Raw genomic sequence first — 115,343 nt, 5'->3', positions numbered from 1 at the left:
ACGGCTCATAAACGCTGGCGGAGAGCATATCGAGGATTTGTTTTGGATGGCCCAGACCGGTAGGTTCAATCAGCAGCCGATCCGGCTTCGCCTGTTTCAGCAGCATATTCAGCCCGACCTGCATCGGCAGGCCGTTAACGCAGCACATGCAGCCGCCGGGGATCTCCTTCAGCACGGCACCGGTTTCCGCCAGCAGCGCGCCGTCAATGCCGACTTCGCCAAACTCGTTGACCAGCACCGCCCACTTTTCACCTTCAGGCTTGCTGGCCAGTAAATGGCGCAGCGTGGTGGTTTTGCCGCTGCCAAGAAAGCCGGTGATCAGATTTACCCGGGTCATCATTGCTCCAGTTAATGCATTTTCTTTTTGTTATAACATAACAAAAAGGGCGATGTCATCGCACATCGCCCCCGTCCGGCAGAACTAGTCTGCGCGGCTCATGTAACGACGCTCTGGAATATGAATGCGGATTTTGTCGCCGTTGCTCAGGTATTCCGGCACCTGCACGACCAGGCCGGTGCTCATGGTTGCCGGTTTGGTACGGGCGCTGGCGGAGGCCCCTTTAATACCCGGCGTGGTTTCAACGATTTCCATATCCACGGTCTGCGGCAGTTCAAGCGCCAGAATCTGGCCATCCATCGTCAGCACCTGAATGCCGGGAATGCCGCCTTCCGGCAGGAACAGCAGTTCGTCTGTGATCTGATCCTGCTTGAAGTTGTACGGGGTGTAATCTTCGTCATCCATAAACACGTATTCGTCACCGTCTATATAAGAGAAGGTCACCTGGCGACGGCTGAGGGAAATGGTGTCGAGAATGTCATCGCCCTTAAAGCGCTCTTCAACCTTCAGGCCGGTACGCACATCGGTAAAGCGCATTTTATACAGCGTGGACGCACCGCGTGCGCTTGGGCTTTGTACATCAATATCTTTTACCAACAGCAGTTTGCCGTTGTAGCTGATGGCCATACCTTTTTTGATTTCGTTCGCTCTTGGCATAAAACGGATCTCACGTGGAAGAGAGGAAAATTTATCGCGACAAGGTACTCGCGCCCGGGCTTTCAGGCAAGATCTGCCTGCATCGCTAAGCGGAAAAAAATCGGTCGTCGTAACCTTAACGTTATCCCGAACAGATGTGTTTAACCGCGGATAAGGCCACACTTCAGTATGCAATCCATCATTAGCGACATTATATATCGCAATGAGGGGCATTCTGCTAATGTGGCGCCCAGTAACCCCGCGTAGAGAATTTCGATGGAATGCCGTATTGACTGTGGTGCCTGCTGCATTGCGCCGTCTATCTCCAGCCCGATCCCGGGCATGCCCAACGGCAAGCCGGCCAACACCCGCTGCATTCAGCTGAACGACCATAATCTGTGCAATATTTTCGGCTCGCCGCTGCGGCCAAAAGTGTGCGGAGGGCTTCAGCCGTCCCGTGACATGTGCGGCACCAACAGCCTGGATGCCATGACGTATCTGGTGAATCTGGAAGCGGCAACGGCACCCTAACTGATCTTCGTCTCTTCCTTTTACTTAATTGCGTACAGCCATCGCCATGTAACCTGCGTTGCCGGACAGATTTATCTGGTCAACAAGCCTCTTGCTTAACCCCCTTCAGCACTTTTCCTGGTCAATTCTTCTGCTTTCAGCACGCCTTCAGCTAACGCGCTCGCGCCCGGCGTTTGATGAGATAAATCTCAACAAAATGTGCGGGCCGTCAAAAATCTGCTACGTGGTTTACAGTAAAACTTGCCACATGACGTCATTACCGACCACAATCCTTGAAACGTTTCAGCGTTGTCTCCACAGGTTGTTCACTCAGAGATAGCGCTTTTTTTCTCAAATTAGCTGAAACGATTCAAATTCAGCAGCGAGGAGAACCATGTTCCAGTTAGAACTCAACGCCATTAAGCCCGGTGCGCAGGCGTCCGACAAACAAGATGCCATCCGTCAGGTCGCCGCCGCGCTGACCGCCGCCGGTAACGTGGGCGAAGGCTACGTTAACGGTATGCTGGCCCGCGAACAGCAGACCTCGACCTACCTGGGCAACGGTATTGCCATCCCACACGGCACCACCGACACCCGCGATCTGGTGCTGAAAACCGGCGTGCAGGTGTTCCAGTTCCCGCAGGGCATCGCCTGGGGCGACGATCAGACCGCCTACGTGGTGATCGGCATCGCCGCCAAATCGGATGAGCACCTGGCGCTGCTGCGTCAGCTGACTCACGTCCTGAGTGATGACAGCGTGGCCGAACAGCTGAAAACCACTGATTCTGCGGAAACGCTGCGCAGCCTGCTGATGGGTGAAAAGCAGGGTGCAGAATTCAAATTCGATACCTCGCTGATTGCCACCGACGTGGCCGCCAGCGATCTGATGACGCTTCAGGCGCTGAACGCCGGTCGTCTGCAGCAGGCGGGCGTGGTTGATGCCTCCTTCGTCAGCAGCGTCATCGGCGCGAAGCCGCTGAATCTGGGGCAGGGCATCTGGCTCAGCGACAGCACCACCGGTAACCTGGGCAGCGGCGTGGCCGTCAGCCGTGCCGCCGCGCCGATCGACGTTAACGGTGAGAGCGCGTCACTGCTGATCACCGTGGCCGTTGCCGACGACCAGCCGCTGACCGTGCTGAACTACCTGAGCGATCTGCTGATTGCGCAGAAAGCTGACCGTCTGCTGAAGGCCGACGCGGCGGGCATTCTTGCCCTGCTGACCAGCGAAGTTTCCGAGCAGGCCGACGTGCTGACCGAAGAGTTCACCATTCGCAACGAACATGGCCTGCATGCCCGTCCGGGCACCGCGCTGGTCAGCGTGATTAAACAGTTCAACTGCGATGTAACCGTGACTAACCTCGACGGCAGCGGTAAACCGGCTAACGGCCGCAGCCTGATGAAAGTCGTGGCGCTGGGCGTGAAGAAAGGCCATCGCCTGCGCTTTACCGCCAGCGGTGAAGATGCCCGCGCGGCACTGGATGCGATTGGTGAAGCCATCGCCGCCGGTCTGGGCGAGGGGGCAGCATGAGCAGACGCGTCGCCACCATCACCCTGAACCCAGCTTACGATCTGGTCGGCTACACGCCGGAGATCGAACGCGGTGAAGTTAACCTGGTGAAAACCACCGGACTGCACGCGGCCGGTAAAGGCATCAACGTTGCTAAAGTGCTGAAAGACCTGGGCATCGACGTGACCGTCGGTGGCTTCCTGGGGAAAGAAAACCAGGATGGCTTCCAGCACCTGTTCAGCGACTTAGGGATTGCCAACCGCTTCCAGGTGGTTGAAGGCCGTACCCGCATCAACGTCAAGCTGACCGAGAAGGGCGGTGATGTGACCGACCTGAACTTCTCCGGCTTTGAAGTTACCGGGCAGGACTGGGATCGCTTCACCGCTGACTCTCTGACCTGGCTGGGCCAGTTCGATATGGTCTGCGTCAGCGGCAGTCTGCCGGCGGGCGTCGATCCGGATGCGTTCACCGAGTGGATGACCACGCTGCGCACCCACTGCCCGTGCATCATCTTCGACAGCAGCCGCGAAGCGCTGGTCGCCGGTCTGAAAGCTGCGCCATGGCTGGTGAAACCGAACCGCCGCGAGCTGGAAATCTGGGCTGGCCGCAAGTTACCGACATTACAAGATGTGATTGAAGCAGCACATTTGCTGCGTGAGCAGGGCATTGCTCACGTGGTGATCTCACTCGGTGCCGAAGGGGCGCTGTGGGTGAATGCTTCAGGCGAATGGATTGCAAAACCACCTGCCTGTGAAGTTGTCAGCACCGTGGGTGCCGGTGATTCCATGGTTGGCGGGCTGATCTACGGCCTGCTGATGCGTGAATCCAGCGAGCACACCCTGCGTCTTGCAACTGCCGTGGCGGCGATGGCCGTCAGCCAGAGCAATGTGGGCGTTACCGATCGTACCCAGTTGGCCGCAATGATGGCGCGTGTCGACCTACAACCTTTCCATATTTAACAGCAGGAGACGCATAATGAAAACGCTGCTGATCATAGATTCTTCGCTGGGGCTGGCAACGGGCTATCTGGCAAAAAACATCACTACCGCCGCTGCGGCAAGTGCCGGACTGACGCTGACCGATAACCCGGCAGAAGCAGACCCGGTGATTGTTGCCGGTAAAAATATTCCTGCCGACAGCACGCTGAACGGTAAAGCCATTTACCTGGCGGATATCGAACAGCTGCTGCGTCAGCCTGCTGAAGTGCTGGCGAAAGCGCAGACCGATGCCCAGCCATACCAGGCACCGGTTTCCGTGGCGAAAGCCGCAGCCCCGGCCGCGGGCCCGAAACGCATTGTTGCCATTACCGCCTGCCCGACCGGCGTGGCGCACACCTTTATGGCGGCGGAAGCCATCGACACCGAAGCGAAAAAACGCGGCTGGTGGGTGAAGGTGGAAACCCGTGGTTCCGTCGGTGCGGGCAATGCCATCACCCCGGAAGAAGTGGCGGCGGCCGATCTGGTTATCGTTGCGGCGGATATCGAAGTGGACCTGGCGAAGTTTGCCGGTAAGCCGATGTATCGCACCTCTACCGGACTGGCGCTGAAGAAAACCGCGCAGGAGCTGGATAAAGCCGTAGCGGAAGCCAAGCCTTATCAGCCGCAGGGCGGCCAGGCTTCAGCCCAGGGCGAAGACAAGAAAGAGAAAACCGGTGCCTATCGTCACCTGCTGACCGGCGTGTCCTACATGCTGCCGATGGTGGTGGCGGGCGGTCTGAGCATCGCGCTGTCGTTCGCGTTTGGTATCACCGCGTTCAAAGAGCAGGGCACGCTGGCGGCGGCACTGATGCAGATCGGTGGCGGCAGCGCGTTTGCGCTGATGGTGCCGGTGCTGGCGGGCTTTATCGCCTTCTCGATTGCTGACCGTCCGGGTCTGACCCCGGGTCTGATTGGCGGGATGATCGCCACCAGCATTAACGCCGGCTTCCTCGGCGGGATTATTGCTGGTTTCATCGCCGGTTATGCGGCGAAGTTCCTCAGTCAGAAGGTCAAGCTGCCAACCAGTATGGAAGCGCTGAAGCCGATCCTGATTATTCCGCTGGTCGCCAGCCTGATCACCGGTCTGCTGATGATCTACGTAGTGGGCAAACCGGTTGCCGGTATCATGTCCGGCCTGACCACCTGGCTGGCAAACATGGGTACGGCGAACGCGGTACTGCTGGGTGCGGTGCTTGGCGGCATGATGTGTACCGACATGGGCGGCCCGGTGAACAAAGTAGCCTATGCCTTCGGCGTCGGACTGCTCAGCTCCTCAACCTACGCACCGATGGCGGCGATTATGGCTGCCGGTATGGTGCCACCGCTGGCGATGGGCCTGGCGACGATTGTTGCACGTAAAAAGTTCAACAAGGGTCAGCAGGAAGGCGGCAAAGCGGCGCTGGTTCTGGGTCTGTGCTTTATCTCTGAAGGTGCGATTCCGTTTGCGGCTCGTGACCCGATGCGCGTTCTGCCATGCTGTATCGTGGGCGGCGCGGTAACCGGTGCCATCTCGATGGCGATTGGTGCAAAACTGATGGCGCCGCACGGCGGTCTGTTTGTCCTGCTGATCCCAGGAGCAATCACGCCGGTGCTGGGTTACCTGATGGCGATTATCGTCGGTACGCTGGTGGCCGGTCTGACTTACGCGGTGCTGAAGCGCCCGGAAGTGGAAACCGCAAAAGCGTAATCTCCAGTCGGGCCAGGGTGAAACGCCCGGCCCCGATAGCAAAACGGCCTCGCACTGCGGGGCCGTTTTTTTATGTCTGACTTCTACTTCTACTTTTGCTCGGACTTCAGCCAGGCAATTTCATCCTTCCAGATCTCCGGATCGATGGTTTCCAGAATCATCGGGATCCCGTCAAATCGCGCATCTTTCATCAGCCAGCTGAACACCGTTTTACCGATATTGCCTTCGCCGAGGCTGTGATGGCGGTCAACGCGGCTGTTAAATTCGCTTTTCGCATCGTTCAGGTGCATGCCGCGCAGATAGCGGAAGCCGACAATCCGCTCAAACTCCTCGAAGGTTTTCACGCACTCTTCCTCGGTGCGCAGATCGTAGCCGCCCGCAAAAGCGTGGCAGGTATCGATGCAGACGCCGACGCGGGATTTATCCTCTACGCCGTCGATAATCGCCGCCAGGTGCTCAAAGCGGAAACCGAGGTTGCTGCCCTGGCCGGCGGTGTTTTCGATCACCGCAGTGACGCCTTCGGTCTGGTCCAGCACGATGTTGAGCGATTCCGCAATGCGCTTCAGGCACTCGTCTTCGCTAATCTGCTGCAGATGGCTGCCGGGGTGGAAGTTTAGTAGCGTCAGCCCCAGCTGCTGGCAGCGGGTCATCTCATCAAGGAAGGCGTCGCGGGATTTCTCCAGCGCTTCCTCAACCGGATGGCCGAGGTTAATCAGATAGCTGTCGTGGGGCAGGATCTGGCCGGGAGCATAGTTATATTGTTCGCAAGCGCTGCGGAAGGCGGTAATCACCTCGTCCGTCAGCGGGGCCGCGCGCCACTGGCGCTGATTTTTGGTGAACAGCGCAAAGGCGGTTGCTTCCAGTTCAAAGGCGCGTTTAACCGCCTGATCCACGCCGCCCGCTGCGCTGACGTGAGCACCGATAAATTTCATGCCGTTCTCCTGTTAATGGCCTGAGTCATCTCCGGCTATGATAACCGGAAACGCCGCCAGATTATGCCATCAAATGGCCTGCCAGCAGGTTAATCGCACCGCCGCCCACAATCAGCCAGATAAACAGCATTCCGCCCAGCAGTAGCGGACGCAGCCCGGCCCGCTTTAAATGGTCGAAGCGGGTGGTGACGCCCAGCGCGGCCATCGCCATAGCCAGCAGCACGTTATCCAGTTGGTTTATCGCGCTGACGATGTCTTTCGGCAGCAGGTGGAACGAGTTAAACAGTGCCACGACGATAAACAGCAGGGCAAACCAGGGAAAGCTCACCGCCGACTTCTGCGTGCCGCGGGCAGCGGCGGGGCGCAGGCGTTTAATCTGCCAGCTGAGGATCACCAGGAACGGGGCCAGCATCATCACCCGCAACATTTTTGCAATCACCGCGGCGTTTTCGGTTTGCGCGCCAAGGGTATGCCCGGTGGCGACAACCTGCGCCACTTCATGCAGAGTGGAGCCGATATAAATACCGTAGCTTTCCGGCGTGACCGCCGGGAACAGCGCCGCCGTCAGCGGATACAATAAAGGATAAAGAAAGATAGCCAGCGTGCCGAACAGCACCACGGTGGCCACGGCGACGGTCACCTTCGCCGGATCCGCTTTGATCACCGGCTCGGTGGCCAGAATGGCCGCCGCCCCGCAGATGCTGCTGCCCGCGCCGATCAGCCAGACGGTTTCGCGATCGAGCTTAAGCACCCTGCGCCCCAGCCAGCAGGCGAGGCAAAACGTGGAGCCGAGCACCAGCACATCAATCACAATGCCGCTAACGCCGACATAGGCAATCTGCTGGAAGGTCAGGCGAAAGCCGTACAGCACGATCCCGACGCGCAGAAGTTTTTGTTTGGCGAAAGCCACCCCATCGTGGCAGGGACGGGTAATATAGGGATAAACCGTATTACCAATAAGGATACCGAAGACGATAGCCAGCGTCAGCGCGCCCAGCCCAAGGCCAGACAGCTGCGGAAAACTGCCCGCGACGATCGCCACGGCGGCGATCCCTCCGGCCAGCGCCAGCCCGGGTAATAAATGCACGGGCTGCGGCAGGTGTTTGGTGAATGTCATTTCGGTCATATCGATCTCTCCTTAAAAGCCATGAAGATCATGCAGGCATCTTGCTTAAAAGAGAAATTGATTATATTTTTAATATAAACCACTATAAGTGTTAAGCGGAGTTGGCAGGAAGCTGGCGTCGCAGCACGCTTGTGAAGCCGTGTCATGGCTATAAAGGAAGCATTATGCATATTACGTTACGCCAGCTGGAAGTGTTCACCGAGGTACTCAAAAGCGGATCGACGACTCAGGCTTCTCAGGTGCTGGCCCTGTCGCAGTCAGCGGTCAGCGCCGCGTTGGCCGATTTGGAAGGCCAGCTCGACGTTAAGCTATTCGATCGCGTGGGCAAAAGGCTGGTGATTAACGAACACGGACGCCTGCTGTATCCGCGCGCCGTCGGCCTGCTGGAGCAGGCGCAGGAGATCGAGCAGCTGTTCCGCGAGGACAACGGTTCGCTGCGCATTGCCGCCAGCAGCACCATCGGCAACTATCTGCTGCCGGGGATGATCGCCCACTACCGCCGTGATTTCCCCACGCTGCCGCTGGAACTGAGCGTGGGGAACAGCCAGGATGTGATCAATGATGTGGCGGATTTTCGCGTTGATATCGGGCTGATTGAAGGGCCGTGCCACATGCCCGATCTGATTACCGAGCCGTGGATGGAGGATGAGCTGGTGGTGTTTGCCGCGCCGGGCGCGGAGATTCTCACCCAGCCGGTGACGCTGCAAAGCCTGGCGGCCGCGCCGTGGATCCTGCGGGAGCAGGGGTCGGGTACGCGGGAAATCGTTGATTATCTGCTGCTGTCGCATCTGCCGCAGTTTGACCTGGCGCTGGAGTTAGGCAACTCCGAAGCGATCAAAAACGCGGTGCGCCACGGCATGGGCATCAGCTGCCTGTCGCGCCGGACCATCGCCGAGCAGCTGGAACTGGGGACGCTGGTCGAAGTGTCTTTGCCGCTGCCGAAACTGAAACGCACGCTGTACCGTATCTGTCACCGGCAGAAACATGTATCGAAGGCCCTGAGCCGTTTTCTCAGCTACTGCAAAGAGTAAAGGTAAGCCATCGCGGATGCGGCGGGGAAACCGCTGACGCGATCATCACGTCTTATTCTAATGATCGCCGGACGATCATGAAGCTAACTTATAACGTCGCGTTATCGCTATACGCTCCCCGGTAGTTTGTTACAATCGCGCCTCATTTTAGAAAAGCACAGCGATTAAACATGGATCATGACATAAAAACAACACAACAGCCTGGGTTAAGGCGTGAACTCAAAGCTCGTCACTTAACGATGATCGCCATTGGCGGCTCAATTGGTACCGGTCTCTTCGTCGCCTCAGGCGCAACTATTTCTCAGGCAGGACCCGGCGGAGCGCTGCTTTCCTACGCGCTGATTGGCCTGATGGTCTATTTCCTGATGACCAGCCTCGGTGAGCTGGCCGCGTATATGCCGGTATCCGGCTCATTCTCCACCTACGGCGCCAAATACGTCGAAGAAGGTTTCGGCTTCGCGCTGGGCTGGAACTACTGGTACAACTGGGCGGTGACCATCGCCGTTGACCTCGTGGCTTCGCAGCTGGTGATGAGCTGGTGGTTCCCGGACACCCCGGGCTGGATCTGGAGTGCGTTATTCCTCTGCGTGATCTTCCTGCTTAACTATATTTCGGTGAAAGGCTTCGGTGAGGCGGAATACTGGTTCTCGCTGATTAAAGTGGCCACCGTGATTATCTTTATTATCGTCGGCGTGGCGATGATCGTCGGCATTTTCCGTGGCGGCGAAAGCGCCGGCTGGCATAACTGGCAGATTGGCGATGCGCCGTTTGCCGGGGGCTTTGCGGCGATGATCGGCGTGGCGATGATTGTCGGCTTCTCCTTCCAGGGCACCGAACTGATCGGCATTGCCGCGGGTGAATCTGAAGACCCGGCTAAAAATATCCCGCGCGCGGTGCGTCAGGTGTTCTGGCGGATCCTGCTGTTCTACGTCTTTGCGATTCTGGTGATCAGCCTGATTATCCCGTACACGGACCCCAGCCTGCTGCGCAACGATGTGAAAGATATCAGCGTCAGCCCGTTCACCCTGGTCTTCCAGCACGCGGGTCTGCTGTCGGCGGCGGCGGTAATGAATGCGGTGATCCTGACGGCGGTGCTCTCGGCGGGTAACTCCGGCATGTACGCCTCAACGCGTATGCTCTACGCCCTGGCCTGCGATGGCAAAGCGCCGCGCATTTTCAGCAAGCTGTCGAAGGGCGGGGTGCCGCGCAACGCGCTGCTGGCCACCACGGTGATTGCCGGTCTGTGCTTCCTGACCTCGATCTTTGGCAACCAGACCGTCTACCTGTGGCTGCTGAACACCTCAGGCATGACCGGGTTTATCGCCTGGCTGGGTATTGCCATCAGCCATTATCGCTTCCGCAAGGGCTACGTGGCTCAGGGGCGGGATCTGGCAGATCTGCCGTACCGTTCCGGCTTCTTCCCGCTGGGGCCGATTTTCGCCTTTGTGCTGTGCCTGATCATTACTCTGGGCCAGAACTATCAGGCGTTCCTCGCCGACACCATTGACTGGTACGGCGCGGCGGCCACCTATATCGGTATCCCGCTGTTCCTGATTATCTGGTTCGGCTTTAAGCTGACGCGCGGCACGCGCTTTGTGAAATACAGCGAGATGGAATTTCCCAAATTCGATAAGTAATACTGTTGAATAACCTGAAAGGCGCGAATTTCGCGCCTTTTTTAATTCCTCACGCCGCGTTACAAATATTATTGATAAGTATTATCATTTGCTTTCTTTTTTTCTCCATAATTCCTACAATCTTGCCTTTCTCCCGGTCAGGGCACGATCCGGGCTTTCCCGAACAGGTATTGAAGATGAGTGTGACCCACGATCCCATAAAGCTATCCGACGAGACGCCGCCCGACAGTGCAATGGGGCGCTATCACCGGGTACTGAAGCACCGCCTGCTGATGATGGGGGTGCTGTTACTGGCGATCGTTGCCTCACTGATCCTCGACTTCACCCTTGGCCCGTCCGGCCTTACTCTGCACGCGCTGTGGCAAACCCTGCTTTCCCCTGAATCCGTTGATGCCGGGACCCGGGTTATCGTCTGGGATATCCGCCTGCCGTATGCGCTGATGGCGGTGGTGGTCGGCCTGGCGCTGGGGCTGGCCGGTGCCGAGATGCAAACCATCCTCAATAACCCGCTGGCCAGTCCGTTTACGCTCGGTGTTTCTTCCGCCGCCGCCTTCGGTGCCGCGCTGGCGATTGTGCTGGGCATCGGTATTCCCGGCATTCCCGACCAGTGGTTTATCTCCGCCAACGCCTTCGTCTTCGCGCTGTTTGCCGCGCTGATGCTGGATGCGGTCACCCGCTGGACCAAGGTCGCCACCTCCGGCGTGGTGCTGTTCGGCATCGCGCTGGTGTTTACCTTTAACGCGCTGGTGTCGATGATGCAGTTTATCGCCAGCGAAGATACGTTACAGGGCCTGGTGTTCTGGACCATGGGCAGCCTGGCGCGCGCCTCGTGGGACAAGCTGGGCGTGCTGTGCCTGGCGCTGCTGATTCTGGTGCCGCTGTCGCTGCTTAGTTCGTGGAAGCTGACGGCGCTGCGCCTCGGTGAAGATCGCGCGGTCAGCTTCGGCATTGACGTGCGCCGCCTGCGCCTGGCCACCCTGCTGCGCATCAGCATTCTCTCCGCGCTGTCGGTGGCCTTTGTCGGACCTATTGGTTTTATCGGCCTGGTGGCCCCGCACATCGCGCGCATGATTTTCGGTGAAGATCACCGCTTCTATCTGCCCGCCAGTGCGCTGACCGGTGCGCTGGTGCTGTCGATGGCCTCCGTCGTCTCGAAGAACATTATCCCCGGGGTGATCATTCCGGTTGGCATCGTCACCTCGCTGGTCGGCGTGCCGTTCTTCCTGAGTATTATTCTGCGCCATCGGGGGAATATCTGATGCAGGGACTGACAATCAGCGGCTTCAACGCCGGTTATCCAAAGCGCCAGATCATCACTAACCTCAATGTGCCTCTGCTGCCGCGCGGGAAAATCACCGTGCTGCTGGGGCCGAACGGCTGCGGTAAGTCAACGCTGCTGCGTTCGCTGGCGGGCCTGAACCGCGCGAAAGGTGAAATGTGGCTTAACGGTGAAGAGCTGATGACGCTGCCGTTTGCACAGCGCGCCAGCCGCGTGGTGTATCTGCCGCAGTCGCTGCCTGCCGGGGTACACCTGCACGTGCTGGAGTCGATTATCGTCGCCCAGCGGGCCTCCGGCGGGCGCAGCAGCGCGGCCAGCGAAGCCGAAGTGATGGATCTGCTGGAGCAGCTGGGCATCGCGCATCTGGCGATGAGCTATCTCGACCAGCTTTCGGGCGGCCAGAAGCAGCTGGTGGGGTTGGCGCAATCGCTAATCCGCCGCCCGGGCCTGCTGCTGCTTGATGAGCCGCTCAGCGCGCTGGATTTAAATTATCAGTTCCACGTGATGGAGCTGGTGCGCCGTGAAACGGAGAAGCGAAATATCGTCACCGTAGTGGTGGTACACGATATCAATATCGCCCTGCGACACGGCCAGCATGTATTAATGCTGCAAAACGGTGAACTGATTGCCGATGGTTTACCGGAAGACGTGATTACTCCGGAGAGTCTTGCGCGCGTGTACGGCGTTCGTGGTCGAATTGAACGCTGTACGTTGGGAACGCCGCAGGTCTTGATTGATGGATTAGTAGAAGCACCCTCTTTTTAGTTCTGGCAAGCGCGCGCCGCAGCCCGTCCAGCTCCGGCAATTCAAAGCGCAGGATAAGCGTCAATTAACCGGAATATAACCGGAAAACCGAGCGGATAAACTCCGCCGATTAAGACAGTTACGGTATTTGCCGTAGCCATTTCGCTGTTATTGCTTTGCATTCATGGAGAAAGTTATGTTTAGGTTGAACCCTGTAATGCGCGGGGGCCTCTGCGCGTCTGTTATAATGATGTCCTTCCCGCTGCTGGCTGAAGACGTTGAAGCTGAAGAAAAACAACGTGAACAGCAGATGGTGGTTACCGCTTCGGCCACCGAAGTGAATCTGAAAGATGCACCTGCCAGTATCAGCGTGATCACCGCCGAAGATATCCAGCGCCGTCCGGTGCAGAATCTGCGCGATGTGCTGCGCGACGTTCCCGGCGTGCAGCTGACTAACGAGGGCGATAACCGTAAGGGCGTCAGCCTGCGCGGCCTCAACAGCAGCTATACGCTGATTCTGGTCGACGGCAAGCGCGTCAACTCGCGTAACGCCGCCTTCCGCCACAACGATTTCGACCTTAACTGGATCCCGGCCGATGCCATTGAGCGCATCGAAGTGGTTCGCGGGCCGATGTCATCGCTGTACGGTTCAGACGCGCTGGGCGGCGTGGTGAACATTATCACCCGTAAAGTGGGCAAAGCCTGGCATGGTACACTGAGCGCGGACACCACCGTACAGGAACACCGCGATCGCGGCGACAGCTACAACGGCAGCTTCTTTACCAGCGGTCCGCTGATTGACGATCTGCTGGGTGTGAAGGTATACGGCAACCTCGGCAAGCGCGAAAAAGACAAACAGCAGCCGTCCGACACCGGGGCTAACGGCCTGTCGCCGCGCATTGAGGGCTACACCAACCGCAACACTAACGTGGAATTCGCGCTGACCCCGACCAAAGAGCAGGATATCAGCCTGGGTTACGGCTTCGACCGCCAGGACCGTGACTCCGACTCGCTGGATAAAAACCGTATCGAACGCCAGAACTATTCTCTTGGCCATAACGGTCGCTGGGACTGGGGTAACACCGAGCTGCGTTTCTACGGCGATCGCGTGGAAAACTACAACAGCAGCGCCGGTAATGCGGTAGCGAGAAACAACTCGCTGGACGGCAAGCTGGTTCTGCCGCTGGCGGACATCAACCAGATGCTGACCTTCGGCGGCGAAGTGCGCCACGATAAGCTGGAAGACAGCGGCACCCTGAAGGGCAGCGGCAAAACCTCCGCCAGCCAGTACGCGCTGTTTGTGGAAGACGAGTGGCGGATTATTGACTCGCTGGCGCTGACCACCGGCGTGCGTATGGACGATCACCAGACCTTTGGCGATCACTGGAGCCCGCGTGCCTACCTGGTGTACAACGCCACCGATACCATCACCGTGAAGGGCGGCTGGGCTAACGCCTTTAAAGCGCCTTCACTGCTGCAGCTCAGCCCGGACTGGCAGAGCGGTTCCTGCCGCGGCAGCTGTACCATTGTCGGCAGCAAAGAGCTGAAGCCGGAAACCAGCGAAAGCTTCGAACTGGGCCTGTACTACGCCGGGGAAGAAGGGCTGCTGGAGGGCGTGACCGGCAGCGTAACCGCCTTCCAGAACAACGTTGACGATATGATCGATATCGCCCGTACGTCCAACGCCGCGCTGGCACCAACCTACCCGAACTACGTGGGCGTGGATGACAACGGCAATCCGACGTTCCGCTACTACAACGTCAACAAGGCACGTATCACCGGTCTGGAAACCGAAGTCGCGGTGCCGTTCAACGACCAGTGGAAGCTGACGCTGAACTACACCTACACCGACGGGCGTAACCTGAGCGGCGGCGGCAACAAACCGCTGCAGGAACTGCCGCTGCACACCGCCAACAGCACCCTGGACTGGAAGCCGCTGCAGGATTGGTCATTCTTCCTGCAGGCAAACTACTCCGGCCAGCGCCGTTCACTGACCGCAGACGGCCCGACGCCGGGCGGCTACGTGATGTGGAATACCGGAGGAGCCTGGCAGGCGACCAAAGCGGTTAAGCTGCGCGCCGGGGTGATGAACCTGGGTGATAAAGACCTCAACCGCGACGACTACACCTTCAACGAAGACGGCCGTCGTTACTTTGCCGCGGTAGATTACACCTTCTAATCTCCGCCGGGGCCAGCGGCGCAAGCCGCTGGCCCCGCTTCATTTACGACACCAGCAGATATCTGGCGTGGAAGCGCAAATGGTCCTCGACGAAGCTGCTGATAAAGAAGTAGCTGTGATCGTAACCTGGCTGCACGCGCACGGTCAGTGGGAAGTCCACCTCACGGGCAATCTCCTCCAGGCGTTCAGGCCGCAGCTGATCGGCAAGGAACTGGTCGCTGTCACCCTGATCGATCAGCACCGGTAACTGGTTAGCGCTGTTACGCATCAGCCAGCAGCTGTCATATTCCTTCCAGCTTTCAACATCATCGCCCAGATAGGCGCGGAACGCTTTTTGTCCCCACGGCACTTCCAGCGGGTTAACAATAGGCGCAAACGCCGAGGCCGAACTGAAGCGGCCCGGATTGCGCAGCGCGATGGTCAGCGCACCGTGTCCGCCCATCGAGTGACCCATAATGGCCTGACGGTCGCTGACGCTGAAGTTACCGGCAATCAGCGCGGGCAGCTCGCTGTTGATATAGTCGTACATTTTGAAATTCGCCGACCACGGTTCCTGGGTGGCGTTGAGGTAGAACCCTGCGCCCTGGCCGAGATCGTAACCTTCATCGTTGGCCACGCCTTCCCCGCGCGGGCTGGTATCCGGCATTACCAGAACCAGCCCCAGCTCTGCCGCCACGCGCTGTGCGCCGGACTTCACGCTGAAGTTTTCATCGGTGCAGGTTAAACCGGCGAGGCACCAGACCACCGGCGGCGGGGTGCCGTCTTTCGGGCCGGGTAAGAAAATGCTAAAGGTCATGGTGCAGTTGAGGCTGGTGGACTGATGGCGGTAGCGCTGCTGCCAGCCGCCGTACAGCCGGTGTTCTTCAAGTAGCTCCAGAGTGGATGGCATGTATTCTCCTGATGTGTTCTGTCGTCGTTCAGAGTCAGGCCCGTTTGCGCGGGCCTGACTCTGACTATAGCTTACCGGTGCGCGGCTTATTATTTGTTAAAATGCACCACGGTACGGATCGACTTGCCGGAGTGCATCAGCTCGAACGCCTCGTTGATGTCTTCCAGCGGCATGGTGTGGGTAATAAAGTCGTTCAGCTGGAACTCGCCGTTCATGTAGCGATCGACGATGCCCGGCAGCTGCGAACGGCCTTTAACGCCGCCGAACGCGGAGCCGCGCCATACGCGGCCGGTCACCAGCTGGAAAGGACGGGTAGCGATCTCTTCACCTGCACCGGCCACGCCGATAATCACCGATTCGCCCCAGCCCTTGTGGCAGCATTCCAGCGCGGAACGCATCACGTTCACGTTGCCGATGCACTCGAAGGAGAAGTCCACGCCGCCATCGGTCATCTCAACGATCACGTCCTGAATCGGCTTGTCGAAATCTTTCGGGTTGATCAGATCGGTTGCGCCCAGCTTGGTGGCCAGATCGAACTTGCTGGTATTGATATCAATACCGATGATGCGACCGGCTTTCGCCATTTTTGCGCCAATAATCGCCGACAGGCCGATACCGCCCAGGCCGAAGATCGCCACGGTGTCGCCTTCTTTCACTTTCGCGGTGTTCAGTACGGCACCCATGCCGGTGGTTACGCCGCAGCCCAGCAGGCAGACTTCTTCCAGCGGGGCCTCTTTGCTGATTTTCGCCAGCGAGATTTCCGGTACCACGGTGTACTCGGAGAAGGTCGACGTGCCCATGTAGTGGAAGATCGGCTGGCCGTCTTTGAAGAAGCGGGTAGTCCCGTCCGGCATCAGACCTTTACCCTGGGTGGCGCGGATCGCCTGGCAGAGGTTGGTCTTGCCGGACAGACAGAATTTACATTTGCCGCATTCCGGTGTGTACAGCGGGATCACGTGATCGCCCACGGCGACGCTGGTCACGCCTTCGCCCACGGCTTCAACAATGCCGCCGCCTTCGTGACCCAGTACCGCCGGGAACACGCCCTCAGGATCTTTACCCGACAGGGTATAGGCGTCGGTGTGGCACACGCCGGTGGCGGTAATGCGCACCAGCACTTCGCCTTTCTGCGGCGGCATCAGATCCAGTTCTTCAATCTTCAGCGGTTCACCGGCGGCCCAGGCTACGGCGGCACGTGTTTTAATCATTTGCATTTCAGGCTCCTGTCAGTCACTCCGATCCGGTGAATTCCGGTCGTGAGCAGGGTGTTTAAGGTTAAGGGGACGTGATAAGCCCGGTCAGTCGCTGGACTTATTATCAAACTGTTCAATAATCAGGTACTTCAGTGCTTCAACATTCGGCGTGAAGGCATCCCGTCGCCACACCAGCCGGGTGTCGGTATCGCGGAATTTCGCCGGCAGCGGATGCTTGCGCACGCGTTCATGGCCCGGCAACAGCGTCAGCACGCCCTCCGGCAGCAGGGCAATGCCGCCGCCGCTGGCGACGCAGGCCAGCATGGCGTGATAGGACGGAATATCCATCACCGGCCCGTGCTGCACACCGTCGGCAAGAAACCAGTTTTCAAAGCGCTGGCGGTACGAGCAGCTGGGGCGAAAGGTAAACAGCGTGGCTCCGGCCGCGTCCGCCGGGCTGGCGATTGGCGGATGCTCAAGGCTGCTGATCAGCACCAGCCGTTCGGAAAAGGCCACGCAGCTGTTCAGCTCGTCCATATTGATCGGTCCGTCGGACAGCGCGGCGGCCAGCGTGCCTGCGCGCACCTGTTCGAGGATCTCGCCGGAGGTGCCGGTGGTCAGCGACAGCGTGACGTTTCGGTAACGCTGATGGAATTCGGCCAGCAGCGAGGGGAGGCGGCTGGCGGCGGTGCTTTCCATCGATCCCAGCGCAAAGTGCCCGGCAGGTTCGCCGCCGTGGGCCATCGCCATCGCTTCGGCGCTCAGTGCCAGAATGCGCTGCGCGTAGCAGAGAAAGTTATGCCCCATCGGCGATAGCCGCAGGCGCTGCTTCTCGCGGATAAACAGGTCCGTGCCGAGCTCCTCTTCCAGCTGACGCAGGCGAGTGGTGAGATTCGAGGGCACGCGGTTAAGCTGTTCCGCCGCGCGGACAACGGAGCCGCTGTCGGCAACGGCGCAGAACATTTTAAGCTGGGTCAGATCCATATTCTTTTTTCGTAAGCAACTTGGTGTGAATTATTCACTTTTTGAGAGTTTACCGATCGCATAGACTACTGGCAATGAAAATCGGGCACGGGAGAACAAAATGGCCGTTCGTGTGGCATTCAGCGCATTTCTGGCGCTGGTAGTAGCGATGGGGATCGGGCGCTTTGCCTTTACCCCCCAGGTGCCTTTAATGATAGACGATCGCCAGCTGTCGCTGACCAGCGCGGCGGTGGTCGCCGCCCTAAACTATCTTGGCTATCTGTTTGGCTCCTGGGACGCGATGCGCGCCACCCGCCGGGTGGAGTGGCGCCTGCAGGCCGGGATTTGGGGGGCGGTGACGCTGACGCTGCTATCCGCCTGCGTGGCGGGGCCGTGGTGGCACGGCGTGGTGCGTTTTCTGATCGGCTGGGCCAGCGGCTGGGCGATGGTGCTGATCGCCGCGTGGAGTAATGAACAGCTGCACCACTACGGGCGACCTAGCCTGAGTGCGGCGGTGTTTGCCGGGCCGGGCACCGGGATTTTCCTCAGCGGCATGCTGGCGGTGGTGCTGCATCACTGGCAGATCGATGCCGCGATGGCCTGGCTGGCCTACGGCGTGATGGCGCTGCTGCTGGTGCTGTTGATTGCCCGCAACCTGCCGCGCAGCGGCCAGCTGCACCGCCCGGAAACCGCGCCGGAACCGCTGAAGCTGACCGCCGGGCTGAAAAAACTGATGTGGAGCTACAGCCTTGCGGGGTTCGGTTATATCCTGCCGGCGACGTTCCTGTCGCAGATGGCGGCGGCGCGCTTCCCGGGCAGCGCCTTTGCGCAGTTTGCCTGGCCGGTGTTTGGCGGCGCGGCGGTGCTGGGCATTATCGCGGGCATTCTGATCCGCCGCTACGGCCACAGCAATCGGCGCCTGGCGTACGTGCTGGTGCTACAGGCTATCGGCGTCTTCGTCTCCGGCCTGCTGCCGGGGATCGGCGGGCTGGTGCTCGGTGCGGTGCTGGTCGGCGGCGGCTTCCTCTGCGTGGTGCAGCTCTCCCTGCAGTACGGTCGTGAACTGGCACCCCGGCATACCCGCTATCTGGCCGGGCTGCTGACCACCGGCTATGCGCTCGGCCAGCTGGTGGGGCCGTTGCTGTCGGCGATATCCACCGCCTTAACCGGACGGCTGGAACCGGCGCTGTACGTGGCGGGCGTTGCGCTGCTGGTGGCCGCCGCGCTGGTCTGGCGGCGCGATGCGGCGGCTGAATGAAACAGTTTCATCGACAATTAAATTGATTCACTGGATCGCGCGCCGAATGTATTACAAAATACCGCCTCAGAAATTTCGCCGGGCCCGTTGCGCCCGGCTGGTCACCTGCTGGAGAAGAGAATCACATGGCGACGTTGAGTCAGGAAGCCGCACTTGTTCATGAAGCACTGCTTGCTCGTGGGCTGGAAACCCCGTTACGCGCCCCGGTGCGTGAAATGGATGACGACACCCGCAGACAGCTGATTGCCGGCCATATGACCGAAATTATGCAGCTGCTGAACCTCGATCTGGAAGATGACAGCCTGCGTGAAACTCCGCAGCGTATTGCCAAAATGTACGTGAACGAGGTGTTTTCCGGCCTAGATTACGCCAACTTCCCGAAAATCACCGTGATCGAAAATAAGATGAAGGTTGATGAAATGGTGACGGTGCGTGATATCACGCTGACCAGCACCTGTGAGCATCACTTCGTGATTATCGACGGTAAGGCCACCGTAGCCTATATCCCGAAAGATAAGGTGATTGGCCTGTCGAAGATCAACCGCATCGTGCAGTTCTTCTCCTCGCGCCCACAGGTGCAGGAACGCCTGACGCAGCAGATCCTCGTGGCACTGCAAACGCTGCTCGGCACCAACAACGTGGCGGTATCCATCGACGCGGTGCATTACTGCGTGAAGGCGCGCGGTATTCGCGATGCTACCAGCGCCACCACCACCACCTCTCTGGGCGGGCTGTTCAAGTCCAGCCAGAACACCCGGCAGGAGTTCCTGCGTGCGGTGCGTCACAGCTGATTGACAGCCTGAGGCGACATCCTGCACTGTAGGGGCAGGCCGGTTCCGCCGGTCTGCCCGTTGTCGATCCACGCCCGGGCGACCCGAAGAGATGAACCTCCCTGGATGAATGCACCCGTAACCCGTATTGCCACGCTGGATTTTATCCGCGGGGTCGCCATTCTCGGCATCCTGCTACTGAATATCACCTCCTTTGCCTTACCGAAAGCCGCCTACCTGAACCCGGCCTGGCACGGCATGCCCGCGGCCTCCGAGCTATGGGTCTGGTCGGCGATGGATCTGCTGGCGCAGGCGAAATTCCTCACCCTGTTCGCCATTCTGTTCGGTGCCGGATTACAGATGCTGCTGCCGCGCGGCAAGCGCTGGCTACAGTCGCGGCTGTCGTGGCTGGTGATCTTCGGCTTGCTGCACGGCCTGCTGCTGTGGGAAGGGGATATCCTGCTGGCGTACGGCCTGGTGGGGCTGGTGGTATGGCGGATGATCCGCGACGTGCCCGGCACGCGACAGCTGTTTAATACCGGCCTGATGCTGTACGTGGTCGGCAGCGCCATTCTGGTGGTGCTGGGGATGGCCTCGGGGCCGAATCCCAACAGTTCATGGCTGCCCGGCGCCGCCGACGTGCAGTATGAAACTTTCTGGCGCACCCACGGCGGCTGGGAAGCGCTGCGCAACCGACTGGATATGCTGGGATCGGCGCTGATGGCGCTGGCGGCGCAGTACGGCTGGCAGCTGGCGGGCCTGATGATGTGCGGCGCGTCGCTGATGCGCAGCGGCTGGCTGCGGGGCACGTTCAGCGTGCAGCACTATCGCCGCACCGGCTGGCTGCTGGTGCTTGCCGGGATGGCGATTGAAATCCCGTCGATTGCCCTGCAGTGGATGACCGGCTGGAGCTTCCGCTGGTCGGGCTTTTTCCTGCAGGTGCCGCGCGAAGTCAGCGCGCCATTACAGGCGCTGGGCTATGCTGCGCTCTGCTTCGGCTACTGGCCGCAGCTTCAGCGGCGGTTTATCACCAGGGCGGTCAGCGCCGTCGGGCGAATGGCGCTCAGCAACTACCTGCTGCAGACGCTGATCTGCACCACGCTGTTTAACCATTTTGCGCTGTTCAACCACTTCAGCCGCCTGCAGCTGCTGGCGATCGTGCCCGCCGTCTGGGCGGTTAACCTGCTGTTTTCACTCTGCTGGTTGCGTCTGTTCCGCCAGGGGCCGCTGGAGTGGCTGTGGCGCAGGCTGACCTCGCTGGGCCTGACGCCGCTGGCAGAAGATGACAGGCATCACAAAGGTTAAAACTTTGTATGTAACCGTTTTCAGCCGTGTGACGCAATTCACGAAGATGGCGCGGCCTGACTGACAAAATAGACGGCAGAAACGCGTCAAGGTCAGGAAGGGCTATGCAAAATCTAATCTTCTGCGGTAATCGGTCATGATTACCATTCGTGATGTGGCCCGTGAGGCGGGCGTCTCCGTGGCAACCGTCTCCCGCGTGCTGAACAACAGTGCGGCCGTCACCGGTGAAACCCGCGATGTCGTATTAAAAATCGTTGAGCAGCTGGGCTATCGGCCGAACGCCAACGCGCAGGCGCTGGCCAGCCAGGTCAGCGATACCATCGGCGTGGTGGTGATGGACGTATCCGATCCCTTCTTCGGCGCGCTGGTGAAAGCGGTGGATACCGTTGCCCAGCGCCTGCACAAACATGTGCTGATCAACAACTCCTATCATCAGGCGGATAAAGAGCGCCACGCCATTGAAGTGCTGATTCGCCAGCGCTGTAACGCCCTGATTGTTCATGCAAAAGCGATGGGTGATGACGAACTGTCGTCGCTGATGCAGCAGGTGCCGGGCATGGTGTTAATCAACCGCATCATCCCCGGATTTGCCCACCGCTGCGTATGCCTGGACAACGTCAGCGGTGCGCTGATGGCGACACGCATGCTGTTACAGCACGGGCATCAGCGCATCGGCTATCTGGGATCGGCGCACCCGATTGAAGATGACGATCAGCGCCGCCACGGCTGGATGCAGGCGATGAGCGAGCAGGGCATCACCCCCGCCGAAAGCTGGTCCGCCTGCGGCGAGCCGGATTTACAGGGCGGCGAAGCGGCGATGGTGGAGCTGTTGGGGCGTAATCTGCAGCTCAGCGCGGTATTTGCCTACAACGACAGCATGGCCGCCGGTGCGCTGGCGGCGCTGAAAGACAACGGCATTGCCGTGCCGTTACAGCTTTCCGTCGTCGGATTTGATGACATTCCTATCTCACGTTACACCGACCCGCAGCTCAGTACGGTTCGTTATCCTGTTGTTTCTATGGCGAAACTGGCTACCGAACTGGCGCTGAAAGGTGCGGCGGGGCAGCTCGACCACAGCGCTCAGCACTGCTTTATGCCGACGCTGGTGCGCCGTCATTCGGTGGCGCTGCGGCAAAATGTGTCGGCCGTCACTAACTCAGGCGATTTGCTGGTGTAACCGTTTTCAATCTGTGAGTAAATTCACAGTTAATTAACATGGCCTTCTCTATGATGGCAGCGTCTGCAGGGGCTGAAACATGATGTAACGACAGGGCTGGCTTTCTCACTGTCGTTATCAGCCCCGCTCGGTAAGTTTACATACAGCATTCAGGAAGCCTTTCCGCACACGGACGTCGGGTTTGGTGTTAGCCATAGTCGGCCCGCGCAACAACTTCTGTTTCGCCGCCCACGAATCGATCGCCACGCGAGCACGCCGTGCCCGCATTGCGTGAGTACTACCCTACAAAAAAACCGGAGATACCATGAATAAGAAGGTTTTCACTCTTACCGCCCTGGTCGCCAGCATGATGTTTGGCGCCGTTGCTCACGCTGCTGATACCCGTATCGGCGTGACCATTTATAAGTATGACGACAACTTTATGTCGGTGGTGCGCAAGGCCATTGAGAAAGAAGCCAAAAACAGCTCGGACGTGCAGCTGTTGATGAATGACTCCCAGAACAGCCAGTCAACCCAGAACGACCAGGTTGACGTGATGGTGGCGAAAGGTGTGAAGGCGCTGGCCATCAACCTGGTTGACCCGGCGGCGGCTGACGTGATCATCAGCAAAGCCAAATCCAACGATATTCCTGTCGTGTTCTTCAACAAAGAGCCATCGGCGAAAGCGCTGGCCAGCTATGACAAAGCCTACTACGTCGGTACCGACTCGAAAGAGTCCGGCGTTAAGCAGGGCGAGCTGATTGAAAAACACTGGAAGGCGAATCCGGCCTGGGATCTGAACAAAGACGGCCAGATCCAGTTCGTGCTGCTGAAAGGCGAGCCGGGCCACCCGGATGCTGAAGCACGTACCAAATACGTGATCGACACCCTGAACAAAGACGGCCTGAAAACGCAGCAGCTGCATCTGGACACCGCGATGTGGGATACCGCACAGGCGAAAGATAAGATGGATGCGTGGCTCTCCGGCCCGAACGGCAACAAAATCGAAGTGGTGATTGCCAACAACGATGCGATGGCGATGGGTGCCGTTGAAGCGCTGAAGGCCCACAACAAATCTTCCGTACCGGTATTCGGCGTGGATGCACTGCCGGAAGCCCTGGCGCTGGTGAAATCCGGCGCGATGGCCGGTACCGTGCTGAACGATGCGGACAACCAGGCGAAAGCCACATTCGATATGGCGAAAAACCTGGCAGCGGGCAAACCGGCGACCGAAGGCACCAACTACAAACTGGAAGGTAAAGTGGTTCGCGTCGCTTACGTTCCGGTCGATAAAGACAATCTGTCACAGTTCGCGAAATAAGTATCACCTGGTGCGGGGCGTCCTGCCTCGCACCAGGCGTTGAATCAGGTCACCCTTTCAGCCAGGTAGAATTATGGGCAGTGATAACGTGCAAACGCAGCGCGAATTTTTGCTGGAGATGACGGATGTTAATAAGTCATTCCCGGGAGTTAAAGCGCTTGATAATGTGAATCTAAAAGTCCGTCCGCATTCAATTCACGCCTTGATGGGGGAGAATGGTGCCGGTAAGTCGACCTTATTAAAATGCCTGTTTGGCATTTACAGTAAAGACTCGGGGAGCATTATTTTTCAGGGTGAGGAAGTTAATTTCAAAAGCTCTAAAGAGGCGCTGGAAAACGGCGTGTCGATGGTGCACCAGGAATTAAACCTTGTTCTGCAACGTACCGTCATGGATAACATGTGGCTTGGCCGTTATCCAAAAAAAGGCTTCTTCGTCGATCAGGATAAAATGTATCGCGATACCAAAGCGATCTTCGACGAGCTGGATATTGATATCGATCCGCGTGACAAAGTGGTATCACTTTCCGTTTCGCAGATGCAGATGATCGAAATCGCCAAGGCTTTTTCCTATAACGCGAAAATCGTGATTATGGATGAGCCAACGTCGTCGCTGACCGAAAAAGAAGTTAACCACCTGTTTACCATTATTCGTAAACTGAAAGATCGCGGCTGCGGCATTATCTATATCTCACATAAGATGGAAGAGATCTTCCAGCTGTGTGACGAAATCACCATTCTGCGCGACGGTCAGTGGATTGCCACCCAGTCGCTGGAAGGGCTGGATATGGATAAGATTATTTCCATGATGGTCGGTCGTTCGCTTAACCAGCGTTTCCCGGATAAGCATAACGTACCGGGGGAAACCATCCTGGAAGTGCGAAACCTGACCTCGCTGCGCCAGCCGTCGATTCGCGACGTTTCCTTCGACCTGCGCAAAGGGGAAATCCTCGGTATCGCCGGACTGGTGGGGGCCAAACGTACCGATATCGTCGAGACGCTGTTCGGCATCCGCGAGAAATCGGCGGGCACAATCCGCCTGCACGGCAAGCCGATTAAGAATAACAGCGCCAACGAGGCTATTAACCACGGCTTTGCGCTGGTAACCGAAGAGCGCCGTTCAACCGGTATTTACGCCTATCTGGATATCGGCTTTAACTCGCTGATTTCGAATATCCGTAAATATAAAAATAACATCGGCCTGCTGGATAACAGCCGGATGAAAAGCGATACCCAGTGGGTGATTGACTCCATGCGGGTAAAAACCCCGGGGCATAAAACCTCTATTGGTTCGCTTTCCGGCGGTAACCAGCAAAAAGTCATTATCGGCCGCTGGCTGCTGACCCAGCCGGAAATATTAATGCTGGATGAGCCGACGCGCGGTATTGACGTTGGGGCGAAGTTTGAAATTTATCAGCTGATTGCCGAGCTGGCGAAGAAAGATAAGGGAATCATTATTATCTCCTCGGAAATGCCGGAATTATTAGGCATCACCGATCGGATACTGGTAATGAGTAATGGCCTGGTTGCAGGCATTGTCGAAACGAAAAATACCACGCAAAACGAAATATTGCGTTTGGCATCGTTGCACCTTTAATGATGTAAGGGCTGTTACTATGAATGCAGTGAATAAAAAGAATGCGCTCACCTGGTTAAAAGAGGGCGGGATTTACGTGGTGCTGCTGGTCCTGCTGGCGGTGATCATTATCCAGGATCCAACGTTTTTAAGCTTAATGAACCTGAGTAATATTCTGACCCAGTCCTCCGTGCGCGTGATTATCGCGCTGGGCGTGGCGGGGCTGATTGTCACCCAGGGTACCGACCTGTCTGCCGGCCGTCAGGTTGGCCTGGCCGCGGTAGTGGCGGCAACGCTGCTGCAGGCGATGGATAACGCCAATAAGGTGTTCCCGCATCTGGAAACCATGCCGATTGCGCTGGTGATCCTGATTGTCTGTGCGATTGGTGCGCTGATTGGCCTGGTGAACGGCCTGATTATCGCCTACCTGAAAGTGACGCCGTTTATCACCACCCTGGGCACGATGATTATCGTGTACGGCATCAACTCGCTGTACTACGACTATGTCGGCGCTTCGCCGGTGGCCGGTTTTGACGAGAAGTTCTCCACCTTTGCGCAGGGCTTTATCCGCATGGGTGACTTCAAGCTGTCCTACATCACCTTCTACGCGATTATCGCCATCTTCGTGGTGTGGATCCTGTGGAACAAAACCCGCTTCGGTAAAAACATCTTCGCCATCGGCGGCAACCCGGAAGCGGCAAAAGTGTCCGGCGTTAACGTTCCGTTCAACCTGATCCTGGTTTACGCGCTGTCCGGCGTATTCTATGCCTTCGGCGGGATGCTGGAAGCGGGCCGTATCGGCTCTGCCACCAATAACCTCGGCTTTATGTACGAGCTGGATGCGATTGCGGCCTGCGTGGTGGGCGGCGTGTCGTTTGCTGGCGGCGTGGGTACGGTTGCGGGCGTGGTGACCGGGGTGATCATCTTTACGGTCATCAACTACGGCCTGACCTATATCGGCGTGAACCCATACTGGCAGTACATCATCAAGGGCGGCATCATCATATTCGCGGTGGCGCTGGATTCCCTGAAGTACGCGCGTAAGAAGTAATCTGTTTGTGAAAAGGGCTGCGCGATGCAGCCCTTTTCCACCAATCCATTAGTCAATGGCGTCAGCCGCAGGGACCTTTCCCTTACCAAACCGCTGCGCAAGAACAGAAAGCAGCCCCGGCATACACATCCCCGTCAGAATCAGCGCACCGCCCAGCAGAACGTTGACCGACAGGCTCTCGTGCAGCAGCCAGACGGCAAACAGTGCCGAAAATACCGGCTCAAGATTGTAGATCAGCACCGCGCGGGTCGGTGAGGTGTAGCGCTGATAATGGGTCTGCACCCAGAAGGCAATCACCGTAGAAAACAGCGCCGTGACCAGCAGGGCCCACACTAGTGAACCGTCCCACGTTTGCGGGAACCACTCGCCGCCGGTGGCGTGCTGCATCAGCATAATCACCGCCGCCATAGTGGCCACCTGTAAAAACGTCAGGGCGGTATTGTCGTGGCGCACGCTGAGCTTATCCAGCGCCAGAATATGCAGCGCCGTAAACACGGAACCGATAATCACCAGCGAATCGCCCCACTGCAAATGCCAGTCGTGCATATCGGACATCACCAGCAGCCCGGCCACGCCAAACAGCACGGCGATAATCGCCGACGCGGAAGGCAGCTTGCCCGCCAGCGGGCCGGAAAGCAGCAGCACCCAGACCACCGCCAGCCCGGCAAGAAAGCCGGTATTGGATGCCGTGGTGGTTTGCAGCCCGAGGATCAGAAAGACGAAGGCCGCACCGAGCAGCAGACCCAGAGAAATGCCCGCCAGATAAGTCCGGCCGCCTATACCCGCCAGGCTTTTCGCGCTGAAGGGCAGCATCACCAGCGTGGAGAGCAGAAAACGCAGTCCCAGCACCATCAGCACCGGATGTAGGGCAACCGCCTGCTTCATTACCGGGAAGCCAATTCCCCATCCGGCGGCAACGCAAATCAGCAGCAGCTCCGCTATCCAGCGTTTGCGTGCGGTAACTTCATTCATTCGACAACTCCCGGTCCCTGACAGATTAATGCGTGTGGTGGTTACTTCCCTTTCTGCTGGATTTCCAGCAGCTGCTCCGGGGTGACGGCCGGATAGCTTTGCGCGTCTTCAGGCACTTCATGGACTGCCGGGATCGGCACCAGCGGCCCGAGGAATCGCGGTTCGCGCTTCATCAGATACAAATCGGCCAGCGCGCCAAGGCGAGCGCCCACTTCACGCAGCCGCACGCTGAGCATGTTTTTCGGTGAGGGCACCGCGTAGCACTGTGCCTGAATGCCCATATGCAGGGCGATAAACAGCGCGCGCTCGCAGTGGAAGCGCTGGGTAATAATAATAAAGTCGTTGGTGTCGAACACCTTGCGGGTGCGGACAATCGAGTCCAGGGTGCGGAATCCGGCGTAATCCAGCACGATATCGGACGGCTCCACGCCTGCCGCAATCAGGTCACGGCGCATGGTCATCGGTTCGTTATAGCTTTGCTGGGCGTTATCGCCGCTCAGCAGCAGATAGTTGACCTTGCCGCTGTTGTAGGCGTTCATCGCACCCTGAATACGATACAGGTAGTACTGATTGATGACCCCGGTGCGGTAGTACTTGGCGGTGCCCAGTACCACGCCAACCTGACGGTGGGGCAGGGATTTCAGATCGTCGTAAATATAGGGTGCGGTTTTCCAGCTCATCCAGCGATCCAGGCCAAGCGCGGTCAATACCATCAGAGCGATGATGATAATCAGACCATAAGCCAGGCGTTTGAACATACTGAACGGTGCTCGAAATAACGAAGAAAAGGTGGTTCAAGGCTACTGTAGGGAGAGAGGGGAAGCAAGCCACGGCGCTCCGTATGGCGGTTTTTCACACAAATCGCCGGGCGTAGTGTGACGCCCGGCAGATTCTTCTTAGATCGAAGTACGACGATAGTTACGATACTGCGGCAGCCAGAAGTTGGCGGCAATCGCTTTGGACAACACGTCTTCCGAGGTGACCACCGCCACGCCCGCCAGCTGTGCGGCTTTGCCCACGGCCATCGCGATCACTTTCGACACGCCCTGGATATCCTTCACTTCCGGCAGTACCGGGCCTGCGCCGTCGTTCGCCAGCGGTGAGCAGTCGGCCAGCGCGCGGCTGGCGGCCATCAGCATGCTGTCGGTCACGCGGGTAGCGCCGGAGGCAATCACCCCAAGGCCAATGCCCGGGAAGATATAGGAGTTATTGCACTGGGCAATCGGATAGGTTTTATCCTTCCAGATAGCCGGTGAGAACGGGCTGCCGGTGGCGACCAGCGCGTTACCGTCGGTCCAGGCCATAATGTCCTGCGGCGTGGCTTCCACGCGGGAAGTCGGGTTAGACAGCGGCATGATAATCGGGCGCGGGCAGTGCTTATGCATTTCACGCACGATCTCTTCGCTGAACAGGCCCGGCTGGCCGGAAACGCCGATCATAATGCTTGGACGCGCGTTGCGGACCACGTCCAGCAGCGAGAGGGAGTCGCTGCTGCTGTCCCAGCCCGCCAGGCGCTCGCTTTTCTGCACCAGCTTGCTCTGGAAGTTCAGCAGGTTGGGCAGCTTGTCGGTCAGTAGGCCAAAGCGGTCGACCATAAACACGCGGGCGCGCGCTTCGTCTTCGCTCAGTCCTTCGGATTTCATCTGGGCGATGATCTGCTCGGCGATACCGCAGCCCGCCGAACCGGCACCGAGGAACACCACATTCTGCTCGCTCAGCTTGCTGCCCGCGGCGCGGCTGGCTGCCAGCAGTGTACCCAGCGTGACGGCGGCGGTGCCCTGAATGTCGTCGTTAAAGCAGCAGACTTCATTACGATAGCGCTCCAGCAGCGGCATCGCGTTCTTCTGGGCGAAGTCTTCGAACTGCAGCAGCACGTTTGGCCAGCGGCTTTTCACGGCGGTGATGAACTCGTTGACGAAGCTGTCGTACTCTTCGCCGGTAATGCGCGGGTGGCGCCAGCCCATATACAGCGGGTCGTTCAGCAGCTGCTGATTGTTGGTGCCGACATCCAGCACCACCGGCAGGGTGTAGGCCGGGCTGATGCCGCCGCAGGCGGTGTACAGCGACAGCTTGCCGATCGGAATCCCCATGCCGCCGATGCCCTGGTCGCCCAGGCCGAGAATACGTTCACCGTCGGTCACCACGATCACTTTCACATTCTGCTTGGTGGCGTTCTGCAGCATGTCTTCGATGTTGGCGCGGTTCGGGTAGGAGATAAACAGACCGCGTGCGCGGCGGTAGATCTCTGAAAAGTGCTCACAGGCGGCACCCACCGTCGGGGTATAGATGATGGGCATCATCTCTTCCAGATGGTTGTCCAGCAGGCGGTAGAACAGGGTTTCGTTGGTGTCCTGGATATTACGTAGATAGACGTGCTTATCGTTATTGTTTTTAAAATCCTGGAACTGTCGCCAGGCGCGTTCGGCCTGTTCTTCAATCGTTTCAACCGTTTCCGGCAGCAGACCGTTGAGGTTGAAGTCATTACGCTCTTCAATGGAGAAGGCGCTGCCTTTGTTCAGCAGGGGGAATTCCAGCAGGATCGGACCGGCGTAAGGGATGTAAAGCGATCGTTTACTTTCGTATTCGAGTTCCATGCAATTCGTACTCTGGTTGCTATCGTGATGATGTGGGGCCAATCCTAAAATAAATCATCTGAAAAAACAGCTTTTGTTAATAAGTAATAACAAAAGCTGGGATCTTTCTCGAATTGCTGGCGGGTTTTTACGGCTGGATCAGGGGAATGACGCTGAAGCGGGTGCAGCCGAGTGCGGCGAGGGTGGCGCGGGTTGCGGACTGCTGGCTGAGCTTCGCTTCCGGCGATTCGGCCAGCACCGCGCGGGCAATGTTGGCGGTGGCGTAACCGGCCAGGTTCAGCAGGTTCAGCGCCCCCTGCAGCGGCGGCAGCGACGGGTTAAAGGCGGCATTTTCCGCATAGCGCCCGGCAAAGATCGCGCCATCGTTGGTTTCCAGCGCCACGCCGCTCCACGCCTGGCTGTACGGTGCATGGCTGCCGTTGGCCGCGGCCAGCGCTGCCTGCTCCAGCGCATCGCCGGAAATCGCCATGCCGTGATCGACGTCATCCATCAGCAGAGTCGTAATGTTGAGATCGCGCGGGCCAAACGAATCCGGCAGATAGTCGCCGAGCGTGGCCGCCGCACGACCCGGCAGTTCGATGGTCAGGGCGGTGCCGCTGTTCAGCTCGTTCATAAACTGGCGGCAGTGGCCGCAGGGGGTGTAGTTGACGGTGATGGCGGCCAGCGCACGCTCGCCCCGGAGCCATGCGTGCGTCACCGCACTCTGCTCGGCATGCACGGTTTGCTGCATGGTGCTGCCGCTGAACTCCATATTGGCACCGAACCACAGCGTGCCGCTGGTACCGCGAGCGATGGCTCCCACTTTGAAATCGGACAGCGCGGCCAGCGCACAGGCGGCAGCCAGCGGCAGCAGGGCAAAGGCCAGCTCGCTGTCGTCGTAGCCGCACTGCTGTTTCAGCATGGCGGCATCATCGGCGCTGATGCGGCCGGAAAAATCCACAGAGGAAATAAGCGGCCGCAGGGCAATCTGTAACGGCTCGGGAAGCGTGGCGAAGGCCGCCAGGAATCTTGGATGCATTTTAGGCCTCTTTATGCTGGATGCGGGCTCATGTTAACGAGCCGGCAGCCAGTTATATGTGATCTGCATCTCTCTGTCAGTGTAATAAATGAAATTGATATACAAATTGCGAGATCTCTCGCAAGTTTTACCCCAGCCAGTGCAGCAGAACGGGAAAAATAAACGGTGCCAGCAGCGAGGTGATGATCGCGCAAAGCACCAGCGCCAGCGAACTGAACGCCCCTTCCTGCGCATCCATCTCTACCGCGCGGGCGGTGCCGATAGCGTGCGAGGCGTTGCCGATCGCCAGCCCGCGCGCGGAGGCGGCCCGCACCCGCAGCAGATTCAGCAGCATATGACCAAACACCGCGCCCAGCACCCCGGCCATCAGCACGCAGATCGCGCTTATCGCCGGGATGCCGCCCAGCGAGCCGGAAACCGCCATGGCGATCGGCGTAGTGACCGATTTCGGCAGCAGAGTGGCGGCGATCTCGGGGGTAGCACCCAGCCACAGGGCAATTGCAGTACCGGAAATCATCGCGGTCATACTGCCGATAAAGCAGACGCTGATTATCGACTTCCAGCGGGCGCGGATCTGATGCATTTGTTCATAAAGCGGCAGCGCAAGGGCCACCACGGCGGGCTGCAGCAGGCTGTTCAGAATGGCGCTGCCCTGGAAATAGCGGGTATAGGGGATCTGCAACAGCAGCAGCAGCGGAATAATCACCGCCATCGCAATCAGCAGGGGATTCACAATGGAAATCTTCACCCGTGCCGCCAGCTGGCGCGCCGCCAGAAACACCAAGACCGTTAACGGAATGGACCACCACATATCACTCATCGCGTTCCCCCTGTGGGGCCAGCGGCTGGCGGTGCATGCGCTGCGTCAGCACGCCCACAGTGACCAGTACAATCAGCGTGCTCACCAGGCAGGAGACGACAATCGGGCCAAACTGGGCGGTAAGAATATCCATGTCGTTCATTACGCCGACGCTAATCGGCACGAACAGCAGCGCCATATAGCGGATAAACAGGCTACAGCCGGGCCGGACCCACTCAACGGGAAGGATCTGCGTGGCCAGCAGGGCGAACAGCACCAGCATGCCGATAATACTGCCGGGAATGGTCACGGGGAGCAGGCTGGAAATGCCGATACCCACATACAGGCAGAGGTAGATAATGAAAAAAGCGCGGATAAACTGCCACAGAATCAGCGGGGCGCAGCGCATGATAACCTCCTGAATTTCAGAACGTTAATCATACGATTAATTGACTTAATGCGCTACCCGGGCGGGAAGCGGCAGAAATAACAAAGGGGCGAACGGTTGCCCGTTCGCCCCTTTCAGGCCAGCTTATTTAACCTGCTGACCGGGCTGTGCGCCGCTGTCCGGGCTGAGCAGGAAGATATCCTTGCCGCCAGGGCCCGCAGCCATCACCATTCCTTCGGAAACGCCGAAGCGCATTTTACGCGGGGCGAGGTTCGCCACCATCACCGTCAGGCGACCGACCAGCACCGCCGGGTCCGGATAGGCTGAGCGAATGCCGGAGAACACCTGGCGGGTTTCACCGCCGAGGTCCAGCGACAGGCGCAGCAACTTGTCGGAGCCCTCAACGAACTCCGCGTTCTGGATCAGCGCAATGCGCATATCCACCTTGGCGAAGTCGTCGAAGGTAATGGTGTCCTGAATCGGGTCGTCGGCCAGCGGACCGGTTGCAGCCGGTTTCGCCGCCGCGGCTTCCTCTTTCGAGGCTTCGATCAGGCCGTTAACCTTATCCATCTCCACGCGGTTATACAGCGCCTTGAACGCCGCAATATTGTGACTCAGCAGCGGCTGATGAATACCTTCCCAGCTCAGTTCCTGATTAAGGAACGCCTCAACGCGATCGCTCAGCTGCGGCAGCACCGGCTTCAGCCAGGTCATCAGCACGCGGAACAGATTAATGCCCATTGAGCAGATCGCCTGCAGATCGGCATCGCGGCCTTCCTGCTTCGCCACCACCCACGGAGCCTGCTCGTCCACGTAGCGGTTAGCCACGTCGGCCAGCGCCATAATCTCGCGAACCGCACGGCCAAACTCGCGGCTGGCCCAGGCTTCGCCAATGCTTTCTGACGCATCGGTAAAGGTTTTGTACAGCTCAGGATCCGCCAGTTCTGCCGACAGCTGCCCGTCGAAACGCTTATTGATGAAACCGGCGTTACGGGAGGCCAGGTTCACCACCTTATTCACGATATCCGCATTCACGCGCTGCACGTAATCTTCCAGATTCAGGTCGATATCGTCGATGCGTGAAGACAGTTTCGCCGCGTAGTAGTAGCGCAGGCTGTCGGAATCCAGGTGCTGCAGCCAGGTGCTGGCCTTAATAAAGGTACCGCGCGACTTGGACATCTTCGCGCCGTTCACCGTCACGTAGCCGTGAACAAACAGGTTGGTCGGCTTACGGAAGTTGCTGCCTTCCAGCATTGCCGGCCAGAACAGGCTGTGGAAGTAGACGATATCTTTACCGATAAAGTGGTAGAGATCGGCATCGGAGTCGGTCTTCCAGAAGGCATCGAAGTCGATGTCGCCGCGCTTGTCGCACAGGTTCTTAAACGCGCCCATATAGCCGATAGGGGCATCCAGCCAGACGTAGAAATATTTGCCCGGCGCGTTCGGAATTTCAAAGCCGAAGTACGGCGCATCGCGGGAGATATCCCACTGCTGCAGACCGGACTCGAACCATTCCTGCATCTTATTCGCTACCTGCTCCTGCAGCGCGCCGGAACGGGTCCAGGCCTGCAGCATGGCGCTGAACTCCGGCAGATCGAAGAAGAAGTGCTCGGAATCGCGCAGCACCGGCGTGGCGCCGGAAACCACCGACTTCGGATCGATCAGCTCGGTCGGGCTGTAGGTGGCGCTGCACACTTCGCAGTTGTCGCCATACTGATCCGGGGCCTTACATTTCGGGCAGGTGCCTTTCACGAAGCGGTCCGGCAGGAACATGCCTTTTTCCGGATCGTAAAGCTGGGAAATCGTGCGGTTCTTGATGAAACCGTTTTCTTTCAGGCGCATATAGATCAGCTCGGACAGCTCACGGTTCTCTTCGCTGTGCGTAGAGTGATAGTTGTCATAGCTGATATCGAAACCGGCAAAGTCGGTCTGATGTTCTTGACTCATTTCGGCAATCATCTGCTCCGGCGCGATGCCCAGCTGCTGAGCTTTCAGCATGATCGGCGTACCGTGCGCGTCATCGGCGCAGATGAAGTAAACCTGGTTGCCGCGCATTCGCTGGTAACGGACCCAAATATCTGCCTGGATATGCTCGAGCATGTGTCCGAGATGAATGGAACCGTTGGCGTACGGCAGGGCGCACGTTACCATAATTTTTTTCGCGACTTGAGTCATAGTGAGACTTGCTTTACCTGTTGAAAAAGGGGTTTAGATGGTAACCGAAAGCCACTCCCTGCGTAAACAGGGGGTTCGTCCACGTGGGGATATTTAAGGGGTGCGTTCACCGGCGCCGGATGGGATCTGATATAATTAACGCCATAACGCATTCATTATCACAGACCACAACAAGGAGTAGGGATGACGTCACAAGCGAAGGGAGGGCACTCCCCGGAAGCGCTGCGCGCTATCGTCATGGGGGTGCTGGCCACCTTTGAGCATCCAACGCTGCAGCACAATCTGACCGCACTGAAGGCGCTTCGCCACTGCGCATTAATTGATCACTCCCTGCACATCGAACTGACGATGCCATTCGCCTGGCAGAGCGCCTTTGAAACGCTGAAATCGACCGTTAGCGCCGAACTGCTGCGCCTGAGCGGGGCGGAGGCCATCAGCTGGCGCCTGTCGCTGAACGTGGCCACCCTGCAGCGGGTGAAAAATCGCCCGGGCGTGAACGGCGTGAAGAACATTATCGCCGTCAGCTCCGGCAAGGGCGGCGTGGGGAAATCCACCACGGCGGTCAACCTGGCGCTGGCGCTGGCCGCCGAAGGCGCGAAAGTGGGCCTGCTGGATGCGGACATCTACGGTCCCTCCATCCCCGATATGCTGGGCACCGACGCGCAGCGCCCCAGCTCGCCCGACGGCAAGCATATGGCACCGATTATCGCGCACGGCCTGGCGACCAATTCAATCGGCTATCTGGTGACCGAGGATAACGCCATGGTGTGGCGCGGGCCGATGGCCAGCAAAGCGCTGATGCAGCTGCTGAACGAAACGCTGTGGCCGGATCTGGATTATCTGGTGCTGGATATGCCGCCGGGGACCGGTGACATTCAGCTGACGCTGGCGCAGAACGTCCCGGTGACCGGCGCGGTGGTGGTCACGACGCCGCAGGACATTGCGCTGATTGATGCCCGCAAGGGGATCGTGATGTTCGAGAAGGTTAATGTGCCGGTGCTGGGCATTGTTGAGAATATGAGTATCCATATCTGCAGCCAGTGCGGCCACCACGAGCCGATCTTCGGCACCGGCGGGGCAGGGCGGCTGGCGGAGCAGTATCATACCCAGCTTCTGGGCCAGCTGCCGCTGCATATCAGCCTGCGGGAAGATCTGGACGACGGTGAACCGACGGTGGTGCGTCGGCCGGACAGCGAGTTTACCGCGCTGTATCGCCAGCTGGCGGGCAGCGTGGCGGCCCGGCTTTACTGGCAGGGCGAGGTGATCCCGGAAGATATTTCTTTCCGCGCGCTGTAACGCAGGCGGGTTGGGATGCGCATCATCCCGCCCGTTATACCAGTCGTACGTGCCGCTGCGGAAAACCGTCCACCATTGAATAGTCAAAGTCGATTTTTCCGGCATCAAACAGCTCAACAATCAGCGTGAAATCGTTGTCCGGTGATACGTTGCAGCGGTGATTGAGCAGGGTATCCTGCAGGATGAAATTCCGGTCGCCGCGGGCGATGCGCTGTAAATACTGCAACATCTCATAGGCGCTTTTACTTACGCCGGCCTGTTCGTTTAGGGGTCTGTGAGTCATCGTCTGTTCTGGCGCGATCTGAATATGAAAGGGCGTATTATAGTCCGTTATGCTTAATGGACGGCAAGCCGATTTTATATTTCAGCGCCAGCAGGCGCAGCAGCGTGCAGATGATAATCGCCGTCCAGGCACTACAGGCCTGCGGAATATAGCCCACCGAACCGCTGATTTCGATGGCTGCACCGATTAACGCGGCGCTGGCGTAGATATCCTGACTGAAGATTATCGGCGGCTTGCCGATCAGCAGATCGCGCAGGCATCCTCCGCCCACCGCACTGACGCAGCCGAGCAGTATCGACAGTTCAACATTTTGCGTATGTTGCCAGGTTTTATTGGCGCCAAAAGCAGCAAAGAATCCCAGACCCAGCGCATCGAAAAACAGCGTAGCCTTTTCAAATGACAGGATAAGGCGCTGAAAGAACGCCACGCAGAGGATGGCGGCCACGATCGTCAGCAGATAGCTGAGGCTGACCAGACCTGCCGGAGGCAACGCGCTGATGCAGATATCGCGCATCACGCCCCCTCCGACGGCGGTGGCCGCCGTCAGTACGAACACGCCGAAGATATCTAAATCCTGTTTGACGCCGGCCGTCGCGCCGCTCAGCGCAAAGGCAAAAGTCCCGATCAGATCGACGGTGTGAAAAACATTCAGCATGCCACAGAACCCTTGTCTGCATAAAAGGCCACGGATGACCGTGGCCGTGCGGAGATTACAGCCAGGTCAGTGCGGCGACGATCATGGCTTCCATTCCCGCCTGCACCGTGGGCTTCAGTTCAATCTGAAACAGTGAGGAGTGATTGGCCGGGATCTGATGCACGGTATGGTTTTTCACGGCATTATCCCAGATGGATTCTTTCGTACCGCCAACAAACCAGAACACATAGGGCACCTGCCACCGGCGGCCAAACTGACTGAAATCTTCGCTGTTCATCGCCGGTTCGGTAAGGTACGCACGTTCGCCAAAAAACGTGGTGAAGCTTTCGGCCAGCAGCTCGGTAGAAACGCGATCGTTTTCCGTCACCGGATAGCTGTTAATCACGCTAATCTCCGGATCCTTCGCGCCCGATGCGTGGCTCTCGCAGGCACAAATGCGTTTGACCGAGGTCAGAACGTTATCGCGCACGCTGCCCTTAAAGGTCCGGATATTCAGCTTGAGAATGGCTTCGTCCGGGATGATGTTCTCTTTGGTTCCGCCCTGAATGGCACCGATGGTCAGCACGGCGCTGTCCTGCGGAGCGGTTTCGCGTGAAATCACGGTCTGTAATCTGACGGAGGTGAATGCCGCCATCATCACCGGATCGATGGCGTTTTGCGGTGTGGAGCCGTGAGCGCCCTTACCGTGGAAACGAACGTGGAGGCTGTCGCCCGCGGTGAGAATAGAACCTGCGCGGTAGCCGATCGTCCCGGCTTTACCGACCATAACGTGCTGCCCCAGAATAATATCGGGCAGGGGATAACCGGTTTTCATATCTTCAAGCATGGCCAGCGCACCGGAGGCGGTCTCTTCGCCGGGTTGGAATACCAGCATCAGCGTACCCTGCCAGGCATCGCGATGCGCCATCATGACCGAGGCCACGCCCAGCATCCAGGCAACGTGCAAATCGTGACCACACATATGGGCGACCGGGGTTTTATCACCGTCCAGCGTTTGCCCCATGGTTTGGCTGGCGAACGGAAGACCGGTTTTCTCAGCCATCGGCAGCGCGTCCATATCGGCACGCAGCATGACGGTTTTCCCTTTACCGTTGTGTAAAATGCCCACGACCCCGGTTACGCCGACTTTATCAGTCACCTGATAACCGAGTTTGGTCAGATAATCGGCGACGATTTTGGCGGTTCTGAACTCCTGCATCGACAGTTCGGGGTGAACGTGAAAATCTTTATAGAGGGCGGTGATTTCGGGGATCAAGCGGGTAATCGTACCTGAGAGTGGCGCTATTCGCTGTTTCATCCTGGCTCCTTGCTTGTTATATCAGCGTGTCGTCAGATGATGCGTGGAACACCGCGCCACTCCTGTATCAAAAGCTGCGGAATAAAACCTCAAAGCACATAGTGCATTAACAGGTAATCACCCTGTTCGCTTTCTCCCTGCGCCACGGTGCGCCAGCCGTGCTTCTTATAGAAGCTTTGCGCCTGCAGATTCTCAGCCAGACACTTCAGCGCGCCGGTGGAGGTAAACGACTGCTGTACCGCCTGCAGCAGGGCGCTTCCGGCACCGCTTCCCTGCCACTCCGGGTCAACAAACAGGCTGTGCAGGAAGTTGTCCTGCGCCAGCACCGCGGCAAACCCCACGCGATGCCCCTCCTGTTCCGCTACCAGAATCTGCTCACCCAGCGTGGCCTGGTCAAAATCCTCTAAACGCCAGTCGCTGTCGTCCAGCCAAGTCCAGCTGTGCCTGCGGGCCGCTAAAAACAGCGTGCGCAGGAAAGGACGATCGGCTTCGATGTAGGGGCGGATGATCATGTTCTACTGACTCCTGAAATGAGAGCGCCAGATGGCAATCGGCAGAGTGTATAGCAAAATCAGCACAGAATACTTAGTGAAAACAACGGCCAGAGGGGGATAGAAAGTAAGTTGATGTAGATGCTGAGAATTTAGTTTCAGCCAGCACGGTATCCGCACGGGTCGGCTATGATGCGATACATTCATCTGCAAATTAGGTGTTGAGGAGAGGTTTAATGCAACGGGAAAGCTGCGCGCCCCGGCTTTGAATTTAAATACCGCGATAAAGCAGTTAAATATCGTGAAAATTAACCCCTGCTGATTAATTTATATGCGGCCGGGGGCATTTTTTGCGGGTTTTGGGGTAATGAGAAAATTCCTATTATTTCAGGAGCTAATAACCATTTCAGTGATTACCAATATAACTGATAAAATAAATATTCTTATAAATCAGTGCTTTGTAATTTCAATGTCGATATTTATTAGGATTAATACCATGAAATTTTCGCCTTTCGGAGACGTCTGGAAAACGTCCCGGGCTGGGATATAACACTCCCAATTGACAGATATTTACCTTAGAATAATTCCCATTCACTAGTACACCCACAGCAGCCTGAAACGCGTTCGGAGGCATTATCCGATCGTGGCCTTCTCGGGCCCTGAATGTGGTTAATGATTATCGACAAGTAGCACAGTGCACTGGTAGCTGTTGAGCCAGGGGCGGTAGCCTGCCTGGACGGGTGATATTTTTTAATCACATTGCCCGCTCGTTTTTACACCGCTACCGCAAATTTAATCATAGTGTCATCTGATTTTCGTATACCTGAAAGTTTATAGTTGATAATTGGAAAGTGCGCAAAATAATTCAGATTTATTCCGGCGGATTGTACTTGCTATATTTGATTCTTAGCGAAGCGAACTGAACTGCGTTACTCATGAAAGAAGTGAAAATAGTTATAAATCAAAGCATCTACCTGAATCAAAAGGCTTTTATCCTTTGGTTGTTTCAGTGCCGTTCATTTTACACCTCAGAATACGGGCTAATCCCATATAAGATTCGTGGTTAAGCCCAAGCGCAGTACCCTACAAAAAGTTTAATTAAACTCCTCGCTTTACCCCGGGAATGACCGCATTTCCCGGCCGCAACACTTAGCACGCGAAATAGTTATGGTCTGCCGGAGATGTTTTCAGAGCTTTTACTCTTGCAGCCTGAAACCAAAGATAATTTTTAGCGAAAAATTGTGGTTATAAGTGGCCTCATTATCGGGCGTGAAGTAGTATTGTCATACTTAAAACCGCACGTTTTGGTACTGCAAAAGACCAGTATTATCAGCAACAGCCGCCGGTTTTTCGGCACTGTGCAGAATTCACGCCGCATCCTGGGGGATGCACAGGGGGAAATCTAAGCCTATGACAGCAACAGCAGCACCGTTTGTTTCACCTTTACACCCCTTGCTTAACCGCGCCAGCAGGCGTGATGCCACACCAGGATGGGCGCGACACATCACGGTAACTTTTCATAACGTTTTAGCTATGGTTGGTAAAGAGACCCGATAGAGCATTCACCTTCTAAGCTCAGGCTATTTATTGCTGCTGATGGCAGCAGATAAAAATGACGACTGTTAGTAATTGCACCCTAAAACGGACACTGACAGATAACTCTCTTATTCATTGATGATATGAACTTATGACGAAGAAATATTTGAAACTTTCGGTGGTTGCAGCAGCAATTGGGTTATTGAGTGGTTGTACCGTAATGCCGGGGCAGGGGCTTAGCACCTACGATAAGGATGTGATCCAGTCCCAGGATAGCGACTTTGACGTAAGCAAAATGGTTAACGTGTTCCCGATGACGCCAAATCTCATCGACAAGCTGCGCCCGGAAGCGGTGATCTCCCGTCCTAACCCACAGTTAGACTCTTTGCTGAGCAACTATGAATACCGCATCGGCGTGGGCGACGTGCTGATGGTGACCGTATGGGATCACCCTGAACTGACCACCCCGGCCGGTCAGTACCGCAGCGCCAGCGATACCGGCAACTGGGTTAACGCCGACGGCACCATTTTCTATCCTTATATTGGTAAGGTGCAGGTAGTAGGTAAGACTCTGGTGCAAATCCGCCAGGAAATCAGCAATCGCCTGACCACCTATATTGAAAGCCCGCAGGTGGATGTGAGCATTGCGGCGTTCCGTTCGCAGAAAGCCTATGTGACCGGCGAAGTGATTAAATCTGGCCAGCAGGCGATTACCAATATCCCGCTAACCGTAATGGACGCCATCAATGCGGCGGGTGGCCTGGCCCCGGATGCCGACTGGCGCAACGTGGTGCTGACCCACAACGGTCAGGAATCTAAACTTTCCCTGTATGCGCTGATGCAGAAGGGCGACCTGACCCAGAACAAAATGCTGTTCCCGGGCGACATTCTTTACGTGCCGCGCAACGACGATTTGAAAGTCTTTGTGATGGGCGAAGTGGGCAAACAGTCGACCCTGAAAATGGATCGCAGCGGTATGACGCTGGCCGAGGCACTGGGTAACTCGGAAGGTATTTCGCAGGTTATGGGCGATGCTCAGGGTGTGTTTGTGGTACGCCAGCTTAAGGGTGATAAAAACGGTAAGATTGCCAATATCTACCAGCTGAATGCCAAAGATGCATCGGCCATGGTGCTGGGCACTGAGTTCCAGCTGCAGCCTTACGATATCGTCTACGTGACTACCGCACCGATCGTTCGTTGGAATAGAGTTGTATCTCAACTGGTGCCTACTATCACCGGCGTACATGATATGACTGAAGCTGTTCGTTATATCAGAAATTGGAACTAATCATGTTTAATTCAATTTTAGTTGTGTGCACGGGTAATATATGCCGCTCTCCGATAGCTGAGCGCCTACTAAAAATTAAACTTCCAAATAAAGTAATTGAGTCGGCAGGGACAGGCGCCTTAGTTGAGCATCCTGCCGATGATTCTGCAATAGCCGTTTCCCAAAAACACAATCTGTCTCTTGATGGTCATTCAGGGCAGAAGTTTACCGCGAAGTTGGCAATGAAATATGACCTTATTTTAGTTATGGATAAAGGTCATATTGAGAAAATTAGCCAGATTTATCCACAAGCACGCGGAAAAACTATGCTGTTGGGTTATTGGCTAAATGAAATGGAAATACCAGATCCTTATAGAAAAAGTTTAGAAGCTTTTGAATACGTATATCAGTTAATCGACCAAGCTTGTGATAGCTGGGTAGAAAAGCTTAACGTTTAATCTTTCAGGAATAAAGTGCATGTCATCAGCAATAACTAACAAACCGTCTCCTCCTGAGTCTAACGAACTTGATCTAGGCAGATTCATTGGCGAGTTGATAGATCATCGAAAGTTGATTGTTTTTGTAACATTAATCTTCGCCGCTTTATCAGTAATTTATGCGTTGCTGGCGACTCCAATTTATCAAGCTAACTCCTTGATTCAGGTTGAACAAAACCAAGGCAACTCAATATTGAGTAGCCTCAGCCAAGTTTTGCCAAATGTACAACCGCAATCAGCTCCAGAAATTGTACTGCTCCAGTCAAGGATGGTCTTGGGAAAAACGGTCGATGACCTTAACCTTCAGACTATTATTGAAGAGAAGTCTTTTCCTGTTATTGGACGCGGCTGGGATCGCCTAACGGGTAAAGCTCAAGGTAAAGTTGAAGTAAGCCATTTTTATTTACCAACAACAACACCAGGTGTAGATCCTGATATTACTTTAACGGTCATTAGCAATACCAAATATAGATTAACGGTTGGTGACACTTTGATTGAGGGAATGGTTGGTGAGAAAATTACTAAGGATAGTATTTCGATAAAAATCGATAGTATTAATGCAGAGGTTGGTGATGAGTTTGATATTACCTATCAAACAAAACTTGAGGCTATTACCGCCCTACTAAAAGCATTTTCAGTTGACGAGCAAGGTAAGGATACTGGTATGCTTACTTTAACGCTGACTGGTGATGATCCTGTATTAACGACAAAAATCCTAAAAAATATCAGTGAAAATTATCTTGAGCAGAATATTGAAAGACAAGCTGCGCAAGATGCCAAGAGTCTTGATTTCCTTAATCAGCAATTGCCAAAAGTAAGAACTGATTTAGATAATTCTGAAGATAAACTGAACTCATACCGACGTCAAAAAGATTCTGTAGACCTTTCGCTGGAAGCGAAAAGTGTTTTAGATCAGATCGTTAACGTTGAAAATCAATTAAATGAGCTTACCTTCCGCGAAGCGGAAATTTCGCAGCTATTCACTAAAGAGCATCCAACATATAAAGCATTACTTGAAAAACAAGAGACCTTAAATAAGGAACGTATAAACTTAAATAAGAAAGTTTCTGCTATGCCGTCGACACAACAGGAAGTTATTCGATTAAGTCGTGATGTAGAATCAGGTCGTGCAGTTTATATGCAGTTATTAAACCGTCAGCAAGAGCTAAGTATTGCTAAATCCAGTGCGATAGGAAATGTTCGGATCGTTGATTCAGCTATTGCAAATCCAAAACCTATAAAGCCGCAAAAAATATTGATTGTTCTTGCCGTGACAATGTTTGGTATGATCGTTGCTGTTAGTGGCGTACTAATGAAAGTATTTCTTCGTCGTGGAATTGAGTCTCCAGAGCAACTGGAAGAAATGGGAATTAGCGTTTATGCAAATGTTCCGGTTTCAGATTGGTTAGTTAAGAAACAGAACGAGAAACTTAGTTCTAAGAATAAAGATAAATTTGGATTGTTGGCGGCCCATAACCCAACCGATATTGTTATTGAAACGCTCCGTAGCCTTCGCACAAGCCTGCATTTTGCGATGATTGGTGCGAAAAATAATATATTAATGATTTCAGGTGCTAGCCCAAACGCCGGTAAAACATTTATCAGTTCAAACTTGGCATCAGTGATTTCACAAGCAGATAAGAAGGTATTGTTTATCGATGCTGATATGAGGAAAGGTTATGCTCATAAAATGTTCGATGACAAGAATGATTTCGGATTATCAGAACTTTTGTCGGGTGAAGACAGTTTTGTAAAAGGTATACGAAAAGTTGAATCATCTGGTTTTGACTATATAACCCGTGGAGCAATCCCTCCAAATCCTGCAGAGCTACTAATGACATCTCGTTTTGAAGCGCTCCTGAAGTTTGCTTCAGAAAATTACGATATTGTTATTGTTGATACTCCGCCAATTTTGGCTGTAACTGATGCAGCTACCATCGGAAGATATGCTGGTACTACTCTTATTGTTGCGAGATTTGAAGAAAATACGCCTAAAGAAATAGAGGTCAGCTATCGACGCTTCGAACAAGGTGGCGTTGTAGTTAAAGGATGCATTTTGAATGGTGTGGTTAAAAAAGCAGGTAGCTACTATGGCTACGGCTACAATCACTATGAATATGACTATTCAACCAAAGATTAAAGTATTGCTCTTCCCGAAAGGGAAGAGCCTTTTTTCAGTGATTGATGATATAAACTATAAAAAATAATTGTAATGTTGATATTAACATCTTAGATGAGATAAGGAAAAAGATGCTATTTATATTATCATCTGTAATTGCCTTGTTTATTGGTATCTACTCGCTTTTTTCAGCAAAGAAATCGTTAATATTTTTTGTACTGTTAATTGCTATTGTACCCACAGGTAACTCCTATGCGGATTTCATATCTAAGCAAGGGGTGTATTTTTTTGATTTTTATCTATTTGGTGTATTATTTGTTTATGTGTTGAAATCAATGAGGATTGGAGGTTTAAAACCTGCGGTTCCTTATGTTGTAATTTTTGGTTTGTTTATTTATATATTATACATTATTGCGAGTTTAATATTCGGGAACCATCTCAATAAGTTTTTATTAAAAGATTTAAGGCCTCTGATCATGATAACCACGGCATTGGTTTTGATGTCGGTGATGAGAGAGTCATTTTTTTCTAATAAGAGAATGATATTACAAATTCTAACGATTATGTTTTTGTTCAGCCTTGTGCATTTATTACCTCCAAAATTGGGACTCTCAGTATACAAAGATGAATACTACGAAGATAACGCATACAGGTATCTGGATGGTTCAACATATGTAGCCGCTTTGTATATGATTTATTACTTATTATCGGGAACTATACGCGAGCAACAACCAAAATGGGCTAGAATCTGTTTTTTTGCCGCCATAGTTTGTGTGTTTGTCGGTAACTCAAGATTTATGATCCTCGCTATTCTTTTTGGCGTGATAATTTCTAATGCGAAAGATTTGAAAAAGATATTCTTCTATTCCTTTGCTTCTTTGATTGTCGTTGGGCTTTTCTTGGGAGTAAGCAGCTACGTAGGTGCCAGTCGTGTAACCAGCGGGCTATCACTCGATGTGTTGTTATTCCAAATCTCGAACAGATTCTCACCAGCCATTACATTGATAAACAATATGACAGGTTTTAACTATTTGTTCGGTTATGGTGCAGGCACTTATTTTGATATTCCGTGGTTTGCATATCGTGGATTAGACTCAGAAAACGTATCAGTAGATAGTCTGTATTTAACGATGTATGTGAAATACGGTGTGTTCGGACTATTTTTCATCTATGTGTTCACTAAATCAGTAGTAAATAATCTGGATAAGAAAACAAAGATAGCATTTGCTGTATTTTGTACGATTATGTATTTCGTTTCTGCAGTGCCCTATCATCCATATTCTCTTGGGTTAATAGTTGGCTCGGCTATGATACAAATATTAAACAGAAAAAATTCTGAAATAATTAGTTAGAGAATATGTGATTATGAATTTAATAAAAGGGTCTCTGATATCTCGGTTATTAAAAGATTCGACATGGAGCATGATAGCAACATTTTCAAACAAAGTTTCGCTAGTTGTTGTCGGTATTATTATTTCGCGATTGCTTGGTGTCGAAAATTTTGGAAAATTTGCAATCATCCAAAGTGTGGTAATTATGCTGGCTAACGTAGTCGCACAATCTATCACAACGGCAACGTCAAAACATATTGCAGAATTCCTTAAAACGGATGTAGTAAAAGTGAGTAGGGGTATAGCTATTACTCTGCTTTTTTCGTTGTTTTTTGCATTAGTTATTGTGGTATTTTCCTCAATTTATGCCAGTAGTTTTGCTAAATATCTGTTACTCCATGAGGAATTATCCCAGTACGTTAAAACCACCGTCTATATTATTGTGCTAACAGTACTGCTCGGATGGATTCAGGGTGTGTTTTCTGGATTAGGGAAGTTTAGGATAAATGCTATAATCAATGCAATCATATCTATTGTAACTGTTGCTTTAGCATTCGTAATGACGAAGGATTATGGTTTCGATGGCGCAATTTATAGTTTTATATCATCACAAGCAATCGCAGTTATAGTTAGTGTTTTATTTATCTTTAGATGCATTAAAGAAAAAAATGTCAAGATAATATTTAAAAATTGCTTCACAGAAACGAGCGTTATTACCCATGTTGGTCTTCCTATCTTACTAACTGGCTTAATTGTTGCCCCTGTAACATGGTTCTCAAATAAGTTATTATCAGCACTGGTTGATGGTTTACAACAGTTGGCAATGTTTTCGGCATCTATGCAGTGGAGCGCAATATTTACACAAGCATCTGTTGTTCTTGGAACTGTGCTCATCCCATTACTCGCATCTAAAAAGAATGAAAAGAATAGTCAACTTGAAAAAATAAACTTCTATTCAAGCTGGATCTTTACAGTTATATGTACGATACCAATTCTTCTATTCTCTGATGTATTTATCAGAATCTACGGCCATTTTGATAACGCAATACAATTTAGTTTATGTATTTCCTTTGTTTTGTTTGGTGCGATCCTTACGTCCTTTAAAAGTGGTATAGCAAGAAAAATAGTTATCTTGAATTTATCCTGGTTTAGTGTGATAAGTAATATCTCTTGGGCAACAATATTTGTTGTTTTTGCTTTGTGTTCAAAAAAATATGGAGCAATAGGTATTACTGGTGCTTTATTTTTCTCTCAGCTACTTCATTTTTTGGTCACAACGCCTTACTTTATAAAAAGGAAGATAATTGATTATAAGTTAATATTAAATTTTAAAGTCTTGTTAATATCAATCGCACCAATAATCGCATTGCTGATCAGACTTTATATTGACAATGGAATTATTCGAATAATCAGCCTTCCAATTTTGTTGGTTGTAACTTTGTTCCTCTCTTTCAAGCTTTTCAAATCAAACCAGTAGGGTAAAATGAAAAAAAATAAAGTATATATTCGTGGGGCATATGCTCCTGGCAATATTGGTGACGATGTTTTAATGATTAGTGTTATCAATATTGTTAAGAAAGTTGTTAAAGATGAACATATCTCAGTTGGTGTGGAACATCCAGAGTTAGCAAAAAAATTCAATCCTAAAGTAGATTGGGTTCATATTAAAAAACCTATTTCAGCTGAAGTCGTCGTTTTTGGTGGAGGCGGTCAGTTTTTCTCATTCAATCCACCTCCAGGAATAAAAATCGGTTTCTTTGCAAAATTCAAAAAAGCGTTAAAAGCGCAAGAAAATATATTTTCTGCCGTAGAACGTGTTTATGTCTCTTACAAAGGGGCTATTGATAAAATTTTCTTCTATAAAAAAATGAGTGCTTTCTGCATTGGTTTGGGGCCATTCGATAATAAAGGAAAAAGTTTCGAGCGAGCCAAACATATTATTAATAAATGTGACTATATTTCCGTTCGTGACGATAAAAGTAAAGCATTTTGTGAAATGTTGGGTTATAAAAATGCAGTAGAATTTACTGACCCAAGTCTTTTATCCAACATTTGGTATCCAGAAGAAGTTGCAAAACCTTACTATAGTGAGGACGGTTATGTTTCACTTGTCCTACGCGACTGGCCACACGATGCAAATGGGCAGAATTGCATTGCAGAGATGATTAAGTTTGGTGAGTATCTTATTGAAAAAGGTGAAAAAGTTAGATTTGTTTCGCTGTACAAAGAACGAGAGGCTCAACTATTAGCCGATAATTCACGATTTGAATGGTTGATTTGGGATCCGAAATTACACACCATCCCAGAGTTCATGAATGAATTTATTAACAATAGTGAAGTGATAATTAGCTCAAGAGCACATGGGGTTCTTTTACCTGCTTCACTTGGTGTTCCTACGATTGCCGTGGCAATAGAAAATAAACTGATCAAGGTTCATGGAATGATTTCAGATGGTAATATTCTTATTAATGAAATGAAACCAGAATGCTTTATAGAAAATTTAGCGCTATTCAGAGAAACAAAGGAAGTATTACGTAACAACCTTCAAAAAGATATTGAAATGAATAAGGTTAAGGTGACGAATGCAATCGAACATTTTACTAGCTGGCTTAAGAATAACGTCTGAAAATAGATTTTTTTTTTCGCCGTATTTTCTCTTCTAACCGTTAACTCTGTTAAAGCAGACGAAGTTAATATTAACTCATTAGAGAGAGAAGGGCCTATCAGTTCCAAAATTCAAAATTTCCAAGGGATCAGAAATTTCAGAGAGTTAGGCGATGGTACGAACAGTTTTAGAGTTAAATTCCCTGCTGGTTCATATGATCCAATGTCCATGCAAAAACGTTCTTTGCAATATGGAGGGATGAATTTCCGGTACAAGCCAGGTGGGTTATATAAGGAAAGTTGCTCTATTGTTCAATACTACGTCAGATTTCCGAGCGATTTTGATTTTGTGAAAGGTGGTAAACTCCCGGGATTATTTGGTGGCGAGGGGAATACCGGGGGGAAAATACCCAACGGCTCAGATGGATTCAGTGTTCGCATTCTCTGGACGAAAGATGGAAAAGGGCAGATCTATGCATATCTGCCCTCATCAAAAAAATGGGGAACTGGCCTTGCTAAGAATACATGGACGTTTAGTCGAGGACAGTGGACTAAAGTAACAATGTTAGTGCAATTAAATTCGCCGAACCATACAGACGGAAAAATACGGCTGTGGATCGGAGGTGAAAAAGTTGCAGAATTAGCTAACGTTGTTTTCAGGAATAATGAAAATCTTTTGATTAATGGGCTGCTTTTTTCTACTTTTTTCGGAGGGAATAATTCTTCCTTTGCCCCCAGAACTGATCAATATATTGATTTTAAAAATGTAATGATTTCGAAAAACATTTCACCAGAAATGAGATGCAGCGATGATTAAATTGTTTAAGTTAAACCTGAAAAAACTATATATATCTTCCTCAAACACCATCATTTCCTTTTCATTTTTTTTTAGCCTACGTAGGTTATTTTTAAAGTCTTTATTGAAAGTAAATGTCGGTAGTGCTTCTACAATTCATAGAAAAGTTAGGTTGTTTGACGTAGGTAAAATGAAAGTAGGCAGTAATACTACTATAAACTACGGATGTTATTTAGATAATAGAGGTGGATTATATATTCATAGTAATGTCAATATTTCTCACGATGTAAAAATTTATACAATGGGTCATGATGTTGATGATCCTATGGCAAGTTTAGTATCACGAAGTGTGGAAATATTTGACAACGCATGGTTGTTTCCGAATGTGTTAATCATGCCTGGTGTGATTATAGGTAAAGGGGCGGTAGTTTATCCGGGTAGCGTTGTAACTAAGAGCATTCCAGAATATGAAGTTTGGGGTGGAAATCCTGCAAGGTTCATTAAGAAGAGAAACAATAACATAGTCTATAAAGCTGCATTTCCGGTGTGGTTTGGAATATAATTGAGGTGTAAATGTCTTCAATAATGATTGCTTGGGTTCGTTACCAAAGGCGAGCTGATATAATGAAAGAGTTCTGGGGTTATAAGGATATATACATAACTTCGAATTTTAAAGGAAAAGTCCTGAAACCATTTGATTATATTTATAAAATATACCAAACCATTCTGGCACTTCGAAAAGAAAAACCTGACTATTTATGGATGCAACTGCCGCCAACATTTATGATCTTCATAGGCGCCTTGTATAAAATGCTGTCAAAAAAGAAAGTCGTTCTAATTGGGGATTTCCATAATAGTGCAATGAGACCAAAGTGGTTTAACATCATTGGCGTAAAGAAATTTTTGAATAAACTTGATGTTTTGATTGTTCATAATGAACAAGTTCGTTCCGAACTGCTGCTCAAGGGAATCTCTTCACATGTAATTCGTGTTCTGGAAGATATGCCTTTTTCATATGAGAAAAGCGTTGACATTGAGGTTAATGGAAAATCGGTCCTATTTCCTTGCTCGTTTGATATAGATGAACCTTTAGATGTAGTGTTAAACGCTGCGAAGCTCATGCCTGAAGTCGAAGTATATATTACTGGAAAGTATGAAGGGAAGATTGAGAAAAGTGTTGTACAAGGTGCTCCAGCTAATGTTAAGTTCACTGGCTATTTATCAAAAGAGAAATTTGATGAGTTATTCTGGTCAAGTGGCGTTATTCTTGGTTTAACTACACGTGACAATGTTCAGTTAAGTGTTTCAAACGAAGCACTTAGTGCCGAAAAGCCAATGGTATTGTCAGATACCACGACGCTCAAGAATTTGTTCGGTGAAGCGGCTATATTCGTAGACTCGTTAGACTCTGAATCTATATCAAGCGGGTGTGTAAATGCACTCAATGATATTGCGAATCTCGAGAATAAAACTCGTATTCTAAAAGAATCACGAACGGAGAGATGGTTTAATCAGGCACAAAGAGTTAGAGAAAAAATGATTTAGTGATTTCATTTTTGCGCGGAGGGAGTATGAAAAAAGTTTTATTTGTATGCTCGAGTGGTGGGCATTGGGTTCAAATGACAAAGATTATGAAGGAACTCGATTTTAACGAATTTCATCCTTTGATTGGTACGTGTTCAAATGTTGATAGTTTTAATTCTATTAACATAGATAGATTGCCAGACTTCAATAAAGACAAAATAATAAAGACTGTCTCCGGTGCTTTTACGATTTTAAAATATATACTTGCAAAAAAACCGGATATTGCCATTTCAACAGGAGCCGCGCCTGGTATTGTTGCTTTGTTTTTTGTTAAGTTGCGTGGTGGTAAAACTATTTGGATAGACAGTATTGCGAATACAGAACGTTTGTCCTTATCTGGAAAAATGGCTCTTCGATTTTGTTCCGTGGTTTTGACACAGTGGCCCCATTTAGCTGACGGTAACAAGATCCAGTACAAAGGGAGAGTTATTTGATGATTTTTTGCAGCGTAGGCACCCAGTTGCCTTTTCAGAGATTAGTGGAATTCATCATTAGATGGTCAAATGAGATCGATTTTAATAAAACAGAAATCATCATTCAATCTGGCAGTTCTGTTGATGTGGCACTTCCTGAGAATATTAAAGTTCTTGGGTTTATATCTGTGCAGGAATTTTCCTCGATTTTTGAAAGAGCCGAATTGATAGTCTCTCATGCAGGGATGGGTAATATCATTTCTTCTTTGGAATTAGCAAAACCAATTGTTATCTTGCCACGATTAAGTTCTCTTAATGAGCACAGGAACGACCATCAGATCGATTCTGCTAATAGGTTTTCAGAACTAGATACCGTTTTCGTTGCGAATGATTATGATGATTTTTGCGATTCCATACGAAATGCAAAGGAATTTAAATCTGGTTCTCTGGAAATGAAATACCCAGAAAGGGAAAAATTAACCAATTATCTTAAAGCTGAAATATCTAACTAAATCAGCTTCCGATTAATTTATTTTACGTTCAACTTTAAGTAACGAATTAACATGGGATTTAATTAATGATTCTTCCAGTTATCATGGCGGGTGGCACAGGGAGTAGATTATGGCCAATGTCTCGAGAATTATACCCTAAACAGTTTCTACGGCTTAATGGCGACAACTCTATGTTGCAGGAAACAGTTGTCAGATTAACTGGGTTAGATACTTTTTCACCTATGTTAATTTGCAATGAACAACATCGTTTCCTTGCCGCAGAACAATTACGTCAAATTGGTCACTTATCTAATAATATAATTCTGGAGCCAGTTGGGCGTAATACTGCGCCTGCAATAGCACTGGCTGCTTTGAGTGCAACAGCGAATGGTGAAGATCCTTTATTGTTAGTTCTTGCTGCTGATCATCTTATTGCAGATATTCATGCTTTTCACCATGCAGTTAATACAGCTATCCCACTTGCTGAGCAAGGGAAGCTTGTAACTTTCGGTATCGTACCCACAGGGCCTGAAACGGGCTACGGATACATTCAACGTGGCGATTCATTTGGTAACACTGCATTTGGCGTTGAGCGTTTTGTAGAAAAACCTGATATAAAAACCGCGCAGCAGTATCTGGAAAGCGGTGAGTACTACTGGAATAGTGGTATGTTTTTATTCAGTGCAAAGCGGTATTTACAGGAGTTGAGTGTTTTCAGACCAGATATTTTGGAAGCCTGTCAGCATGCAATTGCCGAAGTTAAAATTGACGCTGTGCAGGATTTTATTCGAGTAAACCGCGATGCATTTTCTACGTGTCCTGATGAATCTGTAGACTATGCGGTAATGGAAAAAACAAATGATGCGGTAGTGATTCCATTGGATGCCGGATGGAATGATGTTGGCTCATGGTCAGCGCTCTGGGAAGTTAACGCGCAGGACAGCAATGGTAATGCATTAACAGGTGATGTTTTCATACATAATACCTCCAATTGCTACATCAATACTGATGATACCTTAGTTGCGGCAATTGGCGTAGAGAACCTGGTTATCGTTAATACTAAAGATGCTTTATTAGTTATTGATAAATCTCAGGTTCAGGATGTTAAAAGAGTAGTTGAGTATCTGAAAAAGAATAACCGTCGTGAGTATAAATTACATCGTGAATCCTATCGTCCATGGGGTCGGCAGGATAAAGTTGTTGACACCCCACGCTATCAAATTAATCGCGTGACGGTGAAGCCTGGCGGTAAGTTCTCTTTGCAGAAGCATTTACACCGTGCAGAACATTGGGTGGTCCTGTCAGGAACAGCAGAGGTAACGCTTGAAGATAAAACCTATCTGTTAACTGAAAACCAGTCAACCTTCATTCCAATCGGCTCTGTACATATGCTTGAAAACCCTGGTAAAATTCCTCTTGAACTACTGGAGATTTCATCTGGTTCTTACCTCGGTGAAGACGATATTATTCGGTTAAAAGACCATTATGGTTATTGCTAAATTTAGGGAAATACTATGCCTGGTGAATTAACCTGCTTTAAAGCTTACGATATTCGCGGAAAATTAGGCGTAGAGCTTAATGAAGATATTGCCTACCGCATTGGTCGTGCCTACGGTGAATACCTGAAGCCAAAACGAATGGTCCTTGGCGGCGATGTTCGCCTGACCAGTGAAGGTCTTAAGTTAGCCCTGGCCAAAGGCTTACAGGATGCCGGGACTGACGTCATCGATATCGGCCTGGCCGGTACCGAAGAGATCTACTTCGCAACCTCATACCTGAAAGTTGATGGTGGCATTGAAGTCACCGCCAGCCATAACCCGTTAGACTATAACGGCATGAAACTGGTACGCGAAGCATCTAAGCCAATCAGCGGTGATACCGGCCTGCGTGACATTCAAAAACTTGCCGAAGCTAACGACTTCCCTGCAGTTGATGAAAGCAAACGCGGTTCTTACAAGCAGCTTTCCATTCTGGACGCGTACGTAGACAAACTGCTTAGCTACGTTGATTTAAACAACTTCAACCGCCCGTTGAAGCTGGTTCTGAACTCAGGTAATGGCGCTGCGGGCCACGTTGTGGATGCAGTGGAAGCTCGCTTTAAGCAGGCGGGTGTTAATGTCGAGTTCATTAAGGTTCACCATACTCCAGACGGTAACTTCCCTAACGGTATTCCTAATCCACTGCTGCCAGAGTGCCGCCAGGACACGACGGATGCCGTTGTTGCGCATCAGGCTGATATGGGCATCGCCTTTGACGGTGACTTCGACCGCTGCTTCCTGTTTGATAATCAGGGCAACTTTATTGAAGGCTACTATATCGTTGGTCTGCTGGCCGCGGCATTCCTGGAGAAAAACCCGGGATCGCGCATCATTCACGATCCTCGCCTGAGCTGGAACACGGTAGACATCGTAGAAAAAGCGGGAGGTGTACCTGTCATGTCTAAAACCGGCCACGCGTTTATTAAAGAGCGTATGCGTCTGGAAGATGCCGTCTACGGCGGTGAAATGAGCGCGCATCACTACTTCCGTGATTTTGCTTACTGCGACAGCGGTATGATCCCATGGCTGCTGGTTGCCGAACTGCTTTGCGTGAAAGGCAAAACTCTTAGTGAACTGGTTGGTGACCGCATGGCGGCTTACCCGGCATCCGGCGAAATCAATAGCTCATTAGAAGCTCCAAAAGAAGCGATCGCTCGCGTACTCGAAAAGTACCAGGGCGATGCTATCAATGTTGATTACACCGATGGGATCAGCGTTGAGTATGCAGACTGGCGCTTCAATCTCCGTAGTTCCAATACTGAGCCTGTTGTTCGTTTGAATGTCGAATCAAGGTCCGATTCAGTTCTAATGAAAAATAAAACTAATGAAATTCTAAATATTCTTCGTTCCTAAAATTTTAGCGGGTGATTGAATAGTAAAGCAATCACTCGCTTATCTGATTTTTTAATAATTAATGATATCTATGTGCATTAGTAACAGATTCATAAATTAAAATTCCATGTCTTAACCTAGATCGAAATATTTTATCTTCTTACCCTCACTTTAGGTTGTTGACCTACAGCTAACAAGAGTGAAACTAGAATGACAATTCTACATCATCGTACACGTTCTAATGCGAATGCTTCATTGATATCAATGGTGCAGCGTTTTTCAGATATCTCAATAATATTTCTTGGCTTATATGTAGTTTCTTTCGTGAACGGGCGTTCTTTTGACTATAAACATTTATTGATAGCGCTTATGGTACTTGTTGTATTCCAAATGATAGGAGGGATGACAGATTTCTATCGTTCGTGGAGAGGGGTAAAGTCCTCAGTAGAAATTATACTGATTTATAAAAATTGGACTCTTAGTCTTTTATTTACTTTAGGCCTTAGTTCGTTATTAAGTGATTTTGACCTCAGTTTTAATATTTTCATTCAATGGTATTTGGTCGTGATCGCGGGTTTCTTCTTCTGCAGAATGGGAATTCGATTAAGTTCAGGAATTTTACGTAGAATGGGTTACAACACTCGTAAAGTAGCACTTGTAGGAAATATGCCTGCGGGTATCAACTTGATCAGCAGTTTCCTCGACGAGCCGTGGATGGGGTTTGTCGTCGTTGGGGTTTATGATGAGCAACCAATTGAAACCACGACAGGCATTACTTACGCGGGTGATTTTGACAAACTAATCGAAGATGCTCGTGAAGGTAAGTTGGATCGTATCTACATCGCGATGAGCATGAAAGATGAGTCCAAGATTAAGGATATTGTTAAACGCTTAACGGACACGACCTGTTCTGTTTTACTGATACCGGATGTATTCACCTTTAATATTCTTCAATCGCGTACTGAAGAGATTAATGGTGTACCGGTTGTTCCACTGTTTGATACACCACTTAATGGAATCAACATGGTATTCAAACGCCTTGAAGATATCATTGTGTCGTCAATTATACTGCTGTTTATTTCCGTTCCATTACTTGTCATTGCCTGTGCTGTGAAACTGAGTTCTCCAGGCCCCGTTATATTCCGTCAGATCCGATATGGTATGGACGGTAAACCGATTATGGTCTGGAAGTTCCGTACTATGTCCGTGATGGAGAATGGCGCAAAGGTTACACAGGCTAAGCAAAACGATCCTCGTGTTACCAAGTTGGGTAAATTTTTACGGAATACCTCGCTGGATGAATTACCGCAGTTCTTCAACGTACTTTTTGGTCAAATGTCAGTAGTAGGGCCTCGTCCTCATGCTGTTGCGCACAACGAACAGTATCGCTCGCTGATTGAAGGCTATATGCTACGCCATAAAGTTAAGCCGGGGATAACAGGACTTGCACAGATTAATGGCTTCCGTGGCGAAACTGATACGTTGGATAAAATGCAGAAGCGAGTTGATTTCGATCTGATCTATATCCGTGGCTGGAGTATTTGGTTAGACCTGAAAATTATTTTCCTGACTTTCTTTAAAGGTTTTGTGAATAAAGCTGCGTATTAATTCAGATGCTCTTTAAAAACGTGTTGAACATGATGTTAAGATGAGTAAAAAACCCGCTATGCGGGTTTTTTACTTTATAATTCTTATGCTTGATTTCGCCATTCCCTTTGCATATTCTTTCCATCGATACAAATGACTCGGGGTGCCCCTTCCTGTTTTTTCCCAGGATCCGGCTGAGAAAAACCCGCATAACCTGAACTGGATAATGCCAGCGGAGGGAAGTCAGATGCCTCCAACCGGCATCGCCTTCTTGATCGCCGGTTGGGAGTATAGATGAGCCAACCCATTCCCCTCAGCCACCACGACGTGGCGCACTCTCTGGCGTTGTTCCGCCAGCAATCCCCCCTTATTCACTGTATGACCAATGATGTGGTGCAGACCTTTACGGCCAACGTGCTGCTGGCGCTGGGGGCTTCCCCGGCGATGGTGATCGATGCCGAAGAGGCCGCACAGTTCAGTGCGGTAGCCAGCGCGCTGCTGGTCAACGTCGGTACGCTGACCCGCTCGCGCAGCGTGGCGATGCTGGCAGCGGTCGAGTCGGCAAACGCAGCCGGGCGCAGCTGGTCACTGGATCCGGTGGCGGTCGGCGCACTGGCGTTCCGCACCGAGTTTTGCCAGCAGTTGCTGGCACATAAGCCTGCCGCTATTCGGGGTAACGCCTCCGAAATCATGGCGCTGGCGAAAGAGGCGGTCTCCGGGCGTGGCGTGGACACGCAGCATCAGTCCGATGCCGCCATTCAGGCCGCACAAAAACTCGCTTTGCAGAGCAGGGCGGTCGTCGCGGTAACCGGAGAAGTGGACTTCGTGACAGATGGGGAGCGCATTCTCAGCGTCAGCGGCGGTTCACCGTTGATGACGCGAGTGGTGGGCACCGGCTGCGCGCTGTCGGCGGTGGTGGCGGGCTTTGCCTCGCTGCCCGGCGATCGTCTTACGCACGTTGCCAGCGCCTGCCGCGTGGTATCGCTGGCCGGTGAACGCGCCGCCGCCAACGCATCAGGACCGGGGAGCTTTATTCCCGCCTTCCTGGACGCGATCTATCAACTGACGCCGGAGGAACTGGCATGAAGCGAATTAATGCACTGACCATTGCCGGTACCGATCCCAGCGGTGGGGCAGGTATTCAGGCGGATCTCAAAGCGTTCTCTGCGTTAGGGGCTTACGGCACCAGCGTGATCACTGCGCTGGTTGCGCAGAATACTCAGGGCGTGCAGTCGGTATACCGCATCGAGCCGGATTTCGTGGGTGCGCAGCTGGACTCGGTACTGTCGGATGTGCGGATTGATGCAATCAAGATTGGCATGCTGGCGGAGTCAGACATTGTGGAAGTGGTAGCCGATCGCCTGCAGGCGGCAACCGCACCGTGGATCGTGCTGGATACGGTGATGCTGGCGAAAAGCGGCGATCCGCTTCTCTCCGGGCAGGCGGTCGCCACGCTGCGTGAACGCCTGCTGCCGCAGGTCTCGATTATCACCCCAAATCTGCCGGAGGCGGCCGCGCTGCTGGACTGTCCGATGGCCCGCAACGAGCAGGAAATGCGCGAGCAGGGCCGTGAACTGCTGGCAATGGGCTGCCAGGCGGTGCTGATGAAGGGCGGTCACCTTAGCGATTCAGAAAGCCCGGACTGGCTGTTTACCCGCGAGCTGGAGCAGCGCTTCACCGCGCCGCGCGTCAATACCCGTCATACTCACGGCACCGGCTGCACGCTCTCTGCCGCGCTGGCGGCGCTGCGTCCGCGCCACGATAGCTGGGTGGCAACCGTGCAGGCGGCGAAGACCTGGCTGCAGGGCGCGCTGGAGCAGGCGGATTCGCTGGAGGTCGGGCAGGGGATTGGTCCGGTGCATCACTTCCACAAATGGTGGTAGTGAATGCAGGGACAAACGCGCTTTCGTGCGAATTAGTCTGAAAAATCCAGTCAGCAATTTGCCTGGACAAGGAATCAGGTCCACCCTGTTGAGGTCAGAAATCAGTCGGATTTCTGCACACCGGGCCATCTGACCGTTGCCAGGTCGTGGCCCTCCCTACCTTTGACAGGAGTTATCATGACGGACATCGTACAGTTATTGGGCAAAGAAGCAGATTCTCTTTTGCAACATCGCTGCATGACTATTCCAGCAGACAGCCTCTATCTTCCGGGATCGGACTACGTAGACCGGGTGATGGTTGATAATAACCGTCCCCCGGCGGTGTTACGCAATATGCAAACCCTGTATAACACCGGTCGTTTAGCCGGGACAGGTTACCTCTCTATCCTGCCGGTAGACCAGGGCGTTGAGCACTCTGCCGGTGCGTCCTTTGCCGCTAACCCGCTGTACTTCGACCCGAAGAATATCGTCGAGCTGGCGATTGAAGCGGGCTGCAACTGCGTCGCCTCCACCTATGGCGTGCTGGCCTCCGTATCCCGTCGCTACGCGCACCGCATTCCGTTTATGGTCAAGCTGAATCATAACGAAACCCTCAGTTATCCCACCCAGTACGATCAAACCCTGTATGCCAGCGTAGAGCAGGCGTTCAACCTCGGGGCCGTGGCCGTGGGGGCTACCATCTATTTCGGTTCCGAGCAGTCGCGCCGTCAGATCGAAGAGATCTCGGTGGCGTTTGAGCGCGCGCACGAGCTGGGGCTGGTTACCGTGCTGTGGGCCTATCTGCGCAACAACGACTTCAAAAAAGACGGCGTGGATTACCATGCGAGTGCGGACCTCACCGGTCAGGCGAACCATCTGGCGGCGACCATCGGTGCCGATATCGTTAAGCAGAAAATGGCGGAGAATAACGGCGGCTACAAGGCGGTCAAGTTCGGCCACACCGACGAGCGGGTTTACACTAAGCTGACGACCGATAACCCAATCGATCTGGTGCGTTACCAGCTGGCTAACTGCTATATGGGGCGCGCGGGGCTGATTAACTCCGGCGGTGCCGCAGCGGGGGATACCGATATCGCGGAGTCCGTACGAACCGCCGTGATTAATAAGCGCGCCGGGGGAATGGGGCTGATCCTTGGCCGTAAAGCCTTCAAGAAATCAATGAAAGACGGCGTGGCGCTAATTAATTCCGTGCAGGATGTTTATCTGAGTAAAAAAGTCACCATCGCTTAAAAATATGACAGGCGGACATAAAATATCCGCCTGTCATATCCTGCTGCTTGCAATATAAAGTACCCTGGTGTTGGCGCAATCTTCCCGCCAACAAATGGCTAGCTCAAATGCGGTACGTGGGTCAGGCTTTTGGCCAGATTGATTATCTGGAACAGCACTTTAGTCCGCTTTGATTTACTTTTCTTCTTCAGGTTATTTTTATGAGAAAGTACGGTCTTCAGCTTGATGTTAATATGTTCAGAAATCTCTACCGAGCTTCTTTCTTTCATCCACAGACTAAGAATTTCAGACTCACGCTTGCTGAACGACAGCGGCGTTTCATCAGCCGGGTAGCTAATGGGCTGAGCAGCCTGCTTTAACCTGTTGGTTGTGACCAGGTTTTTCACCGTGCCGATGGACACGTTCTGCGCCATGATCACCACGTTCGGCTTGATGTAAATGTAATCTTCAAATGATGAATGAACCACCCGCATAAAGATAATGAACAGGGTTTCGGGATTCATTGCAATCAGTTTTTTTATCTCTTCCCTGTCATTTTCCGTGTTGTAAACGGACTCACAAATAAAGGCTATTTGCGTCGAACCTTGCTGTAATAGTCGGTCGCAGTTTGGAAGATTATCCAGCAGGTGAATATCCTTTTTCTTACCGCCGGCTTCGTTGATAACGCTTTTTAATCCATGGCTGAAATAATCACATTTATTTAATATGATATAACTCATAAAGTACAGCCTTATTTAAGTGGGTTAACTGCAATGATTGCCGTTATTTATTATGTAACACTCAATATCGATAACGAATAGTGATGACGCCAGGGGAACATCAGCGGGTGCCGATATTAATGTAATATCAGGTTTCGCTAATTACGCCGATCTTGTGATGTAGATCTACTATAAAGGCTCAGTGTACAGCCGCAAATGTCTCAGACCGTCAATTCTTGTCTGTACGCCTCATCAATAACGAAAAAGGAGGGGCGGGGCGCATTTTTCGCCCCGGAGCGCTATTTTATACAGCGTCGAACCATTCGCTATTCTGTTCTGCTATCGGAGTTATTGAGAAGATCATCTCCTGCAGATGGGCGCGCATGGCGATTTCAGCAGCATGAGCGTCTTTTGCCACCAGCGCCTGATAGATTTTCCAGTGCTGTTCTATCAAACTTTCGGGCGGCGAGACCTTGCTGAGGGTCAGAAAACGTACCCGATCCATCGTCGCTTTGATGTTTTCTACCGTTTCCCACGCCAGCCCGCAGTTGATGCTTTCGGCAATCAGGCGGTGGAACTCATCGTCCAGCACCAGAAACGCCTGGCTGTCGTGGCGCTCCGCCGCCAGCTTCTGCAGCTGCAGGTTGTGCTCCAGTGCGGCCAGCCCGGTTGCACTGGCTTCCTGCGCGGCACGGCGCACCACGGCCACTTCCACGGCTTCACGGATAAAGCGCCCGTCGGCCACCCGCTGCGCCGATATTTTACGCACGAAGGTGCCGCGCTGCGGCAGCACCTGCACCAGCCCGGCCTCGGCCAGTTTAATAAAGGCCTCGCGCACCGGCTGGCGGGAGACGTTAAAGCGGGTAGAGACGTCTTTTTCGGACAGCAGGCAGCCGGGGGGAATGGCGCAGGTCACGATTTCATGGCGCAGGTAGCGGTAAATCTGCTGATTTACCGGTTCGCTGGCGGTAATGGTATATACAGTCGACATTCGGCAACGTCCCTTTAGCGACAGGTCATCTCAACCCGTCTGCGCATGGTAGCAAAGCGTTCAGTCTAATCAGCAAGATGGCGAAGCGCCAGGGCTTTATCAGCCCCGGCACGCGGGCGGTGCAAACGCGGTCAACGGACCAGGCTGACCCACTGATGAACGGTTTTTTTCGCGCCCAGTTCCCGCAGCAGGCGGTAGAAGTGATTGACCCTGCTGACAAACACGCGGCTGGCAGGCAGATCGTCGCCGAAGACGCTGCTCAGCCCCAGCAGCGCGTTGACGCGTTCCTCTCCCTCATGGCTCTCCGCCACTCGCTGCGCCAGCTCTGCGCGCAGCGGATCGTTGATTGTTATTGTTTCTCCCTGCTCGCTAAAGCCGCCGACGTAGCGCATCCAGCCCGCCACGCCCAGCGCCAGCAGATCGAAATTGCTGCCGCGCTGCAGATGCCAGCGGATGCTGTCCAGCCAGCGCTGCGGCAGCTTCTGCGTGCCGTCGTTGGCGATCTGTGCCGTGCGGTGCTTGATGGCGCGGTTACGATAGCGGGCAATCAGCGAATCGGCGTAGGCCTCCAGATCCACCCCTGCGGTGCGCAGGGTGACCGCCTGCTCCGACAGCATCAGGCGCCGCGCGGCCTGCAGGAACAGCGCGTCGTCCATGCAGTCGCTGATATGCTCGTAGCCCGCCAGATTGCCCAGGTAGGCGAGGAACGAGTGGCTGCCGTTGAGCATACGCAGCTTCATCTCTTCGAACGGCAGAACATCTTCCACCAGTTCGGCCCCCGCCAGCTCCCAGGACGGACGGCCGTTAACGAAGTTATCCTCAATCACCCACTGGAAAAACGGCTCGCACACCACGCCTGCCGGATCGTCGCAGCCCAGCTGTTCGCGCAGGGCTTGATGCGTTTCTTCGGTCATCGCAGGAACAATGCGATCCACCATGGTGGAAGGGAAGGTGAGGTTGTCCGCAATCCACTCAGCCAGCTGCGGATCCTGCTGGTGGGCCAGCTGGCTAATCACCCGGCGGGTGACGTGGCCGTTTTCCGGCATATTGTCGCAGGACATCACGCTAAACGGCGGCAGCCCGGCCTCGCGGCGGCGGCGGATGGCGGCCAGAATAATCCCCGGCAGCGACTGCGGCGCATCGGGATGAGCCAGATCGTGCACAATCGCCGGCTGCGCCAGATTCAGCTCGCCGGTTGCCGGATAATGACAGTAGCCTTTTTCGGTCACCGTCATCGACACAATCGCTACCTCCGGCTGGCTTAGCGCGTTAATCACCGCCTCAACGCCGTCCGACTGGCCGTGCAGCGCCTGCGTCACCACGCCGATAATCCGCAGATCCAGCCGGTCATCGGCCATTTCCGCCACGCTGTAGCACAGCTGCTGCTGGCGCAGGGCGTGGATGGCATCGCCGTTGTTCAGATTGATTTCGCAGTAGCCCCAGTCACTGCCCTGTTCGGCAGCCAGCCTGTCGCTGCATACGGCCTGGTGAGCGCGATGGAAGGCACCAAAGCCGATATGCACCATTCGCGTCCGTAATGCGCTACGGTCATACGCGGGTTGCTGCACGCTTGCGGGAAGGTTCTCCACAGACAACATAAATTATCCTTAATTGAAGGTGCGGGTGCGTGCCCCGCACGACCATTTAAACTGAAACAGTCTTACTGTATTTTTTCGGCGGGCGAACCACCACCAGCACCAGCAGGGCACCCAGCGCGGCGATGCCACCGGCAAGGATAAAGGCGCTGTCGAATTTACCGGTGTGCTGCACGATATAGCCGGTCGCAATCGGTCCGATAATGCCCGAAATGCTGCCGATCAGATGGATAAAGCCGCTGATGCTGCCGACGCGGCTTTTATGCACCACGTCCTGAATAATCGCCCAGTAGATCGCCCCGGTGATATACAGGAAGAAGATAGACACCGACATCAGCCCCACCGCAGGCACCACGTCTTTCACCGTCCCGGCGCAGGCCACGCAGATTGCGGCGGCGAACAGGCACACCACCAGCACGATTTTTCGCGACAGCAGCAGCTTGCCGGTCATGCGGAAAATCTTGTCGGAGATGATCCCACCCAGCGCCAGCCCTACGAAGCCGACAATCCACGGGATCATGGTGGTAATGCTCATTGCCTTGATATCCAGACCGTGCGACTGCACCAGATAGGCCGGGAACCAGCTGAGGAAGAAGAACAGAATATAGTTGTAGCAGAAGAAGGCGAAGGCGGTGACCAGAATAATCGGCTGGCGCAGATAGTGGCCCAGGCCATGCTGCGACTGCGACAGTTCTTCCTCGGCGCTCAGCTGCTCGTCTTTCATCTGGGCGATCAGGGCGCGCTCGCGTTCGCTGATCAGCTTGCTCTTCAGCGGGTTATCGGCGGCGATAAAGAACCACACCACCATCCAGATAATGCCGATCGAGCAGATAATGGCAAACGCCGGACGCCAGCCGAAGGCCAGCGACAGATAGCCGATAATCGGGCCGGCTATCGCGCCACCGAGCGGTGAGCCTGCGCTGAGCAGCCCCATCGCGGTCGCCGCCTGTTTTTTCGGGAACCAGCCGTTAATCGCCTTATTCGCCGAGGCACAGATCGGGCCTTCCGCCATTCCGAACAGCACGCGCAGGATCAGCATCGACCAGAAGCCGGTGGCCAGGGCGGTAAAGCCGCAGAACAGCGACCACATGCCGACCGCCACGCCGAGGGTGATGGTCGGGCCGAAGCGATCCGTTGCCAGGCCGCCGACGAAGTTGAAAATTGCATAGCCGAAGAAGAAGCTGCCAAAAATAAGGCCGAACTCTTCCGCATTGAGCATCAGGTCTTTCTCAATCATCGGCACGGTCAGCGACAGCGCCACGCGATCGAGGTAGTTAATCATATAGACCAGGAACAGCAGCAGTACGATGGTCCAGCGCAGGTTTTTAATCATCATGACTCCTTCCCCTCTTTCCGCCCTGCTGGCGGTTGGGGGTTTTCAGGTAGAGGTATGGTGGCCGGAGGGCTGGGTCAATCCCTCCGGTGTTGTTGCTAGCTGACTTTCAAAATCACTTTGCAGCAGCTGCGCGGATCCTTCTCAAACAGGGTCATCGCCTGTTCGATCTGGCTGAGCGGCAGGGTATGGGTGACCAGTTTTTCCGGTTCGATCAGCCCCTGTTCAATCCAGCTGATCACCTGCGGGAAGCGGTTGCTGTTCAGTCGGGAGGTAAACAGCGACAGCTCTTTGCTGGTCAGACTTTGCTGGGTCACGGAGCAGGGTTCGCCGGAGAAACCGAGCAGGCCAATGCGCCCGGCGGGTGAGGCCAGCGCGGCGGCTTCGGCAAGGATCGACGGATGGCAGGCGGCATCAATAATCAGCGTCGGCTGCACGTCGCTGAGCTGGTCTGCCAGCGGGATTTCGCTGTTGTTCAGTGCGCGATCCGCGCCGTTGTTCAGCGCCAGCGTCAGGCGTTCGGTTATCCGGTCGGCGACGATCACCGTTTTCACCCCGTACACGCCTTTCAGCACCTGGATCGCGGTCAGGCCCATTGGCCCGGCACCGTAAATCAGCGCCACGTCGTCGGGCTGCGGCTGTAAGAAGGCGGTGATATTGGCGGCGATAGTAAACGGCTCGACCAGGCTGGCCAGCGTATCGGGAATACTTTCCGGCAGCCGCCAGGCATTTTTGGCGGGCGCCAGTGCGTATTCGCTGAAGCCGCCGTCGCGATGCACGCCGATCACCTGCAGTTCTTTGCAGACGTTGGGGCGACCGATGGAGCAGGGATAGCAGTGGCCGCAGCTGACCACCGGATCGACCGCCACGCGCTCGCCAATACGCGCACTGTCCACGCCGTCGCCCACCGCATCAATCAGGCCGAAAAACTCGTGGCCGATGGTCCGGGGATAGCGGGCAAACGGATTATGCCCGTGCCAGATATGCACATCGGACCCGCAGATGCTGGCGTACTGCACCTTCACCCGCACTTCGCCCGCGTCCGGCAGCGGCAGCGGACGTTCCTGAATCTGCAGCTCGCCGGGGCGTTCAATCACTACACTTTTCATCATGCTCTCCTTACCAGTTCCACAGCGTGCCGTCTTCCAGACGGGCAACGGGCAGATACGCCGGTTCATAGGGATATTTCGCCGCGAGCTTTTCATCGAACTCAATGCCGAGGCCCGGTTTTTCACCCGGATGCATATAGCCGTTATCAAACGTCCAGCTGTGCGGGAACACTTCCAGCATCTGCTCGGAATACCCCATGTATTCCTGCACGCCGAAGTTCGGCACCCACAGGTCGAAGTGCAGCGCGGCGGCCATGCAGATCGGTGACAGGTCACTCGGGCCGTGGGATCCGGTACGCACCTGATACAGCGAGGCGAAGTCGGCGATGCGGCGCATGCCGGTAATGCCGCCCGCGTGGGTGATGGTGGTGCGGATATAGTCGATCAGCTGTTCTTCAATCAGCTGTTTGCAGTCCCAGATGCTGTTAAACACTTCGCCCACTGCAATCGGCGTGACGGTGTGCTGGCGGATCAGGCGGAAGCTTTCCTGGTTTTCGGCAGGCGTCGGGTCTTCCATCCAGAACAGGCGATGTTCCTCTACGCTTTTGCCAAAGCGCGCGGCTTCGATCGGCGTCAGGCGGTGGTGCATGTCGTGCAGCAGGTGCTCATCAAAGCCAAATTTGTTGCGGATGGCATCGAACAGTTTTGGCGTGAAGTCGAGGTATTTTTCGGTTGACCACAGCTGCTCTTCCGGGCGCGCGCCTTTGGTTGCCGGCTCATAGGCTTCGCCTTTGCCCTTGGCCATGCCGTAGGTGGTTTTCATTCCCGGCACGCCGCATTGGGCACGAATGGCCTTAAAGCCCAGCTCTTTATGTTTGGCGTAGTCGTCCATCACTTCATCGATGCTGTGGCCGGTGGTATGGCAATAGACCATCACTCCGGTGCGCGATGCGCCGCCGAGCAGCTGATACAGCGGCATGTTGGCGGCTTTGGCTTTGATATCCCACAGCGCCTGGTCAACGGCAGAGATCGCGGACATGGTGACCGGTCCGCGACGCCAGTAGGCACCTTTGTAGAAGAACTGCCAGATATCTTCGATCTGATGGGCATCGCGGCCGATCAGCTGCGGGCAGACGTGATCTTTCAGGTAGGACGCGACGGGCAGTTCGCGGCCGTTGAGCGTGGCGTCACCGATGCCGGTCAGTCCCTGATCGGTGGTGATCTTGAGGGTGACAAAGTTTCTGCCGGGGCAGGTGACAAACACTTCCGCTTTAACAATTTTCATTTCAATCCGCCTTATTGACTCACTATGGCGCAAAATTACGCTAATGACGTACTACCATACAAGTTGAATTGGGTGGAATTTCGAGAGGGATCACAGAATGGGGGGAGCTGGACACTGGTTCGTTTGGGAGGCGCTGTGAAGTTTGGGGATGGGGTTCAGCCTCTGCTGCTGCTTCAGGGCGGTCCTCGCGCCGTGCGTGGCACGGTGCCTTCGGTTACGCCATTGTGCCGGCCGGACCGGCCAGGATTGAACGTCCCTGTTCAAACCCGGCCTGACGCCAGCATCCCTGCTGTCGTCTCCTGGCTCAATGGCTTCACCTCAGCGCTGCGGATGCCCTTGCGCAGCAGCAGAGGCTGACCCCTTTAATCATTCCATCGCTTTTGGATTTGAATAACAGGCTGGTCGGCCTACTAAGAATGATGCTGCATAAATCAACTCACAGTATGGAAATCCTGAGAGTCCAATAATCGGGATGCGTTAAATAATAAGGTGCTGTGAGATGTGTGGGCAGGGTTCAGCCTCTGCTGCTGCTCCAGGCGGTCCTCGCGCCGCGTTGCGGTGCCTTCGGTTACGCCATTGTGCCGGCCGGACCGGCCAGGATTGAACGTCCCTGTTCAAACCCGGCCTGACGCCAGCATCCCTGCTGTCGTCTCCTGGCTCAATGGCTTCACCTCAGCGCTGCGGATGCCTTTGCGCAGCAGCAGAGGCTGACCCCCTTACCAATGTCTTCGTTTTAGGTTTTTCAGGCAACGCAAAGTCAGAGAGCAGGCTGGCTGTGCCCCCGGGCGGGCAATCCGCAGCGCTGAACGGAGAGAGGAGGCCAGGATTCACCCGCATGGACGCGGGTGAAAGTCACAGCCGGGCCAGGACGGCCCGTCTGTGACGGTCCGACAGGCAGACGAACGAAGTGAAGGAACCGCAACACGGCGCGAGGACCGCCCGAACGGGGGCACTGCCAGCCAGCGCTAACTTCCAACTCTGCAAACAACACAACACAGCCTGCAAACAAGCCCTAAAACGGTGTCCCCTGCAGGAATCACACTCAAAACTATGCCAACAGCTCACACGACGGCGGCAACCGACACGCCAACGCATCCGGCATCACCTCAATCTTAAACTGCGTCCCCGTCAACGGCTCCCCGTCCAGATTAAACGTCATCTCATTCGGCGCATCAATCGTCAGCCACGGCAGCGACGCCGTAATCAGATTCGGATTCTCCTCGTTACTGGTCAACGTGTGCAACAGCGTCGGCAACAGCTCCTGCGACGTCGCAATCGTCAGCTCCAGCTTACCGTCGTTAATCAACGCCTGCGGACACAAACGCTGACCGCCGCCCGCCTGGCGCCCGTTGCCAATCCCAATCACCAGCGCATCACCCTGCCACTCAAAATCCGGCCCGCGAAGATGACAGCTGTCCGCCTTCAGCGTATCCATCCGCATCAAACCATGGATGAAATAGGATACGCCGCCCAGCGCCGACTTCAGCTTCTCCGGCGTTTCGGTCGTGATGCGCGTACCGAAACCGCCGGTCGCCATATTGATAAAATAGCGATCGCCGTTCACCCGCGCTAAATCAATGGCCGACGCCTTACCGATAATCGCCAGCCGCAGCGCATTCTCCATCTCCAGCGGAATGCCCGCGCTGGTGGCGAAATCGTTGGCGGTGCCCAGCGGCACCAGCCCCAGCACCGGGCGATGTTCCGGCGACAAACCGGCCAGCGCGGTGGCAATTTCATTAATTGTCCCGTCGCCGCCGGCGGCAATCACCGTGGTCGCGTTGAGGTCCACCGCTTCACGCACGTAGCGCTCGCCGTCGCCGTGCTCCCAGGTCACGCGCACCTCCAGCCGGTAGCCTTCCTCGCGCAGGGTGGCAATCGCCTGGCGCAGATCCTCATTGCCCGCGCTTTTACCGTTTAAAATCGCCAGCGTGATTGAATCGTTTACCATTTTTTTTATTTTCCTGAAGTAGATGGCGGATGGTCTCAAGATATAGCATATCCTGTTACAGACGGTGAACCGCAGGACGGCAGAAGCGAAAATTTTCGGAAAAAAGGACAAGAAAAAGCCCGGACGGGGGAGCCGACCGGGCCAATGAGGTGGTTCATTCCGATCGGAGTTCAGCTTGATATCCGGTCGTGCAGAGAATGCTGTTTAATGTTTGTCGTTAGGAGCCAGCGCATCATAGCGGGGAACCTCCCCCCGTACTGTGATCGGATTCTAAGATCGATAACCTTATGAAACTTCTTTCGCCAGTTCCGCCGCGTGCGGATTGCGCGTGGTCGTCCCGGCCAGATTACGCATCAGCAGCGCATAGCGCAGGTCCATCTCCTCCGGCAGCGGCAGCCACACCAGATGGCCGTTGCCCGGAGCCACCTCAATTGCCTGCGCTTTACCGTTCTCCATTTGCGTCAGCGTGAAGTTGATGTTGCCCGCCGGGGTCATCAACTCCAGACTGTCGCCGACGCTGAATTTATTCTTCACGTCTACCTGCGCCAGCGCGCCGCGGCGTTCACCGGTAAATTCGCCGACGAACTGCTGGCGATCGGAAACCGAATAGCCCGCGTCGTAGCTCTGATAGCTGTCGTGCGTATGGCGACGCAGGAAGCCTTCGGTATAGCCGCGATGCGCCAGCCCTTCGAGCGTTTCCAACAGGGCGGGGTCGAAAGGCTTACCGGCGGCGGCATCATCGATGGCGCGGCGATAAACCTGGGCGGTGCGCGCGCAGTAGTAAAACGACTTGGTGCGGCCTTCAATTTTCAGGGAATGCACGCCCATCTGCGTCAGCCGCTCCACGTGCGCCACCGCGCGCAGATCCTTCGAGTTCATAATGTAGGTGCCGTGCTCGTCCTCAAAGGCGGTCATGTATTCACCGGGGCGCATCGCCTCTTCGATCATAAACACCTTGTCGGTCGGCTGGCCCACGCCCAGCGTCGGCTCAACGTTCTGCACCGCAATCGGCGGCTGGCGATGGACGATGTTGCCGATCGCATCCTCTTTGCCTTCTTCCACGTTATATTCCCAGCGGCAGGCGTTGGTGCAGGTCCCCTGGTTTGGATCGCGCTTGTTGATGTAGCCGGAAAGCAGGCAGCGGCCGGAGTAGGCCATGCACAGCGCGCCGTGAACGAAAATCTCCAGTTCGATGTCCGGCACCTGCTGGCGAATTTCGCTGATCTCTTCCAGGGACAGCTCGCGCGAGAGGATCACCCGCGTCAGCCCCATCTGCTGCCAGAATTTCACCGTGGCCCAGTTCACCGCGTTGGCCTGTACCGACAGATGAATATCCATCTGCGGGAAGGCCTCGCGCACCAGCATTATCAGGCCGGGGTCGGACATTATCAGCGCGTCCGGCCCCATATCGATCACCGGCTGCAGATCGCGGATAAAGGTTTTCAGCTTGGCGTTGTGCGGGGCGATATTCACCACCACGTAAAACTTTTTGCCCTGGGCGTGGGCTTCGTTGATGCCGATCGCCAGGTTCTGATGGTTAAACTCATTGTTGCGCACGCGCAGGCTGTAGCGTGGCTGACCGGCGTAAACGGCGTCTGCGCCATACGCAAAGGCGTAACGCATATTTTTCAGCGTGCCGGCCGGGGAGAGAAGTTCCGGTTTAAACATGATGTCTCAGTCTGATGTCAGGTCAGATATTGCCAGGATGGCTGCCCCTGCGGCGTGACGTCGCGAAGGGCAGATTTCGGTGCGGGATTGTAAGGCAGAGAAGCGGGAGAATAGTTGATCTAAATCAATCGGCAGATATCGGCTTCCCAGCGATAGCCCATGCCGTACACCGCGCGGATAAACGGCTGGCTGGCATCCAGCAGCTCCAGCTTGCGGCGCAGGTTTTTAATGTGGCTGTCGATGGTGCGATCGGTCACCACGCGGTAGTCGTCGTACAGCTGGTTCAGCAGCTGCTCGCGGGAGAAGACCTTGCCCGGCTCGTGGGCCAGGGTTTTCAGCAGGCGGAACTCGGCGGGCGTCAGGTCCAGCGGCTTATCATCCCAGCTGGCCTGGAAGCGGTTCTCATCCATACGCAGCAGCGAGGTTTGCACCGCCTCTTCTTTCGGCCGCAGGCAGCGCTTGAGGATGGTTTTCACCCGGGCCACCACTTCACGCGGGCTGAACGGCTTGCAGATATAGTCATCCGCGCCGATCTCCAGCCCCAGCAGGCGGTCGATCTCTTCGGTTTTGGCGGTGACCATAATCACCGGCAGCTCCGAGAAGCGGCGCAGCTCACGGCATACCGACAGGCCATCCAGCCCCGGCAGCATCAGGTCCAGCAGCATCAGGTCGGGCGCGTTCTGCTTCGCCCACTCCAGCGCCTCGTCGCCGCGCAGCAGATGGTGAGTGCGGTAGTTTGCGGCCTGCAGATAGTCCACCAGCAGCTGGCCGAGCTTGGGCTCATCTTCGACGATTAAAATCAGCGGTGCCGGTTTTTCCTGCTCCATATCTCTTCCTCAGTACGAATTAATCAGTGCGGTTTATTGGGTAAGCTTACCGTAATTTTCAGGCCTCCGGCGGAAGAATGCCCGGCGCTGAGCGTGCCGTCGTGAGCGGCAACAATATTCTGGCAGATCGCCAGCCCCAGCCCGGATCCGCCGCTGGCGCGGTTGCGCGAACCTTCGGCGCGGTAGAAGCGTTCGAAAATCTGCTTCAGCTGATCGTCATTCACCCCCGGCGCGCTGTCCTCAAAATGCAGCACATTGCCGCCGGGGCCGGTCTCAAGCTGAATGTTCAGGCTGCCACCGGCGTCGGTATAGCGCAGGCTGTTCTCCATCAGGTTGGTTAACAGCTGCCCCAGCCGGTCCGGATCCCCAAACTGCGGCGCGGCCTCCGGCAGCGACAGGTTGAGCTGTAGCCCATGCTGTTCATAGCGATGGCGGAAGTTCGCGGCGACCATTTCCAGCAGCGGCACCAGGTCGGTATCGCGCTTGCGGTAGGCCAGCGCGCCCTCGTCTGACAGCGACAGCTGGTGGACATCATCCACCAGCTTGGTCAGGGTGGCGACCTCGCCCTGCAGTGAAATAATCGATTCCGGCGTCAGCTTGCGTACGCCGTCCTGAATCGCTTCCAGTTCGCCGCGCAGGATCGCCAGCGGGGTGCGCAGTTCGTGGGAAATATCGGCCATAAACGCGCGGCGCATGCGTTCGTTTTTTTCCAGCGTGCTGGCCAGGCGGTTGAAGTCCTGAGCCAGGCGACCCAGCTCGTCGCGGCTGGTGGATTCCACCCGGCTGGTGAAATCGCCGGCGGCCAGATGATGCGTACCCTCAACCAGCCGTTTAACCGGTGCCAGCAGCCCGCGCGACATCAGCCAGGTCACCAGCGCGGCCAGCAGCATGGTCAGGCCGACGATCATCCAGCTGGTGCGGTTTTGCTGCCGATCGAAATTAATATCCGCCACGCGGGTCAGGCGCTCGGAAGGGGATCCTACTACCCAGCCGACCACCTTATTGTTGCTGGTGGTGATCGCCCGGCGCGTGCCTTCCGGTGGCACCGGGCCGCGCGGTCCCATCATCACGCTGAAGTTCTGATCGATAATCCAGAACTGCGTGCGCCAGCCGTGCGGCGGCAGCTGGTTGCTGGACTCCGGGTTCTGATCCAGCGAGCGCAGGATATTGAACACCAGCCGGTTGTTATTACGCAGGAAGGTCCAACTGCCGTGCTGCTCGTACTGATCGGCCAGCGCATCGCTCAGCATGGAGATGCGCTGTTCATTGCCGCGCTTAATGTAGTCGATAAAACCGTGCTCAAAGCTCAGCCGCACGCCCCAGTGCATGGTAATTAACACCAGCATGCAGGTCGACAGGATAGCGGCGAACAGCTTGGCGGTGATGCCGATGCGTAGACGGGCAAAAATCATTGTTTTCTCCTGCGGGCCAGTACCGTGTTGGGGGCGATTTCCGCCGGTACGCACCAGAACACCAGCGCGGGCAGGGCAATCACCAGCGCCATACAAAGGTAAGTCCAGATAAATGCCTGATGCACCAGCGGGCTGTCCGCCGCCGCCTGGTGGCCGAAGGTGCCGAGCAGCAGTCCGGCAACGGTCACGCCGATACTCATCGACAGCTGCTGCACCATTGACAGCAGGCTGTTGCCGCTGCTGGCGAGATCGTCCGGCAGCTCTTTCAGCGTCAGGGTATTCATTGCCGAAAAACGAATGGCGTTGACCATGCCCTGTAAGAACAGTACCAGCGGCAGCAGCAGGCTCCAGCCCAGCAGCGCCACCACCGGGAACAGCAGCGTGACCAGCGCCAGCGCGACGGTGGATCCCACCAGCACGTGGCGATAGCCGAAGCGGTTAACGATCTGCACCACGATGCGCTTCATGCCCATATTGCCCAGCACCATCGGGATCATCATCAGCCCGGCGTGCAGCGGGCTGTAGCCCATACCGATCTGCAGAAATAGCGGCGTCATAAACGGCAGCATGCCGCTGCCGATACGGGCGGTCAGGCTGCCAAGAAGGCCAATGGAGAACACGCGGTTGTCAAACAGCTTCAGGCTGAACAGGGCGAGATCGTTGTGGCGGGCGTGCAGCAGATAAAACAGCATCGCAAACACCCCGGCAAGAATAAACAGGCACAGCAGCAGCGGAGAAATCCCCAGCCCGCGCTGGCCGTCCAGCGCCAGCGTCAGCGTCGCCATGCCCACCGCCAGCAGCAGGTAGCCGGTGAAGTCGAAGCGGCGGACGATCAGCGTGAAGTTGGGCAGCAGACGCAGCGTGGCGATAGCACCGACGATGCCGACCGGAATGTTGATCAGGAAAATCCAGTGCCAGCTGGCATACTCCACCAGCACGCCGCCCAGCGTCGGACCCATCAGCGGGCCAATCTGTCCCGGAATGGTGACGAAGGTCATCGCCGCCATATACTGATCGCGCGGCACCAGCTTCATCACCGTCAGGCGGCCCACCGGCACCATCATTGCGCCGCCGATGCCCTGCACCACCCGCGCCATAATCAGCTGATCCAGCGTGCCGGACAGGGCGCAGCACAGCGAGCCGATGCTGAACAGGATAATCGCGCTGAAAAACACGTTGCGCACGCCGAACCGGTCCGCCAGCCAGCCGCTGACCGGCAGCATGATCGCCACCGTCAGCACGTAGGAGACAATCACCGAATGCATATGCAGCGGGCTTTCATGCAGGCTGGCGGCCATCGACGGCAGCGCCGTATTGACGATGGTGGTGTCCAGCGTCTGCATAAAGAAGCCGAAGGCAACGATCCACAGCTGCCAGCGAACGGAGGAGGGCGGCGAGGCGATCACCTTACGCTTCCTCTGACACACGCTCAGGGCGCGGCTTACGACGCAGTTTATCCATATACAGATAAACCACCGGCGTGGTGTACAGCGTCAGCAGCTGGCTCATCACCAGGCCGCCGACGATGGTGATCCCCAGCGGCTGGCGCAGCTCCGCACCGTCGCCGCTGGTCAGCACCAGCGGCAGTGCACCGAGCAGGGCGGCCAGCGTGGTCATCATAATCGGCCGGAAGCGCAGCAGGCTGGCCTGCTCGATCGCTTCCCGCGCCGTCAGCCCGCCGTTGCGCTGCGCCTCAACGGCGAAGTCCACCATCATTATCGCATTCTTCTTCACGATGCCGATCAGCAGCATAATCCCGATTAGCGCGATCAGGCTGAACGGCGCGCCGAACAGTTCCAGCGCCAGCAGCGCTCCGACGCCCGCCGAGGGCAGGGTGGAGAGAATGGTCAGCGGATGGACGTAGCTCTCATAGAGAATACCCAGCACGATATACACCGTGGCGATCGCCGCAATAATCAGCCACAGCTGGCTGCTCTGCGATTTCTCAAACTCCGCCGCCGTGCCGGCGAAGCTGCCGCGCACGCTGGACGGCACGCCCAGCGCGGTCACGCTGCGATCGATCGCCGCCGACGCCTGCGACAGCGATACGCCTTCCGGCAGGTTGAACGAGATGGTGGAAGAGGCCGACAGCCCCTGATGGTTGACCGACAGCGGCGAGTTCGCCGGTTTCCAGCTGGCAAAGTAGGAGAGCGGGATCGATTTCCCGTCGCTGTTGATCACGTACATCTGATTCAGCGCACTGACGTCCTGGGTGTAGCGCGGATCGACCTCCATCACCACTTTATACTGGTTCAGCGGCTGATAGATGGTGGAGATCTGCCGCTGGCCGAAGGCGTTGTTCAGCAGGTTATTGACGTCGGACACGTCAATGCCGAGGCTGGACATCGCCGCGCGATCGTAGGTCAGCGCCATCTCTGCACCCTTATCCTCCTGGTCCGAGTTGACGTCGGCCAGTTCGGGCAGGGTGGCAAAGGCGCGGCGGATTTTCGGCTCCCACTCTCGCAGGTCGTCAAGGCTGTCCGACAGCAGGGAATACTGATATCCGGCGTTGGACTCGCGTCCACCCAGCCGCAGATCCTGCACCGCCATCAGGAACAGATTCGCGCCCGGCTCTTTCGCCAGCTTGGTGCGCAGGCGGGCAATCACCTGCTGGGCGTTCTCAGTACGCTCGGACAGCGGTTTAAGGGAAATAAACATCGAGCCGCTGTTGGCGCGGAACCCGCCGGTAAAGCCGACCACGCTTTCCACCGCCGGATCGTCATGCACGATGCGCATAAAGTCCTGTAGCTTATCGCGCAGCGACTGGAAGGAGATGCTCTGGTCCGCCTGAATAAAGCCCATCAGCCGCCCGGTATCCTGCTCCGGCATAAAGGTTTTCGGAATGGAAACGTAGAGGTACATAGTTAGGCCGATAGTGCCGAGGAACACCAGCAGCGTCCAGCGCGCGTGATTCAGCACCACCCGCAGCGAGCGGCCATAGCCCTGCTGGACGGCCATAAGCACCTTGCCGACACCGCGAATGCGCGGCTGCTGATGCTTGCGCTGCGGCTTGAGCAGCAGCCCGCACATCATCGGCGTCAGGGTGATCGAAATCAGCAGCGAGATGCCGATCGCCACCGACAGGGTGACGGCAAACTCGGTAAACAGGCGGCCAATCAGCCCGCCGAGCATCAGCAGCGGCAGGAACACCGCCACCAGTGAGATACTCATCGATAGCACGGTGAAGCCGACTTCACGCACCCCCTGCAGCGCGGCCGGGATCGGCTTCATCCCAGCTTCGACATGGCGGGATATATTCTCCAGCACCACGATCGCATCGTCGACCACAAAGCCGGTGGCGACGGTCAGCGCCATCAGCGACAGGTTGTTGAGGCTGAAGCCGCACAGGTACATGGCGGCAAAGGTGCCGATCAGCGAAACCGGCACCGCCACCGCCGGGATCAGCGTGGCGCGGCCTGAGCGCAGGAAGGCGAACACCACCAGGATCACCAGGCCGACGGAGATCGCCAGCGACTGCTCAACCTCATGCAACGAGGCGCGGATGGTCGGCGAGCGGTCCTGCGCCACGTTCAGCTCAATGGACGCCGGGATGATCTTGCGCAGCTCGGGCACTTCGGCGCGGATGCGGTCGACGGTGTCGATGATGTTGGCTTCCTGCGATTTGCGGATCATCAGCAGGATCGCCGGTTTGGCATTCGCCATCCCGGCATTGCGCACGTCCTCAACCGAATCGGTGACGGTGGCGACGTCGCTCAGGCGCACCGCCGCGCCGTTGCTGTAGTGCACGACCAGCGGCTGATATTCCGCGGCGGTTTTCAGTTCGTCATTGGTTTTCAGCTGCCAGCGCTGGTGGTTATCCTCCACCGCGCCCTGCGGCTTGCGCACGTTGGCGTTGGCGATGGTTTCCCGCACCGCATCCAGCGACAGGCCCTGGTTAAACAGCGCCTGCGGATTCAGCTCCACGCGCACCGCGGGCAGCGAGCTGCCGCCGACCGAGACATCACCGACGCCCTCAATCTGCGCCAGCTTCTGCGCCAGCTGGGTGGAGGCGTAATCGTACAGCTGACCCTGCGAATAGGTATCCGAGGTCAGCGTCATGATCAGGATCGGCGCGTCGGACGGGTTGGCCTTGCGGTAGGTTGGCCGCGACGGCATGCCGCTCGGCAGCAGGCTTTGCGCGGCGTTGATTGCGCCCTGCACGTCGCGGGCGGCACCGTTAATATCGCGGTCGTAGTCAAACACTAAAATGATGCGCGTGGAGCCCAGCGAGCTGCTGGAGGACATCTCGGTCACGCCCGCAATGCGCCCCAGCGCCCGTTCCAGCGGCGTGGCGACCGACGACGCCATGGTTTCCGGCGACGCCCCCGACAGCGAGGCGCTGACCATGATCACCGGGAAATCCACCTGCGGCAGCGGAGCCACCGGCAGCAGCCGGAAGCCCAGCACGCCGGCCAGCAGGATCGCCACGGTCATCAGGATGGTGGCGACCGGGCGATGGATAAACAGCGCGAAAAATTTCACTCTGCCTCCCGGCGCGCAAAGCGCTGGCGAGTGGCGTGCGACAGGCGGTCAAACAGCAGATAGATCACCGGGGTGGTGAACAGCGTCAGCACCTGGCTGACGATCAGTCCGCCCACCATTGCCGTGCCCAGCGGGCGGCGCAGCTCCGCGCCCACGCCGGTGCTCAGCATCAGCGGCAGCGCGCCGAGCAGGGCGGCCAGCGTGGTCATCAGGATCGGGCGGAAGCGCAGCAGACAGGCCTGATAAATCGCGTCGTACGGCGACATGCCCTGTTCGCGCTCGGCGGCCAGCGCAAAGTCGATCATCATGATGGCGTTCTTCTTCACGATACCGATCAGCAGGATGATGCCGATAATGGCGATCACATCCAGCTCGCTGCCGCTAATCAACAGCGCCAGCAGCGCGCCCACGCCCGCGGTGGGCAGCGTGGAGAGAATGGTAATCGGGTGAATAAAGCTCTCGTAGAGAATACCCAGCACGATATACATCGCCACGATCGCCGCCACGATCAGCCAGACGGTGCTGGAAAGCGCGGCCTGGAAGGCGAGGGTGCTGCCCTGGAACTGGGTCATGATTTCAGCCGGCATCTCCATGGCCTTCTCGGCCTGGGTCACCGCATTCACCGCCTGCTCCAGCGAGTAACGGTCGCTGACGTTGAACGAGAAGGTTGCCGACGGGAACTGGTCGAGATGGTTGATGCTAAGCGCGCCGTGGCGCTGTTCCACGCTGGCAATCGCGCTCAGCGGCACGCTGCCGCCGTCGGTGCTGTTCAGCCGCACGCTTTGCAGCGCGGCCAGTCCCGGCGTGGCGGTGGTGTCGTGCTCCAGCACCACGCGGTACTGATTCGCCTGAGTGTAAATGGTGGAGATCAGACGCTGGCCGAAGGCGTTATACAGCGCGTTATCCACGTCGGCCATGGTAATGCCGAGACGGCTGGCGGTATCACGATCGACGCGGATATAGGCCTCCAGCCCCCGATCCTGCCAGTCGTTGCTGACGTCCTTCAGCTCCGGCATGGTGTTCAGTTTTGCCAGCAGCTTCGGCACCCACAGGCTGAGCGAGTCGAGCGATCCGGCCTGCAGCGTAAACTGATACTGCGTGCGGCTGACCTGGGTATCAATGGTGAGATCCTGCACCGGCTGCAGCCACAGGCTGATGCCCGGGATCTGCGCCACCTGCTGCTGCAGGCGGGCAATCACCACCGGAATGCGGTCGTCGCGCTCATCCAGCGGCTTGAGGTTGATTTGCAGTCGGCCGCTGTTCAGCGCGGAGTTGGTGCCGTCCACGCCGACAAACGAGGTGAGGCTCTGCACCGCCGGATCTTTCATAATCACCGAGGCCACTTCCTGCTGACGCTGCGCCATGCTGGCGTAGGAAACCGACTGCGAGGCCTGCACGGTGCCGGAGATAATGCCGTTATCCTGCACCGGGAAGAAGCCTTTGGGGATCACCAGCCACAGCATCACGGTAATCGCCAGCGTGCTCAGCGCCACGCCGAGGGTGATCCACGGATGATTCAGCACCCGGCGCAGCAGGCTGCCGTAGCGGGCAATGACCTTGTCAAACATCGCCTCGCTGGCGCGTGAGAAGCGGTTCTGCTTGCGCAGCGACTCTACGCTGAGCATGCGTGCGCACATCATCGGCGTCAGGGTCAGCGAGACAATGGCGGAAATCAGGATCGCCACCGCCAGCGTCACGGCAAATTCGCGGAACAGCCTGCCGACGATATCACCCATAAATAGCAGCGGGATCAGCACCGCAATCAGCGAGAAGGTCAGTGAAATAATGGTAAAGCCGATCTCACCCGCGCCCTTCAGCGCTGCGGTCAGCGGTTTTTCCCCTTTCTCGATATAGCGCGAGATGTTCTCGATCACCACAATCGCATCATCCACGACGAAGCCGGTGGCGATGGTTAACGCCATCAGCGTCAGGTTGTTGATCGAGAAACCGCAGAAATACATCACCGCAAAGGTGCCGACCAGCGACAGCGGCACCGCCACGGCGGGAATAATGGTGGCGGGTACGTTGCGTAGGAACAGATAAATAATCATCACCACCAGCGTGATGGCCAGCAGCAGCTCAAACTGCACGTCGTTAACCGAAGCGCGGATGTTATTGGTACGGTCGGTCAGCAGCTTCACTTCCACCGATTTCGGCAGCGAGGCGGTCAGCGCGGGCAGCATCTCGCGGATGTTATCGGCGGTATCGATGATATTGGCACCCGGCTGGCGCTGCACGTTCAGCACGATCGCCTGCTGGCGATTGGCCCACGCGCCCAGCCAGCTGTTTTCCGCACCCTGCTCAACGGTGGCGACATCGCCCAGCCGTACCGGTGCGCCGTTAAGGTACGTGACAATCAGCTGGCGGTAGCCTTCGGCGGTTTTGATCTGGTCGTTGGCCGACAGCGTAATGGCGCGCTCCGGGCCGTCCAGGCTCCCCTTCGCCGAGTTGACGTTGGCATTGCTGATGGCGGTACGCACCGTTTCGGTGGTGATCCCCATCGACGCCAGCGCCTGCGCGTTCAGCTTCACCCTGACCGCCGGGCGTTGCCCACCGGACATCGTCACCAGCCCGACGCCGGAAACCTGCGAGATTTTCTGCGCCACGCGGGTTTCCACCATATCCGCAACCTGGGTCATCGGCATGCTGGTGGTGGTCACGGCGAGGGTCATAATCGGCGGATCCGCCGGGTTCACCTTGCTGTAAACCGGCGGGTTAGGCAGATCGCTGGGCAGCAGGTTGGTGGCGGCATTGATTGCGGCCTGTACCTCCTGCTCGGCCACGTCCAGCGGCAGCGTCAGCTGGAACTGTAAGGTCACCACGGAGGCCCCGCCCGCACTCTGCGAGGACATCTGCTTCAGGCCGGACATCTGACCAAACTGACGTTCCAGCGGCGCGGTGACCGCAGAGGTCATCACGTCCGGGCTGGCACCGGGATACAGCGTCACCACCTGGATGGTCGGGTAATCGACTTCCGGCAGCGCCGAAACGGGCAGCGAACGGTAGCCGATAATCCCGGCCAGCAGGATCGCGACCATCAATAGCGTGGTGGCGACCGGGCGCAGAATAAACTGGCGCGACGGCCCACCGCCGTTGGAAGGCATTCCCTGCATCAGTCGCTGGCTCCCTTGGCTGGCTGCGCGCTTTTACCGGAGGTCAGCGGCGTGGACTGCGCGGCGACGATTTCGACTTTTGCCCCGTCGGTCAGGCGGTCGATGCCGTCGGTAACCACCTTCTCACCGGCCTGCAGGCCGCTGTTAATCACCACGGTTTCGCTGTCCTGAATGCCGACGGTCACGGATTTTTTGCTGACTTTATTCTCGGCGTTGACCACCCAGACAAAGTGGCCCTCGTTACCCATTTGCAGCGCCGCCGCCGGGATCACGATGGCATCCTGCAGCGTGGCCACCTTCAGCCGCGCATTGACAAACTGGTTGGGGAACAGCCGGTCGTCCTCATTGCTGAAGCGGGCCTTCAGCTTGACGGTGCCGGTGGTGGTGTCGATCTGGTTATCCATGCTCAGCAGCGCGCCCTGCGTCAGCAGCGTTTTATTGCTGCGGTCCCAGGCCTCAACCGGCACGGCACCCTGTTTCTGTGCGCTAAGAATGGCGCTGATATCGTTCTCCGGCAGGCTGAACACCAGGTCGATCGGATGGGTCTGGGTGATCACCACGATGCCATTGGTGTCGCCGCTGGTGATGTAGTTGCCGATATCCACCTGTTTCAGACCCACGCGGCCATCAATCGGTGACGTGATGCGGCTGTAGGTGAGGTTGAGCTTCGCGCTGGCGACGCTGCCTTCATCGGCCTTGAGCGTACCCAGCGTTTCGCTGACCAGCGCTCGCTGCGTATCAAGGTCCTGCTGGGAAACCAGGCTGGTTTTCGCCAGCTTCTCGTAGCGCGCCAGGTCGCGACGGGCGTTTGCCAGCGTTGCCTGATCCTTCGCCAGCTGGCCTTCCGCCTGCATCAGCGCAACCTGCCACGGGCGCGGATCGACCTCGGCCAGCAGCTGTCCGGCTTTCACCTGTTGCCCTTCGGTAAAGTGTAGCGCCACCAGGTCGCCGTCAACGCGGCTGCGCAGAGTGACCGTGTTGGCTGCGGTCACGGTGCCGAGGCCGGAGAGATACTGCGGCACGCTTTTGCTCTGTGCTTCCGCCGCCTGCACCGGGCTTAACTCTGCGCCCATGCCGCCCGGACCGCCTGGCCCACCGGGGCCGCGCCCGCCACGGCCACGAGAATGAGAGGATTTACCTTCGTCGGCGGCAGGCTGCGCTGCCGGCGCATCAGCATGGCTGTGCCACCAGTACAGGCCACCGCCGACCAGTACGGCAAGAATAATAACCAGTGGAATAACGGGGAAACGGCGCTGTGCTTTCATTAACTCTCATGCTCTCCGGTAGCGGGGAAATGTCCAGGTGGGAAGAAAAGGCATCCACACTTCATAGTAGCCAATTATAACTGACGAAAAATGAAGGAAATAAGGATAACTGTCTAGTTCTGCATTGTCTTCTGTTCACATTCTGCAAATTATTAGACAGAAAATGTCGAAGCGACAGATAGTTAGTCTGCTAAGATTGATGCCGTGCAACCCACCTACCAGGAGATTGAAATGAGTACTTCAGAACATCGCCAGCTTGGTCGTTCCGGCATTCAGGTTCCGCTACTGACCTTTGGGGGTAACGTTTTTGGCTGGACGGCTGACCAGGCCACCTCTTTTTCCCTGCTGGACGCGCTGGTGGAGAAAGGGCTGAATTTTATTGATACCGCCGATGTCTACTCCCGCTGGGTTCCCGGCAACGAGGGCGGGGAGTCAGAAACCATTATCGGCAACTGGCTGAAGCAGAGCGGCAAGCGCGACAAAATCATTCTGGCCACCAAGGTGGGGATGGATTTGGGCGACGGTAAGACCGGTCTGGCACCGAAATATATTCGCCAGGCGGTGGAGGCTTCCCTCACACGTTTGCAAACCGACTATATCGATCTGTATCAGGCGCACCGCGATGATGAAGATACGCCATTACAGGACACGCTGGCTACCTTTGATGCATTAATTAAAGAAGGCAAGGTACGCGCTATTGGTGCCTCAAACTACTCTGCCGATCGTCTGAGCGAAGCGCTAAAAATCAGTGCGGATACCGGGCTGGCGCGCTATGAGACGCTACAGCCGGAATACAATCTGTACGATCGCGAAGGCTATGAAAGTGGTCTGGAAGCGGTGGTGCAGGAGCATGGCCTGGGCGTGATTAACTATTATTCGCTGGCCAGCGGTTTCCTCAGCGGTAAGTATCGCAAGCCGGAAGATGCGGCGAAGAGCGCGCGTGGGCAGGGCGTGGTGGAGAAGTATCTCAACGATCGCGGGCTGAAGATTGTTCATGCGCTGGTGCAGGTTGCCGAGGCGCATCATGCGTCGCCAACGCAGGTCGCGCTGGCCTGGCAGATTGCCCGTCCGAGCATTACCGCGCCGATCGTGAGTGCGACGTCGCTGGCGCAGGTGGATGAGCTGGTGAAGGCGACCCAGTTGAAGCTGAGTGATGCGGATAAGCGTTTGCTTTCCGAGGTCAGTAGTTACTGAGTTGTTTGCAGCGTAGGGAGTTAGCGCTGGCGGGTTGTGCCCCCGTTCGGGCGGTCCTCGCGCCGCTGCGCGGTCCCCTCACTCCGTTCGTCAGCCGGGCGGACCGTCACAGACGGTCGTTTGCAAAGCCTGGAGTTAGCGCTGGCGGGTTGTGCCCCCGTTCGGGCTGGTCCTCGCGCCGCGTCGCGGTCCCCTCACTTCGTTCGTCAGCCCGTCGGACCGCCACAGACGGGCCGTCCTGGCCCGGCTGTGACTTTTGGCCGCGTCCATGCGTCCAAATCCTGGCTTCCTCGCTGCGTTCAGCGCTGTGGATTGCCCTCTCGGGGGCACAACCCGCCTGCTGTCAAACTTCCGTGCTACTTGACGGAAATAATATTGGACTGTGATACAAAGGTATCAGGTCAAGTAATGTTTAGCCCGTTCCTGCTGTTGTAAGATGGCACCAATCAATCGTTTTTTAAATACCAGCGTGAGGATTATACTGAGCATTAACCAGACGAGAATAACTTCAAGTAAACCAAGAATAGTCTCTAATAATTTTTTTTCCTTTGGCGTTTTTTTTATAAACTCGGCGAGTATCTTCTGATCCTTTTCTTCGGAGAATACCTGACATATATTCGTCGCCAGATCGACAGATATTGCCGAAATCTGCGCTATCTTCTCGGTCGAAATCAGCTGGCAGGATGAACGATCAATTTCCCAACGATGATCTTTAATGAAAGAAACACCCGTTGCCTTATCCAAGTTCATAAAGAAATTCTCTCCCGTGGTTTTAAGCGTTAACGCCGCCCAGTCTGCGGGAACCTGGATTACACGAGTGTGGAGGTAACCAGAAAGTATCAGTGCGCAGCTAAATATCGTGACAAGAATTGTAGTAGCAATGATGTCCGACCGTTTGATGTCAGGAATTCTCTGTAGTGATATTTTGATCATAAGGATTCGCAATATCCATACGGGTATTCCGGACTTTTTGAAGAGTTCATGATGATCGGTTGAAGGTGCCCTCAATTTTTTAATGACTGAATAGATGGCGCCAAAGATAGTTATTAACCCTGTAATTATAGCAAGGGTGGATTGCAGGAGGTTCAGGTTGGTTATTTCTGTCATCACCGTATCCCTTCAATGATTTTTTACTATACTCTATTCCTGATTCTCAAAAAGCAATAATAAAGTTAAATAGCCGCGTGAAAAAGTAGATCCCTCTGCGGTGTCAGCTCATCCATGGGGCGGTGGATTAATTGGTCTACATTATCGGGTGTTGAAGGTCTCGTCTCTTTACTCACCCGGCGCGGGCGCCAGTGGCCTTATGAATATATCTGTTTGCTATTACATTAACTTGTAAGACATACGCTGGGTGATTTTGGCTATCCGCGCTCACGCTAGGATAACGAACTGCTGGCAATAAAAATCAATGTGATAATCGGATACAGGTGACATGCCGGGAAGCTCCTGTACTGGTTACCTGCTGCTGGCCTGGTATGGCGCATGGCGGTTCCCGTACTGCGTATTCGCGATCCGCATAAAGCGAAAAAAAGGGCGCTTATCCATGAAGCTATGGAGACGGCCTGTACGTTCCCCCTGGAGCAATCATGGACTGGGAAAGTTTAGCGATGTTCGGCGCAGCTCTTTAGAAGCCTTGAAATTATCAAAGGGGACAGCCTCTGCTGCTGCGCAAGGGCATCCGCAGCGCTGAGGTGAAGCCATTGCGCCAGGAGACGACAGCAGGGATGCTGGCGTCAGGCCGGGTTTGAACAGGGACGTTCAATCCTGGCTGGTCCGGCCGGCACAATGGCGTAACCGAAGGTACCGGGCAAAGCACGGCGCGAGGACCCGCCCTGGAGCAGCAGCAGAGGCTGAACCCCACACGCCTGTTCCGCAGCGGCGTTGTATGACATACCTGAAGGCACCATGCTACACACTGCAACGCGTTGATGGGACTCGCAGCTTTGAGGTATCATCACCGCCCTGTACACGTACTCCATCGCCACAGGGCAAACCGTATGAACAAGAAAAAGATATTTATCGTCTACCTGCCGGTCAGCCTGGTGTTCTTTATGATCCTGCCGGGCGCCATCCTGCGCGACATGCCGCCAGAGCGCTTTGCCTCGTTCAGCCATATCACCAGCCTTGGCGGAATACTGAACCCGATTGCCTCCGTACTGCTCTTCCTGGCGATCGTCTCGGTGATTCTGGCCGTTATTGCCGTTCCGCTGATTGGCCGCTGCGCCCGCGCGATAATTAATCGACGCAAAGCATAGGCCGCGGCGCCTTCTGCAACAGGCCGGACCATAATCACCCGGCCTGCAGAGATTACAGCCGGGGGAACACATCACCGCTCTCTTAGCGGAACATCACCTGCGCCCAGCGTGCCAGACCCGCCGTCACCGAGCCGAAATCATCCCCGCTGGTCAATGGAATATCCGGCAACTGACGCTGCAACGCTTCACGCAGCACCGGTGACTTCGCGCTGCCGCCGGTCAGATAAATCACATCAGGCTTCGTGCCGCTGGTCTCCAGCGCCAGCGCAACCTGCTCCTGAATACGCTCAAGAGGCTGGCTAATCGCCGCCTGCAGCGCCGCCACGCTGATATCCGTTGACAGCCCGCCGTCGATGAAATCTAACCCCGCCAGCGTTTGCGGCCGATCGGAAAGGGCAATTTTGCTCTCTTCCGCCGCGCGCACCAGACGATAGCTCAGGCGCTGACGCCAGACTTTCAGCAGGCGCTTCACCTTCTCCGGCTCGCGCGCATCGCGGATCAGATCCTGCAGCAGCTTGTTGCTGGCGGCGGCATAGAAATCACTCTGTGCCGGAACGTCGTTTATCGCGACCGCGTTCCACCACGGCAGGGCGGGCAGGCCCATTCCCTTCACGGTTTCACCGCCCAGTCCCAGCAGCGGCATCAGCTCCTTAAAGGCCAGCATGATATCCAGATCGTTGCCGCCCACGCGGCAGCCGCTATGGCCCAGCAGGCTGTCGCTGCGGTCGGATTTATCGTGCCACTTCGGCCCCATCAGCAGCATCGAGCAGTCGGTGGTTCCGCCGCCGATATCCACCACCAGTACGCGGCTTTCCTTAGTCAGCGTCGCTTCGAAGTCCAGACCGGCGGCTACCGGCTCAAACTGGAAAATGACATCGCTAAAACCGGCACGGCTGGCCGCGCGGGCGAGGATCCCTTCCGCCTGCTGGTTGGCGTCGTCACCGCCCAGCCCCTGGAAGTTGACCGGGCGGCCGATTACCGCCTGGGTCACGCTGTCGTTCAGCGCGCTTTCCGCCGACTGGCGAATGTGCAGCATCATCGCGCACACCAGGTCCTCAAACAGCGCGACCTGCTGCGGCTTCAGGCCGCTGGCACCGAGGAACGATTTCGGTGATTTTACAAACCACACCTCTTCCGGATCGTCCATATACTGTGCCAGCGAGGCCAGACCGAACTTCACACTGGCCGGTGTGACTTCAATATCTTCTTCGCGGTTGAAGGCGACGGCGCGGCGCAGCAGCGCCTGGCTTTCGGCCTGCGGCGTAGGCACCTGATGATGGCGGAACAGCCATTCACTGACGGCTTCACGAGTTGGCGCACACAGCATTGAGGGTAAATAGGGCGAACCCTGCTCTAATGGCAGCATTTTGGGCTGGCCGTGTTCCATGATGGCGACCGAGCAGTTGGCCGTACCGTAGTCGAAACCGATAAACATCGTTCTCTCCGCTGAGTGGGGAAAAAAAGGGGGCGACTTTAGCCTGGCCGTGTCGGCAGAGCAAGGGGGATGTGTGGTTTTATTCGCAGGGGAGGGGGAGGCGAAGGGATCAGGGCTGCGGGCCGGTATTGCTCTTTTCGCCGTAGACCGCAATCTGGCCCCGGCCGCTGTTTTTGGCCTGATAGCAGGCGATGTCGGCCTGCGCCATCACTTCAACCGCGCTGCTGCCGCTGTCAAAGGTGGTGAGCCCGGCGCTGGCCCCCACGAAGAACTCGTGACCTTTCCACAGAAAGCGATACTGACTGATAGTCGCGACCAGGCGGCCGGCGATCTCGCTGGCGTCCTCAAGGGAACATTCCGGCAGCAGCATGCCGAATTCATCACCGCCGAGGCGGGCGAGGAAGTCGCTGCCGCGCAGCTGGCGCATCATGATCGTCGACAGCTCGCGCAGCAGGGCGTCACCGGCGGCGTGCCCGGCGCTGTCGTTGACTGCCTTAAAGCGGTCTAAATCGACGAAGGCCAGCACGTGGTGCAGGTGCTGATTTTCCTGCGGCATCAGCAGAACCTTCAGCCGCTGTTCGAAGCTGGCACGGTTCGGCAGGCGGGTCAGCATATCGTGAGAGGCGCTGTAGCGTAGGCGTTTGAACATTTCCCGCGACTCGCTGACGTCCTGAATCACCATCACGCTACCAATATTGTCGCCTTCCTGGGTGCTTAACGGTGACAGGCTGTAGTTGATGGCAAACTGCTCCCCGGCGCGGTTGTGCAGGACCAGATCCTGGTCGGGGGAGGCCGCCGGTTTGGTATTTTTCGGCAGCGCGCAGCTGAGGACGATCTCCTGCTCCGGCCCTTCGCCGCCGCGGGTGATCTGCAAAATTTCGGCGATAGGCTTGCCCACCGCGTGGTGCTGCGGCCAGCCGGTCATTTTTTCCGCCACCGGATTCATAAAAATCACCTGCATCTCTTCATCGGTACTGATCACCGCTTCATCAATGGCATCCAGGGTGATGTGCATCCGCTCCCTCTCCTGATCCAGGGCATCGGTCAGTTGGCGGAAAACGGTGACGTCCTGATTAATTCCCAGCATGCGTGAAGACTGGCCCGGCTCGTCGGCGACCATATTGCCCTGACAGCGGATATAGCGGATGCCTGCGGGGGTTTCAATGCGGTACTCAACGTCCACCGGTGAGCTGTTTTTTACCGCCTTATCCAGCAGCGCTTCTACCTTTCTGCGATCGGCGGGAAGCAGGCAGTTCAACCAGTTTCGCTGGGTAATACTCTCGCTTTCTGGCAGATGGTAGAGCTGGAACATGCGCCTATCCCAGTTCATTTCACCGGTTATCAGATTCCACTCCCACACGCCAATTCCGCCCGCCTCATTGGCCAGGGTGATGCGTTCCATCAGCTGCTGATTCATTTTTTCGGTCAGCTTCAGCCCGGTGATATCTTCGATTTGCGAAATAAAATAGAGCGGCTGCTGCTCGCTGTCGCGCACCAGTGAAACCGCCAGCAGTGCCCAGACGGTTTTGCCGTCGCTGCGCAGGTAGCGTTTTTCCATGCTGTAGGTGGCGATCTCGCCGGCCAGCAGGGCATTCATCTGCGTCAGATCGGCATTCAGGTCATCGGGGTGGCTGAGCTGCTGGAAGGTCATCCCTTCCAGCTGATAGCGGCTGTAGCCCAGCAGGCGGCACAGCGCTTTATTGACCTGCAGCCACTGGCCGCCGGGCGCCACCAGCGCCATGCCGATCGCCGAGTATTCCATGGCGTGACGAAAGCGGGTTTCACTCTCCGAGATATGCTTGCGCTCTTCGCGGAACGAGTGCATCACCAGCGTCATTAAATGGCTGGGGACCAGCGCCAGCAGGAAGGGCAGCCAGGGAATAGAGACTGCCAACGGCCTGCTGATAAAGTCCTGGGCGATCAGGTTGAGCGCCAGCATCAGGGAGATCATCGATACCGTGACCAGATAAACGATAAACGCGGCCAGGCGCGGCAGGCGCACGGCGCTGTAGAACAGAATGACAATCACAAAGGCAAACGACCACGGCAGATAGCGCAGCGCCAGCCAGCAAAGCACCAGCGTGACGAGCAGGGTGAGCACCGTCTCTATGATTACCCGATGCTTCATCAGCGAATCGCGCTGCCACAGCAGTGCCACCGGGCCGAGCGCCAGCATGCCGATCACCTCGGAGGCCACCCAGGTGGAGAAAAACTGGGTGAGCGAGGCGGCGGGAATGTTCAGCAGCGCGCTGGCCAGCATCGCGCCCAGCAGCGGCGTAAACAGGCCGACCGCCAGCATCATCTTGACCCAGCTGTAAAGGGTATTCAGCGGCGCATGGTGATCCAGAAGCAGGCGCAGCATCACGCCGCCCATCAGCGCCTGGGCCAGATTGATCAGCGGGAATTTCAGATTGGAGAGGCCGGGGCCGAGAATAATGGCGTTGGCGCAGATCACCCCGACCATGCAGCCGCTCAGCAACAGCGGCAGGTTTCGTACGGGATTGCGGAAAACCACGATGGTCATCAGCGCCGTGGAAAACCACAGCGGGGAAATCTGACCGCTGATTTTAATCAGCTCAAGACAATAAAAGGTGGATGCCAGGCTCAGCAAGCCCAGCAGCAGGCTGTTCAGCCACTGCGTCCGGCTATGTTGTACATTGGCTAACGTTTCTGAGGCCATCCACACTTATCCAGCACGGCGCCGGGCTGCGGCGCAATCGTTATCTCTAAAGCCATGCTAGCACAAGAAAACCAGGTTGAAGTGAACGGCACGAAAAACCTGCGAGAAGTGACACAGATATCCGGTGCGTTTATTACTTGATTTTTAACAGGTCCGCGCGGGTCCAGGGATGGTCGATACCGGCAATCTGCGCCGACAGGTGCTGAAGAAACTGCTGGGTGGTGGCGACCCTGCCGTTGCTGAACAGTAATACCGGCACCAGCAGCGCGATGCACAGCTGCGCCAGTGAAAAACCACGCGGGCGAACGGTGCGCTGGCTGAGCAGAAACGCGGTGCTGAGGGTAAAGCCAAGGATCAGGCCGGCGATCACTTCGCTAACCGAATGGGCGTTAAGCTCCAGCCGCGACAGCCCGACAATCACCGGGATCAGATAGCCGACGGCCAGCAGAACGCGCCGCCACAGCGAGGAAAGGCGGCCGCTCAGCAGCCAGAACATCACCGGCCACAGCGTGGCGGACATGGCACTGTGGCCGCTGAATCCGGTGAAATTAAACCGCACGCTGCCAATGCCGAACCCCAGGAAGGCAATTTTGGACAGGCTGACCACCAGACCCGCACAGCCGAACGCCAGCAGCCAGAACCAGACGGCGCGTTTGTCGTCGTTTTTCCAGCGCAGCAGGAAGGCGATAATGACCGCAGTCGGCAGCAACAGCATGCTGTCACCGAAATAGGTCAAAAGATGCATAATGTGATCTGGCACGCGGTTTCCTTGAGGCTTTTTTGCTTGTCGTACTTTACCCGGACGCCAGCATATTATCTAACGGTATAATCTGAAAAGGTCAGGGATGCTTTTTTCTGGCATCAGATGGGTGAACTCCCTATAATTGCGCGCGCTATGCCCTTCATATTTCAGGAAGCTGGCTATTTATCCTTTCATTTTGTCTCGGAATCAGGTCGTTAATTTATGGCTGACAAGTCGCATCAGTGCGTCATCGTAGGTATCGCAGGCGCTTCAGCCTCGGGGAAAAGTCTTATTGCCAGCACGCTGTATCGTGAAGTGCGCGACCGTGTGGGTGATGAAAATATTGGCGTGATCCCAGAGGATGCCTATTACAAAGACCAGAGCCATTTAACCATGGAAGAGCGGGTCAAAACGAACTACGACCACCCGAGTGCCATGGACCACACGCTGCTGCTTCAGCATCTGCAAATGCTGAAAGCCGGGCAGTCGATTGAACTGCCGGTCTACAGCTATGTCGAACACACGCGTGAGAAAAAAACCATCACGCTGAAGCCGAAGAAGGTCATTATCCTGGAAGGGATCCTGCTGCTGACCGATGCGCGTCTGCGTCAGGAGATGAATTTCTCGATCTTCGTCGACACCCCGCTCGATATCTGTTTGATGCGCCGCATGAAACGTGATGTAAATGAACGTGGCCGCTCGATGGACTCGGTGATGGCGCAATATCAGAAGACGGTGCGCCCGATGTTCCTGCAGTTTATTGAACCGTCGAAGCAGTATGCCGATATTATCGTGCCGCGCGGTGGCAAAAACCGCATCGCCATTGATATCCTCAAGGCGAAGATTAATCAGTTCTTTGAGTAATCCCCGGCCCGTCTGACGGGCAGGCTACGGCGGCAGAATGGTGTTTATCCCGTCGCTGCCGTCGCCGCTTTTATGCATTTCTGAATAGGTTGGAGTACCCGTTATGAGATTATGTGACCGCGATATTGAAGCCTGGCTCGATAATGGCAAACTGGGCATTACCCCGCGCCCACCGGTAGAGCGCATTAGCGGCGCTACCGTTGATGTTCGCCTTGGGAACCAGTTCCGCACCTTTCGCGGCCACACGGCAGCTTTTATTGATTTAAGCGGGCCGAAGCATGAAGTCAGCGCCGCGCTGGATCGGGTGATGAGCGATGAAATCGTCCTGCCGGAAGGCGAGGCGTTCTATCTTCACCCGGGCGAGCTGGCGCTGGCGGTAACGTTTGAATCGGTCACTCTGCCTGATGATCTGGTCGGCTGGCTGGACGGGCGCTCCTCCCTGGCCCGGCTGGGGCTGATGGTGCATGTGACCGCGCACCGCATCGATCCGGGCTGGCACGGCCGTATCGTGCTGGAGTTCTATAATTCCGGTAAGCTGCCGCTGGCGTTACGCCCCGGTATGCTGATCGGCGCACTGAGTTTTGAACCCTTATCGGGCCCGGCAGCACGCCCGTACAACAGCCGCCAGGATGCGAAATACAGAGATCAGCAGGGCGCGGTTGCCAGTCGAATCGACAAAGATTAAAGGTGGCAGAGGCATGAAAAGATTGATAACCACACTGGCCATTTTACTGGTGGTGATGGTGGCCGGAATGACCGCGCTGGTTCTGCTGGTCAATCCCAATGATTTTCGCGCCTACATGGCCCAGCAGGTTGAACAGCGCAGCGGCTATCAGCTGGCGCTGAAAGGCGATCTGCGCTGGCACGTCTGGCCGCAGCTGAGCATTTTGTCCGGGCCGGTCACGCTGACCGCGCAGGGCGCGTCTCAGCCGGTGGTCAGTGCGGAAAACATGCGGCTCGATGTCAATCTTCTGCCTCTGCTCTCCCACCAGCTTTCCGTTAAGCAGGTGATGCTAAAAGGTGCCGTTGTCCGCTTAATCCCGGAAAGCGAGCGCCAGCGCCCGGCGGACGCACCGATCGGTCCTGCGGGCGGCCCGGTGCCGTCGGTAATTGAGGACGTCACTCGCGGCTGGAAATTTGATATTTCTCATCTGCAAATCGTTGACAGCCTGCTGGTGTGGCAGCAGAACAACGGCGAGCAGCTTAACGTGCGTGATTTTAATCTGCGCCTCGATCAGACCCAGCCACGGCAGGCGACGCTGGAATTCAGCAGCCGCATCAGCCGCGACCAGCGCGATCTGCGATTGCAGTTCAGCAGCGAACTCGATATCAGCCATTATCCCCGTCAGATTAGCGCCGCGATAAAACAGCTCGACTACCAGCTGCAGGGGGCCGATCTGCCGCAAACCGGCATCAAAGGCCAGGCGGCCATGGCGGCCAGCTGGGACAGCGCGACTCAGCGCTTCAGCCTCCGCGACATCCAGCTAAGCGCCAATGACACCCAGCTTAGCGGGAAAATCAGCGGAACCCTCGGCAACCGGCCGCAGGTGGTGGCGGAACTCAGTTCGCCTACGCTGAATATGGATTCACTGTTAGGTATTACCGAAACCGCGAATGCGGACACGGCCCAGCAAAGCCAGCGATCCGGTCGTGCGCCGGTGATCGCCGAGTCTGCGCCTGCGAATAATGCCGACTCGCCGCTCAATGCCATCGACGGCAGCCTGGATCTGAACATCGCTAAACTGCGCTGGCGCGGCATTGATATGGCTGACGTCAAGCTGAAGGCCAACAACCAGCAGGGGCTGCTGACGCTGGCCAGCCTGCAGGGGCAGGCTAACGGCGGCCGTTTCTCTCTGCCGGGCAGCATCGATGTCCGCAGCCCGCAGACGAAGGTTGTCCTGACGCCGTCGCTACAGCGCGTGGGCATCGGCCCGCTGCTCAAGGCATTTAATCTGCCGGATACTCTCAGCGGCGAGCTGTCTTTGAACGGCGATTTCGTCGGCAACGGCTTAACGGTGGCGGAATTTAAGCAGCAGTGGCGGGGCAGTGCGGATCTCAAGCTGGATAACGCCCAGTTTGCCGGGCTGAACTTCCAGCAGCTGATCCAGCGCGCCGTGGAAGGCAACAGCGATAAAGTGCGCGGTGAGCGCAGCGACCAGCCGGTCCTGCAGCAGATTAGCGGCCACGCCACGCTGAACAACGGCCTGGTGACCTTCCCCGATCTGAGTGCGCAGTCGACGATGCTCAACTATACCGGCAGCGGCACGGTCGATCTGGCCAAAAGGGCGCTGGATATTAACTTTGGCGTCACCGTGACGCAGGGCTGGCAGGGTGACGATACGCTGGTCCGACGCCTGCAGCAAACGCCGGTGCCGCTGCGTATTTACGGCCCGTGGTCGACGATTAACTACAGCCTGAAAGTCGATCAGGTGCTGCGCCAGCAGTTGCGCGACGAGGCCAAACAGCGGCTGAAAGAGTGGATGAGGCGCAACCCCGAGAATGAAAACCGCAACGATGTGAAAAAGCTGCTGAAAGATATGTAAGGCGGGTGTGCGCACCTCGCCTTAACTGCGGTTCGGTTAATCTTCTTCCGGGGGGGGAACGATCTGTACTTTCTGCACCCGATGGTTCTCAACCTGCAGGGTGCGGATCAGATAGTCCCCAATCTGCACCTCTTCTCCTTGCTGCGGCACGTGCTGCAGATGCTCCATCAGCAGCCCTGCCAGCGTATTGTATTCGCGCTTTTCATCCAGCGGCAGCGGCACATACATCGTCAGATCGTCCAGCGGCATATGACCGTTGGCGGTCCAGCTGCCGTCGGCGTTTTGCTGAATATCGTAACGCGGATCCAGCCGCTCCCCCTCATTTGGCAGATTACCGGCGATGGTTTCCATCACGTCGCTCAGCGTCACTACGCCCTCAACCGAACCAAACTCGTCCACCACGAAAGCAAAGTGGGTACGGGCGTTGCGGAACTGTTCCAGCGCAGGCAGCAGCGGCAGCTGTTCTGGAAACACCAGCGGCTGGCGGATTAACGCCCGCAGATCGAGGCTGTTGCCGTGCAGCGCCTGCTTCAGCAGCTCAATCACGTGCACCACGCCGAGCGGCTCTTCGCTGTTTTCGGTGATGATCAGGCGCGTATGCTGGTTGCTGTCCAGGCGGGCCATGATGTCTTCCGGCGATTCGGCCAGGTCAATATGCTGGATATCATGGCGGGAGGTCATAATGCTGCTGACGCTGCGCTGGCCCATCGCCAGCACGCGGGCGATCATCATCCGTTCCTGCTTGTTAAATATCGCCTTTGGCGCAGTGTTGCTGGCGACCAGCGAAGCGGTTTCCGCATCCAGCTCCGCCGGTTCGTGGCTGCCGCGCAGCAGGCGCAGGACCGCTTCGGCGGTGCGTTTACGCAGCGGCGATTTAGCGGACAGAAAACGACGACGGTTAAACTGGGAAAGCTGGTTCAGCGCCTCAATCATCACCGAGAAGCCGATGGCCGCGTAGAGGTAGCCTTTTGGAATATGGTAGCCAAACCCGTCGGCGACCAGGCTGAAACCAATCATCAGCAGGAAGCTGAGGCACAGAATAATAATCGTCGGGTGGCCGTTAACGAAGCGGGTCAGCGGTTTGCTGGCCAGCAGCATCAGCATGATTGAGATAATGACCGCGGCCATCATCACCGCCAGATGGTCCACCATACCCACGGCGGTGATCACCGAATCGAGTGAAAATACCGCATCCAGTACCACGATTTGCGCCACAACCGGCCAGAATCGTGCGCCGCGCTTTTGCGGATTCTGCTCTTCATCTTTCCCTTCCAGCCGCTCATTCAGTTCAACGGTAGCCTTAAACAGCAGGAAAATCCCCCCGACCAGCATAATGGCATCGCGCGCGCTGAAGGCGTGCCCGGCAACGGAGAACAGCGGGGCGGTGAGGGAAGAGAGCCAGGAGATCGAGGCCAGCAGCATCAGGCGCATGACCAGCGCCAGCAGCAGGCCGGTGACGCGAGCACGGTCGCGCAGGGCGGGAGGCAGTTTCTCCGCCAGGATAGCAATAAACACCAGGTTATCGATGCCGAGCACTAATTCCAGCACCACCAGGGTGACCAGTCCGGCCCAGATTGACGGGTCGGCGATCCATTCGAACATTGTTTTTACCTGTTAACCAAAAGTTGTTGCGTAATGATGAGTGCGAATCCTCACTATTTCAACTGATAATCCCCCCCGGCGACGGTTGTTGATTATTAGCATTTATTGACTCATGAGGAATGAATGATTTATTGCGCAGCAACAGTAACAACACCCGCTTTTTACGCTGGTTTTATTGCCGATGACAGAGCATATTATTCAGCCGTACGGACTGGATATTTAAAGCGCGATAGCGACCGGATACTTAAGTTTAACCTGGTACTGATAGCGGAAGAATTTTCAGATTAAGATTATACTTAACGATCGTACCAATAATGCATAATCAATGAACGCTTATTACTTCATTTATATGGAAAAATTATGACCAAGCTTAAAGCAGTTATCCCGGTCGCGGGTCTCGGTATGCATATGCTCCCTGCTACAAAAGCCATTCCTAAAGAGATGTTGCCTATCGTTGATAAGCCGATGATTCAGTATATCGTCGACGAATGCGTGGCAGCGGGCATCAAGGAAATTGTTCTGGTCACCCATGCTTCTAAAAATGCAGTAGAAAACCACTTTGATACCTCTTATGAACTGGAAGCGCTGCTTGAAGCCCGCGTTAAACGCCAGCTGCTCAGCGAAGTCCAGTCGATTTGCCCGCCGGGCGTGACCATTATGAACGTCCGCCAGCCGCAGCCGCTGGGCCTGGCAAACTCCCTGCTGTGCGCCCGCCCAATGCTGCACGATGAAGCCTTTGTGGTGCTGCTGCCGGATGTGCTGCTGGATGATTCGTCAGCGGATCCGCTGCGCTACAACCTGGCCGCGATGGTCGCCCGCTTTGAAGAGACCGGCCGTAGCCAGGTGCTGGTTAACCGCCTGCCGGACGCCGACCTGTCCGAATACTCGGTGATCACCACCAAAGACCCGCTGACCATTCCTGGCCGCGTCAGCCAGATCGTCGATTATGTTGAGAAGCCGGAACAGCCGCACGTGCTGGACTCTGACCTCTCCGCCGTTGGCCGCTACGTGCTTTCCGCCGATATCTGGTCCGAGCTGGAAAATCTTGAACCGGGCGCGTGGGGACGCTATCAGCTAACCGACGCCATCGCGAATCTGAGCAAAAAAAGCCCGGTGGATGCGCATCTGCTGTCGGGGCAAAGTTTCGACTGCGGACGCAAGCTGGGCTACATGCAGGCGTTCGTCACCTGGGGACTGCGTAACAACGCCCAGGGTCGCGAATTCCGCGATGCAGTGAAGAAAATTCTGGCTAAATAACAATCTGTTGGCGCGACGGATCTGCCCCGCCGCGTAAAGGAGTCTACATGGCTATTTTAGTAACGGGTGGTGCAGGCTATATCGGTTCCCACACGGTTCTGTCGCTGCTGGCACGCGGTGATGATGTGGTGGTACTGGATAATCTGAGCAACGCCTCGCGGGAATCGGTGAATCGCGTTGAAAAGCTGACGGGCAAAACCGCAACGTTCCACGAAGGCGATATTCTCGATCGCGCCTGCCTGCGCGACATCTTTGCCAGCCACGACATCAGCGCGGTGATCCACTTCGCCGGGCTGAAGGCGGTAGGGGAGTCAACGCGCAAGCCGCTGGAGTATTACCAGAATAACGTCACCGGCACGCTGGTGCTGCTGGAAGAGATGCGCAGCGCCGGCGTTAACCAGTTTATTTTCAGCTCCTCGGCCACCGTTTACGGTGCCGATGCGCCGGTTCCCTATGTGGAAACCACCCCGATTGGCGGCACCACCAGCCCTTACGGCACATCCAAGCTGATGGTTGAGCAGATCCTGCGCGACTATGCCAAAGCCAACCCGGAATTTAAAACCATCGCCCTGCGTTATTTCAACCCGGTCGGTGCGCATGAGTCCGGCCTGATTGGTGAAGATCCTAACGGTATCCCGAATAACCTGCTGCCGTATATTGCCCAGGTGGCGATCGGTCGTCTGGAAAAACTGGGGATTTTCGGTGATGACTATCCGACCAAAGACGGGACCGGCGTGCGTGACTATATTCACGTCATGGACCTGGCGGAAGGTCACCTGAAAGCGCTGGATCACCTGCCCGCGATTGCCGGTTACAAGGCCTATAATCTGGGCGCGGGTGAGGGATACTCGGTGCTGGAGATGGTTAAGGCCTTTGAGAAAGCCTCCGGTCGTGCGGTGCCTTATCAGGTTTCGCCACGTCGCGATGGCGATCTGGCCGCCTTCTGGGCGGATGCCTCGCTGGCGGACAGGGAGCTCGACTGGCGGGTTTCTCGCGGCATTGATGAAATGATGCGCGATACCTGGAACTGGCAGTCAAATAACCCAAATGGTTATCGTTAATTATCAATTGCTATAGTAATTAAATGAAAAGCTCCCTTTGTGGGGGCTTTTTTTTATTCGTGTTGCCATGGCTTCCAAATCGGGTTTGGTTTTATCTTCTGAATTATATGGGAAAAATCCCAATGACGATTTTTTAACGCTAGCTGATATAAAAAACAGCGTAAACGCTGCTTAATTGCGCACTTATAGCAAGTATCCCTACTCTTCATAAAAATTTTCAAATTAAACTTGTGCGCGTCATGCCGAGGCGGGAGAATTAGTGATTCTTTTGGTAATCCTTGGTGTGATTTTGTTTCCAGGAGTTATCTGAAGAAAAAATTTAGTCAGGCAGGATAGTCTGACTATGCTTGAGTAGGGGAAATCGCGTTAAGCGAACTGGATTGCTGTGCCAGGGGCGGTAGCGTGGTTTCATTAGAGCGAAATGCAAAAAGCTAAGTGAGCATTGGTGCACATATGCAAGAGATCGTTCTCATCTTTCTGGGAGCTTTAGCGCTGTTGTTTATTGCGAGGAAAGTGGCTCGCAAAGTGGGGCTGGTGGACAAGCCCAATGCGCGTAAACTCCATAGCGGGCATATCCCTTTGGTCGGCGGTGTTTCAGTCTACTTCTCTTTATGGATACTTTATGCGCTTCAGCCCGCGTGGCTGCCTGATTTTGATATCTATATGATTTGCGCCACCCTGCTGCTGCTGGTGGGCGTGCTTGACGATCGCTTCGATCTGCCGGTGATGCCGCGCATGGGCCTTCAGGCCGCGGTGGCAGGCATTATGATGTACAACGGGCTTTATCTGTCATCACTTGGCAATATCCTGTTTGGCTACCAGTTAATTCTGGGTGCCTTTGGCTATGTGATTACCCTGTTCGCGGTGATTGCGGCCATCAACGCCTTCAATATGGTCGACGGCATTGACGGACTGCTGGGCGCACTGTCCTGCGTGACATTTGGCTCCCTGGGCATCGTGTTTATCATGGGCGGTAACGATGATATGGCGATGTGGTGCATGTGCCTGATGGCCGCGTGCCTGCCGTATATCCTGCTTAACCTTGGTATTCCCTGGGGCAGGAAATTCAAAGTCTTTATGGGTGATGCCGGCAGCATGCTGATTGGCTTTACGGTGATTTGGCTGCTGATTGTGGCTTCACAGGGGCAGGATGCCATTATGAGCCCGGTAACGGCGCTGTGGCTGATTGCGGTCCCGCTGATGGACATGATGCGCGTGATGATCGCCCGCATTCGTCGCGGCAGCAGCCCGTTCCGCCCCGATCGTGAGCACATGCACCATATTCTGATGCGTGCCGGCCTCAGCGGTCGCTGGACGTTGGTGATTATGACCTCCGCTCAGGTCTTCAGCGGCATGATCGGCATCATTCTGGAAGGCTGCCACGTGCCGGATAACTGGCAGCTCGCGCTGTTTGTCGGCAGCTTTATTTCCATGCTGTTTGCGATGAAATCGCTGGAAAGACTGAAAGTGACCTTTGGACGCTTCCTGGCCGTAAAATAGGCCGATTTGGCGTGCCTTTGCGCTGGGGACACCGTTCCTCAGCGCAACTTTGCCAGGCGCTATAACAAGAGAGATACCGCGTGAAAATTTTAGTGACCGGCGGCGCCGGATTTATCGGCTCCGCCGTCGTACGTCATATCATCAGCGAAACCACTGACAGCGTCGTCAACGTTGATAAGCTCACCTATGCAGGCAACCTCGAATCCATTGCCTCGGTCAGTTCAGATCCCCGCTATGCCTTTGAGCAGGCCGATATCTGCGATAAAACCGCCATGGCGGCCATTTTTGCCCGCCATCAGCCGGACGCGGTGATGCACCTGGCTGCGGAAAGCCATGTTGATCGTTCTATCAGCGGCCCCGCTGATTTTATTGAAACCAATATCGTCGGAACTTATGTGCTCCTGGAGGCTGCCCGCCAGTACTGGAACCAGCTGGACGGTTCGCGCAGGGCGGCTTTCCGTTTCCATCATATTTCGACCGATGAAGTGTATGGCGATTTACCGCATCCGGATGAAGTCGGCGATGCACAAAGCCCCCTGCCGCTGTTCACCGAAACCACCTCATATGCTCCCAGCAGCCCCTATTCGGCCTCTAAAGCCTCCAGCGACCATCTGGTTCGCGCGTGGCTGCGTACCTATGGCCTGCCGACGGTGGTCACTAACTGTTCCAACAACTACGGCCCTTATCACTTCCCGGAGAAGCTCATTCCGCTGGTGATCCTTAACGCGCTGGAAGGCAAAAATCTGCCGATTTACGGCAGGGGCGATCAGATCCGCGACTGGCTGTATGTCGAAGATCACGCGCGCGCGCTGTATACGGTAGTGACGAAAGGCAGCGTGGGCGAAACCTACAATATTGGCGGCCACAACGAGAAGCAGAACCTGCAGGTGGTGGAAACGATCTGCGACCTGCTGGACGAGATGGTGCCGAAAGCAGGAAGCTATCGCCAGCAAATCAGCTACGTCGCGGACCGTCCTGGCCACGATCGGCGCTATGCGATCGATGCCGATAAAATCGGCCGCGAGCTTGGCTGGCAGCCGCAGGAGACCTTTGAAAGCGGCATTCGTAAAACCGTGCAGTGGTACCTGGACAACACCGAGTGGGTCAGCAACGTCAAAAGCGGTGCCTATCAGTCTTGGATCGCACAAAACTACAGCGAGCGTCAGTCGTGAAAATTCTGCTGCTGGGTAAAAACGGCCAGGTGGGATGGGAGCTGCAGCGCGCGCTGGCCCCCTTGGGGCAACTGACGGCGCTGGCTTCTGACTCAACTGACTACTGCGGCGACTTTGCGCGCCCGCAGGATCTCGCTGAAACCGTGCGTCAACTGTGCCCCGATGTGATTGTGAATGCCGCGGCCTGGACGGCGGTAGACAAAGCCGAATCGGAAACCGAACAGGCGCATCAGGTCAATGCCGCGAGCGTTGAGGTGCTGGCAAAAGAAGCCCATAAGCTGGGCGCGCTGCTGGTGCATTACTCCACCGATTATGTCTTTCCGGGGGAGGGCGATCGCCCGTGGCAGGAAAGCGATGCCACCGGCCCGCAGAACGTTTACGGTGCCAGCAAGCTGGCGGGTGAGCGGGCAATCCAGCAGCATTGCAAAAAACATCTCATCTTCAGGACCAGCTGGGTGTATGCCAGCCGGGGCAATAACTTCGCCAAAACCATGCTGCGTCTGGCCGCCGAACGTGAAGAACTGTCGGTGATTAACGATCAGTTTGGCGCACCGACCGGTGCCGATTTAATTGCGGACTGCACCGCACACGCGATCCGCATGGTGCAACGCACCCCGGACGCGACAGGGCTGTACCATCTGGTGGCATCCGGCACGACGAGCTGGTTCGATTACGCCCGCTTTGTGTTTGCCGAAGCCCGCAGTGGGGGGCGTGAACTGACATTGAAACATCTGCATGCGGTGCCCACCAGCAGCTATCCCACGCCCGCGCGCCGTCCGCTGAATTCCCGACTGGCGACTGATAAGTTCTGCTCGACCTTCGGACTCACCCTGCCGGAATGGCAGCTGGGCGTGCGGCGGATGCTGCAGGAACTCAACGATGCGCGGAACCTGCTTTGAACCTCTGCGTTTGAATTAAAAAGAGAAAAATTATGAAGCGTAAAGGCATTATTCTCGCTGGCGGTTCCGGAACCCGCCTCTACCCGGTCACCATGGCGGTGAGCAAGCAGCTGCTGCCGATCTACGATAAGCCGATGATCTATTATCCGATCAGCACCCTGATGCTGGCCGGGATCCGCGATATTCTGATTATCAGTACGCCGCAGGACACGCCGCGCTTCGAACAGCTGCTGGGCGACGGCAGCCAGTGGGGGCTGAATCTTCAATACAAAGTGCAGGACAGTCCGGACGGGCTGGCGCAGGCGTTTATTATCGGCGAAGAGTTTATCGGCGACGATAACTGCGCGCTGGTGCTCGGCGACAATATTTTTTACGGACACGATCTGCCGAAAGAGCTGGAGGAGGCCGTCAGTCAGCCTTCCGGTGCCACGGTATTTGCCTACCACGTCAACGATCCGGAGCGCTACGGCGTGGTGGAATTCGACAGGCAGGGCATCGCGGTCTCGCTGGAAGAAAAACCGCTGGAGCCGAAAAGCAACTACGCGGTGACCGGCCTGTATTTCTACGACAACAGCGTCGTTGAGATGGCGAAAAGCCTCAAGCCTTCCCCGCGCGGCGAGCTGGAAATTACCGACATCAACCGCCTGTACATGGAGCGCGGCACGCTGAAAGTGGCGATGATGGGCCGTGGCTATGCGTGGCTGGATACCGGTACGCACCACAGCCTGATTGAAGCCAGTAACTTCATTAAGACCATCGAAGACCGTCAGGGGCTGAAGGTCTCCTGCCCGGAAGAGATTGCCTACCGCAAAGGCTTTATCGATGCGGCGCAGGTGAAAAAGCTGGCGGAGCCGCTGGCCAAGAATGATTACGGCAAGTACTTACTAAAAATGATTAAAGGTCAGTTCTGAAATGAAGGTAACTCAAACGGCGATCCCGGACGTATTAATTTTTGAACCAGCCGTTTACGGGGATGAACGTGGTTTTTTCTTTGAAAGCTTTAACCATAAGGCGTTTGAAGAAGCGGTAGGGCGCAGCGTCGAATTTGTACAGGATAACCACTCCAAATCGGCAGGCGGCGTGCTGCGCGGCTTGCACTATCAGCTCGCGCCGTACGCACAGGGTAAACTGGTGCGCTGCACGGCCGGTGAAGTTTTCGACGTTGCCGTTGATATCCGCCCCGATTCTCCGACTTACGCTAAGTGGGTCGGTGTTAACCTTTCGGCGGACAATAAGCGCCAGCTGTGGATCCCTGAAGGTTTCGCGCACGGTTTTCTGGTGTTGAGCGAGAGTGCAGAGTTCCTGTACAAAACCACGAATTATTACCATCCGCAAAGCGATCGGGGCATTATCTGGAACGACCCAACGCTGAACATTGAATGGCCTTTGCGTGAGCAGCCTTTACTCTCTGAGAAAGACCGCCGCCAGCCTCTGCTCAATTGCGTTTAACCTGAACCGTACGGCCATTGATTCACTATGCTAAAGAACGGACTGTTTAGAAGTATTATTATCCTCGCCTCCGGAACGGCGCTGGCGCAGATCATCTATCTGGCCTTTATTCCCATCATCACCCGCCAGTATGGCCCCGAGGCTTACGGGATGATGGGCAGTTTTATGTCGGTGATTAATATCCTGATCCCGCTTTCGGCGCTGAGCTATCCCATTGCGGTGGTCCTGCCAAAACGCACGCTTCTGGCCTCGCTGCTGGTCAGGCTCTGTTTATGGCTTGGCGGCATCATCGCCGTTCTGTCTCTGCTGCTGCTGGCCTTTGCGCAGATTGCGTTTCCGCATGCGCTGCCAACGGACAAATATCCGCTGTGGTTCTGGCTGTTAATCCCCTTGATGATACTGGCGCTGCCGTTTCAGCTGAGCGGCCAGCAGTGGTTGATCCGTACGCGCAGCTACAAGCAAATCGCGCATATTTCGGTGATTCAGGCCGCGGCGGTCAATATTTTGCGGGTAGGGGGCGGGATGCTGGCGCCACTACCGGTAACGCTGGTGGGGATTACGGCCGTTGGCTACCTGCTGCAGGCGCTACAGTTTTTTGGCCGGGCGCTGAAAGCCGGTCTGCGCGTTAAATCCCGCACGTTTCGTTTTAGCCGCATTAAGCGGGTTGCCCGCCACTACTATGACTTCCCGCTTTTTCGCACGCCGCAGGCGCTGGTTAACTCGCTCTCGCAAAGTTTGCCGGTGTTTATTATCGGTTACTATTTCGGTGCCGCCGAAGCCGGATTCTACGCGCTGGCACAAACCATACTCGGCGCGCCGGTTACGCTGTTGAGTGGCGCAATCAGTAACGTCTATTACCCGCGCGTCAGCGAAAAGGTGAACAGCGGTTCACCCATTTTCGCCTTCATCACTAAATCAACGCTGCTGCTGCTGCTGACCTCCGCCGCCATTTATCTGGTGGTCATTCTTTTCGGCCCGTGGATTTTTAGCCTGGTGTTCGGCGAGAAATGGCATATCGCCGGCGAATACGGACAGTGGATGGCGATTTACTGTATCTTCTGGCTGGGAGCCAGGCCGGCGATTGATTCCATTCCCTCATTAAAAATCCAGCACTACTTCCTGGCGTATGAGGTGATTTCAATGGTGCTGCGCGCGGCCGCGTTGATGTTTGGCGTGCTGGTGCTTAAATCGAGCCTGGGCGCGATGGCCGTGTTTTCACTGGTTAACGCCGCGGCCTATTTTTCTCTTTCCGTTATGGTGATGGTCATGGCTAAGAAATTTGATAAAAAAATGGTAAAACATGTCGACTGAGATCGCACCGCCAGTCCCTAACGGCTATCGCCAGTATGAAACACTGCTGTTCAACCTGCTGATCGGCTTGACGATTTTTAGCGTCTCTTTCCGCATTCTGGTGCTGGCTATCCTGTTTATGCTGCTATCCAGCATCGTGGTGCTGATTCGCTTCAGGGCACCGATGCGCAGCTACCTGTTTGTCGGCTACATCATGGTGTTCTTTACGCTGTGGTATGTCTTCGGCCTGGGGCATTTTGAGCGTGGCCCGGGCAAATTTACCAACCTGGTGTTGCTGATTGTTTTCAGTTTTATTCTGTTCTTTGTGCTGGGCTATCAGGAGGCGCAAACGCGCCGCAAAACCTGGATTAACTTCTTTTGCCTGTGCAGCATTGCCTATGTGCTGATTGTTTGTATTTACAGTAAGCTGCACGGCTACCCGGGATATAACCTGGTCTATGACGTCGTCAACCGCAGTGAAGAAAACTCGCCGCTGTATGCGCTGCAGCTGGTGCTGTTCACCATCGTCTGGCTGAACAACAACTGGCAGATGCGCCATCTGATTATGCTCACGGTGCTGTCCCTGTTGTGTTTCGTATTCAGCGCGGTGTATCTGGGTTCGCGTGCCGCCTTTATTTTGCTGGTGCTGTTCTTCGCGTTTAAAACCTCGTCAAACCCCAAGCGGCTACTGCTGATCTGTGCCGTGGGCGTATTGATTGTGACGCTGGCCCTGTTTGCCATCGATATTTCCCGCTGGATGTCGCTGCTGGACTTTGGGGGCTTCTCCGAACGTGGCATCGATAGCCCGCGCTTCAGTATGCTGGTCTACGGTTTTAGCAATTTCCTGAATTATCCGTTTGGCGGTATGCAGGTGCAGGCGGAAGGCTACACCGGCATCTGGTTCCACAATATGCTGCTGGATCTGGTCCGTGTTTCCGGCACCATCGTGATGTTTATGTGGTTACTGGCCCTGGTGTTCATCGGCTGGATTCTAATCCGCTACCATAGCAAAACGCGCTATTTAATCGTCTTTGTCATCCTCAATATTGCCCTGATGCAGGACCTGGCCTTCGACGGGTTTTTCAACATTATGGCGTTGGAATTTTACGTTATGGGGCATGCCATCTATCTGAGAAATGACAGATTGAATAAACGCACGAGGCAAAATGTTTAATACAACGCTGTTTATTGATGAATCGCCCGTTTACGGGGGACATGAAGAGATGTTCCTGCGGCTGTTGGCCCAGAGTGAATGTCCGGCGGGTCAAAATATCACCATCGTTGCCAATAAGAAAAATCAGAAGCTGATCGACGAAATCGATAACCTGAAGGTGCGCACGGGCCTGCCGATTGTGGTAATAACCCACGAGTTTTCGGGTTTTCCGGTCCGACCGCTGACCAATCTGCTGGCCTGGCGCGATGCCTTTGCCCTGTACCGCATCATCAGAAACGGCGGTTTTACCCAGGTGATGGTCGTGCAGGGCACCATCGAAATCGGCGGCTTGTCGCTGCTGGTGGCACGGCTTTCCGGCTGTAAGGTGCTGTCCTACATCCCGATAACCAAAAGAAGTCGCCTGCTGGGCGTGACGCTGGGCGGCTTTCGTGACTGGCTTAACCGGCTGTTTTATTACCCGCTGGCACATAACTTCATCACCATCTCCGAGTTTAACAAGCGAGAGCTGGTCGCCGATTTTGCCGTGCCGGAAGAAAAAATCAGCCTTGTTTACAACTTCAACGAACCGACGTTCTCCACGCGTCCTTCCGTCAAACCGGTTGAGCTTCCCGCCGGGATTAACTTCCTGTTAATCGGCCGCGTTGATTTCCTGCAGAAAAGGCAGCAGGAATTCCTGCGAGCGTTTACCGCTCAGCAGGCCCACAGCGATTTAAATCTGCATATCGTCGGTGATAACAGCTCAGCTGAATCAGAGTTGCTGCGCGCGGAGTTTGCAGGCAACGCAAACATTGTGTTCCACGGCTGGTGCGCGCCCGATCGCATTGAAGCGCTGATCCAGGCGGCGGATGGCATCGTGCTGCCTTCCCGCTTTGAAGGCGTGCCGCTGGTGATGGTTGAGGCGGTGAAGCTGGGGCGGGTGGTGTTCGGCAGTGATGTCGACGGCATGAAGGAGTTCCTGCCGCCGCAGTGGCGCTTCCCGGCGGACGATTTGCCGCGGGCGATCGCGATGATGGCGTCGGCTTCCGCGCAGCAGCATGAAAATGCGGAACTGATTAAGATCGTGCAGGAAAAGTTCAACCAGACGTTTAATCCGCAGCTTTCCTCCTCTGCGTTTAACGCGGCTTTAGGGATAAACCGAGTGCCAAAAATAGTATTAGACTGCCGCCTGATGACGGCCCGCCCAACGGGCATTGCGCGTTACTCAGAGAAGTTTCTGGCTTATTACATCGAGAAATACGGCGCGGATAACGTGACAGCACTGCTGAATGAAGCACGGCCTGATGTCGCATGTCGACAGCAGGTGATTGCGCTCAAAGCGTTTAATCTGCTGCACTGGATGCGTTTCCCCGGCTGGTTAAAACAGCAGGATTACACCCACTACATCAGCTTCCACTATTCCGGACTGATGCGCCCGGTCAAAGGGATCAAATCCGCGGTCACGGTGCATGATTTAATGTTTGAGCTGGTGCCGGAATTCTTCAGCGGCTGGCTCAAAAAGCTGATAGGTAAACGCTATTTTCGCCTGCTGGTGGGGAAAAGTATGGCCGCCAGCGATTTGGTGTTGAGCGTTTCCGCCACCACGCGGGATGACGTCAGGGCACTTTATCAGCGGGATTCGGCCGTCACCGGCGAAGGCCTGTTCCTCACCGCACAGCCGGACAGCGCGATTATTCATACGCTGGGTTTACAGGATAAAGGCTATCTGCTCTATACGGGCAATAATCGACCGCATAAAAACATTCCTGCGCTGCTGGCGGCGTTTGCTGAACTGCGCAAAACGCAGCCGGGACTGTCTCTGGTATTAGTGGGGCATACCGCCGCTTCGCCGCAGGAAGGGGTGATTTATCCCGGCTTCGTCAGCGATGAACAGCTGGTGGCCCTGTATCAACATGCGCGCGTCTTTGTGTTCCCTTCGCTATACGAAGGATTCGGTTTACCCATCCTCGAAGCGCTGGCCAACGGCTGCCCGGTGATTGCTTCCGATATTCCGGCGTTCCGGGAATTTGCGAACGACAATATTCGCTATTTTGAGTTGGGAAATCACGCCGCGCTGGTGGCCCTGCTGTTGGAGAAACCGCAGTTTTATCCCGACCAGGCCGAGGTGATTTTGCAAAAATTCAGCTGGAAAAGCACCTGGCAGAAGCTTGACCGCATTCTGGAAACCTGGCTATGAAGAAAGTCATCGTCCTGCACGATTTTGACGGCAAACCCTATTTTAAAGCGCTGGAGCAGGTTGCCGATGTGGTGTATCTGAATACGCGCCCGTTTCGGTTTATGCTGCGCGATTTGCTGAAGTACCGCAGGATCCAGCGCGAAACGCTCAATTCGTTTTTCTTTCTGTTTAAGCTACCGTTTATCAGACAGCAAACGATTCTACTGGGCATGGCACCGTTTAATATTCGCCTGCTGATTTACAGCTTTCTGTGTAAACACAACCGCGTTCTGCTGCACACCTCCTGGCATCAGTGGCAGGGCGAGGTGCCGTTTGAGTATCCCAAACCGCTGCGCGGCTGGCTAAAGCGTGCGTGGCGGCACCGGCTACCGCGCTTCAGTGGCATTGTTGCGGTCACCGATGAAACCGCGCGATCGGTTAGCCAGTTTCTGCCTGAATTAACGGCGCGCATTGTCACTATTCCTCACGTGGTGGACATCGATCCGATTAACGCGGACGCGTTTGAAAAAAAATGGCAGCAAAGCCCGAACCGTTTCCTGTTCACCGGTCGGCTTACCGCAGCGAAAGGCGTCGGTACCTGCCTTGAGCTGGCTGAATATGCCGCGACCGCCGATCCTGAGCTGGAATTTCATATTGCCGGTCGGGGAGAGGCGGAAAGCCAGGTGACGGCCTATCAGCGCGGGCTCGCTAATCTACACTTCCACGGATTCATCAGCGATCGCGAACAGCTTAAATCCCTGATGGCCCGCAGTCATTTCCTTCTGCTGCCATCACGCAAGATAAATGGCTGGGAGGAGCTGTTCGGACTGGTTGTTATTGAAGCAATGAGTCAGGGCTGTGTGGTGATTGCCTCCGATCACATTGGACCGCGAGAAATTATCACGGACGGCGAAGACGGCTTACTCTGCCGTGAGGAAGACTTTGCCGGGAAGGCTAAGCAGCTGATTGACGGCCTCAGTCAGAATACTTTGCGGCATGCACGGCTGGCAGATAAAGCGTTAGCGGCCAGCCGCAGCTACTCAATGAACGTTGTTGCCACGATGTGGTCAGGTTTGATTAATAAATTTTAGTTATTCAGGGGTGGAATGAACATCTATATTAGCGTTGTTTCGCATGGTCATGCCGAAATGATTAAGCAGATTAACTGCCTGCCTGAACTGGCATCACAGTTTAACGTGGTTTTGAAGTGTAATAAGCCACAGGATGCCGTTGCGTTAAATGACTGGTGTGCTGAAAATAATATCGTCATGATCGGCAGTGACTATGGTTTAGGCTTTGGTAAAAACAATAATTTCGTCTTTGACTACTGCCAGCAGAAACTTAATATGCAGGGCGAGGACATTTTTATTGTGCTTAACCCGGATTTGCATATCACGGCGCAGCAAATATCTGAACTTGTAGCAAATATGCAGAAAGATCGCGTGGCGTTTGCCGCCATCAATCTTTTTAAGAATGATGAGAAAACGGTCTATGATAACTCTATCCGCAAGTTCCCAACGCTGAAGGACTTCTTCCAGTCGTTTATTTTCGGCGTTAACAAATGCATCATTGATAAGTCGACAGTTTTTACGCCCACGCCCGTGGACTGGACCGCCGGGTCGTTTATGGCAATTAAAGCGAGCCACTATCAGCAGCTTTCCGGCTTCAATGAAAAATACTTTATGTACTGTGAAGATATCGATCTGTGCTACCGCTCGCAGCTGCTGCAGGTCCCTGTTGTTTATTATCCCACTATCCATGCGCTACATTTTGCCAAGCACGCTAACCGCAGCGTGTTCTCTCGTCATTTTATGTGGCATTTACAGAGTACATTCAGATTTCTAATCTTTAAGTTCACTCACCGGCTGCACTCCAGCCGTGGTGCGTAAGATTATTTAATCACGCCATTACTCGAATTTATTGGCCGCCCGATTGATGAAATAAAACTAATGACGGCGGCGGATTCTATTCACTAAATGTGCTTAATTAAGCATCAGCTCCGGCTGGGATGTGATAATTATGGCACTTTTTAGAGGGGTATTTGGTGAGTTTTATTCAATATATCTGACTATCGCACCAATCACTATCCACATTACCTAAACCTGAGTTAACATGTCTGGAACATTGACCGCAGTCACATTGCTGCAGGTAAAATCACGTAGACAGGAGTAGGTATGTCCAAGCAACAGATCGGCGTTGTGGGTATGGCTGTTATGGGCCGCAATCTGGCACTCAACATTGAGAGCCGCGGCTATTCAGTTTCTATCTTCAACCGCTCTCGTGAGAAAACCGATGAAGTGGTCGCAGAGAACCCAGGTAAAAACCTGGTTCCGCACTATACCGTCGAAGAGTTTGTTGACTCACTGGAAAAACCTCGTCGTATCCTTTTGATGGTGCAAGCCGGTGAAGCGACCGACAAAACTATCGCCTCCCTGACTCCACACCTGGATAAAGGCGACATCCTTATCGATGGCGGTAACACCTTCTACAAAGACACCATTCGCCGTAACCGCGAACTGTCTGAGCAGGGCTTCAACTTTATCGGTACCGGCGTTTCCGGTGGCGAAGAGGGCGCACTGAAAGGCCCATCCATCATGCCTGGCGGCCAGAAAGAAGCTTACGAGCTGGTTGCTCCAATCCTGACTGAGATTGCAGCGCGTGCCGAAGGCGAAGCCTGCGTGGCTTACATGGGTCCGGACGGTGCGGGTCACTATGTTAAAATGGTGCACAACGGCATCGAATACGGCGACATGCAGCTGATCGCAGAGGCCTACTCTCTGCTGAAAGGCGCGCTGAACCTGAGCAATGACGACCTGGCGAAAACCTTCAGCGAGTGGAACGCAGGCGAGCTGAGCAGCTACCTGATCGACATCACCAAAGATATCTTCACCAAGAAAGACGAAGAAGGTAACTATCTGGTTGATGTGATTCTGGATGAAGCCGCAAACAAAGGTACCGGTAAGTGGACCAGCCAGAGCTCCCTGGATCTCGGCGAGCCGCTGTCCCTGATCACCGAGTCCGTCTTTGCCCGCTACCTCTCCTCGCTGAAAACCCAGCGCGTTGCGGCATCGAAAGTGCTGACTGGCCCAACCGTGCAGGCAGTATCTGGCGATAAAGCCGAGTTCGTTGAGAAAGTGCGTCGCGCGCTGTACCTGGGCAAAATCGTTTCTTACGCGCAGGGCTTCTCTCAGCTGAAAGCGGCTTCTACCGAGAACAACTGGGATCTGAACTACGGCGAAATCGCTAAGATCTTCCGCGCGGGCTGCATCATCCGTGCTCAGTTCCTGCAGAAAATTACCGATGCCTATGCCGATAACGCTGACATCGCTAACCTGCTGCTGGCTCCGTACTTCAAAAACATCGCTGACGAATACCAGCAGGCGCTGCGTGACGTTGTGGCCTATGCCGTGCAGAACGGTATCCCAACGCCAACCTTCTCTGCTGCCATCGCTTACTACGACAGCTACCGTTCAGCGGTACTGCCGGCGAACCTGATTCAGGCTCAGCGTGACTACTTCGGTGCGCATACCTACAAGCGTACTGATAAAGACGGTGTGTTCCACACCGAATGGCTGGATTAATCCCGTCATCAACCTCCCGCGTTGCGGGAGGTTATTTCTTCTATTCCCCCCGTCCCCGAAAATTTTTAAGATAATCCCTATCCTACCTCGCTGACTCTTCAACTATTTTTACCTATACTTACCGCCTTTGCGTTAGCTTTCCTTTGTGTTGAGTAAACTGAAACTATGAGTCGCGACAGCCATTCCCATTCTGAGCAGCACCCGCACTACCAAAATTCCTATAATCGAGATGAAGAGCTGGGCCTGCTGGATATCCTTGTCCAGCTGTGGGCCGGTAAAAAAATCATTATGGTATCGATTGTGGTCACCGTATTGCTCGCGCTGGCCTATGTGCTACTGGCTAAAGAGAAATGGACATCAAAAGCGATTGTGACGCTGCCGGCCGCAGGCCAGGTGGCGAACTATAACGCCGCGCTAAGCGTGCTCTATGCACAGAGCCCGCAGGACAAGCCGGCGATTGGCGATTTGCAGCAGCAGCTGTTTAACCGCTTCGGCAGTTCAATCAGCGCGCTTTCTTCCGAACTGGAAAACCTTGACGAACCGCTGGAACTGAAAGTTCAGCAGGTGATTAAAGGCAGCCGTGAGCCGCTGCGCATTTCCTTCACCGCGGAAACCCCGGAGCTGGCGCGCAAGCAGTTGGGTGAGTATATCCAGCGCGTTAACGACGACGTGGTGGATGACTACGGTGCCGATATCCGCCGCAGCCTGAGTGTGAAAACCCGCGAGCTGACGGATTCACTGGATACGCAGAAGCAGGTGGCGTTGGATAAGAAGCAGCAGCGCATTGATGTGATTAAGCAGTCGCTGAAAATTGCTGAGGCGTCGAACATTAACCGCTCCCAGCTCAACCAGGCTGAATTCCTGTCGGATGATACGCTGTACCTGCTGGGTACGGTCTCTTTGCAGGCGATGATCGCCAACGAAGCGACGAAACCGCTGCCGCTGGATGGGGCGTACTACGACACGCAGCGTTCACTCCTGGCGATGACCCATCTGAAAATTCAGGTGGATAACCTGCAGTCCTTCCGCTACATCGCCCCGGGCGATCTGCCGATTCGACGCGACAGCCCGAAACGCGTACTGACGGTGCTGCTGTCGATTATCCTCGGTGGCATTATCGGTTCCGGCATCGTGATTGGCCGCCTGGTCAGCCAGCAGTATCGCCAGCGTAAACAGTCTTAAACGTTGACGCCGCGGCCGGAGCCATCCGGCCGCACGCTGTTTCTTTCACACCCGCTATGCCTCTTCCCGTAAAAAACTCAGGATAGTCGGTGCCGCAATGCGCTGATAGTCCTGCGTATTCAGCACCATCGACTTCTCCAGCAGCCCGGCGTTAAACGCCAGTTCGTCATAGCGCGTCAGCAGGCTCGGATCCGCCACCAGCAGCAGATCCGGATGAAAACTAAATGGCGGGATGGCGCCGAATACGCATCCGGTCAATTTATCCACCTCGGCCGGACTGGCAAGCGAGGCGCGCAGCCCGCCCAGCGCCGATGCCAGGCGTGAGAGGTCAGCCTGTTTATCGGCAGGCAGCACCGCCAGCACGTGCTGCTTCACGCCGTTCCCCTTCACGTGGCAGACCAGCGCTTTAGCGCCCTGGCCCAGCTCGGTGCCGCGCAGCGCCGCCACCTCTTCACATTTCCCCATCGCCGCGTGTTCCATTACCCGGTAACGCGCCTGATGCCCGTCGAGCAGGGCGGTGAGCTGGTCAAACGTACTCATGATTGCTCCCTGTCATAAAAAAAGGGCCGGATAACCGGCCCTTATTGTATTGTGAACGATTATTTGTGCCGCTGGCGCAGATTGTCTATCACCGCCGACAGGTTCAGATCCTGATCCTGTAACAGCACCAGCAGATGATAAACCAGATCGGAGGCTTCGTTGGTCAGTTCGAAGCGGTCGTTAACCGTTGCGGCCAGCGCGGTCTCCACGCCTTCTTCACCCACTTTCTGCGCGATGCGCTTGGTGCCGCTGGCGTACAGGCTGGCGGTGTACGAGCTTTTCGGGTCGGCGTGCTTGCGTTCGGCCAGCAGCTGCTCCAGCTGATACAGGAAGGTCCAGTCCGGTGCGGCCGGAGAGAAGCAGCTGGAGGTGCCAAGGTGGCAGGTTGGCCCAACCGGGTTGACCAGCACCAGCAGCGTATCGTTATCGCAGTCCGGGGTGATGCTGACCACGTTGAGGAAATGCTCGGAGGTTTCCCCTTTGGTCCACAGGCGCTGTTTGGTCCGCGACCAGAAGGTCACCTTGCCGGTAGCCAGCGTTTTATCCAGCGCTTCCTGATTCATATAACCGTGCATCAGAACTTCGCCGGAAACGGCGTGCTGCACGACGGCGGGCATCATCCCGTCGGTTTTTACCCAGTCCAGCTTAGCCAGCTGTTGTTCAGTTAACATGCGCGGATCTCCACACCTTTTTCTACCAGGAACGCTTTCAGTTCCCCAATATTAATAATCTGCTTATGGAAGACGGACGCGGCCAGCGCGCCGTCAACGTCGGCATCACGGAATGCCTGATGGAAGTGTTCCATGGTGCCCGCGCCGCCGGAGGCAATCAGCGGCACCTTGCACACTTCACGTACTTTCTGCAGCTGCACCAGGTCGTAGCCGTTACGCACGCCGTCCTGGTTCATCATATTCAGCACGATTTCACCGGCCCCACGCTTCTGCACTTCCTGCACCCAGTCGAGGGTTTCCCACTTTGTGACGCGGGTACGGCTTTCGTCGCCGGTGTACTGGTTTACGTGATACTTGCCGCTTTCGCTGTCGTACCAGGTATCAATCCCGACCACGATGCACTGCACGCCGAAGCGGTCCGCCAGGCGGGTGATCAGCTCCGGATCGGCCAGCGCCGGGGAGTTAATCGAAATCTTGTCGGCACCGAAGGAGAGCAACAGCGCCGCATCCTCAACGGACTTAATGCCGCCCGCCACGCAGAAGGGAATGTCGATGACTTCCGCCACGCGCGAAATCCAGCTTTTATCCACCACGCGGCCATCGCTTGAGGCGGTGATATCATAAAACACCAGCTCGTCGGCGCCTTCCTGGGCATAGCGCTGCGCCAGCGGCACGATGTCGCCGATAATCTCGTGATTACGAAACTGCACGCCTTTGACCACCTGGCCGTCGCGCACGTCGAGGCAGGGAATTATCCGTTTTGCCAGCATGAAATTGCCTCCGATACGTTGAATTTATCTTCCAGCAGCGCGCGTCCGACGATCACGCCCTGCGCACCGCTGCCGCGCAGGGCGGCAATGTCGTCCAGCGAGCCGATGCCGCCGGAGGACTGGAAGGCAATTTGCGGGTAGCGCGCGGAGACTTCGCGATACAGCTCAACGTTCGAGCCGCTCAGCGTACCGTCGCGGGAAATATCGGTGCACAGCACGTGCTTCAGGCCAAACGGCAGGAACTGGTCGATGACTTCTTCCAGCGTGATCCCGCTGGCTTCCTGCCAGCCGCTGATCGCCACTTCTTTACGGTTGTTGGCATCAATACGCACGTCCAGCGCCAGAACGATCGCTTCCGCGCCGTACTGCTTAAACCACTGCTGTACTTCTTCCGGCTGCTTGATCGCCGTAGAACCGACCACTACGCGGGTCGCACCGGCGTTCAGCAGCGCCTCAACGTCGTCTTTGGTGCGGATGCCGCCGCCAACCTGCACCGGCACGCTGACGCCTGCCAGCAGTTTGGTCAGCAGCGGGATCTGGCGTGCAGCCGGATCTTTTGCGCCGGTCAGATCGACCAGATGCAGCACGGTCGCACCCTGAGCCTGATAATCCTGCAGGCGCGGCAGGGGATCGCTGCCGTAGTCGCGCTGCTGGCCGTAGTCGCCCTGGTGCAGGCGCACCACCTTGCCATCAATTAAATCTAACGCCGGGATAATCATACCGGTTACATCTCCAGGAAATTTTTCAGCAGCTGCGCGCCAGCGGCACCGGAACGCTCGGGGTGGAACTGCACGCCGTAGAAGTTGTCTTTCTGCACCGCAGCGGTAAACGGGGAACCGTAGTTGCACTGGGCAATGGTGTACGGGTTCACCGGCATGGCGTAGCCGTGGACGAAATAGAAGTACGACCCGTCTTCAATGCCGCGGAACAGATGATTACCGGCCTGCGAGGTGATCTGATTCCAGCCCATGTGCGGCAGCGGCAGGCCAACATCCTGCATGCGCTCCACCGGGTGTTCGATCACATCCAGCGTCGGAATGCCGCCGCTTTCATCGCTGTGCGAGCCGAGCAGCTGCATGCCCAGGCAGATGCCCAGCACCGGCTGCGTACAGGCTTTGATCAGCTCAATCAGGTCGCGTTCGCGCAGCTGGTCCATCGCCGCCTGCGCGGTGCCGACGCCCGGCAGAAACAGCTTGTCGGCATTCAGCACGATATCGGCCTCACGGCTGACCTGCGGGTTGTATCCAAGGCGCTGTATCGCCCACTTTACCGAGGAGAGGTTGGCGCAGCCGGTATCCAGGATCACCACGTCCATTACAGTACTCCTTTCGAGCTTGGCAGCGTGTTGCCCTCAACGCGGATCGCCTGGCGCAGGGTGCGGCCGAAGACTTTAAACAGGCTTTCCACGCGATGATGATCGTTTTTGCCCTTGGTGCGCAGGTGAAGTGTCGCGGCCATGGTGTAGGAGAGCGAGCGGAAGAAGTGTTCCACCATCTCGGTGCTCAGATCGCCCACGCGCTGATAGCTGAACTCGGCTTTGTATTCCAGGTGCGGGCGGCCGGAGATATCCAGCGCGCAGCGCGCCAGGCATTCGTCCATCGGCAGCACGAAGCCGAAGCGACCAATGCCACGCTTGTCGCCCAGCGCCTTGAGCAGCGCTTCGCCCAGCGCCAGACCGGTATCTTCCACGGTGTGGTGATCGTCAATGTACAGATCGCCCTTCACGTCGATATTCATGCGGAAGCCGCCGTGGGTGGAGATCTGGTCCAGCATATGGTCGAAGAAGCCGACGCCGGTGTTGATTTTGCTGTCGCCTTCGCGGTCCAGCCACACTTCAACCTTGATCTGCGTCTCTTTGGTGCTGCGGTTGACCAGCGCGTAGCGATCGCGTTTAGTCAGCTGCTCTTCAATCTGCGACCAGCTCAGACCGTTTTTGCCGTACAGCAGGCCGGTGATCCCCATATTCTGCGCCAGCTGCACGTCGGTGGCGCGGTCGCCAATCACGTAGCTATTGGCGGTATCCAGCGCGCCTTCGGCCAGCCACTCGGTGACCATTTTGGTTTTTGGCTTGCGGCAGTCGCAGTTATCTTCCGGTTTGTGCGGGCAGATCAGGATATCGTCAAACGTCACGCCCTGAGAGGTGAGGATCTGCATCATCAGATTGTGCGGGCCGTCGAAGTCCGCCTGCGGGAAGCTGCTGGTGCCCAGTCCGTCCTGATTGGTGATCATCACCAGCCGGAATCCGGCTTTCTGCAACGACAGCAGGGCGGGAATGGCATCCGGCTCAAAGGCCAGTTTATCCATGCGGTCCACCTGAAAATCTTCCGGCGGCTCAGAAATAATGGTGCCATCGCGATCGATAAAAAGGACTTTCTGACTCATGCTTGCTCCTGAGATACGGTTGCGCCGGGTAAGGATTTCAGCGCGCTGATAACACGGTCACACTCTTCGCGGGTGCCGATGGAAATACGCAGGCATCCGGAGAGTCCCGGCTGCTTATTCTGGTCGCGCAGAATAATACCCTGATCCCACAGCGTCTTGAAGACCTGGCTGGAGGCGGTAATGCGCGCGAGAATATAGTTGGTTTCACTGTCAAAAACTTCTTCAACGCAGTCGCACTGGCGCAGATCGGCAATCAGCTTTTCACGGTTGGCGATCAGCTGGCCAACATGCTCACGCATCAGCGCAATCCCCTCGTCGCTCAGCGCCTGACCGGCGATATCCGCCACCGGGGTGGACAGCGGGTAAGGGGCGATCACTTTCAACAGCAGCGCGATCACCTCGGCATTCGCCAGGGTGAAGCCGCAGCGCAGGCCCGCCAGCGCAAAGGCCTTTGACAGCGTGCGCAGAATCACCAGATGCGGGTAATCCTTCAGCCAGCCGGCCAGCGACGCCTGCGGGCAGAATTCAATGTAGGCTTCATCGGCGACCAACAGCGCTTTACCGCGCGTCATCTCCAGCAGCTCACGGAAATCGTCCGGGTTGATGAGGTTGCCTGTCGGGTTGTTCGGGCTGCAAACGTAAACCAGCTTCACGCCGTCCAGCTGTTCGGCAATACCGGACAGGTTCAGCTGCCAGTCTTCACGCGCTTCAACGGTGCGGTACTCCACGCCGATGGTTTCCGCGCTGACGCTGTACATGCCGTAGGTCGGCGGACAGAACAGCACCGCATCCTGGCCCGGCTCGCAGAAGGCGCGCATCAGCAGCTCGATGCCTTCATCGGCCCCGCGGCTGACCAGCACCTGATCCGCATTCAGCCCGGCGTAGGCGGCATAGCGCTCAATCACCAGCTTGGGCTGGCACTCCGGGTAGCGGTTCAGCGTCTGCTGGCTGAGGTTAAACGGCACCGCCAGCGGATATTCATTGGCATTCAGCCAGACGTCGCCGTTGCCGCCCAGACGACGGGCGGACTGATACGGGGTCA

97 protein-coding genes, 1 pseudogene and 1 riboswitch (2 of these 99 cut by a window edge) are annotated in these 115,343 nt (G+C 55.3%); of the genes and pseudogenes, 54 read left to right on the top strand and 44 right to left on the bottom strand.

Annotated features, from left to right (window positions below; translation table 11 throughout):
• A protein-coding gene (locus EC836_RS16590) for a GTP-binding protein (protein ID WP_123335087.1) crosses the window boundary here: on the bottom strand, positions 1-337 show its 5' portion. 647 nt of this gene lie to the left of the window's left edge; only the first 337 of its 984 coding nucleotides appear in the window; its start codon is at positions 335-337; its stop codon lies beyond the left edge, outside the window.
• Positions 338-421: 84 nt separating this feature from the next.
• Positions 422-994 (bottom strand): elongation factor P-like protein YeiP, encoded by a 573-nt coding sequence (gene yeiP / locus EC836_RS16585; protein WP_123335085.1) that lies wholly within the window; start codon positions 992-994, stop codon positions 422-424.
• A 255-nt stretch (positions 995-1,249) separates the two neighbouring features.
• Here yeiP and EC836_RS16580 point away from each other — a divergent pair, with 255 nt between their 5' ends.
• The 4 genes from EC836_RS16580 (at position 1,250) to fruA (ending at position 5,654) form a co-directional block, all read left to right on the top strand.
• Positions 1,250-1,504, top strand: coding sequence for a YkgJ family cysteine cluster protein (locus tag EC836_RS16580; protein WP_123335083.1), 255 nt, complete (start codon positions 1,250-1,252; stop codon positions 1,502-1,504).
• 373 nt (positions 1,505-1,877) lie between these two features.
• Positions 1,878-3,011: a fused PTS fructose transporter subunit IIA/HPr protein gene (gene fruB, locus EC836_RS16575; protein ID WP_123335081.1), complete on the top strand. Its 1,134-nt coding sequence runs from the start codon at positions 1,878-1,880 to the stop codon at positions 3,009-3,011.
• On the top strand, positions 3,008-3,949 hold the full coding sequence (fruK, locus tag EC836_RS16570) for a 1-phosphofructokinase (RefSeq protein ID WP_123335079.1): 942 nt from the start codon (positions 3,008-3,010) through the stop codon (positions 3,947-3,949). Before fruB ends, fruK begins: the two co-directional genes overlap by 4 nt.
• A gap of 16 nt (positions 3,950-3,965) precedes the next feature.
• Positions 3,966-5,654: a PTS fructose transporter subunit IIBC gene (fruA, locus tag EC836_RS16565; protein ID WP_123335077.1), complete on the top strand. Its 1,689-nt coding sequence runs from the start codon at positions 3,966-3,968 to the stop codon at positions 5,652-5,654.
• An 89-nt stretch (positions 5,655-5,743) separates the two neighbouring features.
• Here fruA and nfo read toward each other — a convergent pair whose 3' ends face one another.
• Both nfo and EC836_RS16555 read right to left on the bottom strand, forming a co-directional pair.
• Entirely contained in the window at positions 5,744-6,586 is an 843-nt protein-coding gene (gene nfo / locus EC836_RS16560) for a deoxyribonuclease IV (RefSeq protein WP_123335075.1), read from the bottom strand.
• A 61-nt stretch (positions 6,587-6,647) separates the two neighbouring features.
• Complete coding sequence (locus EC836_RS16555) at positions 6,648-7,712, bottom strand: YeiH family putative sulfate export transporter (RefSeq protein WP_123335073.1); 1,065 nt, start codon at positions 7,710-7,712, stop codon at positions 6,648-6,650.
• Between the two features lie 164 nt (positions 7,713-7,876).
• On the opposite strand from EC836_RS16555, the gene yieE reads away from it, so the two are divergent.
• The 5 genes from yieE (at position 7,877) to cirA (ending at position 14,582) form a co-directional block, all read left to right on the top strand.
• Positions 7,877-8,743: a DNA-binding transcriptional regulator YeiE gene (yieE, locus tag EC836_RS16550; RefSeq protein ID WP_123335071.1), complete on the top strand. Its 867-nt coding sequence runs from the start codon at positions 7,877-7,879 to the stop codon at positions 8,741-8,743.
• Between the two features lie 170 nt (positions 8,744-8,913).
• Positions 8,914-10,380: an amino acid permease gene (locus tag EC836_RS16545; RefSeq protein WP_123335069.1), complete on the top strand. Its 1,467-nt coding sequence runs from the start codon at positions 8,914-8,916 to the stop codon at positions 10,378-10,380.
• Between the two features lie 176 nt (positions 10,381-10,556).
• A complete protein-coding gene (locus EC836_RS16540; RefSeq protein ID WP_123335067.1) occupies positions 10,557-11,639 on the top strand; it encodes an iron ABC transporter permease in 1,083 nt (360 codons plus the stop codon).
• The gene (locus tag EC836_RS16535; RefSeq protein ID WP_123335064.1) at positions 11,639-12,424 is read left to right on the top strand and encodes an ABC transporter ATP-binding protein; all 786 of its coding nucleotides are present in this window, start codon (positions 11,639-11,641) and stop codon (positions 12,422-12,424) included. Before EC836_RS16540 ends, EC836_RS16535 begins: the two co-directional genes overlap by 1 nt.
• 175 nt (positions 12,425-12,599) lie before the next feature.
• Entirely contained in the window at positions 12,600-14,582 is a 1,983-nt protein-coding gene (gene cirA / locus EC836_RS16530; RefSeq protein WP_123335062.1) for a catecholate siderophore receptor CirA, read from the top strand.
• Between the two features lie 43 nt (positions 14,583-14,625).
• Here cirA and fghA read toward each other — a convergent pair whose 3' ends face one another.
• The 3 genes from fghA to EC836_RS16515 all read right to left on the bottom strand — a co-directional run bounded on the left by fghA (position 14,626) and on the right by EC836_RS16515 (position 17,648).
• Positions 14,626-15,471 carry an S-formylglutathione hydrolase gene (fghA, locus tag EC836_RS16525; RefSeq protein WP_123335060.1) on the bottom strand — a complete coding sequence of 282 codons (846 nt, stop codon included), beginning with the start codon at positions 15,469-15,471 and terminating at the stop codon, positions 14,626-14,628.
• Positions 15,472-15,560: 89 nt separating this feature from the next.
• Positions 15,561-16,685, bottom strand: a complete 1,125-nt coding sequence (locus EC836_RS16520; protein WP_123335058.1) for an S-(hydroxymethyl)glutathione dehydrogenase/class III alcohol dehydrogenase — start codon at positions 16,683-16,685, stop codon at positions 15,561-15,563.
• Between the two features lie 84 nt (positions 16,686-16,769).
• Entirely contained in the window at positions 16,770-17,648 is an 879-nt protein-coding gene (locus tag EC836_RS16515; protein WP_123335056.1) for a LysR family transcriptional regulator, read from the bottom strand.
• A gap of 100 nt (positions 17,649-17,748) precedes the next feature.
• On the opposite strand from EC836_RS16515, the gene EC836_RS16510 reads away from it, so the two are divergent.
• The 7 genes from EC836_RS16510 to mglC all read left to right on the top strand — a co-directional run bounded on the left by EC836_RS16510 (position 17,749) and on the right by mglC (position 26,061).
• On the top strand, positions 17,749-18,885 hold the full coding sequence (locus EC836_RS16510; RefSeq protein WP_123335054.1) for a YbfB/YjiJ family MFS transporter: 1,137 nt from the start codon (positions 17,749-17,751) through the stop codon (positions 18,883-18,885).
• A gap of 125 nt (positions 18,886-19,010) precedes the next feature.
• Positions 19,011-19,676 carry a GTP cyclohydrolase I FolE gene (gene folE / locus EC836_RS16505; protein ID WP_123335052.1) on the top strand — a complete coding sequence of 222 codons (666 nt, stop codon included), beginning with the start codon at positions 19,011-19,013 and terminating at the stop codon, positions 19,674-19,676.
• A gap of 105 nt (positions 19,677-19,781) precedes the next feature.
• Positions 19,782-20,960: a DUF418 domain-containing protein YeiB gene (yeiB, locus tag EC836_RS16500; RefSeq protein ID WP_123335051.1), complete on the top strand. Its 1,179-nt coding sequence runs from the start codon at positions 19,782-19,784 to the stop codon at positions 20,958-20,960.
• Between the two features lie 136 nt (positions 20,961-21,096).
• On the top strand, positions 21,097-22,137 hold the full coding sequence (galS, locus tag EC836_RS16495; RefSeq protein ID WP_123335049.1) for an HTH-type transcriptional regulator GalS: 1,041 nt from the start codon (positions 21,097-21,099) through the stop codon (positions 22,135-22,137).
• A gap of 304 nt (positions 22,138-22,441) precedes the next feature.
• The gene (gene mglB / locus EC836_RS16490; RefSeq protein ID WP_123335047.1) at positions 22,442-23,437 is read left to right on the top strand and encodes a galactose/glucose ABC transporter substrate-binding protein MglB; all 996 of its coding nucleotides are present in this window, start codon (positions 22,442-22,444) and stop codon (positions 23,435-23,437) included.
• A gap of 73 nt (positions 23,438-23,510) precedes the next feature.
• Positions 23,511-25,031: a galactose/methyl galactoside ABC transporter ATP-binding protein MglA gene (gene mglA, locus EC836_RS16485; RefSeq protein ID WP_123335045.1), complete on the top strand. Its 1,521-nt coding sequence runs from the start codon at positions 23,511-23,513 to the stop codon at positions 25,029-25,031.
• A gap of 19 nt (positions 25,032-25,050) precedes the next feature.
• Positions 25,051-26,061: a galactose/methyl galactoside ABC transporter permease MglC gene (gene mglC / locus EC836_RS16480; protein ID WP_123335043.1), complete on the top strand. Its 1,011-nt coding sequence runs from the start codon at positions 25,051-25,053 to the stop codon at positions 26,059-26,061.
• Between the two features lie 48 nt (positions 26,062-26,109).
• On the opposite strand, the gene EC836_RS16475 is transcribed toward mglC, so the two are convergent.
• From EC836_RS16475 to metG, 7 genes are all read right to left on the bottom strand, one after another.
• On the bottom strand, positions 26,110-27,033 hold the full coding sequence (locus tag EC836_RS16475) for a DMT family transporter (protein WP_123335041.1): 924 nt from the start codon (positions 27,031-27,033) through the stop codon (positions 26,110-26,112).
• Positions 27,034-27,074: 41 nt separating this feature from the next.
• Positions 27,075-27,791, bottom strand: a complete 717-nt coding sequence (sanA, locus tag EC836_RS16470; RefSeq protein ID WP_123335039.1) for an outer membrane permeability protein SanA — start codon at positions 27,789-27,791, stop codon at positions 27,075-27,077.
• A 138-nt stretch (positions 27,792-27,929) separates the two neighbouring features.
• A complete protein-coding gene (locus tag EC836_RS16465) occupies positions 27,930-29,627 on the bottom strand; it encodes an NAD-dependent malic enzyme (protein WP_123335037.1) in 1,698 nt (565 codons plus the stop codon).
• A gap of 127 nt (positions 29,628-29,754) precedes the next feature.
• Entirely contained in the window at positions 29,755-30,645 is an 891-nt protein-coding gene (gene cdd / locus EC836_RS16460; RefSeq protein ID WP_123335035.1) for a cytidine deaminase, read from the bottom strand.
• A gap of 127 nt (positions 30,646-30,772) precedes the next feature.
• A complete protein-coding gene (locus tag EC836_RS16455; RefSeq protein WP_123335034.1) occupies positions 30,773-31,465 on the bottom strand; it encodes a CidB/LrgB family autolysis modulator in 693 nt (230 codons plus the stop codon).
• Positions 31,458-31,853, bottom strand: coding sequence for a CidA/LrgA family protein (locus EC836_RS16450; protein WP_123335032.1), 396 nt, complete (start codon positions 31,851-31,853; stop codon positions 31,458-31,460). The genes EC836_RS16455 and EC836_RS16450 overlap by 8 nt, the downstream gene beginning before the upstream one ends.
• Positions 31,854-31,976: 123 nt before the next feature.
• Positions 31,977-34,007 (bottom strand): methionine--tRNA ligase, encoded by a 2,031-nt coding sequence (gene metG, locus EC836_RS16445; protein WP_123335030.1) that lies wholly within the window; start codon positions 34,005-34,007, stop codon positions 31,977-31,979.
• A 183-nt stretch (positions 34,008-34,190) separates the two neighbouring features.
• Here metG and apbC point away from each other — a divergent pair, with 183 nt between their 5' ends.
• Positions 34,191-35,303 (top strand): iron-sulfur cluster carrier protein ApbC, encoded by a 1,113-nt coding sequence (gene apbC, locus EC836_RS16440; RefSeq protein WP_123335028.1) that lies wholly within the window; start codon positions 34,191-34,193, stop codon positions 35,301-35,303.
• 34 nt (positions 35,304-35,337) lie between these two features.
• Here apbC and EC836_RS16435 read toward each other — a convergent pair whose 3' ends face one another.
• The 4 genes from EC836_RS16435 to EC836_RS16420 all read right to left on the bottom strand — a co-directional run bounded on the left by EC836_RS16435 (position 35,338) and on the right by EC836_RS16420 (position 38,050).
• Positions 35,338-35,586, bottom strand: coding sequence for a hypothetical protein (locus EC836_RS16435; RefSeq protein WP_123335026.1), 249 nt, complete (start codon positions 35,584-35,586; stop codon positions 35,338-35,340).
• Between the two features lie 37 nt (positions 35,587-35,623).
• Positions 35,624-36,241, bottom strand: coding sequence for a trimeric intracellular cation channel family protein (locus EC836_RS16430; RefSeq protein WP_123335024.1), 618 nt, complete (start codon positions 36,239-36,241; stop codon positions 35,624-35,626).
• Between the two features lie 55 nt (positions 36,242-36,296).
• Positions 36,297-37,538: an amidohydrolase gene (locus EC836_RS16425; protein WP_123335022.1), complete on the bottom strand. Its 1,242-nt coding sequence runs from the start codon at positions 37,536-37,538 to the stop codon at positions 36,297-36,299.
• An 89-nt stretch (positions 37,539-37,627) separates the two neighbouring features.
• On the bottom strand, positions 37,628-38,050 hold the full coding sequence (locus EC836_RS16420; protein ID WP_123335020.1) for a GNAT family N-acetyltransferase: 423 nt from the start codon (positions 38,048-38,050) through the stop codon (positions 37,628-37,630).
• 1,666 nt (positions 38,051-39,716) lie between these two features.
• Between EC836_RS16420 and EC836_RS16415 the strand changes: the two genes are divergently transcribed.
• The 17 genes from EC836_RS16415 (at position 39,717) to fbaB (ending at position 58,237) form a co-directional block, all read left to right on the top strand.
• Positions 39,717-40,853: a polysaccharide export protein gene (locus EC836_RS16415; RefSeq protein WP_123335018.1), complete on the top strand. Its 1,137-nt coding sequence runs from the start codon at positions 39,717-39,719 to the stop codon at positions 40,851-40,853.
• A gap of 2 nt (positions 40,854-40,855) precedes the next feature.
• Positions 40,856-41,290, top strand: coding sequence for a protein tyrosine phosphatase (locus EC836_RS16410; protein ID WP_304466147.1), 435 nt, complete (start codon positions 40,856-40,858; stop codon positions 41,288-41,290).
• 19 nt (positions 41,291-41,309) lie between these two features.
• Positions 41,310-43,469, top strand: a complete 2,160-nt coding sequence (locus tag EC836_RS16405) for a polysaccharide biosynthesis tyrosine autokinase (RefSeq protein WP_123335016.1) — start codon at positions 41,310-41,312, stop codon at positions 43,467-43,469.
• Positions 43,470-43,579: 110 nt separating this feature from the next.
• On the top strand, positions 43,580-44,800 hold the full coding sequence (locus tag EC836_RS16400; RefSeq protein WP_123335014.1) for a DUF6369 family protein: 1,221 nt from the start codon (positions 43,580-43,582) through the stop codon (positions 44,798-44,800).
• A gap of 13 nt (positions 44,801-44,813) precedes the next feature.
• A complete protein-coding gene (locus EC836_RS16395) occupies positions 44,814-46,256 on the top strand; it encodes an oligosaccharide flippase family protein (protein ID WP_123335012.1) in 1,443 nt (480 codons plus the stop codon).
• Positions 46,257-46,262: 6 nt separating this feature from the next.
• Positions 46,263-47,405, top strand: a complete 1,143-nt coding sequence (locus EC836_RS16390; protein ID WP_123335010.1) for a polysaccharide pyruvyl transferase family protein — start codon at positions 46,263-46,265, stop codon at positions 47,403-47,405.
• Positions 47,406-47,411: 6 nt separating this feature from the next.
• Positions 47,412-48,200: a polysaccharide lyase gene (locus EC836_RS24645; RefSeq protein WP_370348084.1), complete on the top strand. Its 789-nt coding sequence runs from the start codon at positions 47,412-47,414 to the stop codon at positions 48,198-48,200.
• On the top strand, positions 48,193-48,741 hold the full coding sequence (locus tag EC836_RS16385; protein WP_199735201.1) for an acyltransferase: 549 nt from the start codon (positions 48,193-48,195) through the stop codon (positions 48,739-48,741). The genes EC836_RS24645 and EC836_RS16385 overlap by 8 nt, the downstream gene beginning before the upstream one ends.
• Before the next feature lie 11 nt (positions 48,742-48,752).
• Positions 48,753-49,724, top strand: coding sequence for a glycosyltransferase (locus EC836_RS16380; RefSeq protein ID WP_123335008.1), 972 nt, complete (start codon positions 48,753-48,755; stop codon positions 49,722-49,724).
• Positions 49,725-49,750: 26 nt separating this feature from the next.
• The gene (locus EC836_RS16375; RefSeq protein ID WP_123335006.1) at positions 49,751-50,197 is read left to right on the top strand and encodes a polysaccharide biosynthesis protein; all 447 of its coding nucleotides are present in this window, start codon (positions 49,751-49,753) and stop codon (positions 50,195-50,197) included.
• Positions 50,197-50,688, top strand: a complete 492-nt coding sequence (locus EC836_RS16370; protein ID WP_123335005.1) for a glycosyltransferase — start codon at positions 50,197-50,199, stop codon at positions 50,686-50,688. Before EC836_RS16375 ends, EC836_RS16370 begins: the two co-directional genes overlap by 1 nt.
• Positions 50,689-50,753: 65 nt before the next feature.
• Positions 50,754-52,166 carry a mannose-1-phosphate guanylyltransferase/mannose-6-phosphate isomerase gene (locus EC836_RS16365; RefSeq protein WP_123335003.1) on the top strand — a complete coding sequence of 471 codons (1,413 nt, stop codon included), beginning with the start codon at positions 50,754-50,756 and terminating at the stop codon, positions 52,164-52,166.
• Between the two features lie 15 nt (positions 52,167-52,181).
• Entirely contained in the window at positions 52,182-53,558 is a 1,377-nt protein-coding gene (cpsG, locus tag EC836_RS16360; protein WP_123335001.1) for a phosphomannomutase CpsG, read from the top strand.
• Positions 53,559-53,747: 189 nt separating this feature from the next.
• Positions 53,748-55,145, top strand: a complete 1,398-nt coding sequence (gene wcaJ / locus EC836_RS16355) for an undecaprenyl-phosphate glucose phosphotransferase (RefSeq protein ID WP_123334999.1) — start codon at positions 53,748-53,750, stop codon at positions 55,143-55,145.
• A 128-nt stretch (positions 55,146-55,273) separates the two neighbouring features.
• A riboswitch (TPP riboswitch) is annotated at positions 55,274-55,382 on the top strand.
• A gap of 36 nt (positions 55,383-55,418) precedes the next feature.
• Positions 55,419-56,210 carry a hydroxyethylthiazole kinase gene (thiM, locus tag EC836_RS16350; RefSeq protein ID WP_123334997.1) on the top strand — a complete coding sequence of 264 codons (792 nt, stop codon included), beginning with the start codon at positions 55,419-55,421 and terminating at the stop codon, positions 56,208-56,210.
• Complete coding sequence (gene thiD, locus EC836_RS16345) at positions 56,207-57,007, top strand: bifunctional hydroxymethylpyrimidine kinase/phosphomethylpyrimidine kinase (protein ID WP_123334995.1); 801 nt, start codon at positions 56,207-56,209, stop codon at positions 57,005-57,007. Before thiM ends, thiD begins: the two co-directional genes overlap by 4 nt.
• A 177-nt stretch (positions 57,008-57,184) precedes the next feature.
• A complete protein-coding gene (fbaB, locus tag EC836_RS16340) occupies positions 57,185-58,237 on the top strand; it encodes a class I fructose-bisphosphate aldolase (RefSeq protein WP_123334993.1) in 1,053 nt (350 codons plus the stop codon).
• A gap of 98 nt (positions 58,238-58,335) precedes the next feature.
• Here the strand turns inward: fbaB and EC836_RS16335 are convergent, their stop codons facing one another.
• The 14 genes from EC836_RS16335 to EC836_RS16270 form a co-directional block, all read right to left on the bottom strand.
• Positions 58,336-58,956, bottom strand: coding sequence for a LuxR C-terminal-related transcriptional regulator (locus EC836_RS16335; RefSeq protein WP_123334991.1), 621 nt, complete (start codon positions 58,954-58,956; stop codon positions 58,336-58,338).
• A 283-nt stretch (positions 58,957-59,239) separates the two neighbouring features.
• Positions 59,240-59,926, bottom strand: a complete 687-nt coding sequence (locus EC836_RS16330; protein ID WP_123334989.1) for a GntR family transcriptional regulator — start codon at positions 59,924-59,926, stop codon at positions 59,240-59,242.
• Between the two features lie 131 nt (positions 59,927-60,057).
• The gene (locus EC836_RS16325) at positions 60,058-61,524 is read right to left on the bottom strand and encodes a mannitol dehydrogenase family protein (RefSeq protein WP_123334987.1); all 1,467 of its coding nucleotides are present in this window, start codon (positions 61,522-61,524) and stop codon (positions 60,058-60,060) included.
• A 46-nt stretch (positions 61,525-61,570) separates the two neighbouring features.
• Complete coding sequence (locus EC836_RS16320) at positions 61,571-62,854, bottom strand: MFS transporter (protein WP_123334985.1); 1,284 nt, start codon at positions 62,852-62,854, stop codon at positions 61,571-61,573.
• A gap of 98 nt (positions 62,855-62,952) precedes the next feature.
• Entirely contained in the window at positions 62,953-63,963 is a 1,011-nt protein-coding gene (locus tag EC836_RS16315; RefSeq protein ID WP_123334983.1) for a Zn-dependent oxidoreductase, read from the bottom strand.
• Positions 63,964-63,973: 10 nt separating this feature from the next.
• Positions 63,974-65,188 carry a D-mannonate dehydratase ManD gene (gene manD, locus EC836_RS16310; RefSeq protein WP_123334981.1) on the bottom strand — a complete coding sequence of 405 codons (1,215 nt, stop codon included), beginning with the start codon at positions 65,186-65,188 and terminating at the stop codon, positions 63,974-63,976.
• 1,048 nt (positions 65,189-66,236) lie between these two features.
• Positions 66,237-67,136: a lipid kinase YegS gene (yegS, locus tag EC836_RS16305; protein WP_123334979.1), complete on the bottom strand. Its 900-nt coding sequence runs from the start codon at positions 67,134-67,136 to the stop codon at positions 66,237-66,239.
• Positions 67,137-67,421: 285 nt separating this feature from the next.
• Positions 67,422-68,804 carry a tRNA 5-hydroxyuridine modification protein YegQ gene (gene yegQ / locus EC836_RS16300; protein WP_123334977.1) on the bottom strand — a complete coding sequence of 461 codons (1,383 nt, stop codon included), beginning with the start codon at positions 68,802-68,804 and terminating at the stop codon, positions 67,422-67,424.
• A gap of 119 nt (positions 68,805-68,923) precedes the next feature.
• Positions 68,924-69,631 (bottom strand): two-component system response regulator BaeR, encoded by a 708-nt coding sequence (baeR, locus tag EC836_RS16295; RefSeq protein ID WP_123334975.1) that lies wholly within the window; start codon positions 69,629-69,631, stop codon positions 68,924-68,926.
• Between the two features lie 23 nt (positions 69,632-69,654).
• Positions 69,655-71,040, bottom strand: a complete 1,386-nt coding sequence (gene baeS / locus EC836_RS16290) for a two-component system sensor histidine kinase BaeS (protein ID WP_123335394.1) — start codon at positions 71,038-71,040, stop codon at positions 69,655-69,657.
• On the bottom strand, positions 71,040-72,446 hold the full coding sequence (mdtD, locus tag EC836_RS16285; RefSeq protein WP_123335392.1) for a multidrug transporter subunit MdtD: 1,407 nt from the start codon (positions 72,444-72,446) through the stop codon (positions 71,040-71,042). The genes baeS and mdtD overlap by 1 nt, the downstream gene beginning before the upstream one ends.
• 4 nt (positions 72,447-72,450) lie before the next feature.
• Entirely contained in the window at positions 72,451-75,525 is a 3,075-nt protein-coding gene (gene mdtC, locus EC836_RS16280) for a multidrug efflux RND transporter permease subunit MdtC (protein WP_123334973.1), read from the bottom strand.
• A complete protein-coding gene (locus tag EC836_RS16275) occupies positions 75,522-78,638 on the bottom strand; it encodes an MdtB/MuxB family multidrug efflux RND transporter permease subunit (RefSeq protein ID WP_123334971.1) in 3,117 nt (1,038 codons plus the stop codon). The genes mdtC and EC836_RS16275 overlap by 4 nt, the downstream gene beginning before the upstream one ends.
• Positions 78,638-79,903: an MdtA/MuxA family multidrug efflux RND transporter periplasmic adaptor subunit gene (locus tag EC836_RS16270; RefSeq protein ID WP_123334969.1), complete on the bottom strand. Its 1,266-nt coding sequence runs from the start codon at positions 79,901-79,903 to the stop codon at positions 78,638-78,640. The genes EC836_RS16275 and EC836_RS16270 overlap by 1 nt, the downstream gene beginning before the upstream one ends.
• A gap of 231 nt (positions 79,904-80,134) precedes the next feature.
• Here EC836_RS16270 and EC836_RS16265 point away from each other — a divergent pair, with 231 nt between their 5' ends.
• Positions 80,135-81,097: an aldo/keto reductase gene (locus tag EC836_RS16265; RefSeq protein WP_123334966.1), complete on the top strand. Its 963-nt coding sequence runs from the start codon at positions 80,135-80,137 to the stop codon at positions 81,095-81,097.
• Positions 81,098-81,493: 396 nt separating this feature from the next.
• Here EC836_RS16265 and EC836_RS16260 read toward each other — a convergent pair whose 3' ends face one another.
• On the bottom strand, positions 81,494-82,204 hold the full coding sequence (locus EC836_RS16260) for a DUF6216 family protein (protein ID WP_123334964.1): 711 nt from the start codon (positions 82,202-82,204) through the stop codon (positions 81,494-81,496).
• A gap of 84 nt (positions 82,205-82,288) precedes the next feature.
• Between EC836_RS16260 and EC836_RS25000 the strand changes: the two are divergent.
• Both EC836_RS25000 and EC836_RS16255 read left to right on the top strand, forming a co-directional pair.
• Positions 82,289-82,654: pseudogene (locus tag EC836_RS25000) on the top strand (IS630 family transposase); the annotation flags it as partial.
• A gap of 443 nt (positions 82,655-83,097) precedes the next feature.
• Positions 83,098-83,355 carry a hypothetical protein gene (locus EC836_RS16255; protein WP_123334962.1) on the top strand — a complete coding sequence of 86 codons (258 nt, stop codon included), beginning with the start codon at positions 83,098-83,100 and terminating at the stop codon, positions 83,353-83,355.
• Positions 83,356-83,437: 82 nt separating this feature from the next.
• Here the strand turns inward: EC836_RS16255 and yegD are convergent, their stop codons facing one another.
• From yegD to EC836_RS16240, 3 genes are all read right to left on the bottom strand, one after another.
• The gene (yegD, locus tag EC836_RS16250) at positions 83,438-84,790 is read right to left on the bottom strand and encodes a molecular chaperone (RefSeq protein WP_123334960.1); all 1,353 of its coding nucleotides are present in this window, start codon (positions 84,788-84,790) and stop codon (positions 83,438-83,440) included.
• A gap of 109 nt (positions 84,791-84,899) precedes the next feature.
• A complete protein-coding gene (locus EC836_RS16245; protein ID WP_123334958.1) occupies positions 84,900-87,470 on the bottom strand; it encodes a diguanylate cyclase in 2,571 nt (856 codons plus the stop codon).
• A 133-nt stretch (positions 87,471-87,603) separates the two neighbouring features.
• A complete protein-coding gene (locus EC836_RS16240; protein ID WP_123334956.1) occupies positions 87,604-88,215 on the bottom strand; it encodes a phosphatase PAP2 family protein in 612 nt (203 codons plus the stop codon).
• 219 nt (positions 88,216-88,434) lie between these two features.
• Between EC836_RS16240 and udk the strand changes: the two genes are divergently transcribed.
• From udk to asmA, 3 genes are all read left to right on the top strand, one after another.
• Positions 88,435-89,076, top strand: coding sequence for a uridine kinase (gene udk / locus EC836_RS16235; protein WP_123334955.1), 642 nt, complete (start codon positions 88,435-88,437; stop codon positions 89,074-89,076).
• Positions 89,077-89,179: 103 nt separating this feature from the next.
• A complete protein-coding gene (dcd, locus tag EC836_RS16230; RefSeq protein WP_123334953.1) occupies positions 89,180-89,761 on the top strand; it encodes a dCTP deaminase in 582 nt (193 codons plus the stop codon).
• 13 nt (positions 89,762-89,774) lie between these two features.
• Complete coding sequence (gene asmA / locus EC836_RS16225; RefSeq protein WP_123334951.1) at positions 89,775-91,619, top strand: outer membrane assembly protein AsmA; 1,845 nt, start codon at positions 89,775-89,777, stop codon at positions 91,617-91,619.
• A 36-nt stretch (positions 91,620-91,655) separates the two neighbouring features.
• On the opposite strand, the gene EC836_RS16220 is transcribed toward asmA, so the two are convergent.
• On the bottom strand, positions 91,656-93,221 hold the full coding sequence (locus tag EC836_RS16220; RefSeq protein WP_123334949.1) for a TerC family protein: 1,566 nt from the start codon (positions 93,219-93,221) through the stop codon (positions 91,656-91,658).
• Between the two features lie 360 nt (positions 93,222-93,581).
• On the opposite strand from EC836_RS16220, the gene galF reads away from it, so the two are divergent.
• The 14 genes from galF to wzzB all read left to right on the top strand — a co-directional run bounded on the left by galF (position 93,582) and on the right by wzzB (position 109,938).
• The gene (gene galF / locus EC836_RS16215) at positions 93,582-94,478 is read left to right on the top strand and encodes a UTP--glucose-1-phosphate uridylyltransferase GalF (RefSeq protein ID WP_123334946.1); all 897 of its coding nucleotides are present in this window, start codon (positions 93,582-93,584) and stop codon (positions 94,476-94,478) included.
• Between the two features lie 47 nt (positions 94,479-94,525).
• Positions 94,526-95,539 (top strand): UDP-glucose 4-epimerase GalE, encoded by a 1,014-nt coding sequence (galE, locus tag EC836_RS16210; protein WP_123334945.1) that lies wholly within the window; start codon positions 94,526-94,528, stop codon positions 95,537-95,539.
• A gap of 453 nt (positions 95,540-95,992) precedes the next feature.
• A complete protein-coding gene (gene wecA / locus EC836_RS16205) occupies positions 95,993-97,039 on the top strand; it encodes a UDP-N-acetylglucosamine--undecaprenyl-phosphate N-acetylglucosaminephosphotransferase (RefSeq protein ID WP_123335390.1) in 1,047 nt (348 codons plus the stop codon).
• An 80-nt stretch (positions 97,040-97,119) separates the two neighbouring features.
• A complete protein-coding gene (rfbB, locus tag EC836_RS16200) occupies positions 97,120-98,211 on the top strand; it encodes a dTDP-glucose 4,6-dehydratase (protein WP_123334943.1) in 1,092 nt (363 codons plus the stop codon).
• Positions 98,208-99,110 (top strand): dTDP-4-dehydrorhamnose reductase, encoded by a 903-nt coding sequence (gene rfbD, locus EC836_RS16195; protein WP_123334940.1) that lies wholly within the window; start codon positions 98,208-98,210, stop codon positions 99,108-99,110. The genes rfbB and rfbD overlap by 4 nt, the downstream gene beginning before the upstream one ends.
• Positions 99,111-99,139: 29 nt before the next feature.
• A complete protein-coding gene (rfbA, locus tag EC836_RS16190) occupies positions 99,140-100,021 on the top strand; it encodes a glucose-1-phosphate thymidylyltransferase RfbA (RefSeq protein ID WP_123334938.1) in 882 nt (293 codons plus the stop codon).
• A 1-nt stretch (position 100,022) separates the two neighbouring features.
• A complete protein-coding gene (gene rfbC / locus EC836_RS16185; RefSeq protein ID WP_123334936.1) occupies positions 100,023-100,559 on the top strand; it encodes a dTDP-4-dehydrorhamnose 3,5-epimerase in 537 nt (178 codons plus the stop codon).
• 27 nt (positions 100,560-100,586) lie between these two features.
• Positions 100,587-101,870 (top strand): lipopolysaccharide biosynthesis protein, encoded by a 1,284-nt coding sequence (locus EC836_RS16180; RefSeq protein ID WP_123334934.1) that lies wholly within the window; start codon positions 100,587-100,589, stop codon positions 101,868-101,870.
• Positions 101,860-103,023: a hypothetical protein gene (locus EC836_RS16175; RefSeq protein ID WP_123334932.1), complete on the top strand. Its 1,164-nt coding sequence runs from the start codon at positions 101,860-101,862 to the stop codon at positions 103,021-103,023. The genes EC836_RS16180 and EC836_RS16175 overlap by 11 nt, the downstream gene beginning before the upstream one ends.
• Positions 103,016-105,196 carry a glycosyltransferase gene (locus EC836_RS16170; protein WP_123334930.1) on the top strand — a complete coding sequence of 727 codons (2,181 nt, stop codon included), beginning with the start codon at positions 103,016-103,018 and terminating at the stop codon, positions 105,194-105,196. Before EC836_RS16175 ends, EC836_RS16170 begins: the two co-directional genes overlap by 8 nt.
• Entirely contained in the window at positions 105,193-106,266 is a 1,074-nt protein-coding gene (locus tag EC836_RS16165; RefSeq protein WP_123334928.1) for a glycosyltransferase family 4 protein, read from the top strand. The genes EC836_RS16170 and EC836_RS16165 overlap by 4 nt, the downstream gene beginning before the upstream one ends.
• A 15-nt stretch (positions 106,267-106,281) precedes the next feature.
• Entirely contained in the window at positions 106,282-107,064 is a 783-nt protein-coding gene (locus EC836_RS16160) for a glycosyltransferase family 2 protein (RefSeq protein WP_123334926.1), read from the top strand.
• Positions 107,065-107,349: 285 nt separating this feature from the next.
• Positions 107,350-108,756 (top strand): NADP-dependent phosphogluconate dehydrogenase, encoded by a 1,407-nt coding sequence (gene gndA, locus EC836_RS16155; protein ID WP_123334924.1) that lies wholly within the window; start codon positions 107,350-107,352, stop codon positions 108,754-108,756.
• 165 nt (positions 108,757-108,921) lie between these two features.
• Positions 108,922-109,938: an LPS O-antigen chain length determinant protein WzzB gene (gene wzzB / locus EC836_RS16150; RefSeq protein ID WP_123334922.1), complete on the top strand. Its 1,017-nt coding sequence runs from the start codon at positions 108,922-108,924 to the stop codon at positions 109,936-109,938.
• Positions 109,939-109,992: 54 nt separating this feature from the next.
• Here wzzB and EC836_RS16145 read toward each other — a convergent pair whose 3' ends face one another.
• The 7 genes in view from EC836_RS16145 to hisC are tightly spaced (at most 59 nt apart) and all read right to left on the bottom strand, a layout consistent with a single transcriptional unit that may run on beyond the window.
• Positions 109,993-110,478 carry a YbaK/prolyl-tRNA synthetase associated domain-containing protein gene (locus EC836_RS16145; protein ID WP_123334920.1) on the bottom strand — a complete coding sequence of 162 codons (486 nt, stop codon included), beginning with the start codon at positions 110,476-110,478 and terminating at the stop codon, positions 109,993-109,995.
• 59 nt (positions 110,479-110,537) lie between these two features.
• The gene (hisIE, locus tag EC836_RS16140; protein WP_123334918.1) at positions 110,538-111,149 is read right to left on the bottom strand and encodes a bifunctional phosphoribosyl-AMP cyclohydrolase/phosphoribosyl-ATP diphosphatase HisIE; all 612 of its coding nucleotides are present in this window, start codon (positions 111,147-111,149) and stop codon (positions 110,538-110,540) included.
• On the bottom strand, positions 111,143-111,919 hold the full coding sequence (hisF, locus tag EC836_RS16135; RefSeq protein WP_123334916.1) for an imidazole glycerol phosphate synthase subunit HisF: 777 nt from the start codon (positions 111,917-111,919) through the stop codon (positions 111,143-111,145). The genes hisIE and hisF overlap by 7 nt, the downstream gene beginning before the upstream one ends.
• On the bottom strand, positions 111,901-112,638 hold the full coding sequence (hisA, locus tag EC836_RS16130) for a 1-(5-phosphoribosyl)-5-[(5-phosphoribosylamino)methylideneamino]imidazole-4-carboxamide isomerase (RefSeq protein WP_123334914.1): 738 nt from the start codon (positions 112,636-112,638) through the stop codon (positions 111,901-111,903). The genes hisF and hisA overlap by 19 nt, the downstream gene beginning before the upstream one ends.
• A gap of 5 nt (positions 112,639-112,643) precedes the next feature.
• A complete protein-coding gene (hisH, locus tag EC836_RS16125; protein WP_123334912.1) occupies positions 112,644-113,234 on the bottom strand; it encodes an imidazole glycerol phosphate synthase subunit HisH in 591 nt (196 codons plus the stop codon).
• On the bottom strand, positions 113,234-114,301 hold the full coding sequence (hisB, locus tag EC836_RS16120; protein ID WP_123334910.1) for a bifunctional histidinol-phosphatase/imidazoleglycerol-phosphate dehydratase HisB: 1,068 nt from the start codon (positions 114,299-114,301) through the stop codon (positions 113,234-113,236). Before hisB ends, hisH begins: the two co-directional genes overlap by 1 nt.
• Positions 114,298-115,343 carry the 3' portion of a histidinol-phosphate transaminase gene (hisC, locus tag EC836_RS16115; RefSeq protein WP_123334907.1) on the bottom strand. 49 nt of this gene lie beyond the right edge of the window, so 1,046 of the gene's 1,095 nt are visible here — the last part of the coding sequence; its start codon lies beyond the right edge, outside the window — the gene reads right to left on this strand; its stop codon occupies positions 114,298-114,300. The genes hisB and hisC overlap by 4 nt, the downstream gene beginning before the upstream one ends.

The organism is Erwinia sp. JUb26, assembly GCF_003751505.1.
Lineage (GTDB): Bacteria > Pseudomonadota > Gammaproteobacteria > Enterobacterales > Enterobacteriaceae > Erwinia.
The sequence above is the reverse complement of the archived record's forward strand: the minus strand, read 5'-3'. Positions and strand labels throughout refer to the sequence as shown.

Excerpts from the sequence above, each read along its gene's own strand:
- udk (WP_123334955.1), top strand. The coding sequence starts at position 88,435 with ATGGCTGACAAGTCGCATCAGTGCGTCATCGTAGGTATCGCAGGCGCT.
- EC836_RS16400 (WP_123335014.1), top strand. The coding sequence starts at position 43,580 with ATGCTATTTATATTATCATCTGTAATTGCCTTGTTTATTGGTATCTAC.
- EC836_RS16510 (WP_123335054.1), top strand. The coding sequence starts at position 17,749 with ATGGCCGTTCGTGTGGCATTCAGCGCATTTCTGGCGCTGGTAGTAGCG.
- thiD (WP_123334995.1), top strand. The coding sequence starts at position 56,207 with ATGAAGCGAATTAATGCACTGACCATTGCCGGTACCGATCCCAGCGGT.
- EC836_RS16220 (WP_123334949.1), bottom strand. The coding sequence starts at position 93,221 with ATGTTCGAATGGATCGCCGACCCGTCAATCTGGGCCGGACTGGTCACC.
- hisA (WP_123334914.1), bottom strand. The coding sequence starts at position 112,638 with ATGATTATCCCGGCGTTAGATTTAATTGATGGCAAGGTGGTGCGCCTG.
- EC836_RS16255 (WP_123334962.1), top strand. The coding sequence starts at position 83,098 with ATGAACAAGAAAAAGATATTTATCGTCTACCTGCCGGTCAGCCTGGTG.
- EC836_RS16335 (WP_123334991.1), bottom strand. The coding sequence starts at position 58,956 with ATGAGTTATATCATATTAAATAAATGTGATTATTTCAGCCATGGATTA.
- EC836_RS16395 (WP_123335012.1), top strand. The coding sequence starts at position 44,814 with ATGAATTTAATAAAAGGGTCTCTGATATCTCGGTTATTAAAAGATTCG.
- EC836_RS16435 (WP_123335026.1), bottom strand. The coding sequence starts at position 35,586 with ATGACTCACAGACCCCTAAACGAACAGGCCGGCGTAAGTAAAAGCGCC.
- EC836_RS16555 (WP_123335073.1), bottom strand. The coding sequence starts at position 7,712 with ATGACCGAAATGACATTCACCAAACACCTGCCGCAGCCCGTGCATTTA.
- EC836_RS16540 (WP_123335067.1), top strand. The coding sequence starts at position 10,557 with ATGAGTGTGACCCACGATCCCATAAAGCTATCCGACGAGACGCCGCCC.
- EC836_RS16165 (WP_123334928.1), top strand. The coding sequence starts at position 105,193 with ATGAAGAAAGTCATCGTCCTGCACGATTTTGACGGCAAACCCTATTTT.
- EC836_RS16380 (WP_123335008.1), top strand. The coding sequence starts at position 48,753 with ATGTCTTCAATAATGATTGCTTGGGTTCGTTACCAAAGGCGAGCTGAT.
- EC836_RS16450 (WP_123335032.1), bottom strand. The coding sequence starts at position 31,853 with ATGCGCTGCGCCCCGCTGATTCTGTGGCAGTTTATCCGCGCTTTTTTC.
- cpsG (WP_123335001.1), top strand. The coding sequence starts at position 52,182 with ATGCCTGGTGAATTAACCTGCTTTAAAGCTTACGATATTCGCGGAAAA.
- wcaJ (WP_123334999.1), top strand. The coding sequence starts at position 53,748 with ATGACAATTCTACATCATCGTACACGTTCTAATGCGAATGCTTCATTG.
- EC836_RS16375 (WP_123335006.1), top strand. The coding sequence starts at position 49,751 with ATGAAAAAAGTTTTATTTGTATGCTCGAGTGGTGGGCATTGGGTTCAA.
- hisIE (WP_123334918.1), bottom strand. The coding sequence starts at position 111,149 with ATGTTAACTGAACAACAGCTGGCTAAGCTGGACTGGGTAAAAACCGAC.
- EC836_RS16260 (WP_123334964.1), bottom strand. The coding sequence starts at position 82,204 with ATGACAGAAATAACCAACCTGAACCTCCTGCAATCCACCCTTGCTATA.
- EC836_RS16455 (WP_123335034.1), bottom strand. The coding sequence starts at position 31,465 with ATGAGTGATATGTGGTGGTCCATTCCGTTAACGGTCTTGGTGTTTCTG.
- fruB (WP_123335081.1), top strand. The coding sequence starts at position 1,878 with ATGTTCCAGTTAGAACTCAACGCCATTAAGCCCGGTGCGCAGGCGTCC.
- apbC (WP_123335028.1), top strand. The coding sequence starts at position 34,191 with ATGACGTCACAAGCGAAGGGAGGGCACTCCCCGGAAGCGCTGCGCGCT.
- EC836_RS16580 (WP_123335083.1), top strand. The coding sequence starts at position 1,250 with ATGGAATGCCGTATTGACTGTGGTGCCTGCTGCATTGCGCCGTCTATC.
- EC836_RS16180 (WP_123334934.1), top strand. The coding sequence starts at position 100,587 with ATGCTAAAGAACGGACTGTTTAGAAGTATTATTATCCTCGCCTCCGGA.
- EC836_RS16265 (WP_123334966.1), top strand. The coding sequence starts at position 80,135 with ATGAGTACTTCAGAACATCGCCAGCTTGGTCGTTCCGGCATTCAGGTT.
- galF (WP_123334946.1), top strand. The coding sequence starts at position 93,582 with ATGACCAAGCTTAAAGCAGTTATCCCGGTCGCGGGTCTCGGTATGCAT.
- wzzB (WP_123334922.1), top strand. The coding sequence starts at position 108,922 with ATGAGTCGCGACAGCCATTCCCATTCTGAGCAGCACCCGCACTACCAA.
- EC836_RS16175 (WP_123334932.1), top strand. The coding sequence starts at position 101,860 with ATGTCGACTGAGATCGCACCGCCAGTCCCTAACGGCTATCGCCAGTAT.
- EC836_RS16275 (WP_123334971.1), bottom strand. The coding sequence starts at position 78,638 with ATGCAGGGAATGCCTTCCAACGGCGGTGGGCCGTCGCGCCAGTTTATT.
- EC836_RS16425 (WP_123335022.1), bottom strand. The coding sequence starts at position 37,538 with ATGAAACAGCGAATAGCGCCACTCTCAGGTACGATTACCCGCTTGATC.
- EC836_RS16420 (WP_123335020.1), bottom strand. The coding sequence starts at position 38,050 with ATGATCATCCGCCCCTACATCGAAGCCGATCGTCCTTTCCTGCGCACG.
- hisB (WP_123334910.1), bottom strand. The coding sequence starts at position 114,301 with ATGAGTCAGAAAGTCCTTTTTATCGATCGCGATGGCACCATTATTTCT.
- EC836_RS16430 (WP_123335024.1), bottom strand. The coding sequence starts at position 36,241 with ATGCTGAATGTTTTTCACACCGTCGATCTGATCGGGACTTTTGCCTTT.
- EC836_RS16170 (WP_123334930.1), top strand. The coding sequence starts at position 103,016 with ATGTTTAATACAACGCTGTTTATTGATGAATCGCCCGTTTACGGGGGA.
- EC836_RS16320 (WP_123334985.1), bottom strand. The coding sequence starts at position 62,854 with ATGATTAAAAACCTGCGCTGGACCATCGTACTGCTGCTGTTCCTGGTC.
- EC836_RS16160 (WP_123334926.1), top strand. The coding sequence starts at position 106,282 with ATGAACATCTATATTAGCGTTGTTTCGCATGGTCATGCCGAAATGATT.
- EC836_RS16415 (WP_123335018.1), top strand. The coding sequence starts at position 39,717 with ATGACGAAGAAATATTTGAAACTTTCGGTGGTTGCAGCAGCAATTGGG.
- yieE (WP_123335071.1), top strand. The coding sequence starts at position 7,877 with ATGCATATTACGTTACGCCAGCTGGAAGTGTTCACCGAGGTACTCAAA.
- mglB (WP_123335047.1), top strand. The coding sequence starts at position 22,442 with ATGAATAAGAAGGTTTTCACTCTTACCGCCCTGGTCGCCAGCATGATG.
- EC836_RS16325 (WP_123334987.1), bottom strand. The coding sequence starts at position 61,524 with ATGTTGTCTGTGGAGAACCTTCCCGCAAGCGTGCAGCAACCCGCGTAT.
- folE (WP_123335052.1), top strand. The coding sequence starts at position 19,011 with ATGGCGACGTTGAGTCAGGAAGCCGCACTTGTTCATGAAGCACTGCTT.
- EC836_RS16515 (WP_123335056.1), bottom strand. The coding sequence starts at position 17,648 with ATGGATCTGACCCAGCTTAAAATGTTCTGCGCCGTTGCCGACAGCGGC.
- manD (WP_123334981.1), bottom strand. The coding sequence starts at position 65,188 with ATGAAAATTGTTAAAGCGGAAGTGTTTGTCACCTGCCCCGGCAGAAAC.
- galE (WP_123334945.1), top strand. The coding sequence starts at position 94,526 with ATGGCTATTTTAGTAACGGGTGGTGCAGGCTATATCGGTTCCCACACG.
- thiM (WP_123334997.1), top strand. The coding sequence starts at position 55,419 with ATGAGCCAACCCATTCCCCTCAGCCACCACGACGTGGCGCACTCTCTG.
- EC836_RS16385 (WP_199735201.1), top strand. The coding sequence starts at position 48,193 with ATGATTAAATTGTTTAAGTTAAACCTGAAAAAACTATATATATCTTCC.
- EC836_RS16365 (WP_123335003.1), top strand. The coding sequence starts at position 50,754 with ATGATTCTTCCAGTTATCATGGCGGGTGGCACAGGGAGTAGATTATGG.
- fruK (WP_123335079.1), top strand. The coding sequence starts at position 3,008 with ATGAGCAGACGCGTCGCCACCATCACCCTGAACCCAGCTTACGATCTG.
- EC836_RS16330 (WP_123334989.1), bottom strand. The coding sequence starts at position 59,926 with ATGTCGACTGTATATACCATTACCGCCAGCGAACCGGTAAATCAGCAG.
- cirA (WP_123335062.1), top strand. The coding sequence starts at position 12,600 with ATGTTTAGGTTGAACCCTGTAATGCGCGGGGGCCTCTGCGCGTCTGTT.
- mglA (WP_123335045.1), top strand. The coding sequence starts at position 23,511 with ATGGGCAGTGATAACGTGCAAACGCAGCGCGAATTTTTGCTGGAGATG.
- EC836_RS16545 (WP_123335069.1), top strand. The coding sequence starts at position 8,914 with ATGGATCATGACATAAAAACAACACAACAGCCTGGGTTAAGGCGTGAA.
- galS (WP_123335049.1), top strand. The coding sequence starts at position 21,097 with ATGATTACCATTCGTGATGTGGCCCGTGAGGCGGGCGTCTCCGTGGCA.
- EC836_RS16240 (WP_123334956.1), bottom strand. The coding sequence starts at position 88,215 with ATGCATCTTTTGACCTATTTCGGTGACAGCATGCTGTTGCTGCCGACT.
- hisF (WP_123334916.1), bottom strand. The coding sequence starts at position 111,919 with ATGCTGGCAAAACGGATAATTCCCTGCCTCGACGTGCGCGACGGCCAG.
- EC836_RS16270 (WP_123334969.1), bottom strand. The coding sequence starts at position 79,903 with ATGAAAGCACAGCGCCGTTTCCCCGTTATTCCACTGGTTATTATTCTT.
- nfo (WP_123335075.1), bottom strand. The coding sequence starts at position 6,586 with ATGAAATTTATCGGTGCTCACGTCAGCGCAGCGGGCGGCGTGGATCAG.
- sanA (WP_123335039.1), bottom strand. The coding sequence starts at position 27,791 with ATGTTCAAACGCCTGGCTTATGGTCTGATTATCATCATCGCTCTGATG.
- fbaB (WP_123334993.1), top strand. The coding sequence starts at position 57,185 with ATGACGGACATCGTACAGTTATTGGGCAAAGAAGCAGATTCTCTTTTG.
- fruA (WP_123335077.1), top strand. The coding sequence starts at position 3,966 with ATGAAAACGCTGCTGATCATAGATTCTTCGCTGGGGCTGGCAACGGGC.
- dcd (WP_123334953.1), top strand. The coding sequence starts at position 89,180 with ATGAGATTATGTGACCGCGATATTGAAGCCTGGCTCGATAATGGCAAA.
- EC836_RS16520 (WP_123335058.1), bottom strand. The coding sequence starts at position 16,685 with ATGCAAATGATTAAAACACGTGCCGCCGTAGCCTGGGCCGCCGGTGAA.
- asmA (WP_123334951.1), top strand. The coding sequence starts at position 89,775 with ATGAAAAGATTGATAACCACACTGGCCATTTTACTGGTGGTGATGGTG.
- EC836_RS16245 (WP_123334958.1), bottom strand. The coding sequence starts at position 87,470 with ATGGCCTCAGAAACGTTAGCCAATGTACAACATAGCCGGACGCAGTGG.
- EC836_RS16475 (WP_123335041.1), bottom strand. The coding sequence starts at position 27,033 with ATGAATGAAGTTACCGCACGCAAACGCTGGATAGCGGAGCTGCTGCTG.
- yeiB (WP_123335051.1), top strand. The coding sequence starts at position 19,782 with ATGAATGCACCCGTAACCCGTATTGCCACGCTGGATTTTATCCGCGGG.
- EC836_RS16405 (WP_123335016.1), top strand. The coding sequence starts at position 41,310 with ATGTCATCAGCAATAACTAACAAACCGTCTCCTCCTGAGTCTAACGAA.
- yeiP (WP_123335085.1), bottom strand. The coding sequence starts at position 994 with ATGCCAAGAGCGAACGAAATCAAAAAAGGTATGGCCATCAGCTACAAC.
- EC836_RS16410 (WP_304466147.1), top strand. The coding sequence starts at position 40,856 with ATGTTTAATTCAATTTTAGTTGTGTGCACGGGTAATATATGCCGCTCT.
- gndA (WP_123334924.1), top strand. The coding sequence starts at position 107,350 with ATGTCCAAGCAACAGATCGGCGTTGTGGGTATGGCTGTTATGGGCCGC.
- EC836_RS16465 (WP_123335037.1), bottom strand. The coding sequence starts at position 29,627 with ATGGAACTCGAATACGAAAGTAAACGATCGCTTTACATCCCTTACGCC.
- cdd (WP_123335035.1), bottom strand. The coding sequence starts at position 30,645 with ATGCATCCAAGATTCCTGGCGGCCTTCGCCACGCTTCCCGAGCCGTTA.
- EC836_RS16370 (WP_123335005.1), top strand. The coding sequence starts at position 50,197 with ATGATTTTTTGCAGCGTAGGCACCCAGTTGCCTTTTCAGAGATTAGTG.
- yegQ (WP_123334977.1), bottom strand. The coding sequence starts at position 68,804 with ATGTTTAAACCGGAACTTCTCTCCCCGGCCGGCACGCTGAAAAATATG.
- EC836_RS16535 (WP_123335064.1), top strand. The coding sequence starts at position 11,639 with ATGCAGGGACTGACAATCAGCGGCTTCAACGCCGGTTATCCAAAGCGC.
- EC836_RS16145 (WP_123334920.1), bottom strand. The coding sequence starts at position 110,478 with ATGAGTACGTTTGACCAGCTCACCGCCCTGCTCGACGGGCATCAGGCG.
- fghA (WP_123335060.1), bottom strand. The coding sequence starts at position 15,471 with ATGCCATCCACTCTGGAGCTACTTGAAGAACACCGGCTGTACGGCGGC.
- EC836_RS16390 (WP_123335010.1), top strand. The coding sequence starts at position 46,263 with ATGAAAAAAAATAAAGTATATATTCGTGGGGCATATGCTCCTGGCAAT.
- baeR (WP_123334975.1), bottom strand. The coding sequence starts at position 69,631 with ATGGAGCAGGAAAAACCGGCACCGCTGATTTTAATCGTCGAAGATGAG.
- metG (WP_123335030.1), bottom strand. The coding sequence starts at position 34,007 with ATGACTCAAGTCGCGAAAAAAATTATGGTAACGTGCGCCCTGCCGTAC.
- yegD (WP_123334960.1), bottom strand. The coding sequence starts at position 84,790 with ATGTTTATCGGTTTCGACTACGGTACGGCCAACTGCTCGGTCGCCATC.
- EC836_RS16315 (WP_123334983.1), bottom strand. The coding sequence starts at position 63,963 with ATGAAAAGTGTAGTGATTGAACGCCCCGGCGAGCTGCAGATTCAGGAA.
- rfbC (WP_123334936.1), top strand. The coding sequence starts at position 100,023 with ATGAAGGTAACTCAAACGGCGATCCCGGACGTATTAATTTTTGAACCA.
- yegS (WP_123334979.1), bottom strand. The coding sequence starts at position 67,136 with ATGGTAAACGATTCAATCACGCTGGCGATTTTAAACGGTAAAAGCGCG.
- mglC (WP_123335043.1), top strand. The coding sequence starts at position 25,051 with ATGAATGCAGTGAATAAAAAGAATGCGCTCACCTGGTTAAAAGAGGGC.
- hisH (WP_123334912.1), bottom strand. The coding sequence starts at position 113,234 with ATGGACGTGGTGATCCTGGATACCGGCTGCGCCAACCTCTCCTCGGTA.
- wecA (WP_123335390.1), top strand. The coding sequence starts at position 95,993 with ATGCAAGAGATCGTTCTCATCTTTCTGGGAGCTTTAGCGCTGTTGTTT.